This window comes from Novosphingobium chloroacetimidivorans (assembly GCF_014204535.1).
GTDB lineage: Bacteria > Pseudomonadota > Alphaproteobacteria > Sphingomonadales > Sphingomonadaceae > Novosphingobium > Novosphingobium chloroacetimidivorans.
The window spans coordinates 1-112,224 of the sequence record NZ_JACHLR010000012.1 but is presented as its reverse complement, the minus strand read 5'-3'; the positions used below and the strand labels follow the sequence as shown (position 1 = coordinate 112,224).

110 protein-coding genes (1 of these 110 only partly in view) are annotated in these 112,224 nt (G+C 67.5%); 73 read left to right on the top strand and 37 right to left on the bottom strand.

Annotated elements, in window-relative coordinates; translation table 11 throughout:
* Positions 1-142 carry the start of a DUF4272 domain-containing protein gene (locus tag HNO88_RS14280; RefSeq protein ID WP_184246721.1) on the bottom strand. The gene continues 419 nt to the left of window position 1, outside the view, so the window shows 142 of its 561 coding nt (coding positions 1-142); it begins with the start codon at positions 140-142; the stop codon falls past the left edge of the window.
* Positions 143-301: 159 nt separating this feature from the next.
* Here HNO88_RS14280 and HNO88_RS14275 point away from each other — a divergent pair, with 159 nt between their 5' ends.
* Positions 302-760, top strand: a complete 459-nt coding sequence (locus HNO88_RS14275; RefSeq protein ID WP_184246718.1) for a hypothetical protein — start codon at positions 302-304, stop codon at positions 758-760.
* Positions 761-959: 199 nt separating this feature from the next.
* Here the strand turns inward: HNO88_RS14275 and gmk are convergent, their stop codons facing one another.
* The 3 genes from gmk to HNO88_RS14260 all read right to left on the bottom strand — a co-directional run bounded on the left by gmk (position 960) and on the right by HNO88_RS14260 (position 2,699).
* A complete protein-coding gene (gmk, locus tag HNO88_RS14270; RefSeq protein WP_246381787.1) occupies positions 960-1,634 on the bottom strand; it encodes a guanylate kinase in 675 nt (224 codons plus the stop codon).
* 84 nt (positions 1,635-1,718) lie between these two features.
* On the bottom strand, positions 1,719-2,171 hold the full coding sequence (locus HNO88_RS14265; protein WP_184246716.1) for a hypothetical protein: 453 nt from the start codon (positions 2,169-2,171) through the stop codon (positions 1,719-1,721).
* A gap of 27 nt (positions 2,172-2,198) precedes the next feature.
* Positions 2,199-2,699 carry an SspB family protein gene (locus HNO88_RS14260; protein ID WP_184246713.1) on the bottom strand — a complete coding sequence of 167 codons (501 nt, stop codon included), beginning with the start codon at positions 2,697-2,699 and terminating at the stop codon, positions 2,199-2,201.
* A gap of 161 nt (positions 2,700-2,860) precedes the next feature.
* Between HNO88_RS14260 and hisB the strand changes: the two genes are divergently transcribed.
* The 14 genes from hisB (at position 2,861) to HNO88_RS14190 (ending at position 12,598) form a co-directional block, all read left to right on the top strand.
* Positions 2,861-3,454 (top strand): imidazoleglycerol-phosphate dehydratase HisB, encoded by a 594-nt coding sequence (hisB, locus tag HNO88_RS14255; RefSeq protein ID WP_184246710.1) that lies wholly within the window; start codon positions 2,861-2,863, stop codon positions 3,452-3,454.
* A complete protein-coding gene (hisH, locus tag HNO88_RS14250) occupies positions 3,447-4,076 on the top strand; it encodes an imidazole glycerol phosphate synthase subunit HisH (RefSeq protein WP_312857081.1) in 630 nt (209 codons plus the stop codon). The genes hisB and hisH overlap by 8 nt, the downstream gene beginning before the upstream one ends.
* Before the next feature lie 148 nt (positions 4,077-4,224).
* A complete protein-coding gene (hisA, locus tag HNO88_RS14245; RefSeq protein WP_184246704.1) occupies positions 4,225-4,953 on the top strand; it encodes a 1-(5-phosphoribosyl)-5-[(5-phosphoribosylamino)methylideneamino]imidazole-4-carboxamide isomerase in 729 nt (242 codons plus the stop codon).
* Between the two features lie 142 nt (positions 4,954-5,095).
* The gene (hisF, locus tag HNO88_RS14240; protein WP_184246701.1) at positions 5,096-5,857 is read left to right on the top strand and encodes an imidazole glycerol phosphate synthase subunit HisF; all 762 of its coding nucleotides are present in this window, start codon (positions 5,096-5,098) and stop codon (positions 5,855-5,857) included.
* Between the two features lie 134 nt (positions 5,858-5,991).
* On the top strand, positions 5,992-6,180 hold the full coding sequence (locus HNO88_RS14235) for a PEP-CTERM sorting domain-containing protein (RefSeq protein ID WP_184246697.1): 189 nt from the start codon (positions 5,992-5,994) through the stop codon (positions 6,178-6,180).
* A 52-nt stretch (positions 6,181-6,232) separates the two neighbouring features.
* Positions 6,233-6,556: a phosphoribosyl-ATP diphosphatase gene (locus HNO88_RS14230; protein ID WP_184246695.1), complete on the top strand. Its 324-nt coding sequence runs from the start codon at positions 6,233-6,235 to the stop codon at positions 6,554-6,556.
* Between the two features lie 27 nt (positions 6,557-6,583).
* The gene (locus tag HNO88_RS14225) at positions 6,584-6,961 is read left to right on the top strand and encodes a histidine triad nucleotide-binding protein (protein ID WP_184246692.1); all 378 of its coding nucleotides are present in this window, start codon (positions 6,584-6,586) and stop codon (positions 6,959-6,961) included.
* A 228-nt stretch (positions 6,962-7,189) separates the two neighbouring features.
* On the top strand, positions 7,190-7,651 hold the full coding sequence (locus tag HNO88_RS14220; protein WP_184246689.1) for a YbgC/FadM family acyl-CoA thioesterase: 462 nt from the start codon (positions 7,190-7,192) through the stop codon (positions 7,649-7,651).
* Entirely contained in the window at positions 7,648-8,358 is a 711-nt protein-coding gene (gene tolQ / locus HNO88_RS14215) for a protein TolQ (protein WP_184246687.1), read from the top strand. The genes HNO88_RS14220 and tolQ overlap by 4 nt, the downstream gene beginning before the upstream one ends.
* 1 nt (position 8,359) lies before the next feature.
* Positions 8,360-8,815 carry an ExbD/TolR family protein gene (locus HNO88_RS14210; protein WP_184246684.1) on the top strand — a complete coding sequence of 152 codons (456 nt, stop codon included), beginning with the start codon at positions 8,360-8,362 and terminating at the stop codon, positions 8,813-8,815.
* Positions 8,816-8,832: 17 nt separating this feature from the next.
* The gene (gene tolA / locus HNO88_RS14205) at positions 8,833-9,933 is read left to right on the top strand and encodes a cell envelope integrity protein TolA (RefSeq protein WP_184246682.1); all 1,101 of its coding nucleotides are present in this window, start codon (positions 8,833-8,835) and stop codon (positions 9,931-9,933) included.
* Positions 9,930-11,345: a Tol-Pal system beta propeller repeat protein TolB gene (gene tolB, locus HNO88_RS14200; protein WP_184246679.1), complete on the top strand. Its 1,416-nt coding sequence runs from the start codon at positions 9,930-9,932 to the stop codon at positions 11,343-11,345. Before tolA ends, tolB begins: the two co-directional genes overlap by 4 nt.
* Positions 11,346-11,446: 101 nt before the next feature.
* A complete protein-coding gene (gene pal, locus HNO88_RS14195; protein ID WP_184246676.1) occupies positions 11,447-11,962 on the top strand; it encodes a peptidoglycan-associated lipoprotein Pal in 516 nt (171 codons plus the stop codon).
* Between the two features lie 102 nt (positions 11,963-12,064).
* Positions 12,065-12,598, top strand: a complete 534-nt coding sequence (locus HNO88_RS14190; protein WP_184246673.1) for a J domain-containing protein — start codon at positions 12,065-12,067, stop codon at positions 12,596-12,598.
* Positions 12,599-12,880: 282 nt separating this feature from the next.
* On the opposite strand, the gene metC is transcribed toward HNO88_RS14190, so the two are convergent.
* Together metC and HNO88_RS14180 are read right to left on the bottom strand one after the other, a co-directional pair.
* Positions 12,881-14,116 (bottom strand): cystathionine beta-lyase, encoded by a 1,236-nt coding sequence (gene metC, locus HNO88_RS14185; RefSeq protein WP_312857080.1) that lies wholly within the window; start codon positions 14,114-14,116, stop codon positions 12,881-12,883.
* 31 nt (positions 14,117-14,147) lie between these two features.
* A complete protein-coding gene (locus HNO88_RS14180) occupies positions 14,148-15,383 on the bottom strand; it encodes a hypothetical protein (protein ID WP_184246667.1) in 1,236 nt (411 codons plus the stop codon).
* A 139-nt stretch (positions 15,384-15,522) separates the two neighbouring features.
* Between HNO88_RS14180 and queF the strand changes: the two genes are divergently transcribed.
* Positions 15,523-15,984, top strand: coding sequence for a preQ(1) synthase (queF, locus tag HNO88_RS14175; RefSeq protein ID WP_184246664.1), 462 nt, complete (start codon positions 15,523-15,525; stop codon positions 15,982-15,984).
* Between the two features lie 4 nt (positions 15,985-15,988).
* On the opposite strand, the gene HNO88_RS14170 is transcribed toward queF, so the two are convergent.
* From HNO88_RS14170 to HNO88_RS14145, 6 genes are all read right to left on the bottom strand, one after another.
* On the bottom strand, positions 15,989-16,258 hold the full coding sequence (locus HNO88_RS14170) for a hypothetical protein (RefSeq protein WP_184246661.1): 270 nt from the start codon (positions 16,256-16,258) through the stop codon (positions 15,989-15,991).
* A gap of 121 nt (positions 16,259-16,379) precedes the next feature.
* Positions 16,380-17,633, bottom strand: coding sequence for an N-succinylarginine dihydrolase (locus HNO88_RS14165; protein ID WP_184246658.1), 1,254 nt, complete (start codon positions 17,631-17,633; stop codon positions 16,380-16,382).
* Between the two features lie 7 nt (positions 17,634-17,640).
* Positions 17,641-18,657 (bottom strand): arginine N-succinyltransferase, encoded by a 1,017-nt coding sequence (gene astA, locus HNO88_RS14160; RefSeq protein WP_184246656.1) that lies wholly within the window; start codon positions 18,655-18,657, stop codon positions 17,641-17,643.
* A 199-nt stretch (positions 18,658-18,856) separates the two neighbouring features.
* The gene (locus tag HNO88_RS14155) at positions 18,857-20,056 is read right to left on the bottom strand and encodes a hydrolase (protein WP_184246653.1); all 1,200 of its coding nucleotides are present in this window, start codon (positions 20,054-20,056) and stop codon (positions 18,857-18,859) included.
* Positions 20,053-21,471, bottom strand: a complete 1,419-nt coding sequence (astD, locus tag HNO88_RS14150; RefSeq protein WP_184246650.1) for a succinylglutamate-semialdehyde dehydrogenase — start codon at positions 21,469-21,471, stop codon at positions 20,053-20,055. The genes HNO88_RS14155 and astD overlap by 4 nt, the downstream gene beginning before the upstream one ends.
* Positions 21,468-22,493, bottom strand: a complete 1,026-nt coding sequence (locus HNO88_RS14145) for a 2-oxoadipate dioxygenase/decarboxylase family protein (RefSeq protein ID WP_184246647.1) — start codon at positions 22,491-22,493, stop codon at positions 21,468-21,470. Before HNO88_RS14145 ends, astD begins: the two co-directional genes overlap by 4 nt.
* 294 nt (positions 22,494-22,787) lie before the next feature.
* Between HNO88_RS14145 and HNO88_RS14140 the strand changes: the two genes are divergently transcribed.
* From HNO88_RS14140 to HNO88_RS14125, 4 genes are all read left to right on the top strand, one after another.
* A complete protein-coding gene (locus HNO88_RS14140) occupies positions 22,788-25,133 on the top strand; it encodes a glycosyltransferase family 4 protein (protein WP_184246644.1) in 2,346 nt (781 codons plus the stop codon).
* Positions 25,105-26,415: a glycoside hydrolase family 130 protein gene (locus HNO88_RS14135; protein WP_246381784.1), complete on the top strand. Its 1,311-nt coding sequence runs from the start codon at positions 25,105-25,107 to the stop codon at positions 26,413-26,415. Before HNO88_RS14140 ends, HNO88_RS14135 begins: the two co-directional genes overlap by 29 nt.
* Before the next feature lie 388 nt (positions 26,416-26,803).
* Complete coding sequence (locus HNO88_RS14130) at positions 26,804-27,433, top strand: molybdenum ABC transporter ATP-binding protein (RefSeq protein WP_184246641.1); 630 nt, start codon at positions 26,804-26,806, stop codon at positions 27,431-27,433.
* 79 nt (positions 27,434-27,512) lie between these two features.
* A complete protein-coding gene (locus HNO88_RS14125) occupies positions 27,513-29,033 on the top strand; it encodes a phospholipase D-like domain-containing protein (protein WP_184246638.1) in 1,521 nt (506 codons plus the stop codon).
* A gap of 4 nt (positions 29,034-29,037) precedes the next feature.
* Here HNO88_RS14125 and HNO88_RS14120 read toward each other — a convergent pair whose 3' ends face one another.
* A complete protein-coding gene (locus tag HNO88_RS14120) occupies positions 29,038-30,297 on the bottom strand; it encodes an MFS transporter (protein WP_184246636.1) in 1,260 nt (419 codons plus the stop codon).
* 147 nt (positions 30,298-30,444) lie between these two features.
* On the opposite strand from HNO88_RS14120, the gene HNO88_RS14115 reads away from it, so the two are divergent.
* The 12 genes from HNO88_RS14115 (at position 30,445) to nadA (ending at position 41,726) form a co-directional block, all read left to right on the top strand.
* Positions 30,445-31,512: a YeiH family protein gene (locus tag HNO88_RS14115; RefSeq protein ID WP_184246633.1), complete on the top strand. Its 1,068-nt coding sequence runs from the start codon at positions 30,445-30,447 to the stop codon at positions 31,510-31,512.
* Between the two features lie 23 nt (positions 31,513-31,535).
* Positions 31,536-33,014 (top strand): glycerol-3-phosphate dehydrogenase, encoded by a 1,479-nt coding sequence (locus HNO88_RS14110; RefSeq protein WP_184246630.1) that lies wholly within the window; start codon positions 31,536-31,538, stop codon positions 33,012-33,014.
* A gap of 1 nt (position 33,015) precedes the next feature.
* Positions 33,016-34,482, top strand: coding sequence for a glycerol kinase GlpK (glpK, locus tag HNO88_RS14105; protein WP_184246627.1), 1,467 nt, complete (start codon positions 33,016-33,018; stop codon positions 34,480-34,482).
* 236 nt (positions 34,483-34,718) lie between these two features.
* On the top strand, positions 34,719-34,868 hold the full coding sequence (locus tag HNO88_RS14100) for a hypothetical protein (RefSeq protein WP_184246624.1): 150 nt from the start codon (positions 34,719-34,721) through the stop codon (positions 34,866-34,868).
* A 137-nt stretch (positions 34,869-35,005) separates the two neighbouring features.
* Positions 35,006-35,815 carry an undecaprenyl-diphosphate phosphatase gene (locus HNO88_RS14095; RefSeq protein WP_184246621.1) on the top strand — a complete coding sequence of 270 codons (810 nt, stop codon included), beginning with the start codon at positions 35,006-35,008 and terminating at the stop codon, positions 35,813-35,815.
* Positions 35,815-36,594 (top strand): polyphosphate kinase 2, encoded by a 780-nt coding sequence (ppk2, locus tag HNO88_RS14090; protein ID WP_184246618.1) that lies wholly within the window; start codon positions 35,815-35,817, stop codon positions 36,592-36,594. The genes HNO88_RS14095 and ppk2 overlap by 1 nt, the downstream gene beginning before the upstream one ends.
* Positions 36,595-36,750: 156 nt before the next feature.
* Positions 36,751-36,918 carry a 50S ribosomal protein L33 gene (rpmG, locus tag HNO88_RS14085; protein ID WP_058736926.1) on the top strand — a complete coding sequence of 56 codons (168 nt, stop codon included), beginning with the start codon at positions 36,751-36,753 and terminating at the stop codon, positions 36,916-36,918.
* Positions 36,919-36,990: 72 nt separating this feature from the next.
* Positions 36,991-37,638 carry a LolA family protein gene (locus HNO88_RS14080; RefSeq protein WP_184246615.1) on the top strand — a complete coding sequence of 216 codons (648 nt, stop codon included), beginning with the start codon at positions 36,991-36,993 and terminating at the stop codon, positions 37,636-37,638.
* A 340-nt stretch (positions 37,639-37,978) separates the two neighbouring features.
* Entirely contained in the window at positions 37,979-38,770 is a 792-nt protein-coding gene (locus tag HNO88_RS14075; RefSeq protein WP_184246613.1) for an exodeoxyribonuclease III, read from the top strand.
* A gap of 23 nt (positions 38,771-38,793) precedes the next feature.
* Positions 38,794-39,843: a GTP cyclohydrolase II gene (gene ribA, locus HNO88_RS14070; RefSeq protein ID WP_312857079.1), complete on the top strand. Its 1,050-nt coding sequence runs from the start codon at positions 38,794-38,796 to the stop codon at positions 39,841-39,843.
* A 153-nt stretch (positions 39,844-39,996) separates the two neighbouring features.
* Positions 39,997-40,662: a DUF4230 domain-containing protein gene (locus HNO88_RS14065; protein WP_184246610.1), complete on the top strand. Its 666-nt coding sequence runs from the start codon at positions 39,997-39,999 to the stop codon at positions 40,660-40,662.
* A 77-nt stretch (positions 40,663-40,739) separates the two neighbouring features.
* Positions 40,740-41,726: a quinolinate synthase NadA gene (nadA, locus tag HNO88_RS14060; protein ID WP_184246607.1), complete on the top strand. Its 987-nt coding sequence runs from the start codon at positions 40,740-40,742 to the stop codon at positions 41,724-41,726.
* Positions 41,727-41,879: 153 nt separating this feature from the next.
* Here the strand turns inward: nadA and HNO88_RS14055 are convergent, their stop codons facing one another.
* From HNO88_RS14055 to HNO88_RS14045, 3 genes are all read right to left on the bottom strand, one after another.
* Entirely contained in the window at positions 41,880-42,770 is an 891-nt protein-coding gene (locus tag HNO88_RS14055) for a DMT family transporter (RefSeq protein WP_184246604.1), read from the bottom strand.
* A gap of 124 nt (positions 42,771-42,894) precedes the next feature.
* Entirely contained in the window at positions 42,895-43,881 is a 987-nt protein-coding gene (locus HNO88_RS14050; protein ID WP_184246601.1) for a TerC family protein, read from the bottom strand.
* A gap of 7 nt (positions 43,882-43,888) precedes the next feature.
* Positions 43,889-44,053, bottom strand: coding sequence for a DUF465 domain-containing protein (locus tag HNO88_RS14045; protein WP_184246598.1), 165 nt, complete (start codon positions 44,051-44,053; stop codon positions 43,889-43,891).
* A 432-nt stretch (positions 44,054-44,485) separates the two neighbouring features.
* On the opposite strand from HNO88_RS14045, the gene HNO88_RS14040 reads away from it, so the two are divergent.
* Positions 44,486-45,430, top strand: a complete 945-nt coding sequence (locus HNO88_RS14040) for a right-handed parallel beta-helix repeat-containing protein (protein WP_184246595.1) — start codon at positions 44,486-44,488, stop codon at positions 45,428-45,430.
* On the opposite strand, the gene HNO88_RS14035 is transcribed toward HNO88_RS14040, so the two are convergent.
* Both HNO88_RS14035 and HNO88_RS14030 read right to left on the bottom strand, forming a co-directional pair.
* On the bottom strand, positions 45,427-46,314 hold the full coding sequence (locus tag HNO88_RS14035; protein WP_184246590.1) for a DMT family transporter: 888 nt from the start codon (positions 46,312-46,314) through the stop codon (positions 45,427-45,429). The genes HNO88_RS14040 and HNO88_RS14035 overlap by 4 nt on opposite strands.
* Positions 46,315-46,428: 114 nt before the next feature.
* Entirely contained in the window at positions 46,429-47,271 is an 843-nt protein-coding gene (locus HNO88_RS14030; RefSeq protein ID WP_184246587.1) for an oxygenase MpaB family protein, read from the bottom strand.
* Positions 47,272-47,366: 95 nt separating this feature from the next.
* On the opposite strand from HNO88_RS14030, the gene HNO88_RS14025 reads away from it, so the two are divergent.
* Both HNO88_RS14025 and HNO88_RS14020 read left to right on the top strand, forming a co-directional pair.
* Positions 47,367-47,747 (top strand): hypothetical protein, encoded by a 381-nt coding sequence (locus HNO88_RS14025; protein WP_246381779.1) that lies wholly within the window; start codon positions 47,367-47,369, stop codon positions 47,745-47,747.
* A gap of 58 nt (positions 47,748-47,805) precedes the next feature.
* Positions 47,806-48,105, top strand: coding sequence for a hypothetical protein (locus tag HNO88_RS14020; protein ID WP_184246584.1), 300 nt, complete (start codon positions 47,806-47,808; stop codon positions 48,103-48,105).
* A gap of 2 nt (positions 48,106-48,107) precedes the next feature.
* Here the strand turns inward: HNO88_RS14020 and HNO88_RS14015 are convergent, their stop codons facing one another.
* The 3 genes from HNO88_RS14015 to HNO88_RS14005 form a co-directional block, all read right to left on the bottom strand.
* Positions 48,108-48,989 carry an MBL fold metallo-hydrolase gene (locus HNO88_RS14015; RefSeq protein WP_184246581.1) on the bottom strand — a complete coding sequence of 294 codons (882 nt, stop codon included), beginning with the start codon at positions 48,987-48,989 and terminating at the stop codon, positions 48,108-48,110.
* Between the two features lie 73 nt (positions 48,990-49,062).
* Positions 49,063-49,530 (bottom strand): DUF1465 family protein, encoded by a 468-nt coding sequence (locus HNO88_RS14010; RefSeq protein ID WP_184246578.1) that lies wholly within the window; start codon positions 49,528-49,530, stop codon positions 49,063-49,065.
* Between the two features lie 176 nt (positions 49,531-49,706).
* On the bottom strand, positions 49,707-49,904 hold the full coding sequence (locus HNO88_RS14005; protein ID WP_184246793.1) for a YdcH family protein: 198 nt from the start codon (positions 49,902-49,904) through the stop codon (positions 49,707-49,709).
* Positions 49,905-50,101: 197 nt separating this feature from the next.
* Between HNO88_RS14005 and HNO88_RS14000 the strand changes: the two genes are divergently transcribed.
* Both HNO88_RS14000 and ptsP read left to right on the top strand, forming a co-directional pair.
* Entirely contained in the window at positions 50,102-50,257 is a 156-nt protein-coding gene (locus HNO88_RS14000) for a YdcH family protein (RefSeq protein WP_184246575.1), read from the top strand.
* A gap of 273 nt (positions 50,258-50,530) precedes the next feature.
* Complete coding sequence (ptsP, locus tag HNO88_RS13995; RefSeq protein ID WP_184246572.1) at positions 50,531-52,807, top strand: phosphoenolpyruvate--protein phosphotransferase; 2,277 nt, start codon at positions 50,531-50,533, stop codon at positions 52,805-52,807.
* Between the two features lie 12 nt (positions 52,808-52,819).
* Here the strand turns inward: ptsP and HNO88_RS13990 are convergent, their stop codons facing one another.
* Together HNO88_RS13990 and HNO88_RS13985 are read right to left on the bottom strand one after the other, a co-directional pair.
* Entirely contained in the window at positions 52,820-53,431 is a 612-nt protein-coding gene (locus HNO88_RS13990) for an ATPase (protein WP_184246569.1), read from the bottom strand.
* The gene (locus HNO88_RS13985) at positions 53,412-53,651 is read right to left on the bottom strand and encodes a hypothetical protein (RefSeq protein WP_184246566.1); all 240 of its coding nucleotides are present in this window, start codon (positions 53,649-53,651) and stop codon (positions 53,412-53,414) included. Before HNO88_RS13985 ends, HNO88_RS13990 begins: the two co-directional genes overlap by 20 nt.
* Positions 53,652-53,867: 216 nt before the next feature.
* On the opposite strand from HNO88_RS13985, the gene HNO88_RS13980 reads away from it, so the two are divergent.
* From HNO88_RS13980 to HNO88_RS22690, 6 genes are all read left to right on the top strand, one after another.
* Positions 53,868-54,830 (top strand): helix-turn-helix domain-containing protein, encoded by a 963-nt coding sequence (locus tag HNO88_RS13980; protein ID WP_184246562.1) that lies wholly within the window; start codon positions 53,868-53,870, stop codon positions 54,828-54,830.
* Positions 54,831-54,971: 141 nt separating this feature from the next.
* The gene (locus tag HNO88_RS13975; protein WP_184246559.1) at positions 54,972-55,952 is read left to right on the top strand and encodes a tol-pal system YbgF family protein; all 981 of its coding nucleotides are present in this window, start codon (positions 54,972-54,974) and stop codon (positions 55,950-55,952) included.
* Complete coding sequence (gene tilS, locus HNO88_RS13970) at positions 55,933-56,934, top strand: tRNA lysidine(34) synthetase TilS (protein ID WP_184246556.1); 1,002 nt, start codon at positions 55,933-55,935, stop codon at positions 56,932-56,934. Before HNO88_RS13975 ends, tilS begins: the two co-directional genes overlap by 20 nt.
* A 255-nt stretch (positions 56,935-57,189) precedes the next feature.
* Positions 57,190-57,438, top strand: a complete 249-nt coding sequence (locus HNO88_RS13965; RefSeq protein ID WP_221420022.1) for an antitoxin Xre/MbcA/ParS toxin-binding domain-containing protein — start codon at positions 57,190-57,192, stop codon at positions 57,436-57,438.
* Positions 57,435-57,659 (top strand): hypothetical protein, encoded by a 225-nt coding sequence (locus HNO88_RS13960; protein WP_184246549.1) that lies wholly within the window; start codon positions 57,435-57,437, stop codon positions 57,657-57,659. The genes HNO88_RS13965 and HNO88_RS13960 overlap by 4 nt, the downstream gene beginning before the upstream one ends.
* A gap of 93 nt (positions 57,660-57,752) precedes the next feature.
* Positions 57,753-57,875, top strand: coding sequence for a hypothetical protein (locus HNO88_RS22690; RefSeq protein ID WP_281384026.1), 123 nt, complete (start codon positions 57,753-57,755; stop codon positions 57,873-57,875).
* 68 nt (positions 57,876-57,943) lie between these two features.
* Here the strand turns inward: HNO88_RS22690 and HNO88_RS13955 are convergent, their stop codons facing one another.
* The 7 genes from HNO88_RS13955 to zwf all read right to left on the bottom strand — a co-directional run bounded on the left by HNO88_RS13955 (position 57,944) and on the right by zwf (position 67,696).
* On the bottom strand, positions 57,944-58,600 hold the full coding sequence (locus HNO88_RS13955; RefSeq protein WP_312857078.1) for a L,D-transpeptidase family protein: 657 nt from the start codon (positions 58,598-58,600) through the stop codon (positions 57,944-57,946).
* Positions 58,601-59,076: 476 nt separating this feature from the next.
* A complete protein-coding gene (locus HNO88_RS13950; protein ID WP_184246546.1) occupies positions 59,077-59,709 on the bottom strand; it encodes a glutathione S-transferase family protein in 633 nt (210 codons plus the stop codon).
* Between the two features lie 10 nt (positions 59,710-59,719).
* Entirely contained in the window at positions 59,720-62,509 is a 2,790-nt protein-coding gene (locus HNO88_RS13945) for a phosphoenolpyruvate carboxylase (RefSeq protein WP_184246543.1), read from the bottom strand.
* Positions 62,509-63,156, bottom strand: coding sequence for a bifunctional 4-hydroxy-2-oxoglutarate aldolase/2-dehydro-3-deoxy-phosphogluconate aldolase (gene eda / locus HNO88_RS13940; protein ID WP_281384025.1), 648 nt, complete (start codon positions 63,154-63,156; stop codon positions 62,509-62,511). Before eda ends, HNO88_RS13945 begins: the two co-directional genes overlap by 1 nt.
* Entirely contained in the window at positions 63,153-64,124 is a 972-nt protein-coding gene (glk, locus tag HNO88_RS13935) for a glucokinase (protein ID WP_184246540.1), read from the bottom strand. The genes eda and glk overlap by 4 nt, the downstream gene beginning before the upstream one ends.
* Before the next feature lie 190 nt (positions 64,125-64,314).
* Positions 64,315-66,141 carry a phosphogluconate dehydratase gene (edd, locus tag HNO88_RS13930; RefSeq protein ID WP_184246538.1) on the bottom strand — a complete coding sequence of 609 codons (1,827 nt, stop codon included), beginning with the start codon at positions 66,139-66,141 and terminating at the stop codon, positions 64,315-64,317.
* A gap of 112 nt (positions 66,142-66,253) precedes the next feature.
* Positions 66,254-67,696, bottom strand: a complete 1,443-nt coding sequence (zwf, locus tag HNO88_RS13925) for a glucose-6-phosphate dehydrogenase (protein WP_184246536.1) — start codon at positions 67,694-67,696, stop codon at positions 66,254-66,256.
* Between the two features lie 235 nt (positions 67,697-67,931).
* Between zwf and HNO88_RS13920 the strand changes: the two genes are divergently transcribed.
* The 8 genes from HNO88_RS13920 (at position 67,932) to HNO88_RS13885 (ending at position 76,067) form a co-directional block, all read left to right on the top strand.
* On the top strand, positions 67,932-68,918 hold the full coding sequence (locus HNO88_RS13920) for a sensor histidine kinase (RefSeq protein ID WP_184246534.1): 987 nt from the start codon (positions 67,932-67,934) through the stop codon (positions 68,916-68,918).
* Positions 68,919-69,433: 515 nt separating this feature from the next.
* Positions 69,434-70,471 (top strand): substrate-binding domain-containing protein, encoded by a 1,038-nt coding sequence (locus tag HNO88_RS13915; RefSeq protein ID WP_184246532.1) that lies wholly within the window; start codon positions 69,434-69,436, stop codon positions 70,469-70,471.
* Positions 70,468-71,838 (top strand): phosphate ABC transporter permease subunit PstC, encoded by a 1,371-nt coding sequence (gene pstC / locus HNO88_RS13910; protein WP_184246530.1) that lies wholly within the window; start codon positions 70,468-70,470, stop codon positions 71,836-71,838. The genes HNO88_RS13915 and pstC overlap by 4 nt, the downstream gene beginning before the upstream one ends.
* Positions 71,831-72,715, top strand: coding sequence for a phosphate ABC transporter permease PstA (gene pstA / locus HNO88_RS13905; RefSeq protein ID WP_184246528.1), 885 nt, complete (start codon positions 71,831-71,833; stop codon positions 72,713-72,715). Before pstC ends, pstA begins: the two co-directional genes overlap by 8 nt.
* 2 nt (positions 72,716-72,717) lie before the next feature.
* Positions 72,718-73,494: a phosphate ABC transporter ATP-binding protein PstB gene (gene pstB, locus HNO88_RS13900; protein ID WP_184246526.1), complete on the top strand. Its 777-nt coding sequence runs from the start codon at positions 72,718-72,720 to the stop codon at positions 73,492-73,494.
* Between the two features lie 11 nt (positions 73,495-73,505).
* The gene (gene phoU, locus HNO88_RS13895) at positions 73,506-74,189 is read left to right on the top strand and encodes a phosphate signaling complex protein PhoU (RefSeq protein WP_184246524.1); all 684 of its coding nucleotides are present in this window, start codon (positions 73,506-73,508) and stop codon (positions 74,187-74,189) included.
* On the top strand, positions 74,186-74,872 hold the full coding sequence (gene phoB / locus HNO88_RS13890; RefSeq protein ID WP_184246522.1) for a phosphate regulon transcriptional regulator PhoB: 687 nt from the start codon (positions 74,186-74,188) through the stop codon (positions 74,870-74,872). The genes phoU and phoB overlap by 4 nt, the downstream gene beginning before the upstream one ends.
* Positions 74,873-75,266: 394 nt before the next feature.
* The gene (locus tag HNO88_RS13885; protein ID WP_312857077.1) at positions 75,267-76,067 is read left to right on the top strand and encodes an IclR family transcriptional regulator; all 801 of its coding nucleotides are present in this window, start codon (positions 75,267-75,269) and stop codon (positions 76,065-76,067) included.
* Positions 76,068-76,140: 73 nt separating this feature from the next.
* On the opposite strand, the gene HNO88_RS13880 is transcribed toward HNO88_RS13885, so the two are convergent.
* A complete protein-coding gene (locus HNO88_RS13880; protein ID WP_184246520.1) occupies positions 76,141-77,205 on the bottom strand; it encodes a glycosyltransferase family 4 protein in 1,065 nt (354 codons plus the stop codon).
* A complete protein-coding gene (locus HNO88_RS13875; RefSeq protein WP_376768776.1) occupies positions 77,202-78,158 on the bottom strand; it encodes a UDP-2,3-diacylglucosamine diphosphatase in 957 nt (318 codons plus the stop codon). Before HNO88_RS13875 ends, HNO88_RS13880 begins: the two co-directional genes overlap by 4 nt.
* A gap of 261 nt (positions 78,159-78,419) precedes the next feature.
* On the opposite strand from HNO88_RS13875, the gene HNO88_RS13870 reads away from it, so the two are divergent.
* The 9 genes from HNO88_RS13870 (at position 78,420) to HNO88_RS13830 (ending at position 88,782) form a co-directional block, all read left to right on the top strand.
* Positions 78,420-79,094 carry a response regulator transcription factor gene (locus tag HNO88_RS13870; RefSeq protein ID WP_184246518.1) on the top strand — a complete coding sequence of 225 codons (675 nt, stop codon included), beginning with the start codon at positions 78,420-78,422 and terminating at the stop codon, positions 79,092-79,094.
* Between the two features lie 601 nt (positions 79,095-79,695).
* Entirely contained in the window at positions 79,696-80,022 is a 327-nt protein-coding gene (locus tag HNO88_RS13865; protein ID WP_184246516.1) for a TrbC/VirB2 family protein, read from the top strand.
* Positions 80,022-80,303 (top strand): VirB3 family type IV secretion system protein, encoded by a 282-nt coding sequence (locus HNO88_RS13860; RefSeq protein ID WP_159870257.1) that lies wholly within the window; start codon positions 80,022-80,024, stop codon positions 80,301-80,303. The genes HNO88_RS13865 and HNO88_RS13860 overlap by 1 nt, the downstream gene beginning before the upstream one ends.
* A gap of 17 nt (positions 80,304-80,320) precedes the next feature.
* The gene (locus HNO88_RS13855) at positions 80,321-82,738 is read left to right on the top strand and encodes a VirB4 family type IV secretion/conjugal transfer ATPase (protein WP_184246514.1); all 2,418 of its coding nucleotides are present in this window, start codon (positions 80,321-80,323) and stop codon (positions 82,736-82,738) included.
* The gene (locus tag HNO88_RS13850) at positions 82,738-83,982 is read left to right on the top strand and encodes a TrbL/VirB6 family protein (protein ID WP_184246512.1); all 1,245 of its coding nucleotides are present in this window, start codon (positions 82,738-82,740) and stop codon (positions 83,980-83,982) included. Before HNO88_RS13855 ends, HNO88_RS13850 begins: the two co-directional genes overlap by 1 nt.
* On the top strand, positions 83,979-84,833 hold the full coding sequence (locus HNO88_RS13845; protein WP_184246510.1) for a TrbG/VirB9 family P-type conjugative transfer protein: 855 nt from the start codon (positions 83,979-83,981) through the stop codon (positions 84,831-84,833). The genes HNO88_RS13850 and HNO88_RS13845 overlap by 4 nt, the downstream gene beginning before the upstream one ends.
* Before the next feature lie 2 nt (positions 84,834-84,835).
* A complete protein-coding gene (locus HNO88_RS13840; RefSeq protein ID WP_184246508.1) occupies positions 84,836-85,930 on the top strand; it encodes a TrbI/VirB10 family protein in 1,095 nt (364 codons plus the stop codon).
* Positions 85,931-85,934: 4 nt separating this feature from the next.
* Positions 85,935-86,981, top strand: coding sequence for an ATPase, T2SS/T4P/T4SS family (locus HNO88_RS13835; RefSeq protein ID WP_184246506.1), 1,047 nt, complete (start codon positions 85,935-85,937; stop codon positions 86,979-86,981).
* Between the two features lie 70 nt (positions 86,982-87,051).
* Complete coding sequence (locus HNO88_RS13830; protein ID WP_184246503.1) at positions 87,052-88,782, top strand: right-handed parallel beta-helix repeat-containing protein; 1,731 nt, start codon at positions 87,052-87,054, stop codon at positions 88,780-88,782.
* A 4-nt stretch (positions 88,783-88,786) separates the two neighbouring features.
* Here HNO88_RS13830 and HNO88_RS13825 read toward each other — a convergent pair whose 3' ends face one another.
* Together HNO88_RS13825 and HNO88_RS13820 are read right to left on the bottom strand one after the other, a co-directional pair.
* Positions 88,787-90,292 carry a Ppx/GppA phosphatase family protein gene (locus tag HNO88_RS13825; RefSeq protein ID WP_184246500.1) on the bottom strand — a complete coding sequence of 502 codons (1,506 nt, stop codon included), beginning with the start codon at positions 90,290-90,292 and terminating at the stop codon, positions 88,787-88,789.
* Positions 90,293-90,355: 63 nt separating this feature from the next.
* Complete coding sequence (locus HNO88_RS13820; protein WP_184246498.1) at positions 90,356-92,536, bottom strand: RNA degradosome polyphosphate kinase; 2,181 nt, start codon at positions 92,534-92,536, stop codon at positions 90,356-90,358.
* Between the two features lie 227 nt (positions 92,537-92,763).
* Between HNO88_RS13820 and HNO88_RS13815 the strand changes: the two genes are divergently transcribed.
* The 3 genes from HNO88_RS13815 (at position 92,764) to HNO88_RS13805 (ending at position 99,676) form a co-directional block, all read left to right on the top strand.
* Entirely contained in the window at positions 92,764-96,135 is a 3,372-nt protein-coding gene (locus tag HNO88_RS13815; protein WP_184246495.1) for a transglutaminase family protein, read from the top strand.
* A gap of 176 nt (positions 96,136-96,311) precedes the next feature.
* Positions 96,312-98,795, top strand: a complete 2,484-nt coding sequence (locus tag HNO88_RS13810) for a circularly permuted type 2 ATP-grasp protein (protein ID WP_184246492.1) — start codon at positions 96,312-96,314, stop codon at positions 98,793-98,795.
* Complete coding sequence (locus tag HNO88_RS13805) at positions 98,792-99,676, top strand: transglutaminase family protein (protein ID WP_246381776.1); 885 nt, start codon at positions 98,792-98,794, stop codon at positions 99,674-99,676. The genes HNO88_RS13810 and HNO88_RS13805 overlap by 4 nt, the downstream gene beginning before the upstream one ends.
* 49 nt (positions 99,677-99,725) lie before the next feature.
* On the opposite strand, the gene HNO88_RS13800 is transcribed toward HNO88_RS13805, so the two are convergent.
* Both HNO88_RS13800 and HNO88_RS13795 read right to left on the bottom strand, forming a co-directional pair.
* Positions 99,726-100,829: a branched-chain amino acid aminotransferase gene (locus HNO88_RS13800; protein WP_184246489.1), complete on the bottom strand. Its 1,104-nt coding sequence runs from the start codon at positions 100,827-100,829 to the stop codon at positions 99,726-99,728.
* A gap of 704 nt (positions 100,830-101,533) precedes the next feature.
* The gene (locus tag HNO88_RS13795) at positions 101,534-102,109 is read right to left on the bottom strand and encodes a hypothetical protein (RefSeq protein ID WP_312857076.1); all 576 of its coding nucleotides are present in this window, start codon (positions 102,107-102,109) and stop codon (positions 101,534-101,536) included.
* 14 nt (positions 102,110-102,123) lie between these two features.
* Here HNO88_RS13795 and HNO88_RS13790 point away from each other — a divergent pair, with 14 nt between their 5' ends.
* The 8 genes from HNO88_RS13790 to HNO88_RS13755 all read left to right on the top strand — a co-directional run bounded on the left by HNO88_RS13790 (position 102,124) and on the right by HNO88_RS13755 (position 108,226).
* Positions 102,124-102,915 carry a TlyA family RNA methyltransferase gene (locus HNO88_RS13790; protein WP_184246486.1) on the top strand — a complete coding sequence of 264 codons (792 nt, stop codon included), beginning with the start codon at positions 102,124-102,126 and terminating at the stop codon, positions 102,913-102,915.
* Between the two features lie 82 nt (positions 102,916-102,997).
* Positions 102,998-103,552, top strand: coding sequence for a TspO/MBR family protein (locus HNO88_RS13785; RefSeq protein ID WP_184246484.1), 555 nt, complete (start codon positions 102,998-103,000; stop codon positions 103,550-103,552).
* 39 nt (positions 103,553-103,591) lie between these two features.
* Positions 103,592-103,846 carry an accessory factor UbiK family protein gene (locus HNO88_RS13780; protein ID WP_184246481.1) on the top strand — a complete coding sequence of 85 codons (255 nt, stop codon included), beginning with the start codon at positions 103,592-103,594 and terminating at the stop codon, positions 103,844-103,846.
* An 86-nt stretch (positions 103,847-103,932) separates the two neighbouring features.
* Entirely contained in the window at positions 103,933-104,202 is a 270-nt protein-coding gene (locus HNO88_RS13775) for a hypothetical protein (RefSeq protein ID WP_184246478.1), read from the top strand.
* Positions 104,203-104,350: 148 nt separating this feature from the next.
* On the top strand, positions 104,351-104,962 hold the full coding sequence (gene recO / locus HNO88_RS13770) for a DNA repair protein RecO (protein ID WP_184246475.1): 612 nt from the start codon (positions 104,351-104,353) through the stop codon (positions 104,960-104,962).
* A gap of 30 nt (positions 104,963-104,992) precedes the next feature.
* Entirely contained in the window at positions 104,993-106,036 is a 1,044-nt protein-coding gene (leuB, locus tag HNO88_RS13765) for a 3-isopropylmalate dehydrogenase (protein ID WP_184246770.1), read from the top strand.
* An 83-nt stretch (positions 106,037-106,119) separates the two neighbouring features.
* On the top strand, positions 106,120-107,295 hold the full coding sequence (locus HNO88_RS13760) for a glycosyltransferase family 2 protein (protein WP_184246472.1): 1,176 nt from the start codon (positions 106,120-106,122) through the stop codon (positions 107,293-107,295).
* A gap of 442 nt (positions 107,296-107,737) precedes the next feature.
* Positions 107,738-108,226, top strand: coding sequence for a hypothetical protein (locus HNO88_RS13755; protein ID WP_184246469.1), 489 nt, complete (start codon positions 107,738-107,740; stop codon positions 108,224-108,226).
* A 91-nt stretch (positions 108,227-108,317) separates the two neighbouring features.
* On the opposite strand, the gene HNO88_RS13750 is transcribed toward HNO88_RS13755, so the two are convergent.
* The gene (locus HNO88_RS13750; RefSeq protein WP_184246465.1) at positions 108,318-109,595 is read right to left on the bottom strand and encodes a phospholipid carrier-dependent glycosyltransferase; all 1,278 of its coding nucleotides are present in this window, start codon (positions 109,593-109,595) and stop codon (positions 108,318-108,320) included.
* A 237-nt stretch (positions 109,596-109,832) separates the two neighbouring features.
* On the opposite strand from HNO88_RS13750, the gene HNO88_RS13745 reads away from it, so the two are divergent.
* Both HNO88_RS13745 and apaG read left to right on the top strand, forming a co-directional pair.
* Positions 109,833-111,041, top strand: coding sequence for a trans-sulfuration enzyme family protein (locus HNO88_RS13745; protein WP_184246462.1), 1,209 nt, complete (start codon positions 109,833-109,835; stop codon positions 111,039-111,041).
* Positions 111,042-111,140: 99 nt separating this feature from the next.
* On the top strand, positions 111,141-111,539 hold the full coding sequence (gene apaG, locus HNO88_RS13740; RefSeq protein ID WP_184246459.1) for a Co2+/Mg2+ efflux facilitator ApaG/CorD: 399 nt from the start codon (positions 111,141-111,143) through the stop codon (positions 111,537-111,539).
* The last annotated feature ends 685 nt before the right edge of the window (positions 111,540-112,224 follow it).

Sequence of the window (112,224 nt, the reverse complement as noted above, 5' to 3'; positions counted from 1 at the left end):
CAAACAGGTCGTTTTCACGCAGCCATGGGATGATTTCTTCTCGGTCCGCTCCCAATCCCACCGCAACTACAGCAAAGAGAGTAAGCGCACGAGGCGCGACCTCAACCGGTGAACGTATTTGATCGGGCGTAGCAATTTCCATGGCTGCTTCTTACGATGCAATCGACCCGACGCAATGTCCGCTTCCCACCACTTTCCGTCGAAAGCCGTTCGGCAGCACGCGCCCACTAGCGGTCACTGCACGAATTTGCTCACGACGCCTTGGCGGCGCTGATTAGATATCGGTAGGACGAGTGCATCGATGATCATGCGACGACAAGGTAACGCCAGTTCATGGCTCCGATGGCTGGCGTTAGGAACGGCACTGGGCGTGCTGTCTTGGCTGGTGCCTAAATTTATCCTCAAGGCTGAAGATCCAGAAGTATTCTACGTATTGGTCCATAGCAGTGGTACAGGGTCAAGTTCGTCCCTCGATCACGGCGTCAAAGACCCCGATCCTCATTCAAGAAGCCTTTCGGATTACCCCGTACAGGTCGCCGTCCGTTGCAAAATCAAGAAATGGACCATCAGCACGAACGAGGTCGCAGTTATGGATGCGGACTCTTCTGCTTGGCTTCGGATGGGCGAAGATCAGGTTGATGACCGAGCTTTCAACTGCCTCGCAGAGAAGGTCGTGCCACCTTATGTCCGCCTGCTACGCGGTTCCGAAGCGGCACTCCGAGCGCAGAAGAATTTCGGAGACTGGCAAAACGATCGCTAAGTCATGACCGCTTCCCACCAGTATCAGTCGTCGCCCCGGACTTGATCCGGGGCCCCGCTGCCTTTGCGGCGTGGAAGAGAGAAGCGGGATCCCGGGTCAAGCCCGGGATGACGAGGGCAGGTGGGGTGGGGCAGAGCCTGAAGGTGCCACGCCGAGACGCGCGCAGTCGGGCAGATCTGCAAACGTGTACCTGCCAGCCCTAGCTATCCGGCGCGGTCAGTTCCCGCACGAACGGGATCAGCCCCGTCTGCCGCATGCGGCGCATCCGTTCGGACGCCAGGATCTGCGACACCTTGGCGAAGCAGATGTCGATATCATCGTTGACGATCACGTAGTCGTAGCCGTCCCAATGGCTGATCTCGGCCTTGGCGCGCTCCATGCGTGAGGCGATGACTTCGGCGCTGTCGGTGCCGCGCGCGTTCAGGCGGCGGCGCAATTCGTCGATGCTGGGCGGCAGCAGGAACACCCGCACGACATCGCTCTGCATCTTCTGGTAGAGCTGCTGGGTGCCCTGCCAGTCGATGTCGAACAGGTAGTCGTTGCCCTCGCGCAGGCCTGCCTTCACCTCGGCCTTGGGCGTGCCGTAGCTGTGACCGAAGACGTGCGCCCACTCCAGGAACTCGCCGTCTTCCACCATGCGCTCGAACCCGGCGTGGTCGGTAAAGTGGTAGTCGCGCCCGTCCACTTCGCCCGGCCGCGGCGAACGGGTGGTGACCGAGACCGACATGCGCAACCGCTCGTCGCGCTGCAGCAGCATGCGCGAGACGGTGGTCTTGCCCGCACCAGAGGGCGAGGACAGGATGAACATCAGCCCGCGGCGGTGCAGCGCGTCGGAATCGGGTATGGTCGGAGCGACGACTTCGGGATTGGTCATGCCCGCTGATGGCGGCGAGCGCGCGTCAAATCAAGATGGGGTCCGACCGCAAGTGGACGATCCGGGCCTGTCGGCCGCGGCACGTCAGGCCTTGTCGGAGCCGTCCTTGGCCATCTCGTGCAGCTTGGCCTCGCCATCGCCAAGCGACTGCCGGCCCTTGGCGCGATCGTAGAGTGTCTTGGCCACTAGCCCTCCACCCACCAGGATAGCCCCGGGCACCGACCGGACCGCCATGCGAGCCAGCACCGAGTGCAGCGCCGATTCGGTCAGCGAGCGGCCACGCAGGATCGCGGCGGCCTTGCGGGTGGGGTACTTGGCTCCGAGCAGCTGGCGCTCGACGGCGCGGCGCGCGATCATTGTGCCCGTGCGCAGCGCGACGTCGGCCAGCAGCAGGTTGGTCGCCGGGTTCGGGCTGGGGCCGTGGAGCTCTTCGGGATTGCCGGGCAGAGCCTGCTTGACCGCATCCTTGGTCGAGCCGCTGCCGCGACCGCTGGAGGTCAGGCGCGCCAGCCGCTTGCCCAGTGTGCTCTTCGCCATGGTTTCCCGATCCCGGGCCGCGCCCGCCTACTTCTTCTTGCCGAAGTCGACCGAAACCACGTTCGAGCCGTCCTCGCTCGGAGTAATGCGCGGGGCCCCATCGCGTTCCGCGCCGTCGTTGTCGGGGTCGTGCTCCTCCTCGTCCTCGGGCGCGACCATGGCCTGGAACTGGAGGCCGAAGTCGACGGCCGGGTCGACGAAGGCGGTGATGGCGGAGAAGGGAATGTGCAGCTTGGCCGGGATCTGGTTAAAGCTGAGGCCGACGCCGAAGTAGTCCTCACCGACGACCAGGTCCCAGAACTTGTTCTGCAGGACGATCGTCATCTCGTCGGGGAAGCGCGCCTTCAACTCAGGGGGCACCGAGACGCCGGGCGCCGCAGTCTTGAAGGTGATGTAGAAGTGGTGGTTGCCCGGCAGCGTGCCGCCCCCGGCCACCACTTGGCCGAGCACGCGGCCGACGACGGCGCGCAGCGCCTCCTGCACGATCTCGTCGTAGGGAATGAGGCTGTCCGGCGGCGTGTCTGTCATGCGGCCTAACTGCGCATCGAGTCGGGGCCGGTCAACCCGCCATGATCGCCATTTTCATCGCCGACACACGATTTGGCCGTTCTGTGCGCAACTTCGCCACAGATGCGGGCTGTCGCATGCCGAACGATTGATTCTGCGCGGGGGCCGCCTATAGGCCGCGCATGCGCACCGCCCGGATCGCCCGCAAGACGCACGAAACCGACATTGCCGTCGAGGTGAACCTCGATGGCACCGGCGCCTATGAGGTGTCGACCGGGATCGGCTTCCTCGACCACATGATCGAGCAGTTCTCCCGCCATTCGCTGATCGACATCCGGTGCCGCGTCGTCGGCGACCTGCACGTCGACCAGCACCACACGTGCGAGGACAGCGCCATCGCCATCGGCCAGGCGATTGCCGAGGCGCTGGGCGACAAGCGCGGGATCGGCCGCTACGGCTCCGCCTACTCGCCGATGGACGAGACGTTGGCGCGCGTGGCGCTCGACATCTCGGGCCGTCCCTACTTCGTGTGGAAGGCGGGGTTCACGCAGGAGAAGCTGGGCGAGCTCGACACCGAGCTGGTCGAGCACTGGTTCCACTCGATCGGCCAGGCAGTGGGCATCACCCTGCACATCGAGCTGCTCTACGGCACCAACAACCACCACATCTGCGAGGCGATCTTCAAGGGGTTCGCCCGGGCGATGCGCGCCGCGGTCGAGCTGGATGCGCGCAAGGGCGATGCGGTGCCCTCCACCAAGGGCCAGCTGGGTGGCTGAAGTCCTGGCTCTGATCGACTACGGAGCCGGCAACCTCCACTCGGTCGCCAATGCGCTGAAGGCGGCGGGCGCGGACGGCGTGCACATCACCGCCAACGCCGACGTGGTGCGCGCGGCGGACCGGATCGTGCTGCCGGGCGTCGGCTCGTTCAAGGCCTGCGCCGAGGGCCTGCACGCGATCCCGCACCTGGTCGAGGCGATGACCGAGCGGGTTCACGTTGGCGGCGCCCCGTTCCTGGGCATCTGCGTGGGCATGCAACTGCTGGCGACGCGCGGGCTGGAGCATGGCGTGACGCCGGGGCTCGACTGGATCGCGGGTGAAGTGCGGCTGATCGAGCGGACCGACCCTGCCATCAAGGTGCCGCACATGGGCTGGAACGACGTCTCGCTCGGCCGCCACGATCGCAGTAGTGGGCTGATCGAGGCGGGCGAGGCGTATTTCCTGCACTCCTATCACTTCGCGCCGGAGGACGGCGCGACAGTCGCGGCGATGACCGATCACGGCGGCGGCCTCGTGGCTGCCGTCGCGCGGGACAACGTCGTGGGCGTGCAGTTCCATCCGGAGAAGAGCCAGGCTTACGGCCTCGCGCTGCTGGAGCGGTTTCTGGAGTGGAAGCCGTGACGGCACAGGTTGCGAACAAACACCCCGTCGCCCCCGCGCAGGCGGGGACCCCGCTTGTTGTCTCAACGCTCGTCGCCAGGCGCAAGGAAGCGGGGCCCCCGCCTTCGCGGGGGCGACGAGTTAGTGATTGTACCGGAAGGTTTGTGGCATGATCGTCTTTCCCGCCATCGACCTCAAGCAGGGCCAGGTCGTCCGCCTGGCCGAAGGCGACATGGCGCGCGCGACCGTCTATGGTGACGATCCCGCGGCGCAGGCCACGCTCTTTGCGCAGGCCGGCTCGCAGTTCCTGCACGTGGTCGACCTCGACGGTTCGTTCGCCGGCTCGGCGCAGAACCGCGAGGCTGTCGAAGGCATCCTCAGGGCGTTCCCCGGCCATGTGCAACTGGGCGGCGGTATCCGCACGCCCGATGCGGTCGCCGGCTGGTTCGACCTGGGCGTCAGCCGCGTGGTCATGGGCACCGCCGCGCTCAAGGATCCGCAGTTCGTCAAGGACATGGCGCGCGAGTACCCCGGCGGCATCGTCGTCGCGGTGGACGCGCGCGACGGCATGGTCGCGACCGAGGGCTGGGCGGAAGTGTCCGACGTGTCGATCGTCGACATGGCGCGCCGCTTCGAGGACGCCGGCGTCGCCAGCCTGCTGTTCACCGACATCGGCCGCGACGGCTTGCTCAAGGGCTGCAACATCGAGGCGACCGTCGACCTTGCGCGCCAGACCGATCTGCCGGTGATCGCCAGCGGCGGCGTGAAGGGCCTCGACGACATCCGCATGCTGGCGCTGCATGCGCGCGACGGCATCGAGGGTGTGATCACCGGGCGGGCGCTGTATGACGGTCGGCTGGACCTGGCCGCAGCGATTGCGATGGCGGAGGCGGCGTGATTTCCCCCTCCACCATCCGCTTCGCGGACGGTCCCCCTCCCCGAGCAAGCTCGGGGAGGACCTTAGATCGCCTTCAGATCCTCCCCGAGCTTGTCTCGGGGAGGGGCACCGCTCGCGTAGCGAGTGGTGGAGGGGACGACGCATGACCGTGCGCATCCGCGTCATTCCCTGCCTCGACGTCGCCGATGGCCGCGTGGTCAAGGGCGTGAACTTCGTCGAACTGCGCGATGCCGGCGATCCGGTCGAGCAGGCGCGGGCCTATGACGCAGCGGGCGCGGACGAACTGTGTTTTCTCGACATCTCGGCCAGCCACGAAGGTCGCGGCACGTTGCTCGACATCGTTCGGCGCACGGCGGAAGTGTGCTTCATGCCGCTGACCGTGGGCGGCGGGGTGCGCACGGCAGAGGATGCGCGCGCGCTGCTGCTGGCCGGCGCCGACAAGGTCGCGGTCAACTCCGCCGCGGTGGCGCGCCCGGAGGTGGTGTCCGACATCGCCGCGCGCTTCGGCAGCCAGTGCATCGTCGCCTCGGTAGACGCCCGCAAGGTTGGGGAAGGCCGCTGGGAGATCTTCACCCACGGCGGCCGCCGCGCGACCGGCATCGATGCGCTGGAGCATGCGGCCCGGCTCGCGAGCCTGGGCGCCGGTGAACTGCTGGTGACCTCGATGGATGGCGACGGCACGCAGGCTGGTTACGATCTGGCACTCACCCGCGCGATCGCCGATGCCGTGGGCGTGCCGGTCATCGCCAGCGGCGGCGTGGGCAATCTCGACCACCTTGTCGAGGGCGTCACCAAGGGCCATGCGAGCGCCGTCCTCGCCGCATCGATCTTCCACTTCGGCAAGCACTCGATCGCTGAGGCGCATGGCGCCCTGCGCGCGGCGGGGCTGCCTGCCCGCGGCTGAGAGTCGGCAGGCTTTACAATCCCGAGTTTGCCGCGTCTCGTATTAACCACTAAGGACCTTGCTCTTAGGCGTGTTTGCGTAGGTGGCACAGGAGTTGCGTTTACGACGGCACGAAGCATGTAAAAGGTCCTGTCGTGCCGCGAACCCGCAATCTGCCGACGATCCTCACCGCCGTGGTCCTTGCCGTCGCGTGCGCCATGCCCGCGCTCGCCGCATCGGGCAGTGTCGCCTTGCCTGAGCCCAGTGCACTGCTCCTGCTCGGCCTTGGCGTCGCGGGCGTCGCCATCGGGCGTCGCTTCTCGACCAAGCGCCCGCGCGACTGATCGGCAGACCCCCGCTTGACCCATTGGGCCGCGCGCCGCATGAGGCGCGGCGATGGCCCAGACCGATACTCTCGCCCGCCTCGAAGCGACCGTGCTGTCGCGCCGCGATGCCGATCCCGCCAGCAGCTATGTCGCCAAGTTGAACGCCCGCGGCCTCAACAAGATCGCGCAGAAGCTGGGCGAGGAGGCGACCGAGACGGTCATCGCCGCACTGGCGGAGGATCGCTCGGCTCTGGTGGGCGAAGCGGCGGACCTGCTGTTCCACCTCGTCATCCTGCTATCCGCGCGCGATGTGCCGCTCGCCGAGGTCCTGGCCGAACTCGACCGCCGCGAAGGCATGTCCGGGATCGCCGAGAAAGCCTCGCGCCCGTCCTGACCTTGGCGTCCTGAAGGAGCTTGCCCCATGCCGATCGACCCCAAGCTGCCCTACGACGAGCAGAACATCTTCGCGAAGATCCTGCGCGGCGAGCTGCCGTGCAACAAGGTCTACGAGGACGAGCATGCCCTGGCGTTTCACGACATCCGCCCGCAGGCGCCGGTCCACGTGCTGGTGATCCCCAAGGCGGCGTATGTCTCGTGGGACGACTTCACCGCCAGGGCCAGCGACGGCGAGATCGCCGGATTCATGCGCGCGGTCGGCGCGGTGACGCGGCAACTGGAGCTGGACACGCCCGGCTATCGCCTGATGGTCAACATGGGCGGGCATGGGCACCAGGAAGTGCCGCACCTGCACGTGCACATCTTCGGTGGGCGGCAGTTCTTCCACATGATCTGCGATTGAAGGCAGTGTCGTCCCGGGCTCGACCCGGGACCGCCTCTGCCAGTGACGAACTGCGCTGCACATCCCCGCAAGCTCGCGACATGCCGAAAACGGTCCCGGATCAAGTCCGGGACGACGCATTCCTCGCCGTTTAACCACCGTTCAGGAAGGGCTGACTAGCGCTTGTACGCCATGAAGTGCGCAGCGCGGCTTTGCACCGGCGCGGGGGATGGTTAAGGACTCGCGCGAATGACGGCCTTTCCCTCTCCTTATAGTGGCATGCTGGATGGCCCGGTCCATCGCTACGCCTTGCGCGTCTACTACGAGGATACCGACGCGGGCGGGGTGGTCTATCACGCCAACTATCTGCGCTGGTTCGAGCGGGCGCGCTCGGACCTGCTTGACCTGCTCGGCATCGACCAGGCCCAGGCGCTGGACGCGGGCGAGGGGCTCTATACCGTCGCCGAAGTCTCGCTTCGCTATCTGCTGCCCGCGCGGCTGGGCGATGCCATCCACATCGAAACCCGCGCCGATCAGGTCGGGCGTGCCAGTTGCACCTTGCGCCAGAGCGCCTGGCGAGGCGATACCAGGCTGACCGAGGCCACGGTGCGCGTCGGCTTCATCGGCCCTGACGGGCGCCCGCGGCGCCAACCGGAAGCATGGCAGCGTGCCTTCGCTTCGTTCGTTTCAATTCCGGAAGGACAAGAATGACGTTCGATCTGCTCATGGCCGCCGCCGAGGCCGCAGCCGGTGCGCCGACCCGGCTCAACCCCGTCAAGTTGTTCCTCGATGCCGACATCGTCGTGCAGGTCGTCATGGTCGGGCTGATCCTGGCGAGCGTGTGGACCTGGACGATCATCGTCTCGTTCCTGCTGCGCATGGGCCGGGTCAATCGCCAGTGCGACGGCTACGAGCGCGACTTCTGGGAAGCCGAGAACTTCGACGCGTTCCAGCGTGAGCGCCGCCGCGGCGAAGTGCCGATCGGCAAGGTCGCGGGTGCGGGTCTTGCCGAGTACAAGCGCAATGCCGCCGGGCACGTCGATCCCGAAGGCGCCCGCCAGCGCGTGGCGTTGGCGATGAACTCGTCCGTGGGCGAGGAATCGGACAAGCTGTCCAACCGGCTGAACTTCCTGGCCACTGTCGGCTCGGTCGCGCCGTTCGTCGGCCTGTTCGGGACGGTGTGGGGCATCATGAACAGCTTCTTCCAGATCGGCCAGCAGCAGAACTCTTCGCTGGCCGTCGTCGCCCCCGGCATCTCGGAGGCGCTGTTCGCCACTGCGATCGGCCTTTTCGCCGCGATCCCTGCGGTCATCGCCTACAACCGCTTCTCGCACCGCGTGAACGGGTTCGAGGCGCGGCTGCAGCGCTTCGCCGACAAGCTCCACGCCGCGCTGACGCTGCAGCTGGAGCAGCGCTGACATGGCGATGGGCTTATCCGGCGGAGGCGGCCGGCGTCGCGGGCGCGGGCGTGCCGGCGCACCGATGTCCGAGATCAACGTCACGCCGCTGGTCGACGTCATGCTGGTGCTGCTGATCATCTTCATGGTCACCGCGCCGCTGCTCAAGGCCGCCGTTCCGGTCGAACTCCCCGACAGCCGCGCCAAGGCGATGAGCGAGGAAGCCGAGCAAGTCACGATCACCATCCAGACCGATGGCACGGTCTTCCTGGAGAAGGATGCGCTGGCGCCGGGTGAACTGGCCGACCGCCTTTCCGGAATCCCCGACACGCCCGATGGCAAGAAGCCGCTGGTGACGCTGCGCGCCGACAAGGCGCTCGATTATGGCAAGGTCATGGAGGTCATGGGCGAGCTGAACCGCGCCGGCTTCAACTCGATCTCGCTGGTGACGGGTGTCAGCGGCGGTTCAGGGGCCTGAAGGTAGCCGGACGGACAATGGCTTTGGCATTGCGCAAGGAGGAAGGCCTCGGTCTCGGGATCGCGATCGCCGCGCATGCCGCGCTGGTCGCGATACTATTGCTGCGCCCGCACTCCGCGCCGGTGGTGAAGCCGCCCGAGCGCATCGAGGTGACGATCAGCGACGAGGTCGGCCTCTCCAGCACCTCGCCGCAGCCCAACAGCCAGGCCGCGCCGCCGATCGCACCGACACTGGGCGAGCCGCAGCCGCAGGAGCAAGCAGAGGCGGCCGAAAGCGAGCCTGAGGCAGAGTTGGCCCCGCCCGAGCCTGCGCCGCCTCCGCCCAAGCCGACACCGCCCAAACCGGTGGCGAAGCCCGATCCGGTACCGCCGCGTCCGCGCCCCACTCCGAAGGTAGAGCGGCCGGCGCCGCGCCCCGTGCCCAAGCCCACGCGTCCCGCGCCCGAGCGTCCGGCTCCCAAGCCGCGCGAGACGGCTCGACCCGCGCCCGCCAAGCCCGCACCAAAGGCACCTGCGGCCAAGCCAGCACCGAAGCCGCCGGCCAAGACGTCACCGGCCAAATCGTCACCGACCAAGTCTGCCCCGGCCAAGTCTCAACCTGCGAAGTCCGCGCCTGCGAAGTCCGCTCCCGCAAAAACCACCGGCAAGACCGGGACCGCCAAGGGACCGCCAGCCAAGACGCCCACCAAGACCAACGCGCCTGCGGGTGGCAGCCGCATCGGCTCGGACTTCCTGGCCGGCGTCAGCGGCGCCACCGCGAACAACCGCGCGAGCACGGCGGCGCCCGCCGCGGCGATCGGTCCAGCGGTGAAGTCGGCGCTCGCCAGCGCGATCTCGCGTCAGCTGAAGCCCAAGTGGTCGGCGCCGCAAGGTCTGGATGCCGAGGAACTGGTGACGATCCTGTCGTTCAATCTCAATCGCGATGGCACGCTGGCGGGAACGCCGACAGTGGTGCGCCAACAGGGCATCAACGCGAACAATCGCGCCCAGGCCGATCGCCATGCCGAGCAGGCGATACGCGCCGTCCGGCTGGCGGCGCCGTTCGATCTGCCCGAACAATACTACGACGCGTGGAAGCGCGTGTCGGCATTCCGTTTCGACAAGAGGCTCTCGCAATGACCAAGTGCTTTACGACGCCCCGATTCACCCTGGCGCTGATGCTCGCGCTCGCTGGAGCGCCGCTCGCCGCGCAGGATGCGCCGGTTACCGGCACCCCCGCTCCGCAGCCGACCGCGCAAGGTGCTGTAGAGGGCGATGACGGCGGCCTCACCGGCAGCGTCTCGGACGAGAACGAGTGGCAGGACCTTGGCATCGCCATCACCACCTTCGCCACCGATCGCGACGTGCCGACGCAGACCAATGCCGGCTCTACCGCGCAGCTGGGGCAGGCGATCAGCCAGGTCATCGCCTCCGACCTCAAGAACAACGGCCTGTTCAAGCCGACCGGTCCCGCCGGCCTGCCACAGCCGACGCTGCCGCAAGTGCAGATGCCCGACTATGCCAGCTGGTCCGGACGCGGTGCCGACATGCTGGTGCAGGGCTACGTCAAGGCGGGAGCCGATGGCCAGCTGACGGTCGGCTGCTACCTCTACGACATCAGCCTGACGCGCCAGCTGATCAAGGGCGGTTGGCAGTTCGCCGCCTCCGATTGGCGGCGCGCGGCGCACAAGTGCTCCGACCTAATCTATTCGCGCCTGTCGGGCGAGAGCCCGTTCTTCGATTCCAAGATCGCCTACATCGCCGAGACCGGACCAAAGGGCCGCCGCATGAAGCGGCTGGCGATCATGGATTCGGACGGCGCCAACCACCGCTATCTCACCAGCGGCCAGGCGATGGCGCTGACGCCGCGCTATTCGCCCGATTACTCCAAGATCCTCTACCTCTCGTACCTGAACGGCCAGCCGAGCATCTATTCGTACGACCTCGCGACCGATCGCCAGACCCTGATCGCGCGCACCGGCAACCCGACGCTGGCGCCGCGCTGGTCGCCCGACGGCAAGTGGGTGCTCTATTCGATGGCCCGGGGCGGCACGACCGACATCTACCGCATTTCCGCGGCGGGTGGCGGCACTCCGCAAAAGCTGACCAATGGCCCCGGCATCAACATCGGCGGCAGCTACTCGCCCGACGGCAGCAAGATCGTCTACGAGAGCGACCAGTCCGGCAGCCAGCAGGTCTACGTGATGAACGCGGACGGCACGGGCCAGCGGCGCATCAGCTTCTTCGGCGGTCGCGCGGCCACGCCCGAGTGGAGCCCGCGCGGCGACCAGATCGCCTTCACCCACATCGCCGGCGACTTGCGCGTCGCGGTGATGAACCCGAACGGCGGCGGCATGCGCCACCTGACCAATTCCTGGCAGGACGAGGCGCCGACCTGGTCGCCGAACGGGCGCATCATCCAGTTCTTCCGCACCGCCAAGGGCAGCGGCCAGGCTTCGATCTGGCAGGTCGACCTGACGGGCCGCAACGAGCGGCGCCTGCCCACACCGGTCGGCGCCTCGGACCCCGCCTGGGGCCCGATCCGACCGTAACCATCAACACGCGATACAGCGTGGTCCGGGCCTGATAGCATCGCGCCCGGAACAACCCCGCGCAATCCAGCCATTCCGATGGCTCCAGAGGAGACACGCTCATGCCTGCACCCGTAAAGCTCGGAACACTCCTGCTTCTGTCCGGCGCGCTCGCGATCTCGGCCTGCAAGACCAAGCCGCCCAAGGAACTGCCGCCCGAGCCCGGTGCGCCGACCAGTTCCACCGACACCGGCCAGCTTGGCGCGGCCGTGCCCGGCAGCCAGGCCGACTTCGTGCAGATCATGGCTGGCCAGGACACGATCTACTTCGATACCGACCGCTACGACATCGACTCAGGCGACCAGGCCGCGCTCGCCAAGCAGGCGCAGTGGCTGGCCCGCTACCCGGCGAAGCGCGCGACGGTGGAAGGCCATTCGGACGAGCGCGGCACCCGCGAATACAACATCGCGCTGGGCGAGCGTCGCGCCAACGCGGCCAAGAACTACCTCGTCAGCCTGGGCGTCGATCCCAGCCGCCTCTCGACCGTCAGTTACGGCAAGGAGCGCCCGGTCGCTCTCGGATCGGACCAGCAGGCGTGGGCGCAGAACCGCCGTGCGGTGACCGTCACCATCGACTGATGTCTGAAGGGGGAACGGGCGTTTCGGCGCCCGTCCCCATAGGGATCGTCGCGCTGACAACAAGTCTTGCGTCGTCGACGAGTCGCAGCTTATCGCGGGTCGATGAGCAAGGCGCGCCGATCCAACGACTGGGGTTTTCCGCGTTGGCGCGGCTATGAAGCGGGCCGCGAGGCCGCGCACATCCGCCTTTGCGACCGCCACGGCTGCACGGAAGCGGGCGACTGCCCGGCGCCCAAGTCGCCCAACAGCCCGGATCGCTGGTACTTCTGCCAAAAGCATGCGGCCGAGTACAACGCCGGCTGGGACTACTTCGCCGGCCTCGACAAGGAAGAGGCCGAGCAGCGCGAGAGCCAGGAGCGAGCCGAGAGCGGCGGCTACAAGGAAGCGGCGCATTATGGCTGGGCCGGTTCGGGCGACGGCACCCGCAGCCGCGACGAGATGCGGGCGCTCGAAGTCCTGGGGCTCGATCCGGATGCGGACTTCGATGCGGTGAAGAAGGCCTGGCGTGCGAAGGCCAAGGAAGTGCACCCGGACGTGCGCCCGGGCGATCCGGAGGCGGCCAAGGCGTTCCAGTCGTACCAGGTCGCCTACGAAGTCCTGCGGCAAGGCGAAGAACGGCGGGAGTGGCGGGGCTAGGTTGGCAGGCCGCCCTCGTCCCCTGACAGGGCTTCGGACGAGAGGGCACAGACCCCTCTCCAACTTCGGCTAGCAAGCAGGCTTGCAAGCCTTCGTATCCTCTCCCCGTCCGGGGAGAGGGGAACCGTGCCTCGCCCGGTCGCCCTGCACGCTCAGGCCTTCGTCATTGCGAGCGAAGCGAAGCAATCCAGAGCGACATAGCGCCGCCGTGGATTGCCGCGGACCTGCGGTCCTCGCAATGATGAGGGCGTTGATGCGGACGAGGGCGTCGACCCCCGCCCCTCAATCCCGATCCATCGCCGCGAAGGCTTGCGCCAGATCGGCAATCAGGTCCCCGCTGTCTTCCAACCCGATCGACAGCCGCACTCCGAAGCGATCTTCCGGCTCCCCGTCGCGCATGGGCCAGGCCATGACGCTGCGCAGTGGGGCCGGATCGAGCGGGACTGCCAGGCTCTCGAAGCCGCCCCACGAATAGCCGATGCCGAACAAGGCCAGCGCGTCGATCAGCCGATTGCGTCGCGCGGCATCGCCGCCGCGCAGCACGAAGCTGAACAGACCGCAGCCGCCGGTGAAATCGCGCTGCCAAAGCGCATGACCCGGCGAGCCCGGCAGCATCGGGCACAGGACCCGCGCGACTTGCGGCTGGTCGGCAAGCCACTGCGCGATCGTGAGCGCACTGCGCGTCTCCTGATCCAGGCGCAGCGAAAGCGTCCGCAGGCCGCGCAGTGCCAGCGCCGCATCGTCCGGCGAAACCACATGGCCCAGGTTCTGCGCGCGCAGGCGGAGGCGTTTGTAGAGTTCAGGGCCGGCGCTGGCGCTGCCCATCATCACGTCGGAGTGGCCGCCGACATGCTTGGTGAGCGCCATCACCGTCACGTCCACGCCATGCCCCAGCGCATCGAAGCCGGTCGGCCCGGCCCAGGTGTTGTCCAGCACCGACACAGCGCCATGTTCGCGCGCGATCCGGGCGAGGGCGGGAACGTCGCAGACCTCCATCGTCAGGCTTCCGGGCGCCTCCAGCATGACCGCGCGCGTCCGCTCGCAGAACGCGGCTTGGTAGGCGTCGAGATCCAGCGGGTCGAAGAAGCGGGTCTCGACGCCGAAGTCGGCCAGCAAGCCCCGGCCCATGGATCGGCTGGGATCGTAGGCGTTGTCGGTCATCAGCAGCACGTCGCCAGGCCGCAGCAGAGTGAGCAGGACGCCTGCGATCGCCGCGACGCCGGACGGGTAGAGCACCGTTCCGGCCGCACCGTTCTCCAGCGAGGTCAGGGCGTCGGCCAGCGCCCACTGCGTCGGCGCACCGCGGCGTCCGTAGAAGAACCGACCGTCGGCATTGCCGCGCACCCCTTCGGCCAGCGCGGCGGTGTTCGCGTACAAGTGGGTGCTGGCGCGCCAGACCGGAGGGTTGACCACGGCGCCGGTCCACTCGGCGCGGCGGCCTGCGTTCACCAGTCGGGTTGCGGGCCGGGTTGAGGGGCCGAGCGGTCGCTCAGGCGCATCGGCCTTGTCTTTCAACACGCAAACTCCTGAATGCTGGGCTCGCGCAAGCCTAGCCGTGGGCCGCCACCGGGTCGAGCACGAAGCCGCGCGCCGCCTCGATCTCGCGCGCGTCCAGCTCGCGCAAGTTGCGCGGACCGGCGTCGAGCCGCACGGAGGCGATGGCACCATTGCCTGCGTCGCGCGGCCCCACCGTGAACACCCGGCGCACGAAGGTGCGGTCAGGCGCCACCAGGCAGAAGCGGGCGAGCGGCACCAGGAAGCTGGCGCTTCCCTTCACCAGCGGCCGGATCTGCTGGATCGGCACGCGCACTTCGCCCTTCACGGTGGTGCTTTCGCCCGGAGCCAGCGCGGCAAGCTCGTGCTTGGCTTCCAGGGCTTCGGGCAAGGGTGCGAGCTGCTGCGCAGTCGGGATCGAGGCGTGTGCGGACATCAAGTCGCCCCGTACCACCAGCGACGGCAGCGGCGTCGCACCAGCGTTGGTGAGCTCGATCTCGTACTGCAATGTCGCGTAGACGAGCGAGAGGCGAATGGCTTGCGGCTTGAACGTGGCCGCGATCGCGAAAGGCTCGCTGACGGTCGGCTCGCTGCGTGGCGCAGCGGCAGGCGGCGTGGCGACGGGCGCCGGTGCAGGCCGCGGACGCAGGGGGACCGGCTCGGCGACCGGGGCGAGTGGCGGCGCTTCCTCCATGTCTTGCGTCGCGGCGCTTCGGCGGCGACGAAGCAGCAGGAACGCCCCGCCTGCAAGCACGACCGCTGCGGCGCCGCCGAGGATCCACCACGTGCGGTCCGATGCGCTTTCGACCGGGGCCGCAGGAAGGACCAGCGGTGCATCGTCCGTCGATGTCGCCGCAGGGGCCGGGCTGGAGGACGGCAGGGTGTCGACGACAGGGCGCGGCGCGGGTTCCGCCGAACTTGGCAACCGCGCCGGCGAGGGCGACTCATCGGGTGCCGGTGCGGCAGTCGTCGCGCGCGGTGTCGGCGTGGCACGTGACGTGGCCCGCACATCCTCGCGCGGGGGCGCCGGCAGGTTGATCCTCGGTGCCGGAGCAGGGGAGGGCGTCGGCGTCGCGCTACGCTCCGGCTGCGGCGTGCGTGTCGGCGAGGAGTATGGATTGTCGGGATCGACCGGACCCTGCACTCGCGGCGCCTGGGTCTGGTTGGGGTCGGGAAGGCGGTAGGTCTCGACCGAGCCGGCATCCTGTGCCGCGGCCGGATGCGCAAGCAGCAGCGCGCCGGCCCATGCAGCCGACGAATTGAGCGTGATCCTGCCGAAAGCGGCCCTCATCAAACGTCCCCTGGCAACGTCCCCTGCCGCGTTCCCCACCATCCCGGGCGGCTGCCCGGACGCGACTGAACAACGACTTAACCCGGCTATGTCGCGCGGCAGGTTGCCTCACGGCCGGGTTGGCGGCATTGGCACATGCATGAGTGAACCGCCAGCCTCTCCGCTACATCTGGGCCAGGTCAGCGTCCTGCCGTCATCGCCCGAAGAGGCGCAACTCGACTACGTGCCCAATCCGCGCCGAAATTCGCTGTACCTGGCGCGCTTCGCGGCGCCGGAGTTCACCTCGCTGTGCCCGGTCACGGGCCAGCCCGACTTCGCGCACCTGGTGATCGATTACGCACCGGGCGAAACCATCGTCGAATCGAAGAGCCTCAAGCTGTTCCTCGGCTCGTTCCGCAACCACAGCGGCTTCCACGAGGACGTGACCGTCGGTATCGGACAGCGCCTGTTCGACGAGATGCGCCCCCGCTGGCTGCGCATCGGCGGCTATTGGTATCCGCGAGGGGGCATACCGATCGACGTGTTCTGGCAATCCGATGCACCCCCTGCCGGACTTTGGGTGCCCGACCAGGGCGTGGCGTCCTACCGCGGGCGCGGCTGAGCGATCAATCCGCGGCGTCGGCGAAGGAGATACCGGCCTTGCGGATGTCCACCGTCCCGTGGCCGAGCCGCGCCAGCTGCGTGTTGGTCATGCACTGCGCGTAGACGCTGGGGAAGTCCGCGGCCATCGCGCTGTCGCTGTCGAGCGCGGCGCCTTGTGCGGCCAGGCACTCGATCCGACTCTCGTACGTCTGCTCGGGGCCGGCCAGGCGCTGACAGGCCGAACCATCGTCCGTGCACCCAAATAGTGCGAGGGCAAAGATCATTCCGCTCATCCGCTGTCCCCTTTCTCATAGGGTCAACGCACGCGGCGGCAGAGGTATCCCGTTTTCGGTGCCAAATTCGCGACCGCCTGCAGAAAATCTCGTGTTTTTACTTGCGCTTTCGAGAATATGGTTAACCCGCAAGCTCGTCGAGGTCCAAAGCGTCCAGCAGGGTGCTTCGTGCAACGCGGACGGTTTGCCAGAGCGACGGGCGCGCCAGATCGTCCGGTGCGATCTCCTCGGGCCAGTGCTGCGTAACGATGCGCTCCGCCACCGCGATCCGCTCGGACGAAACCAGGAAGCGCGGATCGATGGTGACGGGATCCGCGACGACGCGTAGCCGCAGGCACGCGGGCCCGCCGCCATTGGCCATCGATTCGCGCAAGTCGGCGATGTGCAGCTCGCGGATAGGGCCGTTGCCGGCGATCATCTGCTCCAGCCAGCTCCACACGGCCGGAGTAGCGCGCGCCTCACCGGGCAGGATGAGCGCCATGCCGCCGCCCGGCAGGGTGACCAGCTGCGCATTGAACAAGTATGAGGCGATCGCGTCGGCGAGGCTGACGCTGTCGGCGGGCACTTCGATGACCACCAGCTCGGGCAGCTGGCGGCGCAAGGCGGCATAGAGCACCTCACGATCGGCAAAGGCCTGCTCATGGGCGAAGAGCACGGCCTCGTTCGCGACGGCGACGACATCGTTGTGGAACGCGCCAGCCGCGATCGCCTCGTCGGATTGGCGCGCCAGGATCGTGCGCTCGGGATCGAGCCCGTGCAGGCGCGCGACCGCCGCGCTGGCCTCGCGATGCTGGCGAGCGGGGAAGGGCGTCGCACCCACGCCGTAGACGAATACCTCCACGCCCGGCCTGTCGTGCGATGCGCACAGCCGCATGTGATTGGCGGCGCCCTCGTCGCCAAAAGGAGGCGGCACGGGTTCGTGGATGGCGAAATGATCCTTGGCCGCAAAGGCGAGCTGCAGCTGCGCCAGCGTGCCGGGCCATTCATGGCTGCGGTGCGCCATGGTCACCAGATTGGCCGGAGTGAGATGGCAGCGGCCATCCGCAGTGTCGGGCGCCGGACTGACGGTTGCGGCATTGGCGGCCCACATCGAGGAAGCCGACATCGCCGCATAGCGCAGCTCGGGCGTCGCCTGCGCCATGTCAGTGCCGAGGCGCGCCAGCCAGGCCTCGTCGGGCCGGTCCTGCGGCATGAACCAGCCTTGCGTCAGGCCAAGCTCCAGGTTGAGGCGCATCTTGGCCAGGCCCTGCAACGCCGCATCGCGCGGGCGCGAGACACGGCCGAAGTTCTTCGTGCTCGCCAGGTTGCCATGGCTGAGGCCGGCATAGTTGTGGCTGGGGCCGACGATTCCATCGAAGTTGATCTCGGTCAGCATCGATCCCTCATGCAGGTGCATAGCTGATGGTGTCGCCCACCGACACCTCGAGCAAGTCCGCCGCTTCTCCATCGATCATCACGCCGCCGTCCGCGGGCGAGATGTGGGCAAGGCACGCACGAAAGCGTCCGAGCCGTCCGCAGGCGACCAGGTGCTCCGCCCCGGCCGCGCCTTCACCGATTTCGACGATCGCGGCGTCGCGCGCGTCCACGATGGTGCGGATACGATCGGTCTGCGCGATCATGGAGGGGCCACCGTCGAAGATGTCGATGTAGTTTTGGAACGCAAAGCCCTCGTTCTCCAGCATGCGCATCGCCGGGCGGCCCGAGTAGTGCGGCTGGCCCATGACGTGCCGGGCGCTTTCGGGGAGCAGCGCGGTGTAGATGGGGTGCTTGGGCATCAGGTCGGCGATGAACTGGTTGCCCATGCGCGCGTTGAACTCGTCCGCGTCCCTGAAGGTCATGTCGAAGAAGCGCCCCGCCAGTCCGTCCCAGAACGGCGAGTTGCCGGCATCGTCGATCGCGCCGCGCAGCTCTGCCAGCGTCCGGTCGGCGAAGCGCGCGCGGTGGCTGCGGATGAACAGGTAGCGGCTGCGCGCCAGCAGCTTGCCGACACCGGACGAGCGCTCGGTCGGGTCGAGGTAGAGGCCGCCCACTTCGCTCGATCCGTCGAGATCGGTGCTGAGCGTCAGCATCTCGGCCCGGAAGGTGCGGTCGAGCTCCTTGGAGTGCTGGGTGATGCGGCCGATCCGATAGGAGTAGAACGGCAGCTGGGTGCCGACCTGCGACATGATCTGGCACGTGCCGCGCGTGCGCTGGCTGGCGGTGTCTTCCAGGATGAACACGAACAGGTCGTCGCCGAGCGTTTGGCGATCGTGGCCGAAGCTGGCGGCGGCGCGGTGCAGCTTGGCTTCGAGCGTCGGCTTGTCGGGCGGCAGGTTGGTGAAGCCGCCGCCGGTGCCCTTCGCCATGCGGTAGAGCGCGGCGAGATCGTCCTCGCGGGCGGTGCGCACGAGGAAGGTCATGCCGGATCTCCGCGCCTGCAACGGTTGCCGCCAACATCCTCGTCACCCTGAACTTGTTTCAGGGTCCATTTCGCGTCCAAGCCCGATTCTTCGACGCGGCAAACCGCGCGTCCGGACAGCCATTCCCGCCTCCGGGCCAGACGGCAGGATGGACCCTGAAACGAGTTCAGGGTGACGGGGGAGGATGGGCTGGTAGCGATCATACAGCCACACCATGACGATCAAGCCGATGCAGCACCAGCGCGGTGAGCCTGGCACGCGCATCGAGCGAGCTGGCGAGGAGGAACTCTTCGGGCGAGTGGATCGCGCCACCGCACGCGCCCATGGTGTCGATCACCGGTACGCCGCACGCCGCGATGTTGTTGCCGTCGCAAACGCCGCCGGTGTCCTTCCAGGCCATCGGCTCGCCCAGGTCGGCGGCCGCCCGCGAGACGAGGGCGAAGAGGCTTTCGGTGGCCGGGCTCACTGGCTTGGGCGGGCGCGCGAAGCCCCCGTGAAGGTGGATGGCGACCTCGTGCTCGGCCGCGACCGCATCGATGGCGGCGGCGATCAGCGCTTGCGCCTCGGCCAGGTCCTCGGGGCCGCGCGGGCGGATGTTGAAGTGCAGCACGGCCAGATCGGGCACGCTGTTGTTCGGCGCGCCGCCTTCGATCCGCGCCGGGTTCACGCTCAACCCATCGCGGCGGGCACGATGGAGGCGCTGCGCCAGATCGGCTGCCGCCACGAGGGCGTTGCGCCCATCCTGGGGATTGCGGCCGGCGTGCGCGGAGCGTCCCGTCACCGCCGCCGCGAAGTTGCCCGAGCCCGGTCGTGCCCGCGCCATCATGCCGCCGGGCAGCGCGGGCTCGTAGGTCAGTGCCGCCAGCTTCCCTTGCGCAAGCCCGGCGATCAGCGCGGAGGAGGACAGCGAGCCGGTCTCCTCGTCCGAGTTGATCATCACGTCGTAGCCGAGCGTGGGCGCGCCGCGCTCGTACGCCAGCAGGCCCTCCAGCATGAGCGAGAGGCCGCCTTTCATGTCGGCCGTGCCGGGACCGTGCAGGGTGTCCGCATCGAGCCAGTCGGTGGTCTGGAAAGGGTGGTCGGCCGGATAGACGGTGTCCATGTGCCCGGTCAGCAGCACCCGCCGCTCGGCGTCGGGGCGAACGCGCAGGACCAGGTGGCGGCCGGTCTCGACGGCCCGCACCCTGCCGTCCGCGCCGACTTTCTCGACCGGCGCCGGATCGACCAGCGACACCTCGCCCAGCAGTGCGGCGAACGCCTCGGCCAGTCGCCCGGCCATCGCCGCGACACCCGGAAGGTTGGCGGTGCCGCTGTTGATGGCGGCCCAATCCAGCGTACGCGCCAGGATCGGGGTGCGCTCGATCGGTTCGATCAGCGCTGCCTCGTCACGCGCGATCATGGCGTTAGCATTCCGGCAAGCGCCGCGGCGTTCCCGTCCGCATGCGCCGCCTCGAAGCTTGCCATCGGATAGGCGCAGTAATCCGCCGCGTAGTAGGCGCTCGGCCGATGGTTGCCGCTCTCGCCCAGGCCGCCGAACGGCATCGATCCGGCGGCTCCGGTGGTCGGGCGGTTGCGGTTGACCACGCCTGCGCGGCTTTCGAGGACGAAGCGCTGCCACAAGGCATCGTCGCCGCTGACGAGGCCGGCCGACAACCCGAAGCGGGTGGCGTTCGCGGCAGCCAGGGCAGCGTCGAAATCAGGCACGCGGGTGACTTGCACGATCGGCGCGAAGATTTCGTCATCGGGCACGTCCACGCCGGTCACATCCAGGATCGCGGGGCGAACGAAGGCCGGGCCCATGCAGTCCAGCACCTTGAAGCTGCGCAGTTCCCTCGCTCCACGCGCGACAAGTTCGTCCGCGCGCACCTTGGCGGCGGCGGCAGCGGCGGGCGAGATGAGGGGGCCGATGTAGGGCTGCGGCTCGTCGTTCCAGCGGCCGATGATCACGCGGCGGGCGAGGGAGTCGACGGCCTCAACCAGGTCGCGTCCGAAGGCGTCGTCGGGCACGATCAGCCGGCGCGCGCAGGAGCATCGCTGGCCGGTGGTGACGAAGCTCGATTGCACCACGATCGAGGCGGTCTCCTCGACATCGCCGTCCCACGCGACCAGCGGGTTGTTGCCTCCGAGTTCGAGCGCAAGGATCACGTGCGGCCGATCGGCGAAGAGGCGGCGAAAATGCGCGCCCGCGCCTGCGGAGCCGGTGAACAGCAGCCCGTCGATCTCGCCCGCGACCAGCGCCTCGCCCGTGCTCCGGCCGCCTTGGACGACCTGGAACACACCGTCCGGCAGTCCTGCCTCCGCCCAGCACTCGGCCATCGCGGCGCCCGTCGCCGGGGTCAGTTCCGAGGGCTTGAAGACGATCGTGTTGCCTGCCAGCAAGGCAGGCACGTTGTGGCCGTTGGGCAAATGGCCCGGGAAGTTGAATGGCCCCAGCACCGCCATGACCCCGTGGGGTCGATGCCGCAGCACCGCCTCGCCGAACGGCATGGCATTGCGGCGCTCACCTGCACGCTCGGCCTGCGCGGCGATCGAGATGGCGACTTTGCCGATCATCGAGGCGACCTCGCCGCGAGTCTCCCACAAGGGCTTGCCGGTTTCGCGCGAGATCACCGTGGCCAGGCCTTCGCGTCGCTCCTCGAGCGCTGCCTTGAAGGCCTGCACATGAGCGACGCGGCGATCGTTCGGCAGCGCGGCCCAGCCTGGGAAGGCCCGACGCGCCCTTGCAAGCGCGCTGTGCACCACGCCCGCGTCTGCCTCCTCGCCTTCCCAGACGACCTCGCCGGTGGCCGGATCGAGCGATTGCAGCATGGTCATGCGCTCCTCGTCACGGCGAAGATGCCGGTGGCGTTGCCGCTGTCGAACGTCAGGTCCAGCGTGCCCGTCTCCGGGTCGACATGGCGGCTGATGAACTCGTAGAAGGAACCGGGCACCTCGCGCTGCACCCGCCTGCCGTCCGCACCGCGAAACCCTCGCGCGACTTTGTCGGCAAGGATCGCGGTCTGCCGGACGCGACCATTGGCCGAGACCTCCACCGCATCCTTCATCGGATAGTTTTGCGCCTTCAGCCGCTCGGCAAGCGCCTCCACATCGGGCACGCGCGTGGTCGCATGATTGAAGGCGTGGCCTTCGGTCGCGATCCAGGCCGCTTCCTTGGAGTGGAGCAGCAGTGTCTCGTAATCGGCTAGAGCGGGTTCCGGATGGTGCCGCCCGAACGCGGCGACCAGAACCGCCAGCAGTGCACCGGCCCGCGCGAAAGGCAGGCTTCCGTCTTCGTCCAGCTGCGCAAGCGACTGCGCCGCCTGTGCATCGAGGACATCCATCGTGTCGTCGAAGACGCGCAAGGCTGCGTTCTGCGCGTCGGGATGCAAGCGCTCGACATGCAGTTCGCTGACGAAGAACTGCGGTATCGCCTCGGGCAAGTCGCGATGCACATAGGCGCGCCCGGTCATGTTCAGCTTGGGCAAGGGGTAGAGCGCGTCGACCCGGTAGCCGAGAGGCTCCAGCAGACGCGCGAACGCGACGTGGCCGCTCGGGAATGCTCCAAGCGGCGCATCGACCGTGCGCAGCGCGCCGTGATCGAACAGGATCTTGCGCCCGGCCGCGTGATCATCCGCGACGATCCGCGCGGCGGTGGGCACGCGCTCCAGCAAGTCACCGAAGAGCAGCATGTTCAGCGCCATCGCCAGCTGGGCGCGGCTTACCGATGCCGTCTCGGTGAGCAGTCGCGGATCGATCGCGAGGGTATGCAGCAGCGCCTTCGCTCTGTCCGCCTCCACCTGTCCTTCCAGCAGGCGCAGGATCGTGGAATGCAGCGTGGCGTCGTCTCCCAAAACCATGGCGACCTCTTGTTCGTTTATTGCTCTTGCAAGCAACTTAGCGACGCATGTAGCCTAAGTTAAGTGCCGGTGGATTGTCCACGTGCTTCGCCGGTCGGCCTCCTGCCATCCGATGCGCCAGCTCGTGTGTTTCTGTCGTGGTGCACCGCAATGTCCCTTAGTCCCGCACCAAACGTCTGCGACGGTACGTCGCGAAGCAACTTCGTTCTGTCATTATTTTGCAGTGCAGCAAGGAACCGAAAGCCTCCGAATGGCATTTCGTAAACGATCACCGCTTTTCTGAACGGATGCTGCATGAACCATGCTCCTCGAGACCTGCTCGCTTCCCGTCCGGCCAAGTCGGCGGAAATCCTGGCGATTTTCGAGGGTGCCAATGCACCTGCAACTGCTCCTGCCGCCAAGCCGATCCGCGTCGCCCTGATCGGCACCTACACCCCGCGCAAGTGCGGCATCGCCACCTTCACCGCTGACATCGCCGAGAAGCTGCGCGAATTTCACGCCGAGGTCGGCGTAGAGGTCTACGCGCTCGATGATCCCGCGGCGCCTCTGGCCTATGATGCGGGTACCCAGGTGATTGCCGGCAACGATGCCGAGACGTTCGCGCAAACCGCGCGCACAATCAACGAATCCGGCGTTGACGCGGTCTGGCTGCAGCACGAATACGGAATCTTCGGTGGGGACGACGGGCAGGCGGTCTGCGACTTCGTGGACCGGCTCGCCGCGCCGCTCATTCTCACCTGCCATACCGTCCTCGCCGAGCCCTCGGAGCGGCAGCGCGCGATCCTGTGCCACCTGATCACGCGCGCGTCGCGGATCATGGTGATGTCGCGCCATTCGCGCGAGCTTCTGGTGCGCGAGTATGGCGCCAATCCCGAGACGCTGGAAGTGATCGAGCACGGCGCTCCCGACCGTCCGTTCGGACGCCAGGCAGAGTTCAAGGCGCGCTTCGGCTTGACTGGCCGCAAGGTGCTGATGACCTTCGGCCTGCTCGGTCCCGGCAAGGGCCTCGAACGCGCGATCGAGGCGCTGCCCGCCGTGGTCGAGCATCATCCCGAAGCGATCTACCGCATTGTCGGCGCCACCCACCCGAACCTCGTCGCCAGCGAAGGCGAGAGCTATCGCGAGGGGCTGATGGCCCTGGCCGAGCGCCTTGACGTCGCCGATCATATCGAGTGGGACAACCGCTTCCTCGACAACGAGGAACTGCTCGACCAGCTCGAAGCCTGTGACATCTACATCACGCCGTACCCGAACCTGCAGCAATCGACCTCGGGTACGCTCAGCTATGCCGTCGCGCTCGGTAAGGCCGTGATCTCCACCCGCTATCTTCACGCATGCGAGCTGTTGGGCGATGGTATGGGCGTGCTGATCGAGCCCGGCTCCCACGAGGAGATCGCCCGCGCGGTCAACACCCTGCTCGACAACCCGGCCGAGCTCGCATGCGTGCAGCGCCGCGCCTACAACCGTGGACGTGAAACGATCTGGCCGCGGTTCGCGGATGCCACCGCGCGTCTGGCGGCCGGTGCCGTCGCACCCGCACCGCGCCGTGCGCCGTTGACCGCGACTCCGGGCCTTTCGGGCGTCATCGCCATGAGCGATGCCACCGGGATGCTGCAGCACTCGGTCGGCATCGTGCCCAACCGCCAGCACGGCTATTGCCTTGACGACAACGTCCGCGCGCTGATGCTGATGAACTTGGCGGAAGGGTTGCACCCAACCGAACGCATGCGCTGGAGCATGGTCTACGCATCCTTCATCCAGGATGCCTGGAACCCGGACGCGAAGCGGTTCCGCAATTTCATGCGCTTCGATCGCACCTGGTGCGAGGACATCGGCTCCGACGATTCCAACGGTCGTGCGATCTGGGCGCTGGGACACACCGCGCACTGCGCGCCCGATCCCGACATTCGCGAATGGGCTCGCAACCTCTACGAGTGCACCTTGCCACAGCTCGGCGACATCGGCTCGCCGCGTGCCATCGCCTTCCAGGTCCTGGGCGCTGCGGCCATGCTGCGCGTTGCGCCCGGTCACGAGGCTTCGATAGCGACGCTGGAGCACGGCGGGCACGTTCTGGAAAAGCTGCTCGGCGGCGAACGGCGTCCGGATTGGGCGTGGTTCGAAGCCGTGCTGGGCTATGACAATCCCCGCTTGTCGCAGGCGATGATCGAGGCCGGCGTGGCGCTGGGCCGCGAGGATTGGGTGCGCTCGGGCCTGGATACGCTGGAGTGGATCTGCCGCCGGCAGGTTTCCTCCTCAGGCCTCTTCCGCCCGATCGGCTCGGAGAGCTTCGGCAAGCCGCATACCTACCTGCCGTTCGACCAGCAGCCCCTTGAAGCGCAAGCCGCGATCGAAGCGGCACTTTCCGCCCATCGGGCGGGCGGCGATGCCTATTGGTACGAACACGCTACGGCCGCCTGGTCGTGGTTCTTCGGCGGCAACGATCGCGGCGTGCAGCTGGCCGACATGACGACCGGACGCTGTCGCGACGGGGTGACACCTCGGGGCGTAAACCGCAATTGCGGCGCGGAGAGTATTCTCGCCTTCCAACTTTCGCACTATGCCATGCTCGCTCTCTACCGGATGCAGACCGAATCCCCCGAAGGAAGCTTGCTTGAACCTGCTCGAGAAACCGCGCGCTGAAGCCTTGCACATCTTCGATACCCGGCTGCATGCCGACCCGGCGCGGGTGGTGCTGCGTCCTTTCCACCTGGGCTGGCAGGGCAAGAACGATCCGGACGGGCGCGCACAGCGCCTCGTCCGTGACGTCGCGAGCCTGACCGAGGAGCGCGCAGCGCAGGAGTACGCGCGCGTGTTGCGCGACTTCGAGGAGCGGCACTGGCAGACCGAGCGCATCTTCGCCTCGCGCTTCGACGAAGTGGCGGCGAACCTGCAGCTGGAGCCATCCGACTTCTCCGAAACGAAGCAGCGCCTGATCGGCAGCTATTTCTGCCACGAGTACACCTTTGCCGCCGCGGCGCTGATGAACCCCTCCATCGTGCCTCATCCCGACCAGTCGGGCATGCAGGACGGCGCGGTGCGCTTCGTCATGTCGCTGCGCGCGGTGGGCGAGGGGCACATCAGCTCGGTCGCCTTCCGCGAGGGCATCGCCGAGGCGGATGGCAACTTTGAGCTGTGGCACCAGGCCAGCTTCGGCACATCGGTGGAACTCGATGACGAGGGGCTCGCCTGCGCGGACTGCCCGGTCACGGTCAGCCGCAACCCGGATTCGAGCCTGTCGAACACCGTCATCTTCCCGATCACCGAGCAGCAGCGCGGCGGCCTGGAAGATCTGCGCCTCGTGCGCTTCGACCATGGCGGCGACGATTTCGAGTGGATCGGGACCTATACCGCCTACTCGGGCAGCTCGATCCGTTCCGAGCTGCTGCGCACTCGCGACTTCCGCAGTTTCAAACTCGAACCGATCCGCGGCAAGGCCGGCCGGAACAAGGGCATGGCGCTATTCCCCGAGAAGATCGGCGGCAAGTTCATGATGGTCGGGCGGCAGGACGGCAAGAACCTGTTCCTGCTATCCTCCGACAAAGTCGATGAGTGGGACGACGAAGGCGTCCTGCTTATGGAGCCTGCCTTCCCCTGGGAGTTCATCCAGATCGGCAATTGCGGCAGTCCGATCCTGACCGACGAGGGCTGGCTGCTGCTGACCCATGGCGTGGGCGCGATGCGCAAGTATGCGCTTGGCGCCGCGCTGCTGGACCGCGACGATCCGTCCAAGGTCATCGCCCGCTCGCGCGAACCGGTGCTGACGGCCGAGAATGCCGATCGTTCGGGTTACGTGCCCAACGTCGTCTACACCTGCGGCGCGCTGCGCGTGGGTGAGCGCCTGCTGCTGCCTTACGGCATCTCCGACAGCGCGGTCGGCTTCGCGACCACCACGATCGACAACATGCTGGCGCTGCTCGACTGATCGGCGGCGCGGGTGGCTGGATGTGGTCAGAGCAACCCTTGCGGCATTGCCAGCCATCCTGGAACTGAACGCGGCGCTTAGAGCTACAACCGTCGCCCCCGCGCAGGCGGTGGCCCCGCTTGTTCTTCGACGCTCGGTATGACCCAAGAAAGCGGGGCCCCCGCCTGCGCGGGGGCGACGGGGTCGGACAGGCCGGGCTTCGCTGCGCGCTTGAAACGGATAGGCCGATCCGCCGCAGTCGGTCCTTCACCTGGCTTCGTCATCTCTCCCGAAGACGGCCCCACTTCATGCCTCGCCGCACCTCACGACATCCCCGCATCCGGATATGGCGAGCGCAATCAAGGCGCTTAGCGCTTGGCCGCCACGACGCCGCTGGTATGGCCACGCCATGAGCATCGAACTCGACATCGTGATCGTGCGTGGAGAGCGGCGGGTGTCCGCCGCGGTGCGAGCGGGTGCGGGCCTCACCGCACTATTCGGCCCGTCGGGCGCCGGAAAGACCAGCGTGCTCGATGCCGTGGCCGGGCTCGTCACGCCGCAAAGCGGGCGGATCGCGATGTCGGACCAGCTGCTGTTCGACAGCGCGACGGGCGTGAACCTTGCTCCCGAGCAGCGCGCCTGCGGTTACGTGTTCCAGGACAATCGCTTGTTCCCGCACCGAACGGTCCGCCAGAACCTGCTGTTCGGGTGGGAGCTCGCGCCACCCGAAAGGCGCTGGATGGAGCCGGCCGAAGCCGTGGAGTTCCTGGGCATCGAACATCTGCTGGGCCGCATGCCGCGGCACTTGTCTGGCGGCGAGGCGCAGCGTGTCGCCATCGGTCGCGCGCTCCTCTCCGCCCCGCGACTGCTGCTGATGGACGAGCCGCTCGCCTCGCTCGATGCCGCGCGGCGCGAGGAGATCATGCGCGTGATCGAGCGCCTGCGCGACGAGCTGCGCCTGCCGATCCTCTACGTCAGCCACGACCGCAGCGAAGTGGAGCGCCTGGCCGATCGGGTGGTCACGCTGCCGGGCTGGTGACCGCACGGCGACTGCAAGGCGCGGGGCTTGCAACAACGGCTTTCGGTCCGCATTGCACCAGGGTAAGGAGCGAACGTCCGTGAAACGCCTGAAGGCCTTCAAGCTGCCGCCGCACCGTGCGGAGCCGCCGAGCCATGCGGATCTCGACACGGCGCTCACCAAATTGGGCCGCGAGGTGGAGAGCCTCGGGCCCGACGACGCGGAGTTGACGGGCTTGAAGCTGCTGCGTGACGGCAAGGACGCCTTTGCCGCGCGCGTGCTGCTCGCGCGATCGGCGGAGCGCACGCTCGATGTGCAGTATTACATCTGGCACGATGACCTGTCGGGCTCGCTGCTGCTTGACGAGCTGGAGGCGGCCGCGCGGCGCGGGGTTCGGGTGCGCCTGATCGTCGACGACATCGGCACCGCGCGGCTCGACGCGAGGCTGGCCTGCCTGGATGCGCAACCCAACTTCGAGATCCGCCTCTACAATCCTTGCGCGGTGCGCTGGCCCAAGCCGATCAACTACCTGTTCGACTTTCGCCGCCTGAACCGCCGCATGCATGCCAAGAGCTTCACCGTGGACAGCCAGGCGACGATCCTGGGCGGCCGCAACATCGGCGACGAGTACTTTGCCGCGCGCAAGGAAGGGCAATTCGCCGATCTCGACGTGCTGGCCGTCGGCGCCGTGGTGCCCGATGTCTCGCGCGCATTCGACGCTTACTGGAACGGCGCGCAGGTGCGACCCGTCGCCAGTCTCGTCGGTCGGGTATCTGCCGGCAGACGCCGCAAGGTCGAGCGCGCACGGGAGAGCATGGCGACCAGCGAGCGGGCCGAGCGCTATCGAGAGGCGGTGCGCTCGCGCAAGCTGTTCGGCGAGATGACCGACGGCACCGTGTCCATGATCTGGGCGCGGGCGGAGCTCGTCAACCATGACTATCAGGAGAGTGGCGCGCGCGATGGGCCGACCGATCTTCGCGCGCTGATGCCGGCGGGTTTGGGCATGCCGGAAAGTCAGATCGACATCATCTCCGGCTACTTCGTGCCGACGGCGCGGGGCACGGCGGAACTTGGCGATCTTGCGCGGCGCGGTGTCCGGGTGAGGGTGCTGACCAACTCCTTTGCCGCCACCGACGTCGGCTTCGTCCACACCGGCTATGCGCCGCTTCGCTTGCCGCTGCTGCAGGCGGGCGTCCGCTTGTTCGAGATGCCCGCGCCCGACGACAAGCCCAAGACCGCGCGCAAGTTCGTCCGCACGCGCTCGGCCAGCGCCCGGGCCTTGCGCGACGAGGGCCGCAGCCTCCATGCCAAGACGATCGGGGTAGACGGCCGGCAAGTCTACATCGGCTCGGCCAACTTCGATCCGCGCTCTGCGCATCTTAACACCGAGATGGGCTTGCTGATCGATTCGCCCGAGCTTGCGGCCAATCTCGCCAGGTCGTTCGAGCGCGACATCGCCGAGAACGTCTACTGCCTCGGTATCGGGCCGGATGGCAACATCTGCTGGACCGACGCCCGCGACGACGATCCCGAGCCGGAGAGCACCGAGCCGGGCACCAACCCGTTCAGCCGTGCGCTGGTGCGGGCGCTCTCCAGGCTGCCGATCGAGCCCTACCTCTAGACGATCAGTCCTCGGCCACCGCAAGCTTGGGCTGCATGAGGTGGATGAACGCCAACGCCGCCAGGTAGGCCCCGCCGCAGATCACGAAGAGCGGGGCGTAGCCAAGGCCGCTGTCGAGCGACCAGCCGGCGAACTCGATAATCCCGGTGCCGGTCAGGTTCCCGCCGATCGCCCCCAGCGCGATGACGGTGGCGATGCGGCGTGTGGGGATGATCTCTGTCGCCATGCCGAAGATATTGGTCGAGAAACCCTGGTGCGCGAAGAGGCCGAGCCCGATGCACAGCGCCGCGATCCAGGGGTTCGGGGCGATCAGCGCCAGCGGCATGACCAGCACGACGAGCCCGAAGAACAGCATCGCGCTCTTGCGGGCGGCGTTCAGCGACAAGCCGCGATGCAGCAGCACCGGGTAGAGCGCACCGCTGCTCACCGCTCCCAAAGCCGCGAGGATGAAGACCACGGCGATCGGGCCGCCAAGCTCGCCCTGGCCGAGGCCGAAGTGGCGCGAGAAGAAGTCGGGCGCCCAGAACAGCACGAACCACCAGACCAGGTCGGTGATCGCCTTGGCGCCGATGATGGTCCAGCTGCGGCGGTCGGACAGGACCTCGCCCCACGCGACCTTGCCCGCACTGGCCGTGGCGGGGTTGCCGATCGGTTGCAGCTTGCCGGTGTTCAGCTGCCACAGCACGAGCCACACGAGACCGAGCGCGCCGGTGACGAGGAACGCCGCCTTCCACCCGAAGGCGATCGCGAAGGGCGGGATCAGCAGCGGGGTGAGGATCGCGCCAACGTTCGGCGCGGTGTTGATGATGCCGATGCCGATGGAGCGCCGCTCGATGGGCAGGTAGGTCGCGGCGGTCTTCATCGCCGCAGGCGTGTTGACCGACTCCGCCGTGGCCAGCACCGCGCGTGCGATCACGAACTGCTGCACGCTGGCGGCCAGGGCATGGGCCATCCCGGCGAGGCTCCATACCGCCACGGCAGCGCCATAGGCAAAGCGCACGCCGAAGCGGTCGACGAACCAGCCGACGCCGAGCAGGGAGACGGCCGCGGAGAGCTGGAAGATCGAGCCCAGGTGGGCGAACTGCTGGTCGTTCCACTGGAACTCCGCCTCCAGCATCGGCTTGAGCAGCGCGAGCACCTGTCGGTCGACGTAGTTCAAGGCGGTGGCGAAGAAAATCAGGCCGATCAGCAGATTCTGGCTGCGCACGGCGCCCGGCTCGGATCGGGCATGGCTTGGTGTGGCAGGTGGCTGGTGGATGGTCATCGCTCTCTCCCGTCCTGCCGCTCTTGGGCGACCTTAGCGGCTTCAGGAGCAAAGCACTTGCTCCGGCCAACGCCTCGCCATAAAGCGTATGACAACGTAGGACATACAGCAAGCGTCTTTGTCTGGGAGAGGCGCGGGAGAGAGCACTTGGCTCCAGATCATGCCGGCGACCTCTATGGCGAGCTGTTCCTCGTGCAGAGCGACACGCCCGCGCCCAAGCGCTCGCGGCTGGACGAGTGGAAGCTGCTGTGGCCCGGCTTCGCAGTCTGCGCGATCGCCAGCATCGCCGCGGCCTGGCTGTCCGAGCACTATGGCGCGCCGATCATCCTGATGGGCCTGCTGATCGGCCTGGCGCTCAACTTCGTCACCAGCGAGCCGCGGGTCCATCCCGGCCTCGACTTCGTATCCAAGGGCTGCCTGCGCTGGGGCATCGTGGTGCTGGGCACGCAAGTGACGATCGCCCAGATCGGCGCCTTGGGTCCGGTGCCGTTCCTCGCCTTGTTGGTGGTGATGGCCGCCGCGATGGGCACGGCGCTGATCGTCGCGCGGGTGACCGGAGCTTCGGCCGCGATCGGCATCCTTGCGGGCGGCGCGACTGCGATCTGCGGCGCCTCGGCCGCGCTGGCGCTGTTCGGGGTGCTTGGTCCCAAGCGGGTGAGCCAGGCGCAGTTCGCGCTGACTCTTGTGGTGGTCAGCCTGGCGAGCGCGTTGGCGATGTCGTTCTATCCCCCGCTCGCCGGTGCGCTGTATCTCGACGACCGCCAGGCCGGGTTCCTGATCGGCGCATCGATCCACGACGTGGCGCAGGCGATCGGCGGTGGCTATGCCTATTCCGACACGGCGGGCAGCTACGCCACCATCGTCAAGCTCAGCCGGGTGGCGCTGCTGGCCCCGATCGTGACCGTGGTGTCGCTCTGGGCCAAGGACGACGATGTGCCGAACCGCCACTGGATCCGCAAGCTGGCGCTGCCCTGGTTCATCACGCTGTTCCTGGCGACGGTGGTGGTGAACTCCATCGTCACGGTGCCCGCGCAAGTCGCGCAACTGTGCCTGACGCTCTCGAAGACGCTGCTGCTGCTGGCGGTCACGGCGACGGCGATGCGATCGCGCCTCGATCTCATCATGCAGATGGGCTGGCGTCCGGCGATGCCGGTGGTGGCCGCGACGCTGGCCTCGCTCGCAGTCGCCACCGCGTTCAGCATGATCATCCTGTGAGGCCCAAGATGCCCGACCCTGCCATGACAGACACTCTCTACGACATCGCCGTGATCGGCGGAGGCGTGAATGGCGCCGGCATCGCCCGCGACGCGGCAGGTCGCGGCGCCAAGGTGCTGCTGCTGGAGCAGGGCGACCTGGCCAGCGGCACTTCGTCCGCCTCGACCAAGCTGATCCACGGCGGCCTGCGCTACCTGGAGCATTACGAGTTCGGGCTGGTGCGCGAGGCGCTCGGCGAGCGCGAGCGGTTGTGGCAGATCGCCCCGCACATCATATGGCCGATGCGGTTCGTATTGCCGCACGTGCAGGGCCTGCGCCCGCGCTGGCTGCTGCGGCTCGGGCTGTTCCTCTACGACCACATCGGCGGCCGGCGCGCACTGCCCGCGACCCAGAGCATCGATCTACGCAAGCACCCCGCCGGCAAGCCGCTCAAGCCCGGCTATGGTCCGGCGTTCGTCTACTCCGATGGCTGGGTGGACGATGCGCGGCTGGTTATCCTCAACGCGCGAGACGCGGCGGACCGGGGGGCGACGATCCTGACGCGCACGCCGGTCGAGGCGATCGAGCGCTCCGCCGAAGGATGGCTGATCCGCAGCGGCACGCAAGAGTTCCGCGCCAGGGCGATCGTCAACGCCGGCGGCCCCGCGGTGCTCGACCTGCTCAAGCTCAGCGGCGAGAAGACGGCCAAGAAGATGCGTCTGGTGCGCGGATCGCACATCGTCGTGCCGCGCATGTTCGATCACCCTTACGCCTACTTCTTCCAGATCCCGGACGGGCGCATCTTCTTCGCGATCCCCTACCAGCAGGATTTCACCCTGATCGGCACCACCGACCGCGACCATCACGGCCCCTTGCGCGACGTAAAGGCGAGCGACGAGGAGATCGCTTACTTGTGCGAGGCGGCGAACGCCTATTTCGCCAGATCGATATCGCCTGCGGACGTGGTGTGGACCTACTCGGGCGTGCGGCCGCTGGTGGACGAAGGCACAGGCAAGCCCGAGGCGGCGACACGCGGCTACAGCTTCGACCTCGACCTCGACGATGCCGGCGGCGCACCGCTGCTGTCGGTGTTCGGCGGCAAGATCACGACCTATCGCCACCTCTCCAAGGATGCGGTCGAGAAGCTGCAGCCGCACCTGCCTGCGCTCGCCGGCAAGGACTGGACTGCCGCCGCGCCACTGCCCGGCGGTGACTTCCCGATGCAGGGGATCGAGGACTTGAAGGCCGATCTCGCCCGCACTTACCCGTTCCTCGATGGGCGGACGGTAGACCGGATCGCCCGGGCCTATGGTACGCGCGCCAGGGCCTGGCTCAAGGATGCGCCCGACATGGCGGCCTTGGGCGAGACGTTCGGCCATGGCCTTACGAGCGCGGAGGTCGATTATCTTGTCGCTCAGGAGTGGGCCGAAACGGCGGAAGACGTGCTGTGGCGCCGCACCAAGCTGGGGCTGCGGCTCGATGCGGCGCAAGTGGACAAGCTGAAAACATACATGGGAGCGTGAGGTGACGGACGGCTGCATCCTGGTCCTGGACGAAGGGACCACATCGACCCGCGCCATCGTCTATGCCGCAGACGGCACGGCGCTGCACGTCTGCCAGCGCGAGCTCACCCAGCACTATCCGCAACCCGGCTGGGTCGAGCACGACGCGAACGAGATCTGGGAGCGCACGCTGGCCTGCGCTCGACAGGTCGTCGAGCAAGTCGGTGGGCCGGCACGAATCGCGGCGCTCGGCATCACCAACCAGCGCGAGACGGTGGTCGCCTGGGACCGCCAGACCGGCGAGCCCGTGACGCGCGCGATCGTCTGGCAGGACCGTCGCACCGCGCCGTTCTGCGCGCAGCTGCGTGAAAACGGGCATGAGGATGCGGTGCAGGCGCTCACCGGCTTGGTCATCGACCCGTACTTCTCGGGCACCAAGATGCGCTGGGTGCTCGACAATGTCCCGGCGGCGCGGGAGCTGGGCGATCGGCTGGCGTTCGGCACGGTCGAGAGCTGGCTGGTGTGGAAGCTGACGGGTGGCCTGCACGTCTCCGATGCCAGCAACGCCAGCCGCACGCAGCTGCTGGCGCTCGATGGTGCGAGCTGGGACGAAGGCCTGCTCGACCTGTTCGGCGTGTCACGCGCCGCTCTGCCCGAGGTGGTCGATACCCACGGCCTCATCGGCCACTGCGATCCCGCCTTGCTCGGCGCGGCGATCCCGATCAGCGGACTTGCGGGAGACCAGCAGGCGGCAACGATCGGGCAGCACTGCCTCTCGCCCGGCGAGACCAAGGCGACGTTCGGGACGGGCGCATTCGTGCTGACCAACATGGGCGACCAGCTGCCGCGTTCGACGCACAGGTTGCTCGGCACCGTGCTGTGCCAGGAGGGCGGGCGGCGGACTTACGCGCTGGAGGGCTCGATCTTCGTCGCGGGCAGCCTGATCAAGTGGCTGCGCGACGAGCTCGGCGTGATCCGCACCGCGTCGGAAAGCGAGGAACTGGCGCGTGCCGTGCCCGACAACGGCGGCGTGCTGTTCGTGCCGGCGCTCGCGGGGCTGGGCGCTCCGCACTGGAAGCCGGATGCGACCGGGGTCGTCGCGGGTCTGACGCAGGGCACCAGCCGCGCCCATATCGTGCGCGCGGCGATGGAGTCGCTGGCGCATCAGTGCCACGACTTGCAGGAAGCTTTCGCGGCCGATGGCGCTGCGTGGAAGACGCTGCGAATCGACGGCGGGATGAGCGCCAACGACTGGATCGCGCAGGACCTTGCCGACATCCTTGCGTTGCCGGTCGAACGACCCGCCGACATCGAGACCACGGCGCTCGGCGCGGCGATGCTGGCCGGGGTTGGAGTGGGCATCCATCGCTCGCTCGAGGACGCGATGTGCATGGGCAGCGCGCGCCGGACCTTCGTCTGCGGCATGGCCGACGCGGCTCGGGAGTCCCGTGTTGCCTTGTGGCGAGAGGGTCTGCGGCGACACGTCTAGCGCAGCGTCATCGCTCGCACCTGCTGAGGTGGAAACACGAAGGGTATGTTTTCAAGAGCTTGCGGAACCGGGAACGCAGCCGCACCGTGGCTCGTTCAGCTCAGCGCAAGCATTCTGCAACTGGCCTCATCGGCATTTGCATGCGCTTGCGATCGATGGCACAAACTCTACTGTTAGAGTTGAACATGCCATGACGGGAGACGAAGATGCGGATGCAGATGACTCGTGAGTTTCTCTTGAGGCGTATCGACCGCTGCTACCTCGTTGCTGCCGGTGCCCGCCGGCCGGAGAAGCGCACGCTGCACCTGGAGCTGGCGCGATACTACCGCAAGATCCTGAATGCAGTGGTCGATTATCCTGCCGCCGCGATGGCGCGCCCGGCTTGATGCTGATGACAGGGTAGGCGGCGGCCTGCCCTGTCCCACACTTTGCCCGGCTCGCGCCCAGCTTTCGCCAGCTTTATTGTGCGCCGCCGCATGAGTGCAATTGACATGTCTTGGCTCGGCGTCATGTCTCTGCGGCGATGACACTGACGCTCACCGCCATCCTCCTCGGCATTGTCGAGGGCCTCACCGAGTTCCTGCCCGTCTCCTCGACCGGGCACCTGATCCTGGCCTCCGCGCTGTTCGGGTACGATGCAGACACCTGGAAGGTGTTCAACATCGTCATCCAGCTAGGTGCCATCCTGGCCGTGGTGGTGCAGTTCTGGAGGACCTTCTGGGCAGTCGGCTCCGGTCTGCTGGTGCTCAACCCGACGAGCATCCGGTTCGTGCGCAACGTGCTGCTGGCGTTCCTGCCCTCGGCGGTGCTGGGCGTGCTGCTCAAGGACTATATCGACGCGATGCTGGAAGCGCCGATCATCGTTGGTTACGCGCTGATCGTGGGCGGTATCGCAATCCTCGCGGTCGAGAAGATCGCCAAGCCCGGGCCGCTGACCGGCGTCGCGGAACTGCCCATGTCCCAATGCCTGGGAGTGGGCATCGCGCAGTGCCTGGCGATGGTGCCCGGCGTCAGTCGCTCCGGCGCGACGATCATGGGGGCGCTGGCCATGGGGATCGAGCGCCGCACGGCTGCCGAATTCAGCTTCTTTCTGGCGGTGCCGACAATGGTGGGCGCGACGACGCTGGAGCTGCTGGACAACCGCCAGGCTCTTGCCGCCGGAACTGGGCCCGTCGGATGGTGGGAGATCGGCGTCGGCTTCGTCGTCTCGTTCGTGGTCGCGCTGGTGGTGATCAAGGCGTTCATGGCCTTCGTCAGCCGGTCGGGCTTCGGGCCCTTCGCCTGGTACCGCATCGTCGCCGGCGCGCTGGCCGTGTTCCTGCTGTCGCGCTGATGGGCGGGCTGAAGCGCAAGGCCTACGAAGCCGCGCTCGAACCGCTGGAGCTCGAACTCGTCGGCATGGCCCGCTGGGCTGCCGCCACGGGCGCCCGCATCGTCGTGCTGTTCGAAGGGCGCGACACGGCAGGCAAGGGCGGCGCCATCGACGCTATCAGCCATGTCCTCAATCCGCGCCAATGCCGTGTCGTCGCGCTCTCCGCGCCGAGCGAGCGCGAGCAGGGGCAATGGTACTTCCAGCGGTACGTGCCGCATCTGCCCACGCGCGGCGAGATCGTGCTGTTCGACCGCAGCTGGTACAACCGCGCGGGCGTGGAGCGCGTGATGGGCTATGCGACGCCCGAGCAGGTTGGCGCGTTCCTGGAGCATGCGCCGGCATTCGAGAAGGCGTTGGTCGACGACGGCATCCTGCTGTTCAAGTATTGGCTCACCTGCGACCAGGAGGAGCAGGAGAAGCGACTGGCCGAGCGCCTTGAAGATCCCCTCAAGCGCTGGAAGCTCTCTCCGATCGACCTCGCGGCACGGGACAAGTACGTCGCCTACACCCAGGCGCGCGAGGCGATGCTGGCGGCCACGCATACGCCCCATGCCCCCTGGACGCTGGTGGACTTCAACGACCAGCGGCGCGGCCGCTTGACGCTGATCCGCAACTTGCTCGATCGCTTGCCCGACACGCATTGCGAAGCGTCCGAGCTGGATTTCAAGCCGCTCGACCATGAACCGGCGCGCGAGGAGTTCGGGATTCTCGAGCCGATTGCCTCTTTCGACGAGGGTTAAAGCGGGCGCGCGCCGCAAGCTGCGGCTTGACTCACCCGCGCTCATCCGTCATGGGCCGCAGCCTTGCGGGGCGGTGCGTTGTTGCCGCCCTCATTCGTTTTGAAACAGCGTACAGCGGCCGCCACGGCGCGGCTCTAAAGGAACAGGACAAGCGCCATGGCGAAGCCCGCAACCGTCAAGATCCGGCTGGTCTCGACCGCCGACACCGGCTTCTTCTACGTGACGAAGAAGAATCCCCGGAACACGACCGAGAAAATGAGCTTCAAGAAGTACGATCCCGTCGTGCGCAAGCATGTCGAGTTCAAGGAAGCCAAGATCAAGTAAGGGGCCAGCCCCCGGAACTTGCGCCCGAACGATTCAGGGCCGGTTCAAGGCTGGGACCCGCATAGGGAGCCTATGAACCACACTCTGAAGACCTTCCGCAAGTATGCGAGCGCGGCCGCTTTGGCCGCGCTTTGCGTTCCCGCCTTCACCGTCTCCGCGCCTGCCGCTGCCCAGTCGGGCAGCCAGCTTGGCGAAGTGGTGGAGGCGCTGCGCGGCATTTCCACGCTGCGCGCGAATTTCACCCAAACCGACCGATCGGGCCAGACCGTCAGCGGCGTGCTGACGCTCAAGCGTCCGGGGCGGATCCGCTTCCAGTACCAGCAGGGCGTACCCCTGCTGATCGTCGGCGACGGCAAGGCGCTGACGCTGGTCGACTACGAAGTGAAGCAGGTGCAGCGCTGGCCCATCGGCAACAGCCCCTTGGGAGCGATCCTCGACCCACGCCGGGACGTGTCCAAGTTCGGCACGCTCAAGCCGACCGGCAATCCGAACGTGGTCAGCGTCGAGGTCCGGGATCGCAAGCATCCCGAGTACGGGATCATCACCCTGATCTTCACGCGCAAGGCGTCCGCGCCGGGCGGGCTGGAACTGACCTACTGGGTCGCGCTCGATTCGCAGAACAAGCGCACCACCGTCCGCCTCAGCAATCAGCAGTATGGGGTTGCCGTTCCGGACTCCACGTTCAGGTGGAAGGACCCGCGTCCCAACACTCGTCGTTGACCAGGAACGCCTCGTCGGCATCGGACCACTCAATGCGACAAATGGCGACAAAAGGGGCCGTTCCGTTCACTTGGCAGCAAGGCAAAAGCTCCTAGATAAGGGTGGTCAGCAAGGCTTGAGGCGGGTTTCCCCCCTGTTGCCCGGCCTCCACATCAGCTGGCTGACAAGCGTGACGAACGCTCAATGGAACCCTCGAGCCTCTGCCCCCGGCTCGAGGGTTTTCATTTGTCTGCAGCACCCATCAGATGGTCTGTCGCGAGGGGCGGCGGGTAGATCGTGCCATGCCGATGGCGGACACCGCCCTCTGGCATTTGCGCCCTTGCATCCCTAAAGCGCCGGCATGGTCAGTATCGCCACCTGGAACATCAACTCGGTCCGCCTGCGCATCGATCAGGTCGAGCGCTTCCTCACCGAACAGGCCCCCGACGTGCTCTGCCTTCAGGAGATCAAGGTCGCCGAGCACCTGTTCCCGCACGAGATGTTCGAGCGGCTCGGCTACGTGCACCGCGCCGTCCACGGCCAGAAGGGCTACCACGGCGTCGCGACCGTCAGCCGCCTGCCGTTCCGCGACTTCTCGAAGCATGACTGGCAGGACAACGGCGAAGCCCGTCACATCGGCATCGAGCTGCTCGGCGCCGGGCAGGGCCTGATCGTCGAGAACGTCTACATTCCCGCAGGCGGCGACGTGCCCGACCGCGCGGTCAACGCCAAGTTCGGCCAGAAGCTCGACTTCCTGGGACGGATGACGCGATGGGCGGACGCCATCGACCGGCCGACGCTGATCGTCGGGGACTTCAACGTCGCGCCGCTCGATTGCGACGTCTACGATCACAAGGCGCTGCTCAAGGTGGTCAGCCACACGCCCATCGAAGTGGAGACGCTTGGCACATTCCGCGATGCGCACGGCTGGGTCGACCTGGGCCGTCGGTTCATCCCGGCGCCCGAGCGCAACTATTCCTGGTGGTCCTATCGCAGCTACTGGCGCGAGAAGGACCAGGGTCGCCGGCTCGACCACATGTGGGCCAGTCCCGAACTCGCGCCGCAAGCCCGCGCGCACCGCTTCGTCGAGGAGACGCGGCGCTGGGAGCAGCCGAGCGATCACGTGCCGCTGATCACCGAGTTCGATCTCTGAGCGAGGCCTCGCCGTCCCGCCGGGTGGCGCTGTCGATCGACGCGCTGCGCCATGGCTGGCCGATCCAGGTCGCTTCCGCTTCAGGAGCCGCGGCGTTCACGTTGCTGCCTGCCGAAACCGGCTTTGCGCCTGGCGCGCAAGGGTCGCGCATGCTGATCTCCGCTGCCCGGGCAGTGACCTTGAAGCTCGCCAACCAGCGCGAGGCCGCGGTGCCCGAAGCACCGGTGCTGATCCGCGGCGCCGAACCCTTTGACCTGTCCGCGGCGCGCGCCATCGCCGATCCGGCGCTGGACCTGGTATACCCGATGAAGGGGCCGTTCGCCGCGGATCCCATCGCCGATCTCGATGCCGCGAAGACTGCGATGGAGCTGGCGCGATTGGCGGGCATCCTGCCGGCCTTTCTCGTCGATCCAGTCGCGGCAGAGGAGCCGCAGGTCGTCGTCGCCACCGACCTGACCGCATGGAAGGACACGGGACGGCTCGCAATCGCGTCGCGCGCGCACTTGCCGGTCGCGGCGACCGACGAGGCCGAGATCGTTGCCTTCCGCTCGCGCGACGACATGCGCGAGCACGTGGCGCTGGTGATCGGCACGCAGGATGGCGATCGCCCCCCGCTGGTAAGGCTTCATTCCGAGTGCCTGACCGGCGACATCCTCGGTTCGCTCAAGTGCGATTGCGGTCCGCAGCTCGACGCCGCGCTGCGGGCGATGGCGGCAGAGGCCGCGCAAGGGGGCTGGGGCGTGCTGCTCTACTTGCGGCAGGAGGGGCGAGGGATAGGCCTCGTCAACAAGCTGCGGGCCTATCGATTGCAGGACCAGGGGTTCGATACGGTGGACGCCAACAACCGGCTCGGATTGCCGACCGAGGCGCGCGACTTTCCGGTCGCCGCGCGCATGCTGGACTTGCTGGGGGTCCATGCCATCCGCTTGATGACCAACAATCCGGCCAAGGTCGCTGCGCTCGAAGAGGTGGGCGTGACGGTGATGGAGCGCGTGCCGCACCAGCTGCCGCCCAATCCGCACAACGCCCGGTATCTGGATACCAAGCGCGATCGGACGGGGCATTTGCTCTGACTGGCGACGAGCGGGCGTGATGGCGCGTCCACCATCGCCCGGTTGCCCTTTGTCGGCGGCGCGTCGATTGCAGAAAGAAGGCTCGCTGACCAACGGTGAAAGGCGCGCTCGCAAGCGGCGGAACACCCCTCCACCTTGCCGCGTTCCTGTCGCATGATCACCACTCCCGATGCCCCGCCGGCCGAACGCCGGAGAGCCCTCGCTCGAACCCAGGCGCTGCCTTGGCTGCTGTTCATCGTCATGCTCGCGCTCGCCGCATGGCTTGGATATCGCGCGTTCTGGCCGCGAGGCGGCGGCGATCCGATCGGCACGACCATCGTCGCGTTCGAAAAGCAGAACCGGCTGACCGTGTTCAGCGCCCAACTGGCGCCCGTGGTCGCCGCCGAGGACAGCCGGCTGCTAGGCTTTGTCAAGTCGCGGCAAGTCGCGGTGATCCCGGCACGGGTCGACTATTCGCTCGACCTGTCGAAGATGGATCGCAACCGCCTCGCCTGGAACACGGCCACGCATACGCTCGATGTGCTGCTGCCACCTCTCAGCGTCGGTACGCCCAACCTCGACGAGGGCAGGGCGCAATACTTGCGCGAAGGCGTGTGGATCAGCCGCGAGGCGCAGGACTCGCTCAGCCGCACCAACACCCGGTTGGCGGAGCAGCAGGCGAGGCAGCAGGCCAGCAATCCGGTGCTGATGACCCTGGCGCGATCGGCCGCCAAGGAGGCGTTACGCCAGAACCTTGCCATCCCGCTGCAAGTCGCCGGCTTCGGAGATGTGACGGTGAACGCGCGCTTCGAAGTCGAGCCCGCGCCGACCGCCCGATAGCGCCAAGTCTCTCGCGAAAGTCCTTGGGCTGGCGAGGCGCACTCACTACATGGGCGATCAAAGACCCAGGGGATACCATGACCGCACAGACCCTCAACCTGACCGGAGTAGACTTGCGCGCCGAGATCGATCGGCTGCGCAAGGAGCGCAACGCGGTTATCCTCGCGCACTATTACCAGAAGCCCGAACTGCAGGACATCGCGGACTTCGTGGGGGACTCGCTGGAGCTCAGCCGCAAGGCGGCCGACACCGATGCCGAGGTGATCGCGTTCTGCGGGGTCAAGTTCATGGCCGACACCGCCAAGATCCTCAGCCCCGAGAAGATCGTGGTGCTGCCCGACATGGACGCGGGCTGCAGCCTCGAGGATTCGTGCCCGCCGGAAAAGTTCAAGGCTTTCCGTGAGGCGCATCCCGATCACATCGCGCTGACCTACATCAACTGCTCGACCGAGGTGAAGGCACTATCGGACGTGATCGTCACCAGCTCGAGCGCGGAGACGATCCTGGCGCAGATCCCGAAGGACCAGAAGATCATCTTCGGGCCCGACCGGCACCTGGGCGGCTATCTCAACCGCAAGTTCGGCCGCGACATGCTGCTGTGGCCGGGCGTGTGCATCGTCCACGAGGCCTTCAGCGAGACCGAGCTGCTGAAGCTCAAGGCGCAGAACCCCGGTGCGCCGATCGCCGCGCATCCCGAATGCCCGCCGACGATCGTCGACCATGCGGACTATGTCGGATCGACCAGCGGCATCCTGCAGTTTGCCAAGACGATGCCGGGCGACACGCTGATCGTCGCCACCGAACCGCACATCATCCACCAGATGCAGCTTGCCCTGCCGGACAAGACCTTCATCGGCGCGCCCGGTGCGGACGGCAACTGCAACTGCAACATCTGCCCCTACATGGCGCTCAACACCATGGAGAAGCTCTACCTCGCGCTTCGCGACCTGGAGCCGCGGATCGAGATCGAGGAGCCTTTGCGCCTCGCCGCCAAGAAGAGCCTGGACCGCATGCTGGAGCTGGCCAGCGGCACCATCGGCCAGGGAGATCTGGGCGCGCGTTAAGTTCGCTCGCGTCGCCCGCAAAGAAGACCTTCGTCATTCCCGCGCATGCGGGGATCTATTTCCAGCCAGTGCCTTTTACATGAGGTCAGGAGATGTATCCCTGTCTTCGCGGGGATGACGAGCATCGGGTGCAAAGGCCGTTAAAAATGTGGCTCAGGATGGCTTGTCACCCGCTTTCGCCATCGCCAGCGCACCCGCCAGAAGCACCATGCCGGCAACATCGCCGAGGCTCAGCACTTCTCCGAAGGCCAGCCAGCCCGCAAGTGCGGACACCGCCGGCTGCGTCAGCAGCGCCAGGCCGATCACCAGCGGCGTGAAGTTCTTCAGCGAGTAGATCAGCAGGCCCTGTCCGATCACCTGGCTGCTCATCGCCAGCACCAGCAGCGGCGTCCAGTCGTGCGGCACGATCGCCTCGCCCATGAGCGCCGCTACGCCCAGCAGGATCGGCGCGCCGGTCAGGGTCGACCAGAACAGGACCGAGAACTGGCCGAGCCGTGCGCGGGCGGGGGCGAGCATCAGGATGTAGAAGGCGTAGAAGAAGCCGGCCAGCAGGCAGAACAGATCGCCCACGAAGCTGGCATGGCTCACTTCCAAAGAGCTGCCCATCAGCAGCGCCGCACCTGCCAGCGCCGAGAGGATGGCGGCGACCTCAAGCCCGCGCGGCGCGCGGCGTGCGGCGACCAGGCCCCAGGCCATGAGGATAAGGCTGCCGGAGTTGCCGAACAGCGACGCGTTGGCGAGCTTGGTGGTAGCGATGCCGACGTGCCAGCTTGCCAGGTCCAGCGCGAAGAACGCGCCCGCGCCGGCCACCAGAACCAATGTTCCGCCGGCAACGCGGCGGCGCTCGGCGGGCTCGCGCAAGGAGAGTGCGAAGATCACGGGCACCGCGAGCGTCAGCCGCCAGAAGCCGGCGGCGACCGGCCCGGTGTCCGCCAGGCGCACGAACCAGGGGCCCAACGCGAGCGCGACGTTGGCGGCGATCAGGGCGGCGAGGTGGGCGGGGCTCCAGCTGCGCGGCTTCGGCTGAGCGGAAACGGCTTTCATCGCCGCGCCTTAGCGGCGTGTCCCCGGCCATGCACGGCGAAAGCTTACCCCATCTCGCGCCAACCAAACCTCTTCATTCCAGCGAAGGCGTCGCCCCGGCCTTGGCAGGGGCGACGCCGAGCGATCAGGCAGCTGGCAGAACCTTCTCCTCCCCACGCGTTTTCCACAAGGACCAGACGACACCACCCGCGATCAAGGCAAGCGTCACCCCGAGGCTCAGCAGCGGCGGGAACTTGGCGCCGCCCAGCACGAAGTCGGCCACCAGGATCTTCGCGCCGATAAACACCAGCACCAGAGCCAGCGCGTACTTGAGGTAGTGGAAGCGGTGCACCATTGCGGCCAGCGCGAAGTACAGCGCGCGCAAGCCCAGGATCGCCATGATGTTCGACGTGTAGACCACGAAGGTATCGGTCGTGATCGAGAAGATCGCCGGCACCGAATCGACGGCGAACACCAGGTCCGCGAGGTTGATCACGACCAGCGCCAGGAACAGCGGTGTCGCCGCCCAGGCGAGCTTGCCGGTCTTGTCGGGCACCTTGACGAAGAAGTGGTGACCGTGGTGCTCCTTGGTCACGTTCATGTGGCGGGAGATCCAGCGCACCGCCACGTTGTTGCCGATGTCTGGATCGTGATCCTTGGCGAGCAGCATCTTCACGCCGGTGAAGACCAGGAACGCGGCGAAGATCCACATCACCCAGTGCGCGCTTGCCACCAGAGCCGCACCGCCCGCGATCATCAGGCCGCGCAGCACGATGACGGCGAGAATGCCCCAGAGCAGCGCGCGGTACTGGTACTTGGGCGCGATCGCGAAGAAGCCGAAGATCATCGAGATGACGAAGACGTTGTCGATCGAGAGCGCCTTCTCGATGAAGTAGCCGGTGTAGTACTCCACGCCGGAGGTCGCGCCTTTCGCGAACCACACCCAGCCGCCGAACGCCATGGCGATGGCGATGTAGAACACCGACAGCTTCAGCGACTCACCGATGCCCATCTCGCGGTCGTCCTTGTGCAGGAAGCCGAGGTCGAAGGCGGTGAGGATGAGGACGATGGCCGCGAAGGCCAGCCAGAACCAGGCCGGAGTTCCCAGCCAGTCGGCGGTCAGCAGTTCCATGCGCGCCTCACGCCATCTGCAGCGCGGATGCGGTCATGGCGCGCGCCAGCCGCTCGCGCAGGTTGCGCTTGCGGACGCGCAGGCGTGCCGCCTCCACCGGCGTACGCGCGACGCGCAAACGCGCATCGAGCCTCTGCAACAGCTCTAGCATCAGGAAGGAGCGGGTGTTCATATCTGGGATCCCTATCGAACGTGAAAGTTGGTTCGATCGGATGAGCCGATGCTCGATCCCGCAGCCTAGGGAGTTTGGGGGAAGGTGCCCCGGGTCCCAGCATCGGTCTCATCCGATGCGGTCCGACATCACGTGACGCTCCAAGGGAGCGCCGCGCCAGAGGGGCCCGGCCCGCACGGTCAAGTTAGGCAGAGTGGATGAGGCTGCAAGTCCTGCGCGCAGTGGGACACGATATGTAATATGCGTGTCCTCCCCGGCACGGGGAGGGGGACCACCCGAAGGGTGGTGGTGGGGACTATGGCCTCGAAGCGACCTGACCGGCAAACTTGTGCTCGGTTGTGAGTCCCCTCCACCACCAGCTGCGCTGGCGGTCCCCCTCCCCGTGTCGGGGAGGACAAGATCTTTAACCCTCGGTCCTTATACCCAGGCGTCATGAAGACGATCCTCCTTGCCGCCGGCACGGCCGCGCTTGCGCTCGCCGCTGCTCCGACCCTCGCACGCGATGACGCAGCGGCGCCCTACACGGTGGTCGAAAGCGGTCGCGGCTATACGCGCCTCCAGGACGCGATCGACGCCATCGGCGATGCGCGCGGTACGGTTCGCCTTGCGCCTGCGCGTTATGCCGACTGCGGAGTGCAGACGCAGGGCGACGTGACTTATGTGGCCGCGACGCCCGGCCAGGCGGTGTTCGACGGTGTGACCTGCGAGGGCAAGGCCGCGCTGGTGCTCCGCGGACGCGCCTCCCGCGTCGAGGGCCTGGTCTTCGCCAACATGCGCGTCAGCGACAAGAACGGCGCTGGGATCCGGCTGGAACACGGCAGCCTTTCGGTCTCGCAATCGTGGTTCCGCGATAGCGAGCAGGGCATCCTCACCGGCGATGATCCGCAAGGCGTGGTCCAGATCGACAAGTCTACCTTCACCCGCCTGGGCACGTGCGAGGGCTCAGGCTGCGCGCACTCGATCTATATCGGCAACTACGGCGCGCTGACCGTCACCCGCAGCCGCTTCGAGCAGGGCACTGGCGGCCACTACGCCAAGACCCGCGCCGCCAAGGTGGCGATCCTCAACTCCAGCTTCGACGATTCGCACGGCCGCCAGAGCAACTACATGATCGACCTCAGCGACGGTGCCACCGGCAAGATCGCCGGCAACTGGTTCGTGCAGGGACGCGACAAGGAGAACTACTCCGCGTTTATCGCCGTCGCCGCCGAGCACCAGAACCACACCTCCGGTGGCTTGCTGATCGACGGCAACGACGCCCGCTTCGCGCCCGGAGTCGAGCGCCGCAGTGCGTTCGTGGCGGACTGGTCGGGCGATGCGGTGAAGCTGGGCCAGAACGCCATCGGCCCGGGCCTCACCCGCTACGAGAAGCGCTAGGCCGGTTCCGGCGGCAGCGCGTTCTTGCCCGAACGCGCGAGCAGCACGCCACCGAGCGCCAGGGCAAAGCCGAGCAGCTGGATCGTGATCAGGTGCTCGCCGAACAGCAGTCGCGACTCGATCGCGGTGAGCGGCGGAACCAGCAGCAGCAGCACGCTGACGCGCGTGGCGCCCTGGCGGCGGGTCATCCAGACCAGCAGCGACAGCGCGGCGGCGGACAGCATCAGCACCGACCAGGCCAGGCCCAGCCACAAGCTCAGCGAGTTGTCCCAGCGGTAATCACCCAGCGCCATTGTCGCGCCCAGCGCGATCGCGGCGCCACCGGCGTTCTGCACCGAGCTCGACACCCGGATACCGTCCTGTGCCAGCGAGCCCGACTGGATCATCGTTCCGACCGCCATGGCCAGGATCGATGTGACCGCGCCTGCCACCACATACCACGGTACGCTGATCGCCAGACCGCTCTCCAGCAGTGGCTCCAGCACCATGACCACGCCGATGAGGGCAATGCCGAGTCCCGCCCAGCCACGCGCCGGCAACCGCTCGCCCAGGAAGAGGAAGGCGCCGACTGCCACCACCAGCGGCTGCAACGCGCCCAGCAACGCCATGACTCCGGCTGGCATGCCCTGCGACACCGCCCACCAGCTGGTGCACAAGTACACGCCGTTCAGCATGGCACCGGCCAAGACATGCAGGCCCAGGCGTCGCCCGGTGGGCCAGCGTTCGCCCGCCACCAGCGCTGCTGCGCCCATCATCAGGGACGTGAGCACCATGCGGGCGAGCAGGATCAACTCGGGTGCACCATGCGGCACTGCCCAGCGCGCGACGATGAAGCCGCTCGACCAGATGAGCACGAACAGAGCGGGAGCGAGACGCGCGAACATGACGGCGCATGTGGGCGCATGCGGGCAGGGTGTCGACCCTGCTCCGAGCGCCATTGCGCTTGATATTGCAGACCTGCGAGTTGTGCCGGGTGGGACCGTGTCGCCCCACCGCCTTCAGCGAAAAGCCCAGCGCAGGGTCTGTGCGACGCCGAAGGTGCCTGCCCGCACCAGCGGTCTCTCGAGCGGCGAGATCGCGAAACCGTGCATGCGCCGTGCCCAGTCGGGCAGCAGGTCGATCGCCGCCTGCATCGCCAGCTTGCGCGGCACATCTCCCATCGCCGGGGCACCTCGCCCGGCAAGGATAAGGCCGGCCACTTCCTTCGTGCGCCCATCGACCTTGAGCTGGCTGCGCATCGCGGCGATCAACTGGCGTGCCTGGGCGCGGGAGTGCGGCAGGGGGGCGGCGCCCAGCGCCTCGCCCACTTGCGCCATCTGCGCGAAGTAGCGGTCCTGATCCGCGAGCGACATCAAGGGCTCGGAGTATCGGATCCACGCGTCCAGGAAGCTGCTGGTCTCGGTCACGTGCACCCAGGCGAGCAGTTCCGCGTCGTTGGCGCGATAGGGCGTGCCATCGGGCAGGGTGCCGCTGACACGGTCATGCACGCGCCTTACCGTGGTGATCGCCGCCTCCGCCGCAGACCGCTCGCCATAGGTGGTCATGGCGATAAACCGGGCCGTGCGGCGCAGGCGGCCGTGCATGTCCTGGCGAAAGTTCGAGTGATCCCACACGCCCGCCAGCACGGCCGGGTGCAGCATCTGCAGCAGCAGGCTGGCCACGCCGCCGACCATCATCGAGCCGACATCGCCATGCACCCGCCACACCACCGAATTCGGGACGAAGAGCGCGTCGGCACTGCGGACGACGGGCGTCTGGCCGCGCTCGACATCGTTGAACAGGCCGACGACGCGCCGCCGGATGGAGGATTTCACGATGTTCGGAAGGGTGGAGGGCGTCATGTCGAGACAACGATCGCATCGCGCGAACGGTGCCGCAAGACATGCATGCCCTGTGGGGAGGGCGCACGGGGAGGGCGCACGGGGAGGGTTCAAAGATGCGCTCCAAACCACTAGATCCGCCGGTGATGACGCCCAGCCGCGCCCTTGTCCTGTTCCGCTTGTGGGCGGCGCTGCTGCTTGCCACCATCGGCTTGCAGGCACTGGAGCCGGTCGTCACGCCCTTGCAGCGAGCACCAGGCTCCGCCTTCAGTGCGGCGACGGCCGATGTGGCGCTCGCATCCAGCCGCCGGGCCGAGATCGCCCAGCCTCAGGCGCTGCCCACACCCGCCCTGCCGCGCTTTCCCGCGCCAGTGTCGCATGCGTCCGTGCCGACGATGCTGCCGCGCGCCAAGCATCTGCTTCCCCTTGCACGCGGCCCCCCGCCTCGCGAGCGTTCCGAACGCGTACCTGATCCGCGCGGTCCTCCGCCCGCCTGACCTTGCCCTTCGCCGGCGCCAGCGCGTCGTTTGCAGCCAAGTTCAGGACTCAAGAACCATGTCATCCATCGAAGCCGGCGCCGATCGCGCCGAAGAGCGCGCGCGTGTCGCCGCGCTGCTGTCCCGCTATCCCGAAATGCCCGCCAGCGATCTCGACGAGGTCCACGCCTGGTTCCGCCATGGCGCCAGTGCCCTCGATCTCGGCCTCTTGGCCAGCGACCCCGCCGTCGCGCCGCAATATCGGGCCTATCGCGCCGATCACTACGACCGCATCACCACCGGCGACTATGCCCGGGCGGCGATCTTCATCGGGATGGCTGTCGGCGCACTGATCCTGATCGCCATGCTGATGCCCTGAGATCAGTCCCTCGCGGCGACGAGCGCCCATTCCTCGCCCGCCTCGGTCACCAGGCCGCGGCGGGCGAGGTCGATCAGATGCGCGTGGACCGAGCGGCCGGCGGCAGGCCAGAGCCGCTCGTCCACGCCCTTGTACATCATCGGCACCATCGCGCCGATGCGGGTGCGCCCTTCGCCGATCTGCTTGAGGATCTGCTTCTCGCGGCTGCGGCGATGGCCGATCATGCCGCGCACCAGCTGGCGCGGCTTGTCCACCGCGGGGCCATGTGCGGGAAAGTAGATCCGGTCCTCGCGCTCGTGCAGCTTGGCGAGGCTCGCCATGTAGGCGGTCATGTCGCCGTCCGGGGGCGAGACGACGCTGGTCGACCAGCCCATCACGTGATCGCCGGTGAACAGCACACCGCTCTCCGGCAGTGCGAAGCAGACGTGGTTGGAGGTGTGCCCCGGCGTCTCTACCGCGACGAGAGTCCAGCCATCGCCGCGAACGCTCTCGCCATCGGCCAGCACTCGATCGGGACGGTAATCGGCATCGAACGCGGCATCCGAACGAGGCCCGTCGTCGTCGAGCGTCAAGGGCGCGCAGCCGATCACCGGGGCCCCCGTCAGCGCGGCGAGGGGCGCCGCCGCAGGCGAGTGATCGCGATGCGTGTGGGTGCAGCAGATCGCCACCAGCTTGGCCCCGCCGATCGCGGCGACGAGCGCCTCGATGTGCTCGGCCTCGTTGGGACCGGGATCGATCACGGCCACCTGGTCACCCGCGCCGACGATGTAGCTTTGTGTGCCGGTATAGGTGAACGGCGAGGGGTTACGAGCGAGCACGCGCCGGACGAGCGGGTCGACCTGCTCGGCATGAGTGTAAGGGCGAAGGTCGGTGGCGGCGTCCATGCCGCGGATATGGGCCTTGCAGACGAGACTGTCGAGCCGGCCAACCCCTAGCCGCCCGAGGCTGGCTCGCGGCTCAGCCCGCCAGCCGACCCTCCAGCCGCTCGCGCAAGCGAAGGATCGCGCCGGGAGGGGGCTCGTCCGTCTGCCGCCAGACACGATCGAGACGCAGCAGCCGATCGTAGAAGCGCAGCGTGGCGCTCACGAGGTCCTGCACTGCTGGCGGGAGCAGGGCGAACTGCTCGGGTTCGACCTTGCGCATGTCGGGCGACAGCCGCCCGTGGCGACGCAGCTGGAACTCGGACAGCTCGCCCAGGAAGTACGCCCGGTGGTTGAGCAGCCAGGCCACCGCGTGCATCATCCGGGTCGTCGTGCGCAGGCCCTCGCTCGACATGGCGATGCGCGCGCGATCTTGCGCGTCGGCTTGTGGATCGTCGTTCAGGCTGCTCAGCGCGAAGGCGTGGCGCACCTCGTCGGAGAGCACCAGCGCCTCGCAATACAAGCCTTCGACGATCCTTGGATTTATCGTGACTGGTTGCCCCATGTCCCGCTGGTATGAACGAACCACGGCATGCCGCAACTGGCTGCGGACGATTTTCCGCCGTTGTTTGTGCGCTGTCCGAAAAGGGCACGAACCCGCAAAATACGGCGAGTCGCATCCGGTCTGCTCAAGAACCCCAATTGACGAAGCTGACCCGCGTCTCGCCCCGCCCGGCAATCTCAGGCGATGATGTCGGGGATCAGGTAGTCCTCGATCAGAGCGATCTGGTCCTTCAGCCGCAGCTTGCGCTTTTTCAGCCGGGCGATCTGCAGCTGATCGTTCGAGCCGGCAGCACCGAGCGCGTCGATCGCGGCATCGAGGTCGCGGTGTTCGATCCTCAGGATTTCCAGACGCTTGCGCATCTCCTCTTCGGTCACGCGGGCTTTTCCCCAAGGTCGAGACAACCAAAAAGGCCGGTTCCGGCTCGACGCATCCGGATGGCGGCTCACCGATATGGGCCATCAACGGCCTTCGCAAGCCCGCCCTATTATGGTTCCATGACAATTGTGCCGCATCTGCATGATGCCGAGTCGGCAGACACGGATCCGGTACACCTTGTAAAGGAGGATCATCCATGGAGACTTCGCACGTTAGCGCCCTGCAGACCAAGCACGCTGGGATCGAACGTCAGATCCAGCAGGAAATGAGCCGCCCGATGCCCGATGCCGTGGCGATCCAGGCTCTCAAGAAGCGCAAGCTGCGCCTCAAGGAAGAGATCGCGCGACACTGATCGCGGCTCTTTCGCTTCCCATTCATGAACATTGCCGGCCGGTTCGCGCGCGGGATCCCGGGATCCGTGATCGAATAGATGCGTGCGTCCGGCCTTGAGGTGGCCTGCCAGAGCGGACCAGCCGCGCGGCGGCCTCTCGACTTCGCGCGGCTCCCGCGTCCGGACCTGAGCGCGCCGAAAGGCCCTGGTGCCGACACGCGCAGCAAGCTTTACTCCCCGCATCGCGGCACGGCTGCGTTCCCAAACCGCCAGCTTTACGGTACGCGATGAATCATGAGCATCGGAGCCGTCGAAGCCGCCCGGAACATCCTGACGCGTCTGCATGAGGTCATGGCCTCGCGCAGCAATGCGCAAGCCAAGCTGAACACCGTCGTTGAGGTGATCGGCGAGTGTCTGCATAGCGAGGTGTGCTCGATCTACCTCCTGCGCGAGGGCATGCTCGAGCTGTTCGCCACGCGCGGTCTGGCGCAGGAAGCCGTGCACGTCACCCGAATGGCCGTGGGCGAGGGGCTGGTCGGCACGATTGCCGAGGATATCGAGGCGCTCAACCTCGCCGAAGCGACTGCGCACCCGGACTTCATGTACCGGCCCGAAACCGGCGAGGACAAGTTCCACTCCTTCGCCGGCGTGCCCATCGTGCGGCGGGAGAGGGCGGTGGGCGTGCTCTCCGTCCAGCATGTCGAGCCGCGCCGGTACGAGGACATCGAGGTGGAGGCGCTGCAGACGGTCGCCATGGTGCTCGCCGAGCTCATCACCAATGCCGACCTGATCGACGAGGTGGATTATTCCGGCGTGGGCAGCGGCCAGACCGGTCCCGAGACGCTGCGCGGACTGACGCTGGTGAAGGGGCTCGCCAGCGGGGTCGCCGTCTACCACCAGCCGCGCATCACGATCGAGCATGTCGTCGCCGAGGATACCGAGGCCGAGCGCCAGCGCGTGATCCTGGCCTTCGACAAGATGCGCGAACAGGTCGAGCGCATGGCCAGCCAGGCCGAATTCGGCGTCGGCGGCGAGCACGAGGAGGTCCTGGCGACCTACAAGATGTTCGCCTACGACGAAGGCTGGACCCGCCGCATCAACGAGGCGATCGATTCCGGCCTGACTGCCGAGGCGGCGATTGAGCGCGTGCAGCAGCGCACCCGCATGCGCATGCGCCAGATCGACGACCCGCTCTTGGCCGATCGCATGCACGACCTGGAGGACTTGTCGAACCGTCTCCTGCGCATCGTCTCCGGACAGCTCGGCACCGCCGCGACGATGGGCCTGCGCAGCGATGCCATCCTGATCGCGCGCAATCTGGGTCCGGCCGAACTGCTGGAGTACGACCGCCGCCGCCTCAAGGGCGTGATCCTGGAAGAGGGATCGCTCACCAGCCATGTCGTGATCGTCGCGCGCGCGATGGGCGTGCCGGTGCTGGGCCGCGTGCGGGGCCTGCGGGGCAAAGTGCGCGAAGGCGATCAGCTGCTGCTCGATGCCGATCAGGCAACGGTCACCGTGCGTGCCTCGACCGGTATGATCGACGCGTTCGATACTCGCCTTGGCCGCAGCCGCGAGCGCCAGGCCGCCTATGCCGCGCTGCGCGACGTGGTGCCGGTCAGTGCCGACGGCAAGCGCATCACCGTGATGATCAACGCCGGCCTGCGCGACGACGTGGCGAACCTGGGCCTTACCGGCGCCGACGGCATCGGCCTGTTCCGCACCGAATTCCAGTTCCTCGTCTCGGCGACATTGCCCGCGCGCGAGCGGCAGACGCGGCTCTATCGCGAAGTCATGGAGCAGGCGGGCAACAAGCCGGTCATGTTCCGCACCGTCGACATCGGCGGCGACAAGACGCTGCCCTACTTGCGGCACAACGATGGCGACGATGAGGAGAACCCGGCGATGGGCTGGCGGGCCCTTCGCGTCGCGTTGGAACGCGACGGGCTGCTCAAGGTCCAGGCGCGCGCGCTCCTGGAGGCCGCGGCCGGGCGCACGCTCAACGTCATGTTCCCGATGGTCAGCGAGCCGTGGGAGTTCGACGCCGCCCGCGCCGTATTCGACAGCCAGCTGGAATTTTTGCGCAGCCGCCGCAAGCGCGTGCCCGAAGCGATCCGCTACGGCGTGATGCTCGAAGTGCCCGCGCTGGCCGAGCAGCTCGACGTGCTGGCGCCCAAGATCCAGTTCCTCTCGATCGGCACCAACGACCTCACCCAGTTCCTCTTCGCCGCCGACCGCGCCAACCCCAAGCTGGCGGAGCGCTACGACTGGCTGAGCCCGGCCATCCTGCGCTTCATCCGCCGCATCGTGCGTAACCTTGAGGGGCAGGCGGTGGACGTGACCGTCTGCGGCGAGATGGGCGGCCGCCAACTGGAGGCGCTGGCGCTGATCGGCCTGGGGATAGAGCGCCTGTCGATCACCCCGGCCTCGGTGGGACCCTTGAAGGCGATGATCGGCAAGTGCGACGTCTCCGCCATCCGCGAAGCCATGGAAGGCTGGCTCGCCGCGCCGCCGGAGAACCTGCGGCAGGTGCTGACGAGTTGGGCTACAGAGCGGGGGATCGTGCTCGATTAGGCGCTGCGCCGCTCAATCAGCGGCGATGGAGCGCACGGCCGACGCGACCGCTGCGAGGGCATGCTCATCGAGCGCGATGACCCCGTCCTGCTTCTCGCCGATCTGCCGTGGTTTGGCTCCGCTGTTGTCCCATATCCACGCCTGATCTGCGCGGTCCAAGAACCAGGGCAGTTGATCGAGGGACGACATGTACCGCTTGCGGACCTTGTCGTCGGGAACGTGATGTCCGCCCTTGGCGACACGCAGCTTGATGCGTTCGATCGATCGCTCGGGGCTATCCAGGACTACGTAGATGAGCCAGATGGCGAACCCAAGTTCCTTGGCCTTGTCCACGAGCCGCCGATACTTGCCGGTCGATAGCACTGTTTCGACGCCGATCGTCTTGTGCACGACGATCGACGCTTCAATCCAAGCTTCGATACGCTGGACCGCGGCCAGATTAGCATCGATCAGCGGCATCTGCTCGACCTCGCTGATCCGCGCAGCCAGCAGGTCGGGATTGACGATCCAGACCGATCTTCCACTCCACTCGAGATCGGCATTGGCGTAGACACTGCTTTTCCCGGAACCGTTCGGTCCGGCAACAACCAGCAGGATCGGCTGATCAGGGCTTTGTCGGGGCACGATCCAGAACGCCCGCGACAGCCTTGTTTTCCCGGCGCGCCTTGGCGACGTTCTTGCTGAATACGTAGTTCAAGTCTTCGCTCAGCGTTTTGCTTTGTGCATCGATCGTGCGCACGGTGGTAAACTGGCCGCTACCGGCATCCCACACGCGCTTCTGCGTAACGGTGCCGCTTTGGCCGGTGTTGAGACGACCGAACTTCCTGACAACGACTTTGGTCATGTTCGCTCCATGCTGTTACCCCATATAGCCACTGACATCGAGCATGGAAGAGCCATCGGCGATCATGGGCCCTCACTCCCCCTCGGATCATCCCCCATTCAACTTCATCGACCGAAAAGCGCGCGCCTAGGCGCGAGACCCGGTTGACTTCGCCGTCCGGACCGCGTTGTTTCGGCAGGGAGCGCCCGATCAACCCACTTCCCCTTTGGGAGCGGAATGGAAGACCACATCAATACGCCGAGCACCCCGCCGCCGCCTGCCAGCGTCGGCGACCAATTGCGTGCCGCCCGAGAGGCGCAGGGGCTCAGCCTCGGCGACATCGCGGCGCAGACGCGCGTGGCCGAACGCCATCTGATCTCGATCGAGGAGAACCGCTTCACCGAGCTTGCGGCGCCGACCTATGCGGTCGGCTTCTCGCGATCCTATGCCAGGGCAGTCGGTCTCGACGAGAGCGAGATCGCGGCGCGGGTGCGGCGGCAGATCGACGCACAGCCCGTCACGCGCGGACCGACGCTGCCCAGCTTCGAGCCGGGCGATCCCGCGCGCGTGCCGCCTTCCCGCATCGCCTGGTTGGCGGGGCTGCTGGCGGTCGTCGTGGTGGGCGTGCTGCTGGTCTTCTGGAACGACTTCCTTTCGCCCGAGGGCGAGCTGCCGGACCTTGCGCCCGGTGCCACGCAAGGTGGCGTCGCCTCGGTGGCACCGCGTCCGGCCGCGCCAGCGCCGCAGGCTTCCCCCGGCGGACCGGTGGTGCTGACCGCCACCGCACCGCGCGTCTGGGTCAAGGTGACGGACACCGCGGGCAACCAGCTGTTCCAGAAGGAAATGGCGCAGGGTGAGAGCTACACGGTGCCGGCCGAGGCACAGGCTCCGCAGTTGCGCACGGCGCGACCGGACCAGCTGCAGATCACCGTCGGCGGGCGCGCTCTGGCCCGCCTGGGCGACAAGCCCGAGGTGATCAGCGGCGTCGTCCTGACGCCGGCGGCGCTGCTCCAGCGCGCCGGCCCGGCCGCGAGCACGGCTGCACCTGCCGCGAACACGGCGCCGGCTCCCGCCATCGGCCCGGCGCGCGCGCGCCGCAGCGACGTGCCGCCGGCCCCCAAGATGGACGACCTGCTGAACGGCATCGAGGGGCCGGCCAATCGGGCTCAGGACAATCCGGTATCCACCACGCAGCTTTGACGCCCGCTCGACAGGCGCAACGGCTTGAGGCAAGTCCGGAGATGGGGGCGGCGCGGTGCGACACCGTTGCTGCCGAGTGCCGTCTTCGCGGGCGGGTTGTGCGATCGTTCGGGGCGATCGGGTAAGGGAGATATTCTGGTCATGGTACCTTCGCCTTTGCGGTCCATCCGCTTGCATCGCGCCACGGGAGCCGCGCTCGCGCTGGTCATGGCTGGCGCGGCGGTGCCGGCGCTGGCTCAAAGCAACAACACCGAGCTGCGCCTGAACAAGGTCGAGAGCGAAGTGCGGGCGCTCCAGCGCAAGGTGTTCCCCGGCAGCGGCGACAAGTATTTCACGCCCGAGATCTCCGCGCCGAACCCCACGCCCAGTGCGACGCCGCTGCCGTCGTCGAGCGCGCTGTCCGACGTGCTGACGCGCATGGACTCGCTCGAGGCCCAGGTTGCGAGGCTGACCGGGCAGGTCGAGCAGAACAGCAACCGCATCACCCAGCTGGAAGCCCGCATGGCGTCGATGCCGGCCGGTGCGCAGCCGCTTGCGACCAACGACGCCGGCGTGCCGGTGCCCGCCGCGCAGGCGAACCTGGGTGCGACGACGGGCGCTTCGGCACCCCGCCCGACATCGTCGCCTTCACCGACGCCTGCGCCTTCGCAGCTTGCCGCGGCCAAGCCGGCAACGCCGCCCAGCTCCGCCCGGGTCCAGGCCGTCGGCGCGATCGCCAAGCCTAGCACCGGCGACGCCGCCGAGGACGAGTACAGCTATGGCTATCGCCTGTGGGAGGCCAAGTTCTACCCGGAAGCGCAACAGCAGCTGAAGCTCTACCTGGAAAAGTACCCCAGGAGCCCACGCGCCAGCTGGGGTCGCAACCTGCTGGGCCGCGCCTTCCTGGACGACGGCAACCCGCTCGAAGCCGCGAAGTGGTTCGTCCAGAACTATCAGGCCGACAAGCGCGGCGAGCGGGCGCCGGACAGCCTGCTTTATCTCGCGGTCTCGATGAAGCAGCTGCAGGACACGAAGCGCGCCTGCATCGCGCTGTCGGAGTTCGGCACGACGTATGCCGCCGAAGCGGCCGGGCGGCTGAAGAGCGTCTACGATTCCACGCGCAATGGCCTCAAGTGCAGTTGATCGCCTGAGCGTGCCGGCGGAGCTGTCGGCGCGCTTCGGCGAGGCCTTGCGGGCGGTTTGGCCCGAGTGCGATGCCGAACTAGCCCCGATGCTCGGCATCGCCGTATCGGGTGGGCCCGATAGCACGGCGTTGCTCCTGCTGGCGGCATCGACGCTTCCGGGGCGGATCGCGGCGGCCACCGTCGACCATGGCCTGCGGCCCGAGAACGCGCAGGAGGCGGCCGACATGGCAGCGCTTTGCGCGGTGCTGGGCGTAGCGCATGCCACTCTGCCGGTGACGCTGGAGCCGGGCAACGTGCAGGGTGCGGCGCGTCAGGCGCGCTATGCGGCGCTCGGCGCCTGGGCGCAGGCCGAGGGCCTGGCCGCCGTCGCCACCGCGCATCACGCGGACGATCAGGCCGAGACCCTGATCATGCGTCTCAATCGGGCGAGCGGTGTCGCAGGCCTTGCCGGGGTCAGAGCGCGCGGGCGGCTGCTGGACACGCCCATCGGGCTGGTTCGCCCGCTGCTCGGCTGGCGGCGCGCCGAGCTGACCGCGATCGTGGCGAAGGCGGGTGTCAGCGCCGCAGACGATCCCAGCAACGCCGACGATCGTTTCGACCGCGCGCGGCTGCGCAAGGTGCTGGCAGGCGCCGATTGGCTCGACATGGCCGCAATCGCGCAGAGCGCCGCGCATATTGCGGATGCCGACGCTGCGCTGAACTGGTCGGCCGACATGGAATACAACGCGCGGGTCAAGCGCGATCCGTTCGGCATGACCTATCGACCGATGGCACCCAAGGCCATCGCATTGCGCGTGATTGCCCGCATCGTGGCCGAGCTCGATGCGCCCGCCAGGGGCAGCGCCATCGCGCGGCTCTTCGACGCGCTGGTGGCGGGCGAGCCTGCCTCGATCGGCAATCTGGTGGTACGACCCAACGCAGGCGGTTGGAGCTTCGCCAAGGCGCCGGTGCGCAAGGCAATGCGGGGCAAGTCTCGCTAGCGATCCCAGGTCATACATACTTCTTGCAGGTAATGGTCAGCACAGGGCTGCGGCATTGAAATAACGCTGCGAGAACCTACATAGAAGTATCGAGGATAGATTGATCGTAGGCATCCTCGGCTGAGAGTACACCATGCTCCCGCTTACGCGCTGGAGTTATGCCTTGATCATCAACCTTTATTTTCCGAACACGTCCCTCGTCGGCGTCCCGTCATGAGCGATGGCGCAGACACCGGCGCCGCTCCGCCGAGACGGATGACGTTCAGGCGCAAGGCGCGCGATCCGCAACTTTCCGACGAGCACATCAGACGCCAGTCTTCGATCACGCATCTGGCTTTCGTGCAGTTCGGAACCCGCGATGACGCGGTGTCGTTTCTGAACACGCATAACGAGCGGCTCGGCGGACGGCCTCTTGATCGCGCCATGTCGGGCCCCGAGGGGTATGCCGAGGTCGAGGAGGCACTGAATTCCGTCGTTCGTTCCAATTCGGGGACAGCGGAATGAGCCGCGCGATCAACCTGCGGCTCGCCGAAGGCCACGTCCGGTCCGAGTGCGAGCGCCTCGGCATCGCCATCAGTGCCTTGGAACCTCTGCCTTCGGGAGGAACGCACCTCGTGTGCGTGACCGGCGCCGGCGCGGAGGAATTCCGGCTGCACTACGCTGCCGATGTCGTCAAAGGCACGGTGAAGCGGTTCCCGTTCTACCGATCGCCCGGACCTTGGTAGGGCGCCGCGAGCAGTCCGGGTGCCGTAGCAGACCGGGCTCATAGGCCTTTCGACACGTCGAGAACCACCGAAGCACAGATCGGACAGCATGCCATGGCCAAGAGCCAACAGAAGTCGAACAAGGAAACGCGCAAGCCCAAGAAGGCTGCGCCGCCAAAGCCGAACGCGTCCAAGCCTTCGATCAAGGGTACGCCAGTGCCACAGGGCAAGGCGTGATCGCCAGGTAAGCCGCGCCCAGCCTCTTTGCCGCAGGGTATGCGCGGGAGAGGAAGGCAGCACCGCGCTCAGGACGAGACGAGCGAGTCTCCCATGCCGACCGTCTTGCCGCGCGTGATGAAGACCCGGTCGCCGATCTTGGAGGCCGCGAAGACCTTGGCGGCGAAGGGTTCGGGCATGCCGACGCAGCCGTGGCTGGCGTAACCCCATTCGACCTTCGAGCCGTGCAAGGTGATGCCGTCGTTGGTCAGCCGCATCATGTAGGGCATCGGCGCGTCGTAGAGGTTGGACACATGGCTGCGGTCCTTCTCGGTGATCGGGAACACGCCCAGCGGGGTGGGCTTGTCCTCGGTGCCGAGCAGCACCGCCGCGGCGCCGATCTCGTAGCCGCCTCGGAAGATCGACAGCACGCGCGCGTCGAGGTCGACGGTCATGACGATGGGGCCCGCGGGCACACCCGCTTCGTCCCAATGCCATTCGCCATACTTGATCGCGCCTTTGATCGGCAGGATACGCTTGATCACGAAGGCCTGGTCGACGGGCGGCTTCGCGGGCGCAGGCACGGCTCTTGGTGCGGCGGCTTGGGCCTTGGGCGTGGGTGTCGTCAGTTTAGCCGAAGCCTCGACCGCTTCGGAACCGCGCAGCCCGCTGGTCGCAAGCCAGAGCACGGCGGCAATGCCGATCAGCCCTGCCAAGGCGAAACCGAAGAGGATACGTCCGTTCACGATGCTTCCATGGCCCCGAATCGATGAAGAAGTGCTGAAGTTGTAGCACGTCGAAGTTCGGGTTGAGAGCGAACCGATGATGCTCGTGGGGCGATCGTGCATGCCGCTCGCGTGACCCGAATGTTGCAACCGCTACCCCCCAGCCATAACACGCAAACAGAAGCCGCGACTTGCACCCAGCGATCCGCAACCCATCACCCGTCGCCCCCGCGAAGGCGGGGGCCCCGCTTGTTCTTCCCTGCACGGCGCTTCATCCAAAAAGCGGGGCCCCCGCCTTCGCGGGGGCGACGGGGTTGTGGGGAGCGCGGCGCTCGATTCACGAAGCGGGGCCCACGCCTTCGCGGGGGCGACGGGTCGTAGAAGCGCTTCGTTGAGCTGCTCGGCCAGCGAGGGCACTCTGCTGGACGGTCCGTATTGGCCGTGGATCGAAGTACCCCTGAGCGCAATGACCCGCACTCAATCCATATGCACGACAATCAGCTCAGGTTCGGTGTCACCCCGGGCTCCGCCTTGGCCATGGCGCGCCGATAGGCGGGGCGTTCGCCGATGCGTTGCAGGTAGGCCTTCAGGTTCGGCAGCCCATCGATCGACTGCTGCCGCATCGCTCGCCCGGTCGTCAGCGCATAGCCCATCATGATGTCAGCCGTCGTCAGCTCGGAGCCGCCGAAGAACGGCGCTGCACCCAGGCGCGCTTCGACCATCTCCCAGCCGCGACGATTGCGGTCGTCCGCGAAGGGCACCTTGCCGGCCGCGCCGGTGATGGCGAGCACCAGCTGCATCATGCCCGTCGCCATGAAGGTGCCGTTGGCCCAGTGGAACCAGAACAAGTGCTCGGCGAAATCGGGATGATCGGGCGCGGGCGCCAGCCGACCGCCGCCGTACCGCGCGACCACGTAGTCGCAGATCGCGCCGCTTTCGCCCAGAACAAGGTCGCCGTCGGTGATCACCGGCGCGATGCCCATCGGGTGGAGGGCCTTGTACTCGTCGGGCGCGAGGCGATTGTCGGCGCGGCGCTGGTAAAGCTTCAACTCGTAGTCGAGCTCCAGTTCCTCGCAGAGCCAGACGATCCGCTCGGACTGCGATTGACCCAGGTGATGAACGGTCAGCATGTGTCTCTCCTCAGCCGTGGGCGCCGAATTCGTTGGCGATGGCAGTGCCGATCCTCAGCGACAATGCGTAGGAGCGGGCAATCGGCTCGATGAACTCGCGGTGGATCTGGCCGTAGCCTGTCGCGCTCTCGTCCGGGTAGTCGCTGGGTGCGTCGACCTGGAAGTTCTCGATCGAGGCAAGTCGCACCGGAAAGGCGCGGCGCAGTTGCGCCAGGCCGTCCTCGACCCGCAGCGTGAAGAACATCTCCAGCACGTCCTCGTGGCTGATGTCGTTCGCGCGGCTGAACTGCGGGACCATCACGGTGCGCAGGAACATGTGCTGGAACAGCGCCAGCCGCAGTGCCTGCAGCGCGCCGATGTTGCGCCGGGTGGTCTCGCGTTCCGGGCCCAAGGAATCCTTGCGTGCCTCGTCCGGGATCATCGTCAGCAGCCGGTAGAGCTTCACTGCATCGACGCGGAGGCGCGAGACGAGGCGGCGGTAGACGCCGGCGCGATCGTCCTTGGTCAGGTACTCGGCGATGCGCAGGCAGCCATCCGCGATATGCTGCTCGTCGCCCCGATAGGGCCGGGTCGACCAGTAGGCGGAGTTGAACAGCTCCCCGAAGGCGCCGACGGTCTTGATGGAGGCCAGCGCGTTTGCGGCGCGCACCAGCCGGATCAGCGCCCGCCCGCGCTCGCTGTCGCGCAGCAGGCCTGCGATCTCCTCCTGGTTGCCCTCGGCCGCGCTGCCGACCCCGGCGATGACGTTCACCGGGTAGCCGAGCTGCTGGAGAATCGCGTTGTGCGGGATCGCGCGGATCTGGCGCAAGCTCATGGTGCGATCGGCGGCGAGGTCGGACTGGCGGCGCGCCTTGCGGCTGCCGGTGTCGTTCAGCAAGCCGAGCCCGAAGGCGGTGATCGCGCGGCTGTAGGTGCGGCTCTCCAGGTGCGCGTGCTGGGTGTCGCGGATGGCGCGGTAGAAATCGAGGCTGAGGTCGGTGCGGCGATAGAACGGGTCCGCCGGCTGGGTGGTGTCGGCCTGCCACAGCGGCCGCTCGGTAAGGCGGGTGAGGGTGGCGAAGGCCAGTTCCTCCGAACCGAACCAGAGATAGCCGTCGCCGCCCTGGAAGCTGACTTCAGGCTCCAGCCGGATGTTGGCGCGCAGGAAGCGGCGGCGCGCCCAGGGGGACATCTGCCAGTGCAGGCGGTCCTCCATGCTGCTGGGATGACAGCCGCGACCCATCGATTCGCCGCCGGTGTTGAACACCAGCGCCGACACGTCAGTGAGCCCGTTGGCGACCATCGCTTCGGCAAGGCGGCCCTGCAGACGCTCGATGGCCAATGCCGCGGGAATCTGGCCGACGAAGCGGCCCGCGTCGGAAAAGCCGGTCTGCACCGCCACCCGGCCGCGCTTGCGCACGTAGGCGCGGTAGGCCGGTTCGGCGAGCACCGCGTCGAGGAAGCGGCCGCCGTGCTCCAGCGCGGTCTCGGTTTCGAACAGGGGCGAGACATCGACCTTGTCGGCGACGCCGAACATCTCGGCATAGTAGAGTGCGGCGAGCACGGTCGTCGGCTGCTCGCATTCGGCGACGAGCATGCGGATCGGCGCGTCGGCGTCGATGTGTCCCAGGATCTGCGCCATGGCCAGGAACTGGCGCACAGCGGTCGAGTTCTCGATCGCCAGCGCGGCGAAGTTGGACCGGAGCGGCTTCACTTCGGCCAGCAGCTCGCGCATCCGCACCAGCGCGGCCTGACTGGCGAGGTTGAGCGTGCCTTCGGGATCGATGCGCTGGCGGATGGCGTTCTGCAGTTGCGAGCTGTTCACGCGGAAGTGGATCCAGCCCATGCCGAGGCCGTCGGCGCGCATCGCCGCGGCCACGACCAACAGGTCGCGCGCGACATCCGTTTCGGCGTGGCGCGCCTCTTCCTCGATCTCGGCGATGATTGGCGCCAGGCTCACGATCTTGTCGGCATGCTCGGCGGTAAGCGCGTTGGCCGTCTGCGACAGCGCCTCCGGCTCGGACAAGTCGGCGGCGAAGCGCTCCGCCATCGCCTCTGTGTGGGCCCGCGCGCGTTCGAGCCGATCGGCCAGCGACGGCAGCGCTGCCTGCAACGAGGCCGCATAGCCGGCAAGGCGCAGGGCCTTTTCCTGCAGGCGATAGCGGATCGAGGTCGACCACGAGATGTCGGTACGCCCGTCCATGTCGTAGCCGACCCAGGTGGCGAAGCGGAACGGCAGCGGCTGCAGGCTGCGCCACTTCTTGGGCCAGCGCTGCGCGGCGATGGCGAACAGGCGGGCGTTGATCCGATCGCGCGCCGCCTGGCCTCGGGTGAGCGCAGCCATCGCCTCATCGTGCTCGTAGTCGAGGGTGATGGTGTCCCGGTCGGCCGGCGCGACGCAGACGCTGGCCTCGCTGAAATCGCCGTTCGAGGCCGAGCTGCGCACGGCCTCCGATTGCGCGCGGCTGAGCAGGAAAGTCGGATGCGCGGTGAACACGACGTGCGCGGCGGGGCGCGACCAATGGGCGGCGAAGGCGGTGAAGTCGTCCTCACCGGCAAGGCCGTCGATCGCCGCGTCGTTGGCCGCGAGCGCGATCGGCCCGGCGATGCGGTCGAGCCGCGAAGCGCGCACGCGCAGGCCCTCGCACTCCAGTTCGGAAACGAGGCTGTCGACTTGGTCGAGGCTCAACGTCCCGCCTTCCAGCTGGCGCGAAAGTTCGAGCGAGAGTTGGAAGACCGGGTTGAACTGCGGATTCTCCGCAGTCTGCCTGTGCAGCTCGGCAAGCCGCGCGTCGAGGTCGGCGACCGTGGGCGAGGCCATCAGCGCGCAAGCCCTGCGGCGGCGCGCGCGCGCGCCTCGATCTCGGCCGGGTCGGGAACGCCCTTGGGCACCATCCAGCTGCCGCCGACGCACAGCACGCTGGGCAGGGCGAGCCACTCGGGCGCGGATTCCTGCGTGATCCCGCCGGTCGGGCAGAAGCGGACTTGGCCGAATGGGCCGGCGATGGCCTTCAGCGCCGCGGTGCCGCCGGACGCCACGGCAGGGAAGAACTTGAGGCGCGTAAAGCCGAACTCCAGCGCCAGCATGATGTCGGCCGCGTTGGCAGTGCCCGGCAGGAACGGCACGCCGCTTCGTGCAGCCGCTTCGCCCAGCGTGGGTGTCAGGCCGGGCGAGACGATGAACTCCGCGCCGGCATCGAGCGACCGTTGCAGGTCGTCGGGGCTGAGCACGGTCCCGGCGCCGACCACTGCCCCGGGCACTTGCTTCATCGCCTTGATCGCGTCGATCGCGCAAGGCGTGCGCAGCGTCACCTCCAGAGCCGGCAGCCCACCGGCGACGAGCGCCTCGGCGATGGGCAGGGCGTGGTCGATGTCGTCGATCACCAGCACCGGGATCACCGGGGCGAGGGTCATCACGCGCTCCACGGCAGAGGTGAGGGGGCCGTTGATGGTGGTGGTCTCGGTCAAGACAAGTGCTCCCTGGCAAAGGCGGCCGCAGCGCCGAACAAGCCGGGCTGCGCATGGGTGATGAGTTTGACGGGCAAGTTCGCCATCATGCCGGCGAACCGGCCCTTGGCGGTGAAGCGCTCGGCGAAGGCGGACGCCATGATGGTTTCGCGGATGCGGTAACCCAGGCCTCCGGCGACGACGACGCCGCTGGCGCCATGGGCCAGCGCCAGGTCGCCGGCAGCGGAGCCCAGCGCCATGCAGAAGCGATCGACCGCGGCGGCGGCAAGGCTGTCCGAGCCGTCGGTGCCCGCGGTCCACAGCTCGACATCGCCGCGCTCGGCGACGGCGCGGCCTTCCAGCGCGGCGAGGGCACGGTAGATGTCGACGATGGCCGGGCCGGAGACGACGCGCTCCACCGAGACGCGCGTGTGGCGCTGGCGCAAGGTCGCCAGGATCGCGTCCTCGATCGTGTCGCGCGGCGCGAAGTCGATGTGCCCGCCTTCGGTGGCCTGGACATGGTAGCGCCCGCCTTCGCGCAGCAGGATCGCAACGCCCAAACCGGTGCCCGGGCCGATGACGGTGATCGCGCCGCTTGCCGGCAGCGGCACGTCGGGACCGGCGAGGTGGAGCAGGTGGCTCTCGTCCGCGCGGGCGACGGCATGGGCGACGGCGCCGAAGTCGTTGACGATGGTGTACCTGTCGACGCCCAGCTTCTCGCGGATCAGGGCCGGGCGGATGATCCAAGGGTTGTTGGTGAAGCGGATCACCTCGCCGCCGACCGGACCCGCGATGGCGATGGCCACGGCGCCGGGCAGGGTGCCGCCGCTGCGACGGCGAAAGTCCTCCCACGCGGTCTGGAAGCTGGCATGGTCCTTGGTGTGGAGGGTCTGGGGCTCACCCAACGCGATCGCGCCGTCGGCGCCGACCGAGGCGAGCGCGAACCGGGCGTGGGTTCCGCCGATGTCGACGGCGACGAGGTCGGTCATGGTCTTGCCCCCCTCTCCCCGGACGGGGAGAGGATACGAAGGCTTGGCAGCTTGCTGCCTAGGCGGAGTTGGAGAGGGGTTTGTGCCCTCTGCGCGTCGGAAACCCCTCTCCAAGCTGCGCTAGCCGCTGGCGCGGCAAGCTTTGCTATCCTCTCCCCCGCGGGGGAGAGGATGAGAATGCGCGTCGTCCTCACAGCCCCGCCATCTCCAGCATCGCCGATGCGCCTTGCTCGGCGCCGCTCGCGCCGGCGCGGAACATCGCGAAGAGCTCGCGGCCCATGCCGATCTCCGCGGGCGGCGGCGGCGCCGGCTCTCGGGTCGAGAGATCCGCGGTGGTGGAAAGCGTGCCGTCGTCGGCCGAAAGGCGCACCAGATCGCCGTCGCGCAAGTAGGCCAGCGGGCCCCATGCGCCGTTCTTGGCCAGCGCTTCGGGTGTCACGTGGATGGCGGCGGGCACTTTGCCGCTCGCGCCCGACATGCGGCCGTCGGTGACCAGGGCGACCTTGTGCCCGCGATCCTGCAGCACGCCGAGTGGCGGCGTCAGCTTGTGCAATTCGGGCATGCCGTTGGCGCGCGGGCCCTGGAAGCGGACCACCACGACGACGTCGCGGTCGAGCTCACCGGCGGCGAAGGCCTTGGCGACAGCTTCCTGAGTGTCGAACACCCGGCACGGTGCTTCGATCGTCCAGCGCTGCGCATCCACCGCGCTGGTCTTGAAGGTCGCGCGGCCCAAGTTGCCCTGGACCAGCCGCATGCCGCCATCGGGCAGGAACGGCGTCGCCACCGGGCGCAGCATGGCGTCGTCCAGGCTTTGCGCCGGGGCATCGCGCCAGGCCAGCGTCTCGCCTTCGAGGTGAGGCTCGCGCGCGTAATCGGCCATCCCGCCCTCGGCGATGGTCAGGATGTCGGCATGCGCCAGCCCCGCGCCGAGCAGCTCGCGGATGACGTAGCCCATGCCACCGGCAGCGTGGAAGTGGTTCACATCGCCCGCGCCGTTGGGATAGACGCGCGCGATCAGGGGAACCGCGGCGGAAAGTTCGTCCAGATCCTCCCAGTCGATCAGCACGCCCGCCGCGCGCGCCATCGCCGGCAGGTGGATCGCATGGTTGGTCGAGCCGCCGGTCGCCAGCAGGCCGACACAGGCGTTCACGATCGCCTTTTCGTCCACGACGTGCGCCATCGGCCGGAAGTCGGCGCCCTTGCGACCGATCTGCGCGACGCGATGGACGGCGGCCCGGGTCAGCGCCTGGCGCAGCGGCGTGCCCGGATTGACGAAGGCGGCGCCCGGCACGTGCAGGCCCATCATCTCCATCATCATCTGGTTGGAGTTGGCCGTGCCGTAGAACGTGCAAGTGCCCGGCGAGTGATAGCTTTTGCTCTCGCTTTCCAGCAGCGCGTCGCGGCCGACCTTGCCCTCGGCATAGAGCTGGCGGGTCTTCTGCTTTTCCTTGTTGCTGATCCCGCTCGGCATCGGTCCCGCCGGCACGAACACCGCGGGCAAGTGGCCGAAGCGCAGCGCACCGATGACCAGGCCCGGCACGATCTTGTCGCAGATGCCGAGCAGGGCCATGCCGTCGAACATCGCATGGCACAGCGCGACCGAGGTGGACAGGGCGATGGCGTCGCGGCTGAACAGGGACAGTTCCATGCCGGCGAACCCTTGCGTCACGCCGTCGCACATCGCCGCGACGCCGCCGGCGACCTGGGCGGTTGCGCCAACCTCGCGAGCGAACAGCTTCATCTGCTCGGGGTAACGGCCGTAGGGCTGATGCGCCGAGAGCATGTCGTTGTAGGCGGTGACGATGCCGATATTCGGCCCGCGCTGCGTGGCGATGCTGGCCTTGTCCTCGCCCGCCGCGGCGAAGCCGTGCGCCAGGTTTGAGCAGGAGAGAAACCCGCGATCGGCGAAGGCGTCGCTCTCACGCGCGATCAGGTCGAGATAGCGGGCGCGGCTGTCGCGCGAGCGGGCGACGATGCGCTCGGTCACGCGGGCGACGACGGAGTGTAGTTCGGTCATGGTTCCTGCTCGCGATCCGAGTTTCTGCAATTCTGTGCTCGGCCCAGCGACATCCTCAAACCCCGTGCCTCGTAATGGGCTTATGGGTGCCCGTTCTTACTCGTGCCCGCCTTTACTCGTGCCACGTGACGCCATTGCGTTCGGCAAGCGCGATGGCGGCCGAGGGACCCCAGCTGCCAGCGGTATAAGTCCTGGGCTCCTGCCCCTGTTCCCCCCACAGCCCACGGATCTTGTCCACCCAGTCCCACTGCGCTTCCACTTCGTCGCGCCGAACGAATAGGGTCTGGTCGCCTTCGATGAGGTCGAGCAGCAGCCGCTCGTAGGCGATGCGCCGCTGCGGGCCGGAGAAGGCGCCGGCCATGGCGATGTCGAGCGGCACGGGGCGCAGCCGCAGGCCGTCACGGTCGAGGCCCGGCACCTTGGCCATCAGCGTCAGCTGGATGTCCTCGCTGGGCTGGATGCCGATCACCAGGCGATTGGGCACGGTGCGCGCGCCCCTGCCAGAGAAGATCGAGTGCGGGATCGGCTTAAACTGGATGATGATCTCGGTCGTGCGGCGGGGCAGGCGCTTGCCGGTGCGCAGATAGAAGGGCACGCCCTTCCAGCGCCAGCAATCGAGGTGCGCCTTGATCGCGACGAACGTCTCCGTGTCGGAGTTCTTGCCCAGTTCGTCGTCGTAGCCGGGCACGGCCTTGCCGGCGATCGCGCCCGAACGGTACTGGCCGGTGACCACTTCCTCCGGGCCGACCGGGCGCAGCGAGCGCAGGACCTTGACCTTCTCGTCCCGCACTTCGGTGGCTTCGTAGCGGACCGGCGGCTCCATCGCGACCAGCGCAAGCAACTGCAGCATGTGGTTCTGCACCATGTCGCGCAGTGCGCCGCTGTCGTCGTAATAGGCGACGCGCGATTCCAGGCCGACGGTTTCGGCGACAGTGATTTGCACGTGGTCGATGTGCGCGGCGTTCCACAAGGGCTCGAACAGCGCATTCGCGAACCGCAGCGCGAGCAGGTTCTGCACCGTCTCTTTGCCGAGGTAGTGGTCGATCCGGAAAATCCGCTCCTCCGGAAAGGCGCTCGCGACCGCGTCGTTGATCGTGCGGCTGGAGGCAAGGTCGGTGCCCAGCGGCTTCTCCAGCCCGATGCGGACCTTCTCGCCGGCCAGGCCGCTGGCCTTGAGGCCGCGGATGGTCGGCTCGAACAGGCTCGGCGCCGTGGAGAGGAATATCGCCAATCCTTCGGAGGGCTCTCCCACCTTGGCGGCGAGATCGTCGAAACCCTCGGTCTGCGATGCGTCGAGCGGCTGGTAGCTCAGACGGTTGAGGAAGGTTGCCATGCCGCCACGGCGGTCCGCGGGCAGGAATTGCTCCAGCGCCTCGCGCGCGAAATTGCGGAAGGCGGCATCGTCAAGGTCGGACCGGGCGGTCCCGACGATGCGAATGCGCGGGTCTAGCAACCCTTCCGCATCCAGTGCGCAGAGAGAGGGGAGCAGCATCCGCTTCGACAAGTCGCCGGTGGCGCCGAACAGCAGGAGACGGTCGGCGGTGAAACCGGTCATGCGGGATCGATGCTCCTTGGTTGCCGTCGGTAGATAGGCGCTTGGCTGCATTCGCCTAGTGCGTGCCGGGTTATAGGTCTGTGATAGCGTGAGACAAGCCCGTCCCATTCCGATTGCGTGCGGTTCGACACCGGAGCCTGGCCGAAGCCTGGCGAGCGGATCGGCGCAGTTTCTTGCCCCGGCCAGTCATTGCACTGTCTTGCACGCGTGCAACGCTGCGCTAATGGGTTCCCGCATGGCCGTCGATGGCGTTCACCTGCTCGAGCATATCCAGACCCCGGCGATCGTCGTTGCGCGGGGGCAGGTCTCGTTCGCCAATCCCGCGGCCAAGACCCTGCTGGGCTCCCACATCGTCAATCAGGACGTGCGCATTGCCATCCGCGATCCGCGCGCCGTCTCGGTAATCCTGGGCGAGGGTGGCGGCAACGCCAAGATCGGCGGACTCTCGGTCGGCGGCAGCGTGTGGGAGATCGATTGCAAGGTGCTTGGCCCGGCCGAGCGGCTGGTCACGCTGTACGACTTGTCGGTCCAGGTCAGCACCGCGCGTGCGCATGCCGACTTCGTCGCCAATGCCAGCCATGAGCTGCGCACGCCGCTGGCCACGGTGCTGGGCTATGTCGAGACGCTGATGAACCCCAAGGCGGGCGGAGACGAAGTCACGCGCGAGCGGTTCCTCAACACCATCCGCCACGAGGCGCTGCGCATGCAGGCGCTGGTGTCGGACCTCATGTCGCTGTCGCGGATCGAGGCGGTGAAGCATGAGGTCCCGGGCGAGCGGATCGACATGGTGGCGCTGGCGCGCGAGACGGCGGGCGAGTTTCGCGCGGGCGGCAGCGTGGCGGTGAGCGCGAATTGCGAGACTGCGTTCGTCTCGGGCGATCGCGGCCAACTGGCGCAAGTGGTGCGCAACCTGATCGACAATGCACTGAAGTACGGGCGCAAGGACGGGCCGGTGCAGGTCGCCCTGGAAGCGACGCCGACCGACTGGCTGCTCGTCGCGGTGCACGACGATGGCGACGGCATCTCGCCCGAACACCTGCCGCGCCTGACCGAGCGCTTCTACCGCGCCGACACCAGCCGCAGCCGCGCCGCGGGTGGCACGGGGCTGGGGCTCTCGATCGTCAAGCACATCGTCGAGCGCCACCGCGGCCGCTTCGACATCGCCAGTCGACCGGGCAAGGGCACGACGGCGTCGATGATGCTGCCGATGCGGCAGGATTGACCCGCCCTGACCCTTATCGCGCTGCGATCGTCCGGCACGCACACACACACGCATGCACATACATGATAGTCGCCCCCGCGCAGGCGGGGGCCCCGCTTGTTTTTCAAGCTCGTCTGGAATCCAAGAAGCGGGGCCCCCGCCTGCGCGGGGGCGACGGATTGCTGCTGTTTGTTGAACTTGAGATCCTTGTCTGGGTTTTCCGCGCGGCGAACATGGCCATTCTTGCGGCCGCTCCGTCACCCTGAACTTGTTTCAGGGTCCATCGTGCCGATTGCCCATCGCTTCGTCTCGGACGCACAAAGTGCGGCATGCTGGCTGAACGGCAAGGCAGGGGCGCCAGTCGCGCGCCGCACACAGTCGCGAAATGGATGCTGAAACACGTTTAGCATGACCGTCGTGGCTGGTGAGCAGCCCGCACCTCGATCCTCGCACAATCCCCTGGTCACATGATCGTCACTAAAGTGTAATGCACAACGCATAGGAGCACGCCAGAGCGGTCGCTCAAGGGGTCAACCATGTTTCGCACGCTCTCAGTCGCCGCCGTCACCGCGGGCGCGCTTGCCCTTGGGGCCTGCGGCTCTGGCGGTGCTGCGGGCTCGCGCGACTACATCCGCGCGGTCGGCTCCTCGACCGTGTACCCCTTCGGCACCGCCGTGGCCGAGCAGTTCGCCAGGACCGGCTTCAAGTCGCCGGTGATCGAATCGACCGGCACGGGCGCGGGCATGAAGCTGTTCTGCGCCGGGCTTGGCTACGCGCACCCCGACATCGAGAACGCCTCGCGCCGGATCAAGAAGTCCGAGTACGAGACTTGCGCCAAGAACGGCGTGAAGGACATCATCGAGGTGCAAGTCGGCATCGACGGCATCGCCTTTGGCGAGTCCATCCGCGGTCCCGGCATGAAGCTGACACCGCTCGACGTCTACAAGGCCATCGCCGCCAAGCCGTTCGGCAAGCCCAACGCCTATAGCTCATGGCGACAGGTCAACCCGGCGCTGCCCGACATGCCGATCCTGGTCTATGGCCCGCCGTCGACCTCCGGCACCCGCGATGCGCTGGCCGAGCTGATCATGGAGGCCGGTTGCAAGACCGATCCGGTCATGAAGGCGCTCAAGGACAGCGACGAGAAGAAGTACAAGGCCGTCTGCACCCAGGTGCGCGAGGATGGCGGCTATGTGGACGCAGGCGAGAACGACAACCTGATCGTCCAGAAGATCAGCCAGAACCCGCGCGCGATCGGCGTTTTCGGTTACTCCTTCATCGAGGAGAACCCCGAGAGCCTGAAGGGCATCCCGATGTCCGGCGTCACCCCGACGTACGAGACGATCTCGGACTTCTCCTATCCCGGTGCCCGGCCGCTCTACATCTACGCCAAGAAGGCGCACCTGCGGCCGATCAAGGGCTTGCCTGCCTATATCGCAGAGTGGCCCAAGCACTGGGGGCCGGACGGTATTCTCAAGAAGAAGGGCATGGTGATCGCTCCCGAAGACGTGCGCCGCAAGAATGCCGAGATCGTCGCGAACATGACCTTGCTGAACCCGGCGGACCTCAAGTGACGGCGGCCGTTCTCCTCGCCGCCTTCGCGCTCGGAGCGATCGGCTGGTTCGTCGCGCGGGCGCGGGCGCGGCTGCTCTATGCGGGCCGCGAGTCCATGCACTCGATGCCGGTCTACCACGCCTGGCACTTGGCGCTGTGGGTCGTGCTGCCGGCGTTGGTGGTCTGGGGGCTGTGGTCGGTGATCGCACCGCCGATCGTCGATGGCGTGGTGCTTGCCTCGCCTGCCGGCACGCAGATCCCGACCGACCCGGTGCAGCGAGCCGCGATCCTGTCCGAAGCGCGCGGCATCGCCGCCGACCCCTCATTCATCGGCTTCTACGACCAGTCATCCACGATCGCGGCGCCGATGCGCGCGGCGCAGGCCCGCTTCGGGCTGATCGGCACGGTGCTGATGGCGCTCGCGGCACTGGCGGGCGGCGGCTACGCCTGGACCCGCGTGACCGGCCGCTTCCCGGCGCGCACCCGGGTAGAGCGCGCCGTCATGCTGACGCTGCTCGCCGCCTCGCTGCTGGCGATTCTGACGACGCTGGGCATCATCGGCTCGCTGGTGTTCGAGGCGGGGCTGTTCTTCCGCGATGTCTCGCCCATCGCCTTCCTCACCGGGTTGCACTGGGCTCCGGCCAATGCGGTGGGCGACGATCTCAACGCCAACTTCGGCGCTGTGCCGCTGTTCTGGGGCACGATCTTCATCGGCGCGATCATCGCCATGATCGTCGCCATCCCGCTGGGACTGATGAGCGCGGTCTACCTGACGCAGTACGCCGACCGGCGCGCCCGCAAGGTGCTCAAACCCGTGCTGGAGATCCTCGCCGGCATCCCGACCGTGGTCTACGGTTACTTCGCGGCGCTGACCGTCGCGCCCTTCATCCGCGACCTCGCCGCATCGCTCGGCGCGCAGAACCCCTCGACCGAGAGCGCGCTCGCCGCCGGCCTCGTCATGGGCGTGATGATCATCCCGTTCGTCTCCTCCATGGCCGACGACGCCATCGCCGCCGTCCCGCGCGCCATGGCCGACGGCTCGCTGGCGATGGGCGCGACCAAGTCCGAGACGATCAAGAAAGTCCTGCTTCCCGCCGCCTTGCCCGGCATCGTCGCGGGTGTGATGCTGGCGGTCAGCCGCGCCATCGGCGAGACCATGATCGTCGTGATGGCGGCGGGCGCGGCGGCGCGGCTCTCGCTGAACCCGCTCGAATCGATGACGACGGTGACCTACCAGATCGTGCAGCTCCTCACCGGCGACCAGGAGTTCAACAGCCCCAAGACGCTCTCCGCCTTCGCGCTGGGCCTGGTGCTGTTCGTCGTCACGCTGATCCTCAACATCATCGCCCTGCGCGTGGTGAAGCGCTTCCGGGAGGCTTATGAGTAACACCTGGAAGAACCCCGACATGGCGCGGCGCATCGCGCGCCGCAACGCCGCCGAGCGCCGGTTCAAGGCGCTGGGCCTGGGCGCCATCGTCCTCTCGCTGCTGTTCCTGGCGGTGCTGCTGTTCATCATGCTCAAGAACGGGCTGGGCGGGCTCGACTGGGCCTTCCTGTCCGGCTCCGACGCGACGGATGCCAGTGCCGCGGGCGTCTGGGGCGCGGCCAAGGGCTCGTTCCTGACGATGGTGGTGACGCTCGTCCTGTCGTTCCCGATGGGCGTGCTCGCGGCGATCTACCTGGAGGAGTTCGCGCCGCGCAATCGTTGGGTCGACTGGGTAGAGGTCTCGATCAACAACCTGGCGGCAGTGCCCTCGATCATCTTCGGCCTGCTCGGCCTCGCGGTGTTCATCAACACGCTGGGCATGGCGCGGTCCTCGCCGCTGGTCGGCGGCCTGACGCTGGCGCTGATGACGATGCCGGTCATCGTCATCTCGGGCCGCAACGCGATCAAGGCGGTGCCGCCCTCGATCCGCACGGCGGCGCTGGGCGTCGGCGCCTCTCCGGTGCAGGTGGTGTTCCACCATGTCCTGCCGCTCGCGCTGCCGGGCATCCTCACCGGCACCATCATCGGCATGGCGCGCGCCCTGGGCGAGACGGCGCCGCTGCTGATGATCGGCATGCGCGCCTTCGTCGCCACGCCCGCCAGCGGGATCAACGATCCATCGAGCGTGCTGCCGATGCAGATATTCCTGTGGTCGGACGAGATCGACCGCGGCTTCGTCCAGAACACCAGCGCGGCAATCATCGTGCTGCTGGTGTTCCTCCTCGCCATGAATGGCCTGGCCATTTACCTCCGCAACAAGTTCGAGACCCGCTGGTAGATATGCCCGAAGCCAAACTCCCGGATTCCAAGCTGACCGCGCGCAACGTCGACGTCTTCTACGGCGACAAGAAGGCGATCGACGACGTCTCGATCGACATCGGCAACGGCGTCGTCACCGCCTTCATCGGCCCCTCGGGCTGCGGCAAGTCGACCTTCCTGCGCACGCTCAACCGCATGAACGATACGATCGCCGGCGCGCGCGTGACCGGGCAGATCCTGCTCGACGGCGAGGACATCTACGATCGCGACATGGACCCTGTCGCCCTGCGCGCGCGGGTCGGCATGGTGTTCCAGAAGCCCAACCCGTTCCCCAAGTCGATCTACGAGAACGTCGCCTACGGGCCGCGCATCCACGGCCTCGCGCAGGCCAAGCCGGAGATGGATGCGATCGTCGAAAAGGCGCTTACCCGCGCCGGCCTGTGGAACGAGGTCAAGGACCGGCTGACCGACGCCGGCACCGCGCTTTCGGGCGGCCAGCAGCAGCGCCTGTGCATCGCCCGCGCCGTCGCCGTCAGCCCCGAAGTGATCCTGATGGACGAGCCGTGCTCCGCGCTCGACCCGATCGCCACCGCGCGGATCGAGGAACTGATCGAGGACCTGAAGGACCGCTACGCCATCGTCATCGTCACCCACTCGATGCAGCAGGCTGCGCGCGTTTCGCAGCGCACGGCCTTCTTCCACCTAGGCAAGATGGTCGAATACGGGGACACGGACCAGATCTTCACCAATCCGCGCGAGGAGCGGACGAAGGACTACATCACCGGCCGGTACGGCTGAGGGGAACTGCCATGGTCGACCATACCGTCAAGAGCTTCGACAGCGAGATCAGCCAGCTGCGCGGCCTTATCGCCGAAATGGGCGGGCTCGCCGAAGTTGCGATCCGCGACTCCATCGATGCGCTCGTCCGTCATGACGAGGATCTCGCCCGCCAGGTCGTCGCCGCCGACGCGCGCCTGGATGCGCTGGAAGCCGAGGTCGATCGCCTCGCCGTGCGCACCATCGCCTTGCGCGCGCCCATGGCCGACGACTTGCGCGATGTCATAGCCGCGCTGAAGATCTCCGGCGTGCTGGAACGCATCGGCGACTATGCCAAGAACATCGCCAAGCGCATCGACGACATGGAGGGCCGCAGCAAGGTCGAGCCGCTGACTCTGGTGCCGGCGATGGCCGACATCGCGCAAGGCATGGTGCGCGACGTGCTCAATGCCTACGGCTCACGCGACGCGATGCTGGCGGTCGAGGTGATCCGCCGCGACGAGAAGCTGGACCAGTTCTACAACACGCTGTTCCGCTCGCTGCTGACCCACATGATGGAAAATCCGGCGACGATCACCAGCGCCGCGCAGCTGCTGTTCGTGGCGCGCAACCTGGAACGCATCGGCGACCACGCGACCAACGTGGCCGAAATGGTCTACTACGCGGCGACGGGCGAGTACTGCTCCGAGCGCGATACCAAGGGCGAAAACGTATGAACCCCTCCGTCCTCGTCGTCGAAGACGACCGCGCGCTGTGCGACCTGCTCGCCTGGAACCTCTCGGCCGAGGGGTACGACGTGCGCTCGACCGGTGATGGCGAAGAGGCTCTGGTCATGGTGCGCGAACAGATGCCCGACGCCATCATTCTGGACTGGATGATCGAGCAGGTCCCCGGCATCGAGGTCTGCCGCCAACTGCGCAAGGACCGCGAGACCTCGAAGATCCCCATCGTCATGCTCACTGCCCGCGGCGAGGAGGAGGATCGCATCCGCGGCCTCAAGACCGGTGCGGACGACTACGTCACCAAGCCGTTCTCCCCGCGTGAGCTGATGGCCCGCGTCGAGGCGCTGCTGCGCCGCGCACGGCCTTCGCTGGCGGGCGACAGCCTGGTGTTCGGCGATATCGAGCTCGACCCGACGTCGCACCGCGTGCGGCGTGACGGCGAGGCGCTGCATCTTGGCCCCACCGAGTTCAAGATGCTGCGTTACTTCATGGAGCGGCCCAACCGCGTCCTTTCGCGCCAGCAGATCCTCGACGGCGTCTGGGGCATGGACTCCGACATCGACGAGCGCACGGTCGACGTTCACATCCGGCGCTTGAGGAAGGCGATCAACCGGGCGCAAGATGTCGACCCGATCCGCACCGTGCGCGCGGCAGGCTATGCGATGGACATGAGCTGAGGCGTACAGGCGGCTTGCGGACGACGCCGCCCTCCCAACCCTGATCCGTTATGGCTCGTACTTAAAACACCATCGTCGCCCCCGCGCAGGCGGGGGCCCCGCTTCTTGCGAGAGAGCACCATCCAGAAAGGAACAAGCGGGGCCCCCGCCTGCGCGGGGGCGACGGGTAGGTGGATTGCGCGAGTTAGGTGTATCGCGACGGCTCGGTATATCGGCCTTGGGCGTCATCATACCGTCCCCATGAGCTGGGCTCAGCGTTCTTTCATTCGTTGCGTAAGACGAACTCGCCGCCTAGCCTATTCGCACTGCTCCGCTCTAACCGCACGCCAAGGTCGCACCGCGCGCCAACCCACAAAGCCTTCCGGCGCGCGTCATCCTCGCCTATGCGCAGAGCGTGCCCCAAGACCTAGCCCTGCCTCCCGAAGATCGCCGCGCCTCCTCGCCGCAGTCGGTGACGCGGGTGATCCGCCTGCTCGAAGCCTTGTGCGCCAGTCCCGAGCCGCTGTCGCTCGCCGATCTCAGCCGCCGGCTCGATACGCCCAAGAGCAGCCTCGCCGCGCTGCTGCGCGGGCTTGCCGAAGAGGACTTCGTGGTGCCGGCCGATGGCGCCTGGCGCCTGGGTTCGGGAGCGTTCGGGCTGGCGAGCGCGATCGGCGAGGCCCGGCGGCGGCTGCAATCGTCCGACCTCATTCGCGAGGGCATGCGGCGCCTGGCCGCGCGCGCCGCGGAAACGGTGCTGCTGGCAGTGGGCGATAGCGACGGCGACCAGCTGACCTACGTGGACCTCGTCGAGAGTCGGCATGCAGTGCGCTACTCCGTCGCGGCAGGCGATCGTCGCCCCCTGTACGCCACCGCCGGGGGCAGGGCGCTGCTGGCGACCTGCTCGGCCGAAGCGGTGGCCGACTACCTCAAGCGCGTGCGACCCGAGCGGCTGACCGCAACCACCTGCACCACGGTGCGCGACCTCACGGCGAAGATCGAGGCTGCCCGCCAGGCCGGCTACGCGCAGACGATCGACCAGGCCGCCGAGGGTGTCACCGGCACCGCGGCGGTCGTCCGCGATGCGGCCGGCGGAGTGGTCGGCGCGCTCGTCATCGCCGCGCCAAGCGCACGGGCACAGGGACGCCTGCCGGAATTGGCAAGGCTGGTGCAGGACGAGGCCGCGGCGATCTCGCGCAGCCTGGGCTTCCGCTGAGCCTCAGCCGACGAGCCCGGCGCCGGTCGGCCGGCGTGCCAGCAGATCGCGACCTTGGCGGAACCCGCAGCGGTCAGGCCGCGATGCGATCCGCCGGGCCGGCGAGGGCGACGGTTATCGCGTGCTCGAACTGGTCGGTCGCCCGTTCCCAGGAATAACGCATGCCCAGGCTCGCCGCAGCGCCGCGATCGAGCGAGAGCGCGCCATCGATGGCATAGGCCAAGCTCTCGTCGAGCACGCCCGCGGCTTGCGGCAGCGGCTCTTCGACGCCGCGTCCTTCGGCACCCAGGATGTCGATCGGTCCGGTCACTGGGTAGCCCGCGACCGGCACGCCGCACGCAAGCGCCTCGATCACCACCAGACCGAAGGTATCGGTCCGGCTCGGGAACACGAAACAGTCCGCCGCGCGGTAGGCGCTCGCCAGCGCTTCGCCGGAGAGCGGGCCGAGGAACAGCACGTGCGGATACTTGCGGCGGAGCGCGGCGAGGGCGGGGCCATCGCCCACCACGACCTTGCTGCCCGGCACGTCGAGGTCGAGGAAGGCCCCAAGGTTCTTCTCGGTGGCGACGCGCCCGACGTTGAGCAGCACCGGGCCGGGGAGGGCGGTCATCGCCGGATGGCGCGGGCCCTCAGGGCGGAACAGGCTGTCGTCGATCCCGCGGCTCCACGGCATCGTCGGTCCGATCCCGCGCGCGCCGAGTTCGTCGGCCAGACTGCGGGTGGAAACCAGCACTGCGCTGCTGGGAGCATGGAAGCGGCGCATGATCGGCCAGAACCGCTCGGCGCTGATGCCGGTGCGCACCGCCGCGTATTCCGGAAAGCGGGTGTGGAAGGCAGAGGTGAAGGGCACGCCGCGCGACAGGCACCAACCGCGCGCGGCCCAGCCGATCGGCCCTTCGGTGGCGATATGCACCAGCTCGGGCCGCAAGCTGTCGAGCATGCGACGAACGCCGAACCGCGGCGCCATCGCCAGCCGGATCGAGGCATAGCCGGGCATCGGCATGGTGAGGAACCGGTCGGGCGCGATTACCTCGACATAGTGGCCGCGCGCCCGCAGCAGGCCGAGCGTGGTCGAGAGCGAGCGGACGACGCCGTTGACTTGCGGAAACCACGCGTCGGTCGCGATGACGAGGTTCACGCCTCCCTCTCGAGAGCGGCGTCGGCCCCGTATCGGATCTCGGCCTCGGCTCCAGCCGCGTGCTCTGCTTCGAAACGGTTCGCCGCCTCGGCTGCCTTCTCGTGTGCCCAATCGACGATCGAGATGGCCCCGTGCGCATCCTCGACCAGCGCGGTGCAGCTCTCCACCCAGTCACCGTCGTTGTAGTAGGTGATGCCGCCGAACTGGCGGATCTCGGCGCAGTGGATGTGGCCGCAGACCACGCCATCCATCCCGCGCGCGATCGCCTCCTGCGCCACCGCTTCCTCGTAGCTGGAGACGAAGGCGACCGCGTTCTTCACCTTCTTCTTCATGTAGGCGGACAGCGACCAGTATGGCATCTTCAGCCGCCGACGCGCGGCGTTGAACACGATGTTGGCGCGCAGCAGCAGGCCGTATGCCTGGTCGCCCAGGAATGCGAGCCAGCGGGCATAGAGCACCACCCCGTCGAACGCATCGCCATGCGTCACCAGCAGCCGACGCCCATCGGCCGTCTCGTGAACCGCCTCCAGCGCCAGCTCCACACCGCCGAAGCTCATGCCGGCATAGTCGCGCAGCATCTCGTCGTGATTGCCGGCGATCAGCACCACGCGGGTGCCGCGGTGCGCCATCTTGAGCACGCGGCGGACCACTTCGTTGTGCGCGTCGGGCCAGTACCAGCCCTTGCGCAGCCGCCAGCCGTCGACGATGTCCCCCACGAGGTAGAGCGTCTGGCACTCGAACGAGCGCAGGAAGTCGACCAGCATCTCGGCGTTGCAGCCGCGCGTGCCCAGGTGCACGTCCGAGATCCAGACGGTGCGGTACTTGCGCTTGGGGCGGAAACCCTTCGGGTCCGGCAGGTCGAGCCAGTCCGGGATCTTGCCGCCGGTCGCTGTGGAGCCGACGGAGCTCACGGGCGCAAAGCGGGCGAGCAGGCTGTCTTGGCTGGTTTGCACGGTCGTGCTCTCCTCTTGCTGCTGCCTTGCGTCTTTATGCCAGGCGGGTGGCGGGCGCGTGACGCTTCACGGTCAGTTCGATGACACCCCGCTGAACCGCGAGCTTTCACCCAAGCGTCGCCGATATGTCACCCGTCCGTCACATTGGCGCGCCAGAAGCGACCCCGGCGGGCTGACACCATGGCGCAATCTTTTCGGGGCCGCCGACCTGCGGGGGCTCGCGGGAGAGTGCGCGGTTACACGCAGGAATACGAGGGGACCATGCAGCGCATCGACATCCTGTTGACCGGCGATCTCGTCGGCGGCTTCGCGCCGTTTCGCCATGCCGACCTCGAATTGGTGCTGCACCGCTGGTCCAACCCGGCGCAACTGCCGCTGATCGAAGGATCGCTGTGGGCCTTCGTCGACTGGGTGCTGCCCGACATGTCGGGGCTGGAGTTGTGCCGCCGCCTGCGCTGCGACCCGGTTACCACCACCGCGCACATCACCGTGGTGCTGGAGGAGGACGACCTCGATGATCGCAAGCGCGCGCTGCGCACCGGGGCGGACGACTACATCGTCGGCCCGCTGACCCGCACCGCGCTGCTCGACCGCGTGCTTTCCGGCCATGTCGTCGAGCATGGGGAGGCGAATGGGCGCAAGGTCTCGCTGGGTGACCTCACAATCGACATCCCCGCTTTCCAGGCCCGATGGCAGGGCAAGGCGATCGCTTTGATGCCCAACGAATTCCGCCTGCTGCGCTACTTCGTCGAGCATCCGGGCCGCGTCTTCACCCGTGTTCAGCTTATCAGTGCGCTGGGCAAGCAGGAGCCCGCGATCGACGAGCGCACCGTGGACGTGTGGATCGGCCGGCTGCGTCGGGCACTGAAGGCCGTAGGCGCCGGCAACCCTTTGCGCACCGTACGCTCGCTGGGCTATGTGTTCGACGATCAGTGAGGCGAGCATTGAGCCCTTTATGCCGAGCACTCCGCCGGCGGTGACACCCCTCCGTCACTCGGCTGACGCCGCGCGCCACTTGTCCTTGCAGGGGAGGATCTTCGAGCACCTGTCCTCCCCGGTCGGGGAGGGGGACCGCCAGCGTAGCTGGAGGTGGTGGGGACTCGCGTCCACCTGCAAGCGTTCAAGGAACCCGCCGGCAACCTTCCGCCAGGCCGAGACTCCCCTCCACCACGCTTCGCGCGGTCCCCCTCCCCGGCACGGGGAGGACAGATCCTCCCCTCTAAGGGGAGGTGGCAGTCCGCAGGACTGACGGAGGGGTGTATCCCTCTCCTCCAAACACTACGCTCGCGATGACACCGCCACCCCATCCTTGCAGGAGAGGATCTGCAACAGGCGCTGCGTGACATCGCTGAGGCCACCTTCTCGATGCCTTGCCCTGAGCAAACGCGGCCGAAACCGAGCTATCCCCGTCCGGATCGTCATATGTCTGACGCAAATCTGACCAATAAGCCGGGGCCGTCACCCCTAGGTATGAGGGTGACGCAAGTGACACCATGATTCGGCAGAATGGCTTTACCGCATGATTCGGATGGGAAAGATGCAGAGCTCCAGGTACCTCAAGGCCATCAGGCGCATCGCGCTCGCCATGGCGCTTTTCGCTCCGGCGGCAGCACAGGCGCAGGGCGTGACCGTGGCCGACCCGGCCGGCAGCGGCCCGATCGTTGCGGCATTGGGCTGGCTCCAGGGCACGCTTCTTGGTAATGTGGCGACGGCGGTGGCCGTGATGGCTGTCGCCGCGGTGGGCTTCATGATGCTGACGGGGCGGATGAACTGGCGTTTCGGGGCGACCGTGATCGTCGGCTGCTTCGTCCTGTTCGGTGCCGGCGCGATCGTCTCGGGCATCCAGAGCGCGGCGGTAGGCTGATGGCTCTCGCTCGCTACACCGTGCACCGTGCACTGACCCGGCCGCAGATGTTCGCGGGCGTGACCTACAGCTACTTCATCATCAACGCCGCGGTCACTACCGAAGTGTTCCTGATCACCAAGAGCTTCTGGGCGCTTCCCGCCGCGCTGGCGATGCACGGCGTGGGCTACATCGCCTGCCTGCGCGAGCCGCGGGTGTTCGATCTGTGGATCGCCAAAGTCAGCAAGTGCCCGCGCGTGCCGAACTGGTCGCGCTGGGGCTGCAACAGCTACGCGCCCTGAGCGGCGAGGGGATAGTCATGGCAAAGCCAAAACTTCCGCAGATCACCGGTTGGGGCAAGAAGGAGGCCATGGTCGGCGACCGGCTGCCGTACCTCTCGCTGGTGGACGAGAACGTCGTGCTGCTGCGCGATGGCTCGGTCATGCTCTCGCTGATGGTGCCCGGCTTCGCCTTCGAGACGGCCGACACCGACGAGCTGAACGCCCATGCCGCCACGCGCGAGGTGCTGCTGCGTAGCTCGCTCGACGCGCGGTTCGTGCTCTATCACCACGTCATCCGCCGCCGGGTCGAGATCGAGCTGGAAAGCCAGTTCTCCGATCCGCTCACCGCGCACATCGACGCCCGTTGGCGCCAGCGCACCAGTTCGGGCGCGCTGTTCGTCAACGACCAGTTCGTCACCCTGGTGCGCCGCCCCGCGCGCGGCAAGGCCGGCTGGGCCGACAAGCTCTCGCGCATGATGAAGCGCTCGGGCGCCGGCCCGGTGGAGGCCGACGTGGCCGACGTGCGTGCGCTGCGTGCCGCGGCCAGCGCCATGACCGCCTCGCTCGGCGCCTATGGCGCGCGCCTGCTGGGCGACTACGAGAGCAACGCGGGCCGCTGCTCGGAAGTGCTGGAACTGCTGAGCGCGCTTTACAACGGCGAGATGCGCCCCGTGCGCCGCCCCGCCGACGAGGCGGACGTGGGCCACATGCTGCCCTATCGCCGCATCAACTTCGGCATGGATGCGCTGGAACTGCGCGGCGCCAACGGCGTGACCTTCGGTTCGCTGGTCAGCCTGAAGGATTACCCGGACTCGACCGCGCCCGGCCTCACCGATCCGCTGCTGCGCCTGCCGTGCGAGCTGGTGCTGACGGAGACCTACGCGCCCTCCGACCGCCAGATCGCCCGCGAACGGATCGACCTTGCCATCCGCCGGCTCAAGTCGGCCGACGAGGAAGCGATGGCGGAACGCCGCGAGATGTCGAGCGCCCGCGACGCGCTGGGCACCGGCGCGGTCGGCTTCGGCGACCACCACCTTTCGGTGCTGGTGCGCGCGCCCGATCTCGACGTGCTCGACGAAGCCACCGCCCTGTGCGCCGCCGCGCTCGCCGATGCCGGCGCTGTCGCCGTGCGCGAGGACGTGAACTTGGAGCCCGCATTCTGGGGCCAGATGCCCGGCAACGAAGGCATGCTGGTGCGCCGCGCGCTGATCTCCAGCGCCAACATGGCGTGCTTCGGCAGCTTGCATGGTTTCGCCATGGGCCAGGCGAGCGGCAACCACTGGGGTGAGGCGGTGACCTTGCTCGCCACCACCAGCCAGACGCCGTTCTTCTTCAACTTTCACCAGGGTGACCTCGGCAACTTCACCGTGATCGGGCCCTCGGGCTCGGGCAAGACGGTGGTGATGAACTTCCTTGCCGCGCAGGCGCAGAAGTTCGATCCGCGCACGATCCTGTTCGACAAGGATCGCGGCGCCGAGGTCTTCATCCGCGGCATCGGCGGCAATTACAGCCGCATCGCCTCTGGCCACCCGACCGGCTTCAACCCGCTGTCGCTGCCCGACACCGCCACCAACCGCGCCTTCCTGCGCGACTGGCTGGGCGTGCTGCTCGAAGCGCGCGGCCCCGAGGAGCTGGCGACGATCGCCGGCGCGGTGGACGCGGCCTACCACAACGATCCCTCGCTGCGCCGCCTGTCGCACTTCCGCGAGCTGCTGGCGGGTTCGCGCCGTCCCGAGCCGGGCGATCTCGCCTCGCGTCTCGACGCCTGGCTGGTCGGCGGCGAGCATGGCTGGCTGTTCGACAACGCGGTCGACAAGCTCGACCTCTCGGCGCGTAAGCTCGGCTTCGATATGACGGCGCTGCTCGAAAGCCCGCGACTGCGCACGCCGACGATGATGTACCTGTTCCACCGTATCGAGGAGCGGCTCGACGGCGAACCGACGATGATCCTGATCGACGAGGGCTGGAAGGCGCTCGACGACGAGGTGTTCGCCGCGCGCATCCGCGATTGGTTGAAAACGCTGCGCAAGCGCAACGCGCTGGTCGGCTTCGCCACCCAGTCGGCGCGCGACGCGCTCGACAGCAAGATCGCCACCGCGCTCGTCGAGCAGACCGCGACCATGCTGTTCATGCCCAACGCCCGCGCCAGGGCCGAGGACTACTGCGAGGGCTTCGGCCTGTCCGAGCACGAGCTCGACGTCATCCGCACGCTGCCCGCGCACTCGCGCTGCTTCCTGATTCGCCAGTCGGACGCGTCGGTCGTGGTGCGGCTCGACCTTTCGGGCATGCCCGAGGTGCTGACTGTCCTCTCGGGCCGGGAAAGCACCGTGCGCAAGCTCGACAGCTTGCGTGAGCGCTATGGCGACGAGCCTTCGGCCTGGTTCCCCGTCCTCACCGGCATGGAATGGCCGGGCGATGCCGAAGAGCCTGGCCTGTGGACCGAGGCGGCGGAGTGATGGCCAGTGCATGTGACCAGCTGACCGAAGTCGCCTCGGCAGGCGTCGGCCCGGCGCTCCGCGCCGTCGACTGCATCGCCGGCGAGACCACCGCGATGGCGTTCGGCCGCCTGTTCGGCGCCGGCGGTGCGATGGGACCGGTGCTCACGATCCTGCTGACGCTCTACATCGCCTTCTTCGCGATCTCGCTGCTGACCGGCCGATCGACGCTGGGCGTGTCGGCGCTGACGCCGCGGATGCTGACGTTGGGCCTGGTGCTGACCTTCGCGACCAGCTGGATCGCCTACCAGGGCGTGATGTGGAACCTCGCGGTCGGCGGGCCCGACTGGATCGCTTCGGTGCTGACCGGCACGAGCGGCTCGGCGACACAGATCTTCGGCGACCGCATCGACCTCGTGTTCGGCGCCATTGCTGAGACGGCAGGCCACGGGCAGGGCGAGGCAGCGGCCGCTGGCGGACAAGCCGCCGCCGCGGCGTCGGCTTCGTCAGGCATGTTCACGCCCGAAAGCATCATGTGGATGGGCGGCATGCTCCTCCTGCTCGGCACCGTCGGCGTTCTGCTGACGGCGCGCATCGCGCTCGCGGTGCTGATGGCACTGGGGCCGATCTTCGTGGTCATGGCGCTGTTCAGCGGCACCAAGGGGCTGACGGCGGGCTGGATCCGCGGCGTGGCGCTGACCGCCATCACTCCGCTCTTCGTGGTCCTGGGGGGCAGCATCACGCTCGAGCTGCTGGTGCCGATCGTGCGTTCGCTCTCCAGCAACCTGGTCGACATCGACGGGCGCGCGGCCATGGCGTTGTTCCTCGTCGCCGCCGTGCACTGCGCGCTGATGGTCATGGTGTTCAAGGTGGCGGGCACGATGGTGTCCGGCTGGCAGGTCTTCGGCCTCGCCAAGAAGGATCGCACCGCGCAAGGCGGGAACAGTGCAGGGCAGGCTCCGGTGCTGGCGCCCGCCTTCATCCCGGCGGCTGCCGCTGCGGGCTCGACCGCGTCGTCGTCGCGCCGTACGGCTCTGGCGGCTGCGGCCGGAACCCCGGTCGAAGTCACCAACAACCAGGGCGAGGGCGGCCGCTCGGGCGAGCGCCGCGCGGTCGTCACCCAGATCAGCGGTGGCGGCATCGAGCCGATCGGCGGCGGCGGCGGCCAGTCGCGTGCCAAGGGGATCGGTAGCCGCTTCCGCGCTTCCAACGACACTGCCAAGTCCCACTCGGGCCGCACGACGGCCAAGGAGATGATACGATGATCCGCGGCCTGCTTCTTGCCGCTGCTGCCGTTGGCGCGCTGTCGCAGCCGGCCCTCGGCGCCGACGAGCGTCTGATCCAGCACATGTACGCCGAGAACGAAGTCGTGCGCATCGACGGCCGTCCGGGTGTCCAGGCGACGATCACCTTCGGCGAAGGCGAGGCGATCGAGAACGTCGCGGTGGGTGACTCCGCCGCCTGGCAGATCACGCCCAACAAGCGCGCCGATGTGCTCTTCGTGAAGCCGCTGGAAGGCGGCGCGCGCACTAACATGACCGTCGTCACCGATCGTCACACCTACTTCTTCGATCTGGTCGCCACGCCCAAGGCCAAGCCGGTCTACCTGCTGCGCTTCACCTACAAGGACGCGCCGAAGAAGGCTGCGCCCGCAGGTCCCGCGCTCGCTTCGCTGACCGCCGCCGAACAGGCCGTGCTCACCGGCGAGCCGGCCGAACCCGCGGTCGATCCCGCCGCATTGAACTTCGCATTCCGTACCAAGGGGGACGCGAAGATCCTGCCCGCGCGCATGTACGATGACGGCAATGCCACCTACCTGCTGTGGGGCGAGAAGAGCGAAGTGCCCGCCATCCTGGTTCAGAACGAGAAGGGCGAGGTCGGGCCGGTCAACTACTCGGTCCGCGGCCGTACGATCGTGGTCGACGACGTGCCGCGCACGATCCTGCTCCGCTCCGGCAAGGCGCAGGCGACCATCGAGAACCAGCGCCCGGCCAGCCAGGCGCCTGCCGTCCAGAACGCCGGCGCCGGCACGACCGCGCCGCCCGCACCCAAGATGGCGCCGGCTTCGGTCGTCGCGTCCGCTTCCACCACTGCTTCGCCTGTCCGGGATAACTGATCATGGCTCCCAACTCCGCCCTTCGTGAGCGCTTCACCGCCGACCAGTCCAGCGACCCGCGCGAGAGCGGCGGCGCGCAGATCATCGACCTTGCCACCCGCAACGTCCTGCCGTCCGTCACCCAGCGCAAGAAGGCGGACGGCCTCGGCCTTGCCGCCGGCGTCGCCATCGTGGCGCTGCTCGGCGGGCTGACGCTGTGGTCGATGGATGCGGCCCGCAATCCCGAGACAAAGCAGGTCGTCGAGCCGGTCGCGACCGCGCCGGTGGTTCCGGCTGCGGCGATCACGCCTGCGCCTGCCCCCACGATCGTCTCGCCCAACGCGCCTCCCGCGCCACTGCCCGCCCCTGCGCCGCAGGCGGTGCTCGCCGCGCAGCCCGGAACCATCCTGGCACCGCAAGCCAACACGGCCGCAAGCCCCACGGTGGTGTTCGACGCCGCAGGCGGTCCCGCGACGGCGGCCGACATTGCCGGCAAGAACGAGTTCAAGGGCGGCAACGCGAACGAGGACTTCGCCTCGCGGCTGGGCGGGCTTGGCGGCGGCAGCGCCTCGGCGAAGCGCAGCTTCGATCCGGCGACGACCGTCACCCAGGGCACCCTGATCCCGGCAGTGCTGGAAACCGCGATCGACACCGACGTGCCCGGCTTCGTGCGCGCGATCGTCAGCAGCGATGTCAAGAGCTTCGATGGCCGCACCGTCCTGGTCCCGCGCTCCTCGCGCCTGATCGGCCAGTACAAGAGCGGGCTCTCGGCCGGACAGAAGCGCGCCTACGTGATCTGGACGCGCCTGATCCGTCCGGACGGCGTTTCGGTCGATCTCGGCTCTCCCGCGATCGCCTTCGGTGGCGAGACGGGCCTTGCGGGCAAGGTCAACGGCCACTTCTTCGAGCGCTTCGGCTCGGCGATGCTGCTGTCGGTGCTGGGCGGGATACCCAACCTCATCGGCAACAACTCCGCGGTTGTGGTCGGCGGCGGCAGTTCGGCGGCTTCTGCGGCGGTGCAGCAGGGCGGTCAGGTCGGCCCGACGATCCGCGTGCGCCAGGGCGAGCCGATCCGGGTGTTCACCGCCAAGGACCTCGACTTCTCGAAGACGAAGTGATCCCATGGCTGCCGATGTCCATACCCTTCCTGGTCGCGCGAGCGCCCAGCCGGTGAGCGCGCCGACCCATACGCCGCCGGGTGCGCCGCGCAGCGTCTACCTCGACGCCTACCTTGCCCCGCTGCGCCCCTGGCTCGAGCGCGAGACGGTGACCGAGATTCTGGTCAACCGTCCCGGCGAGATCTGGGTCGAGGATGCCGACGCGGGCGGCATGGCGCGGGTCGAGCTGCCGGCGATGGACAACCAACTGCTCCAACGTCTGGCCGAGCAGGTCGCGCGGATCAGCCACCAGGGCATCAATCGCGAGCATCCGCTGCTATCGGCAACGCTCCCGGCGCTCGCGGGCCAGAGTGGCGCGCGCATCCAGCTCGTCGGTCCGCCGGCGACGCGGGCGAACTGGGCCATGGCGATCCGCCGCCATCGCTTGCTCGAACTGCCGCTCGATGCCTACGATCGCGGGCCGATCACCATCGCACCCGAAGCGCCGACGCCCGATCCGCTGGCCTCGCCGATCGCCTTCTTGCGCGACGCGATCCGGCGGCGGCGCACGATCCTGATCTCGGGCGGCACCTCGACGGGCAAGACGACCTTCCTCAACGCCATGCTGACCGAGATCCCGGAGCACGAGCGCGTGGTGCTGGTGGAGGATACCGCCGAGCTGCGTTTGCCGGGCGCCAACGGCGTCGGCCTGATCGCGGTGAAGGGCGAACTGGGCGAGGCCAAGGTCTCCGCCAATGACTTGCTTCAGGCCGCCCTGCGTCTTCGGCCGGACCGCATCGTGCTGGGCGAGCTGCGCGGCACCGAGACGGTCAGCTTCCTGCGCGCGATCAACACGGGCCATCCAGGCTCGTTCTCGACCGTCCACGCCAATAGCCCACGCGGTGCGCTGGAGCAGATCGCGCTGATGAGCATGCAGACGGGCATTGGCCTCACCCGTAGCGAGACGCTGGAATATGCCGCATCCGTGATCGACATCGTCGTCCAGCTCGACCGCCACGAGGGCAAGCGCGGCATCGCCACCATCGCGGAGAGCCGCGCCCTGGTGGGGTGAGGCCTTGAGGGGCGCAAGTTAAAGTAAGCCTCTGGCGGCACTGCCGTCCCCGTGGCAGGTTACTGCCGCGATGCAGACACCAGACGACAAGCGCCTGATCGGCCGCCGCCCTCTCCTTGGTGGCCTCGCCGCCGCCGCGGCGCTCGCGCCGACCGGCGCCCCAGCGGCGCCGATGACGCCCAGCCAGGAGCAGCTCGGATCCCTTCTCCAGGTTGCCACTCGCGCGCAACTTGCGGCGCTGGACGGCAGTCCGGGCCAGGCAGCGCTGCTGACCGAACCGGGTCGCCAGGGCTTCTTCGTCCTGCGCGAAGGTGCCGCGCCGGGGCAGGATCCGCTTCAGGGCCTGACCATCCCGAGCGAGCGCGGCAGCCGGCATTGGGCGCGCATGTGGGATGGGTCCCACGGCATGCCCGAGTGGTTCGGCGCGCGAGCCAACGATCGTTCCGCCGCTGCGACCAACCGAGCCGCGATCGAGGCGTGCATCGCCTTGTGCCCGATCACGCAGCTTGCCCAAGCGGAATACTTGATCGCCGACACGCTGCGGGTGTCGATCAGCAACCGCACCTTGCGTGGTACGAACTTTTCGGCCGAGCCTCCATACAATGGCGGCACCCGGGTCGTCTGCACCGACCCGCGGCGAGACGTGATCCGCGTCGGTGGAACGCCGAACGCCATTCCTTCGATCATCCACCTGGAGGCTCTGACGGCGTGCTGGTCCGTGGATCTGGTGCCCCCGCCGACGGGGCGCGAGGCGGAGGCGCCTGCAGCCTTTCGTGTAGAGCATGTGCTCACTTCCCGGCTGGAACGGTGCTTCGCGCTCGATCCGCTGATCGGTTTCTGGTTCAACGGTGCGATCAACACGCGCTGCATCGGCTATGGCGTCACCCGTTTCAAAGGATACCGCGGCGGTGGGCGTGACTTCGTTCGGGGCGTGTGGGTGCGCGGCAAGCCACGCCGCTTCGCAGGGGGCAATGCCTCGCTCTACCTGATGGACGGCAACGTCTCGACCAGCGAGGCCATGCGCGCGGCGTTCTACATGCCGATGGGCATCTACGCCGATGCGGACTTCGCCGATCTCTATATCCTGGGGCTTGAAACCTTCCAGATCGCCTTCCCGATCACGCTGGATGGCGCGGGCGGGGACTTTTCGGGCGGTCATGGCGACGTGCACATCCGCAGCCTGGTGATCGACCAGATCATCGGCGACGGCATCACCATCCGCAACACCAATCCGCTTGCCAAGATCCAGATCGACGGCGGCTACATCCAGATCGTCGACAGCCGGCAGGACAACAAGGGCCTCTGGCTGGAGAACGGAGGCGGCGCGATCACGGTGTCGAACCTGCAGATCACCGGCGAGGATTCGAGCTCAACCTCGATCGGCATCTACGCGAAAAACCGGGCGAACGTGGCGATCTCAGACAGCGTCATCGTCGAGAACATCGCCTTTCCCGTGCGGGTGGAGCGGGGCTGCGCACGGCTGTCGCTCGGTTGCACGGTGAACGGCGGCGTGATGCGATCGCGCGGCCACGCCGCGATCGCGGTGGACGGGGCGAGCCAATCGGTGCTGCGGCCCAAGCTGACCGGCAATCCGGGTGCCTTCACGGCTGGCGTAGAACTGCTCGGCTCCGTGCATGATCGGGTGAGCATCGATCCAACCATGGTCGACCCCATGACCGTACCGAGCGGGCGCAAGGTCGTGATCAACGGCAAGGCGGTGACGGCCAGCGGGCACTATTCGGGCAACGGCGATCGTGCGCCCGAGGGTGCTGGGGTCATGGTCAGCGGCGTCGTCGGTTAGCGCCTCAGGCGTCGGCGCCCGTTTTAACGCGGCCTTCCAGGCCAGTCCATTCCGCCAGGTGCTTGAGGTCCTTGGTGGTCGAGGTGGTGAGCAGCGCTTCGACCGGTTCCTGCAGCACCAGCACCAGCTCTTCTCCCTGACGGCGCAGCGCGGTGAGGGCGAGCGCCTTGTCGGCGCAGCCCGTCAGCCGTCGGCACAGGCGGATGGCGAGGCCCCAACCCACAGCCGCGCGCAGGTCTTCGGGCGGGGCGAGGCGGGCAAAAGTCGGGGGCACTTCGGTAAGGCCCGAATTGGCGAAGACGCACATCGCCATCATCGCGCGGCCACGGGCGTTTATGCCCACCCAGCGCTTGCGCAGCGCCCAGGACATCGCCTCCTGCGCGCGCAAGTTGGGCTCGGTGCGCATGGCGGCGAGGGCAAGCATCGTCGAGGCGAGGCGCAGGTTCGTATCCTGCGGGCTCTGCTCGCACACCGCTGCGGTCCATCGCGCCACCGCTGCCGCGTGCTGGGGATCTACCGAGGCCGATCGGGCAAAACCTTCGACTCCCGCCAGCATCGGGTCCTGCGCGCGGGTTGCGGCGTCGAGGCGGGCGAAGACCAGGCCTTCGCGCAGGCCCCAGGAGGAGAACACGATGCGAGAGGGCGACAGCCGCTCCACCAGCTGGCCGAGCAAGGCGGCGGCATCGGGCAGGCTGGCGAGGCGCGAGCTGGAAATGCGCGGGTCGGCCTTTTCCGGCTTGGCCTTCTCCAGCTGGCGGCACATCCGCAGCGCCACGTCAGGCGCGAGCTCGAAGTCATGGGGGTCATCCAGAGGCCAGTCGATGTCGTGCATCGCCTGCAGCGCAAGCGCCCGCCAGGAGCCGCCGACGATGTAGAGCGGCTGACCGGCGCCGGACGAGAAATCGGCACGCGCAAGGCCGTCACGCACCGCACTGGCGAACCGGACCGGGCCTCCGCTGCGCAAGTCCGGCAAGCGCAGGGTGCCGAAGGGCAGGGTGATCCCGCCACGGCAGACATCGCCATCGATCGCGACCAGTTCCAGGCTGCCACCGCCAAGATCGCCGACAATGCCGCGCGCCCCGGGGAAGGCAGCGATCACGCCATTGGCACTGGCGCGCGCTTCCTCCTCGCCGGTCAGCAGCCGAGGCGAAAGGCCGAGCCGGCGCACCGAGGCGAGGAACTCCGGCCCGTTCTGCGCATCGCGGCTGGCGGCGGTCGCAACGCAATCCACGTCATCGATGCCCAGCATGTCGAGCATGGCCGCGAACCGCGCCAGCGCTGCCAGGGCGGTCTGCATCGACTTGGCCGAGAGCAGGCCGTTCTTGTTCAGGTCCTTGCCGAGCTTGGCGCTGACCTTCTCGTTGAGGATGACGACGGGCGCACGCGGCGGCCCGTTGTAGACGACGAGCCGAACCGTGTTCGAGCCAATGTCGATGATGGCGCGCCGGCCACTGGAGTGCTCGCCCACGTTTACGCCCAATGAGCTGCCCTGCGGGCCATTACCGATCATGCTTGTCTAGCGCTTCCCGTCAGGTCCGGTTCCGCCGGACCGTTCTCGTATCGGCGCCCGCTATCATATGTTGCCGCGCCGGAGCGACAGCTTGGGCACCTTTCGTCCACTGGTGAGTGATGCGCCGCGTCCGGAAAGCGAGGGATTGGTCATGAAGTAGCGATGCAGGTTGAACGGCTTCTCGCTCTTGTCCTCCGAGGTTTCGACACGGTGGTAGCTGCCATCGCTCTCCAGCAGCCAGCTCTGCTCGGTGTCGAGAAGGTTCGCCAGCATGACCTGGCCCAGCACCTGGTCGTGCACCGTCTTGTTGCGGATCGGCAGCAGCAGCTCGACCCGGCGGTCGAGGTTGCGGCTCATGCCGTCGGCCGAGGTGATGAAGACCTTGGCCTTGCGGCTCGGCAGTTCGGCGCCGTTGCCGAACGCCCAGATGCGCGCATGCTCGAGGAAGCGGCCGATGATCGACTTGACGGTGATGTGCTCCGACAGACCCGGAATGCCGGGGCGCAGGCAGCAGATGCCGCGGATGACGAGGACGATCTCCACCCCGGCCTGGCTGGCGGCATAGAGCCGATCGATCACGCCGGGGTCGGTCAGCGAATTGAGCTTGGCCCAGATCGCCGCCGGACAGCCCTTCTGGGCATTGGCGATTTCCGCGTCGATGCACTCGTACAGCGTATTGCGCAGGCTGATCGGCGAGATCGAGAGCAGTTCGGTCTTCTTGGGCTCGATGTAGCCGGTGATGAAGTTGAACAGCTTGCCCACATCGCGCCCGGCGGCGGGTTGTGCCGTGAAGTACGACAGGTCGGTGTAGATGCGCGCGGTGATCGGGTGGTAGTTGCCGGTGCCGAAGTGGCAATAGGTGCGATAGGCCTCGCCCTCGCGGCGCACCACCATCGAGACCTTGGCGTGGGTCTTCCAGTCGACGAAGCCGTAGATCACCTGGACGCCGGCGCGCTCCAGCTGGCTGGCCCAGAGCAGGTTCTGCTCCTCGTCGAACCGGGCTTTCAGCTCGACCACGGCGGTGACGGACTTGCCCGCCTCCGCCGCCGCGATCAGCGCGTTGACGACGGCGGACTGCTTGCCGGCGCGGTAGAGCGTCTGCTTGATGGCGATGACGTCGGGATCGCGCGCCGCCTGTTTGAGGAAGTCGATCACCACCTCGAAGCTTTCATAGGGATGCTGGATGACGATGCCCTTCTCGCGGATGGCCGCGAAGCAATCGCCGTCGTGCTCCAGGATGCGCTCGGGATAGCGGGGCGAGTAGGGCTCGAACTTCAGCTCCGGGCGATCCTCGTCGACGATCGCGGCCAGGCCCGCCATGCCGATGATGCCGCCGGTCTTGATGATCAGCGCCTTGTCGAGCGCCAGCTGCGCGCGCAGCAGTTCTTCGGCCGCCGGATCGAACTTGCCCTGCAGCTGCAGCACGATGACCATGCCGCGGCGGCGGCGCTGGATCGCCGTGCGGTAGTAGCGCACCAGGTCCTCGGCATCCTCCTCGATCTCGATGTCCGAGTCGCGCAGGACGCGGAACACGCCGTGGCCGTTCAGCTTGAAGCCGGGAAAGATCTCGTCCGCGTGGCGGCAGATCAGGTCCTCTATCGACATGTAGATCGCCTCGGGCCCCGGCACCCGCACGAAGCGGGGCAGGGCCTGCGGGATCAGGATCATCTCCATGACCGGGGCGCTGTCGGCCACGCGGGTCAGCGAGAACAGGATGCCGATGCCGGTGCTGGCGACGAACGGGAAGGGGTGCGCCGGGTCGATCGCCTGGGGCGTGATCACCGGCATGATGTGTTCCAGGAAGTACTGCTTCAGCCAGCGATCGCTTTCGCTTCCGGCCTGCTGCTCGCCCACGACGCGGATGCCGTAGTCGGCCAGCTGGTCCTTGAGGTCGGCCCAGATGCGCTGCTGGCTGGCCTCGATCACCAGGATCTGCTCGTGCACGGCGGCGAGCTGCTGGCTGGGCGTCATGCCGTCTATCGAGATCTCGTCGATCGAGCGGCGGATCTGCCCGGCGATGCCGGCCACGCGCACGGTCATGAACTCGTCGAGGTTGCTGCCGGAGATCGACAGGAATCGCAGGCGCTCCAGCAACGGATAGTGCGGGTTCTCCGCCTCCGCCAGCACGCGCTCGTTGAACGCCAGCCAGCTCAGCTCCCGATTGAAGAAACGCGCCGGGGAGGTGGCAGCGGGGGTGTCTTCTACGACTGACACTTGCGTGGTCGTCTCGCGCGCTTCGAGCATGATTTCCCTTGTATCGCCCGCCTGGACAACGCGGGGGACGGCACGTTGCTCCAGCTGGGCCATGGCGTCAAAGCTTAGCGGGCATTGTCAAAAAGCAAAGGTGGCTGTCGCGTGGTTCCTCCCCGGTCCGGGGAGGACAAGGCACGCCTGATCCTCCCCCTGCAGTGATGGATCACAGGTGCATCAATCCGTTGCAGTGCAGCATCGAATGGCGCAAGCTGCCACCGATGATCAAGGCCGCCCTCCATCACCTGACCCGCTACAGCTATAGCAAGCGCGTTCGTCTCGGCCCCCAGGTGATCCGCTTGCGGCCCGCGCCGCACAGCCGCACCAACGTGCCGAACTATTCGCTGAAGATCAGCCCGCCCGAGCATTTCCTGAACTGGCAGCAGGACCCGCACGGTAACTGGCTGGCGCGCGTGGTCTTCCCCGAGCCGGTCGACCACTTCTCGGTCGAGGTCGATCTGCTGGCCGAGCTGGCGGTGATCAACCCGTTCGACTTCTTCGTCGAGCCCTACGCGCAGGAATACCCGTTCACCTACCCCGAGCCGCTCAAGACGGACTTGTCCGCCTATTTCGAGGTCGAGGACCAGGGCCCGCTGTTCGACGAGCTGGTCGCCAGCCACGCGTCGTACACCGGCGGCACCGTCGATTTCCTCGTCGAGATCAACCGCGCGCTGCAGAGCCGCGTGGGCTACGTGATCCGCATGGAAGCCGGCGTGATGACGGCCGAGCAGACCTTGATGGAGGGCACCGGTTCGTGCCGGGATTCCGGCTGGCTGCTGGTGCAGCTGCTGCGCCGGCTCGGCTTCGCCGCGCGGTTCGTCTCGGGCTACTCGATCCAGCTGGTCGCGGACGTGATCCCCAAGGTCGGTCCGCAAGGCGTGACCCAGGACGTCACCGACCTGCATGCCTGGGCCGAAGCCTACGTGCCCGGCGCCGGCTGGATCGCGCTCGACGCCACGTCCGGCATGTTCGCGGGCGAGGGGCACATCCCGCTCTGCGCCACCCCGCACTACCGCTCCGCAACCCCGATCGAGGGTCTGGCGGAACCCGCCGAGGTCGACTTCCACTTCGAAATGGACGTCAGCCGCATCGCCGAGGCGGTTCGGATCACCAAGCCGTTCACCGACGACCGCTGGTCCGCGCTGCTCGAGCTGGGCGACAAGGTCGATGCCGACTTGCAAGCGGGCGAGGTCAACCTGACGATGGGCGGCGAGCCGACCTTCATCGCCGCGTCCGATTTCGAAGCGCCCGAGTGGAACGGCGAGGCGGTCGGCCCGACCAAGGCGGCCTATGCCGACCAGCTGATCCGCTTGCTGCGAGACAAGTTCGCGCCGGGCTCGCTGCTGCACCACGGGCAGGGCAAGTGGTACCCGGGCGAGAGCCTGCCCCGCTGGGGTTACTCGATCTACTGGCGCAAGGATGGCGTGCCGATCTGGACCGACGCCACTCTGCTGGCCGGCGAAAAGCCGATGGCCAAGGGCGCGGAGGCCGAGCCGGTGCCGACGATCGACATCGAGGTGGCCGGCGACATCCTCAAGGCCGCCGCGCAGAACCTGGGGCTCGAGGCCGACTACGTGCAGCCGGTGTTCGAGGACCTCGAGGAATGGGCGGAGAAGGAGGAGGACCTCCCGGTCAACGTCACGCCGCTCGATCCCAAGATCGCCGACGAGGAACTGGCGCGCCGCTTCCGCCGCACCTACCGCCGCGGGCTCGACAAGCCGGTGGGCTTCGTCCTGCCGGTGCAGCGCTGGAATGCCGAAGTGCAACAGATCCCGCGCTGGAAGAGCGAGCAGTGGAAGGTGCGCAAGGGCACGCTGACGGCGGTGCCGGGCGACAGCGCCATCGGTTATCGTCTGCCGCTGGGCTCGCTGCCCTATGTGCCGCCGAGCGACTATCCCTATATCCACCCGCGCGACACCGCGCAGCCGCTGGAGCCTCTGGCCGACTTCCGCACCCAGGTGATCGAGCGCGGCAGCGAGGTCCGAGAAGCCGCAGTGCCCGAGCAGCGCTCTGAACGCGTCGCCGGCCCGGACGGCAACGCGCAGGAGATCGTCGAGCAGAAGCATATCGAAGGCGCGGTCCGCACTGCCGTGACGATCGAGCCGCGTGCTGACTTCCTGGCCGTGTTCATCCCACCCACCGAGGCGCTCGAAGACTACCTGGAACTGGTCGCCTCCATCGAGGTGGTCGCCAAGGAACGCGGCGTGCCGGTGCGGATCGAGGGTTACCCGCCGCCGCCCGACCCGCGCATCCAGGTGCTGAAGGTCACGCCCGATCCCGGTGTGATCGAGGTGAACATCCACCCGTCCGCCAGCTGGCGCGAAACCGTGGAGATCACCGAGACGCTCTACGATGGCGCGCGCGAGATTGGCCTGACCGCCGACAAGTTCATGGTCGATGGCCGCTCGATCGGTACCGGCGGCGGCAACCATATCGTGCTGGGCGGACCGAGCCTGCTCGAAAGCCCGTTCATCCGCCGTCCCGACCTGCTCAAGAGCTTCGTCACCTACTGGCAGCGCCACCCTTCGCTCAGCTACCTGTTCTCCGGCCTGTTCATCGGCCCGACCAGCCAGAGCCCGCGCATCGACGAGGCACGGCACGACAGCCTCTACGAGCTGGAGATCGCGCTGGCCCAAGTGCCTGGTCCCGAGCAGGAGCAGCCCGCGCCCTGGGTGGTCGACCGTCTGTTCCGCAACCTGCTGACCGACCTCACCGGCAACACCCATCGCACCGAGATCTGCATCGACAAGATGTTCTCGCCCGATGGCCCGACCGGACGGCTCGGCCTGGTCGAATTCCGCGCCTTCGAGATGCCGCCGGACGCCAGGATGTCGCTGGCGCAGCAACTCCTTCTGCGCGCGCTGACGGCGTGGTTCTGGAAGGAGCCGGTCGACGGTCCGCTGGTGCGCTGGGGCACGCAGCTGCATGACCGCTTCATGCTCGGCCATTTCGTGTGGGAGGACTTCCTGGACGTCCTCGCCGACCTGGATCGTGCGGGCTATCATTTCGACCCGGCGTGGTTCGAGGCGCAGCGCATGTTCCGCTTCCCGGTCCACGGCGAAGTCGTCGGCGGCGGCGTCATGCTGGAGATCAGCCACGCGCTCGAACCTTGGAACGTGCTGGGCGAGACCGGCGCGATCGGGGGAACCGTGCGCTATGTCGACAGTTCGACCGAGCGGCTGCAGGTCAAGGCGACCGGGCTGATCGAGGGACGCCACGTGATCACCTGCAACGGCCGCCGCGTGCCGCTGACCACCACCGGCAAAGCAGAAGGCGTCGCCGGCGTTCGCTACAAGGCCTGGGCTCCGGCCGAGTGCCTGCACCCGCTGATGCCCGCGCATGCACCGCTGACCTTCGACATCTTCGACACCTGGAACAGCCGCTCGCTGGGCGGCTGTGTCTACCACGTCGCGCATCCGGGTGGGCGCAACTACGACGACGTGCCGATCAACGGCTACGAGGCCGAGGCCCGGCGCAAGGCGCGTTTCCAGGAGCATGGCCATTCGCCGGGCAAGCTGGATACTCCGCCCGAGGAACTGACGGGCGAGTTCCCCTATACCCTGGACCTGCGCCGGCCGCCGCGTGGGCATTGAGCCCCTTGCCCTCTCCCCGGGCGGGGAGAGGATACGGAGGCTTGGCGGCTTGCCGCGTAGCCGAAGTTGGAGAGGGGTTTGTGCTCTCTCGAGCGTGGGAAACCCCTCTCCAAGCTGCGCTTGGCTCTGGCGAGCCAAGCTTCGCTATCCTTTCCCCCTAAGGGGAGAGGGCTGAGGTGGCTTCGACGACGCTCACACCCGCCAACTGGCTCGACACCTACCCCGTCGATGCGACGGCGCGCGACCTCTACTCGGGCGCCGCGCCCGATGTCGCCGCGAAGTGGCACGCCACGGTCGCGGGTCTCGCCGCCTCTGCGCAAGGCGACCCGGCCGCGCTCGCTGAAACCACCGCGCGCCATATCGACGACCTTGGCCTCACCTTCCGCATCGCCGGCGACGAGGATGAGCGCGCCTGGCCGGTGACACCGCTGCCGCTGATCATCGGCGCGGAGGAATGGGGCGAGGTCGAGCGCGGCCTGATCCAGCGCGCCACCCTGTTCGAGCGCCTGGCAGAGGACATCTACGGCCCCCAGACGCTGGTGGCGCAAGGCCATCTGCCCGCCGCGGTGATCGCCGGCAGTCCGTATTTCGCGCGCAAGATGCTGGGGCGAGGGCCGGGCAGCGGTCACTTCATCCACGTCTACGCCGCCGATCTCGCGCGCGGACCGAAGGGCCAGTGGCGCGTGCTCAACGATCGGGTGAGGCTGGCGACCGGGATCGGCTATGCGCTCGAGAACCGCCTGGCGATGACGCGCACCACCGATGCGCTGCTCGCCGACAACCACGTGCGCCGCCTGGCCGATTTCTTCGCGCGCCTTCGCGAAGGCATCGCCGCCGACTGCCGCCGCGAACGTCCCCGCATCGCCTTGCTCACGCCGGGCCGCTTCAACCAGACTTATGCCGAGCAGGCGCACCTGGCCCGCTACCTCGGCCTGCCGCTGGTGGAGGGGCGCGACTTGTCGGTGCAGGATGACAAGCTGTTCGTCGGCACTATCGCGGGTCCCAAGCGGGTCGACGCGGTCTGGCGCTGGGTCAACACCAACGCGCTCGACCCGCTGACCTTCGATGCCAAATCGCAGATCGGCGTCGCCAACATGTTCGACGCTTGGGCTGCCGAGGGTCTGGAGATTGCCAACTGGCCGGGCGTAGAGGTGCTGGAATCGCCCGCGTTCAACGCCTTCATGCCGCGCCTGTGCCGGCTGCTGCTGGGTGAAGCGCCGATCCTCCCGACCGTCGCCACGTGGTGGTGCGGGCAGAAGCGCGAGGCCGCCATCGTCGAACGCCGCTTCGACGAACTCGCGCTGGTGCCGGCCTTCGGTCAACCGGTCGAGGGCCTGGACGACAACGGTCCGGTGCAAGGCGCCAGCCTCGATCCCGAACGCCGCAGCGCACTGATGGAGGCGCTGCGGCGCAGGCCGATGGACTATTGCGCGCAGGAGGTGGTGCAGCTCTCCACCACGCCGGCGGTGATCGACGGCGAAGTGGTCCCCCGGCCGTTCACCTTGCGCGCGTTCGTGGCCCGCACGGCCGACGGCGGATGGACGGTGATGCCCGGCGGCTTCGCGCGGATTGCCGAGCACGACGCGCGTCCCACCTCGCTGATCGGAAGCGGGGACTTGTCGGCCGACTGCTGGATCGTCGATGCCGCTCCCAGCGAGGCGCAGGCGCCCGGGGTGCTGGCGGCCGAGCCGCCGGTCTCGCGAGGCGGCGGCATCCTCGCCAGTCAGGCGGCGGACAACCTGTTCTGGTTCGGACGTTATAACGAGCGCGCCGAACTGACTGTGCGGATCGCGCGCGCGATCCTCAGCGGATCGATCGAGGCCGATGGCAGTCGCGGCGGAGAGGCGGTGCGGCGGACACTGGCCAACCTGCTGTTCAACTGGGCGGCGATCGATGGGCCCGTCGTCAGCCAGTCCTTCCCCGCGATCTGCGCCGCTGCGCTGTCCGAACGCCGTCTGGCGGGCGGCGTCGCGGCTCTCATCGCCCGCCGCAACGAAGTGGGCGCCGGCCTGCGCGAGCGGTTCGCGCGCGACTTGTGGCGGATCGTCAGCCAGCCCCTGCCATTGGTCGACGCGCAGCGCCCGCAGACGATGCTCACCACCGCGAACGGCCTGATAGAGCGGTTCAGCGCGCTCGCCGGCCTGGCTTCGGAGAACATGATCCAGGGTCATGCCTGGCGCTTCCTGGAACTCGGCAAGCGGATCGAACGGGCGCTGGGCATCTGCCGGATCGCCCGGCACTTCATCTACAACGGCGGCGGGGCGTGGAACGCGGACGAACTGGGGACGCTGCTCGACTTGTGCGACAGCCAGATCGTCTACCGCTCGCGCTATCTGACCGGAGCGATGCGCAATCCGGTCTTCGACCTGGTGCTGCTCGATCCCGAGAACCCGCGCTCGCTGATGTTCCAAGTTGCCGAGATCGTCGAGCACTTGCGCCAGCTGCCGACCATGCGCACCGACAATCTGCCCGAGCAACCCTTGCGCGAGGGGCGGGCGCTGCTGGGAACGCTGTCGGCGGCGACGGCGCCGGAGATGGAAGGCGTGAAGCTGGGCGACGTGGAAAGCCGCCTGCTCGCGCTGTCGGACGCGATCTCGGTGCGCTACTTCCTGCAGTTCGAGCGTACCGACGATGGCAGCAGTGCGAGCCTGCTCGAATGATGCGTTACGCCATCACCCACAACACGACGCTGCAATATGCCGCGCCGGTGCGCCTCGCCAGCTTCAACGTCCGGTTGCGGCCGGCGGAGTGGCCTGGGCAGACGGTATCCGACTACGCCTTGAGCGTCGATCCCTGGCCCGGCACCCTGGTCGAGGGAGAGGGCGCCTATCACGTGAACGAGAGCAAGTTCACGCTGAACGATCCGATCACCCGGCTTCAGGTGAACAGCCGCTTCACCGTGACCCGAGAGCCGCTGGCGCCGGCGATCCTGCAAGCCAGCGGGCCCGATCTGGCCAGCTTGCGCGAGCGGGCGATGACGCGGCCCGATCTCTCGGCACTGGGGCCCGCGTCCTACATCTTTGCCTCGCCGATCGCGCAGCCAGAGCGTGACATCGCGCTGTGGGCCAGTGGCTTCCTGCATGAAGGCATGCCGGTGATGGACGCCGGGCGCGCGCTGATGCGCGCCATCAACGGCCAGTTCGCGTTCGATCCGCGCTCGACGTATCCGGACACGCCGCCGATCCAGGCGTTCAACCAGCGGCGCGGCGTATGCCAGGACTTCACCCACGTCATGATCATCGCCGCGCGGGCGCATGGCATTCCGGCCGCTTATGTCAGCGGCTACTTGCGCACGCTGCCGCCGCCCGGACAGCAGCGCCTGGTCGGCGCCGACGCCATGCACGCCTGGGTCAACTTGTGGTGCGGCGAGGAGCTGGGCTGGGTCGGCTTCGATCCCACCAACGACACGCTCGCCGACACCGATCACGTCTTCATCGGCATGGGGCGCGACTATTCTGACGTCTCTCCGCTTGGAGGGACGTTCCGCGGCGGATCGCAGCAGACGATGTTCTTCTCGGTGGATGTCGCGCCGCTGGGGTGAGTGCCGCCTGAGCGGATCCTCGCGATGAAGGACCCGCCGGCACGCCCGCTCAGCCCAGCTTGACGACCCAGCCGTGCGGATCGGGAGCTTCGCCGCGCTGGATGGCGACCAGCCGGCTCTTCAGCTTCTGCGTCAGCTGGCCGGGCCCGCCGCTGCCGATCGTGAACTCGCCGCTGCGTGACGCGACTTTGCCCACCGGCGTCACCACTGCCGCGGTGCCGCAGGCGAAGCATTCGACCAGGCGGCCCGACTGCGCGTCCTCGCGCCACTGGTCGATGCCGTAGCGGCCTTCCTGAACGGTCAGGCCCTCGTCCCGCGCGAGCGTCAGCAGGCTGTCGCGGGTGATGCCGGCCAGGATCGTGCCGGACAGGGCGGGCGTGAGCAGGGTGCCGTCATCGAACACGAAGTACAGGTTCATGCCGCCCAGCTCTTCGATCCACTTGTTCTCGACCGCGTCGAGGAACACCACCTGATCGTGCCCCTTGGCGATCGCTTCTGCCTGGGGCACGAGGCTGGCGGCGTAGTTGCCGCCGCACTTGGCCGCACCGGTACCGCCCGGCGCGGCGCGGGTGTAGTCCTCGCTCACCCAGATCGAAACCGCCGGCGCACCCGACTTGAAGTAGTTGCCCGCGGGGCTGGCGATCACGACGTACTTGTACTCCCTGGCCGGACGCACCCCCAGGAACACCTCGGACGCGAACATGAAGGGGCGCAGGTAGAGCGATCCTCCATCGACCGTCGGCAGCCACTGGCGATCCGCTTCGACCAGGCGGCGGACCGATTCGACAAAGACGTCTTCCGGTAAGGCGGGCATAGCGAGCCGCTCGGCCGAACGGTTGAAGCGCCGGGCATTCTCGTAAGGGCGGAACAGGGCGACGCTGCCGTCGGGATGGCGATAGGCCTTGAGCCCCTCGAAGATCTCCTGCGCATAGTGCAGAACCGCGGCGGCCGGGTCGAGCGCGATCGGCTGGCGAGGGCCGACGACCGCATCGTGCCACCCGCGCTTTTCCGACCACTCGATGGTCACCATGTGCTCGGAAAACTGCGTACCGAATCCCGGGTTCGCCAGTACCGCCGCACGGACCTGCGCGCTGATCGGCGCGTCGACGGGGCGGGTGGTGAATTGCAGTTCGGGTTCGGCGATGGTCGCCATTGCTCAAGTCCTTGCTCTGACAGTCCACCGCGCCCTGTACGAAAATTACAAGATTGGCAAGCTGAGGGAAACTTTGTTCGACCGCCCGGCAGTGATCCCGGAGTGCGCGGTTGGCGCTTATCGGACTGCGCAAATTAGAGGGCAAGTGGCTTGGTGGAGCCCGGGCGTGGATGTGACTGCTGCTTCCCCTGATGGCGCCAAGTCATGGGTGGAAGGCGAGGCGGTGCGGTCGCTCGCGCTGCGGTTTGCGACAGGGGCCGATTACGGCGGGTGCCACCCAAGCCGGGTTCACCGCCGGCATCATCACCCCGCTCGGGTCGTATGCCAGGTCTTACGAATGAGAAGGGCCGCACCGAAGCCTCGGTACGGCCCTTCACATGGTCAGCGGCCGGAAGTGCCGCCAGCGAAACCTCTATCGCTTACTGAATGAGCTTCAGCGATAATGCCTCGCGACGGAAAAAGCCGACCTCTCTGCTGAACCATGAGACATCGGATCACCTCCTTTCGCGCTGTTGAGCCAAGACGCCGCTGCTGAGCGGCTGGGGCCGAAAGGTACTGGGAAGTGACGCCCGAACCGTCCTGCCTTGTGCTATTTGTGGGTCATTCCGCAGCGCACAACAAGACTTGCAAAGATTTTTTTTGGCGCCAGAATCTGCCCTTTCCGAGTGTTTTCCCCAGGCTGTTCGGGCGTCCGCCACGCCTGCTTAGCGGCAGTCCTCGATCACCCTGCTCACCTCGATCCAGCTCGGCACGTAGAGCGTGGGAAGGCCGGCCGCCTCGATGGCGAAGCGACCCTTGCTGAAGGCCATGGCATCGAGCAGCGGATCGCGTGCCGGCAGCTCCACGGCGTAAGCTCCGGCCTGGGGCACGGCGTTGAAAAGCCGCGTCCGCGTCTGCGTCACGATGCGCAAGCTTGCGGCGCCGCCGCCCACCACGCCCGGCTCGGCGCGCTCGATCCGGACAGTGCGCTGCGCCGGGTTGCACCGCATGACCAGGCGGCCATTGGCGAAGCGCGCCGTCGATTGGCCGCCCTCGTTGCTCCAGCGCCAGTCTCCGGGCGTGGCGGGGAAGTCGGCCCAGCCCTTGGGCGCCGGCGCATTGCTGGTCGATTGCGGCCGAGAGGCCGGCTCCGGGGCGGGCCGCGTCGGTTGCTGCTGTGCGGCCGGGATCATGCGCTGGTCGGCACAAGCAGCCAGGGCCAGCGATGCGGTGAGGACGGTGAGGATGCCGCGCGGGTTTGCCTTCATGGCGCCGGTATGGAATGAGGCGGCGCCCGCCACAAGCCCACGAGCTCATGTCCGACCCGCTTCCGCCTCGCTCCGACGCCCTGCCGGCCCGGCCCAAGCCGAGCGCCAAACAGCGCGTCGACCAGTTGCTGGTCGAGCGCGGCCTGGCCGAGAGCCGCACGCGCGCGCAAGCGCTGGTGCTGGCGGGTCTGGTCTTTTCGGGCGAGAACAAGATCGCCAAGCCGGGGCAGCAGATCGCCGGTGACGCCGCGCTCGACGTACGCGGACGCGACCATCCCTGGGTCTCGCGCGGCGGCATCAAGCTGGCCCATGCGATTGCCCACTTCGGTCTCGATCCGGCGGGCGCGACCGCAATGGACATCGGCAGTTCGACCGGCGGCTTCACCGACGTCCTGCTGAGCCACGGCGCGGTGCGGGTATTCGCAGTCGATTCGGGCACCAACCAGCTGGCCTGGAAGCTGCGCCAGGACCCGCGCGTCACCGTGCTGGAACAGACCAGCGCCCGCGTGCTGACGCCCGAGCTGATCGATGCGCCATGCGACTGGGTGGTGTGCGACGCCAGCTTCATCGGCCTGGCCAAGGTTCTGGACGTGCCGCTGCGCCTGGCCGCTCCGCGCTGCACTCTGGTTGCGCTGATCAAGCCGCAGTTCGAAGTGGGCCGCGGCGAGGTGGGCAAGGGCGGGGTGGTGCGCGATCCGGCCCTGCATGCCCGCGTCTGCGACGAAGTTCGCGAGTGGCTGGAGACGACCGGCTGGACCGTCCACGGCATCATCGAAAGCCCGATCACCGGCCCTGAGGGCAATGTCGAGTTCCTGGTGTATTCATCCCGGGACACCTGACGATCCACCGTATTCTTGCGTCCAGGTCCTTGAACCGCAACAACAGCGCCGGAACGCGCGATTCGAGGGACGATCAGAACGGATGAACTTCCTGGCCTCCACATGGCAGTTGCGTGCCGGCGTGATCCGATGGGCGCTGGTCTGCGTGCCGGTGGTGCTGATGCTGGGCATCCTTTCGGGCGTCCTGTCGGGCAGCGGCGCGGACGAGGCGTGGTTCGCCGCCTTGCGCAAGCCGGTGGGCTATCCGCCACCCGCGACCTTCGGGCTGGTGTGGAGCGTGCTCTATATCCTCATGGGTCTGTCGCTCGCGATCGTCCTGTCCGCCGCCGGTGCGCGAGGGCGGGGCCTGGCCGCCGCGGTGTTCGCCTTGCAGCTGGCGATCAACCTGACATGGTCGCCGCTGTTCTTCGGCGCGCATCGTATCACCGGCGCGCTTGTCGATATCCTGCTGCTCGACGTGGCGGTGGTGGCGACGATCGTGCTGTTCGCGCGGATTCGTCCGAGTGCGGCCTGGTTGCTGGCGCCCTATCTCGCCTGGATCCTGTTCGCGACGTACCTCAACTTTGCCATCCTGCAGGACAATCGCGAATTCGACGGCGTGCACCCGTCCGGTGCTGTGGAACGTATCGAGTTCTGAGCTCTTGCGGCGGCCGGCCGATTTCCCCATCTAGGGTGCATGCAAAGCGAAAACCCATTCATCGCCGACTTCGTCAAACTGATGAACAGCGCCGCGGGCACTCTTGCAGGCGTCGGCCGCGAGGCTCGCGACTCCGCGCGTGAGCGCTTCAAGGAGCTGATGGGCGAGATGGACTTCGTCAGCCGTGAAGAATTCGACACCGTCAAGGACCTGGCCGCCAAGGCGCGCGAGGAAACCGAAGCGCTGAAGAAGCGGATTGACGAGCTCGAGATGAGGCTCATCGCCAAGAGCTGAAGCGCTACCGCGCGCCGCCTGCACCTGCGGGCGCGCAACCGGATGCCGCCGCCCGCAGTTATAAGCGGCGGAAGGCAGACAGTTTCATGTTTACACAATTGAACCCGACGATCCCGCTTCACGTGCTGGAGAAGGGCGACGGGTACGCCATCGGCATGATCGACTATGGCCAGGAGCATAACCTGATCTGGGTCACGGTCCTGAACGACAGCGGCGAGATCTGGTGCGCACCCAATCCCAGCGTCCGGCTCGGGCAAAACTGGACGATGGGTCGCAAGCAGAACGCGCTGATCGAGGCCGACCGTGTCGCCGCTGCGGAACCCTGCGACGACTCCAGCCAGGCGATAACGTCCTGACCTCGTCCCGGACTTGATCCGGGACCGGTTGCGACAATCACGAATCTGTCGCCGTAGCGGTGTCAGCTCGCGCGACAGCGAACCCGGCTCCAGATCAAGTCCGGGCCGACATGTTGCTTTGACCTTCGTTCGGTTCCAGACCCAACCCATGCATTTCCGCGGCCCCGCCATCGTCTGTGCTCACCGGCCGCATGCCGAAACCGCCGTCATCGCGCGGCTGCTTACCGCCGAGCAGGGTCTGATCGGCGCCTATGTCGCGGGTGGGCGAGGGCGACACTTGCGCCCCGTCCTGCTGCCCGGCAACCTGGTGGAGGCGGAGGTGCGTTCGCGTTCGGAAAGCCAGCTGCCGTTCGCCCGGGTGGAACTGCAGGAGAGCCGGGGACCGTGGCTGGGCGAGCCGCTGCCGGCGGCCGGGATCGCCTGGGTCACCGCGCTGACCGCCGCCAGCTTGCCCGAGCGTCAACCATTCCCCGCGCTGTTCGATGCCTTGGCCGGACTGCTGACCGCGATCACCGTGGCGCCCTCGGCGCGGGGCTGGGCGGTGCCGCTGCTGTCCTACGAAGTGCTGCTGCTGCGCGAGCTTGGCTATGGCGTGGCTGCGAAGCGGCCCGAGGAGGGGGACTGGCCCGCGATCTTCGACGCCTTCGATCGCATCGGCCGTGAACTGGCGCGCTACCCGCTTGCCGAACGGCGCGCAGACGTTATGGCGGCGCGCTCTATTGTGCGCGACCGCTGGTCGCGTCTGATTGGCGACGATTGAGGCCGGGGAGCGGGCATGGGCGCGAATGCGATGCGGGTGGCGGTGTTTGCCGGGGACGGGATCGGGCCAGAGGTCACGGCCGAGGCGGTGCGCGTGCTCCAGGCGCTCGATCTGCCCGGGCTGGACCTGATCGAGGGTGACGTCGGCGGGGCCGCCTATCGCAAGCACGGTCATCCGCTGCCGGCCGAGACGCTGGAAATCGCGCGGTCCTGCCAGGCGATCCTGTTCGGCGCCGTGGGCGACTTCTCGCTCGACCATCTGGAACGCGCGCTGCGGCCGGAGCAGGCCGTGCTCGGCCTCCGCAAGGAACTGGGCCTGTTCGCCAACCTGCGGCCGGCGACGGTGTTCAAGGGGCTGGAGGATCTCACGACCCTGCGGCCCGAAGTCGCAGCAGAGATCGATCTGCTGATCGTGCGCGAGCTGAACGGCGACGTCTACTTCGGCGAGAAGGGCACCCGCACGCTGGAAGATGGCCGCCGCCAGGGCTGGGACATGATGTCCTACGCCGAGGACGAGGTGCGCCGCATCGCTCACACCGGCTTCACCGCCGCCATGGGCCGGTCGCGGAAGCTGTGCTCGGTCGACAAGGCCAACGTGCTCGAGACCTCGCAGCTGTGGCGCGACGTCGTGATCGAGGTCGCGAAAGAGTACCCCGAGGTCGAACTGAGCCACATGTACGTCGACAACGCGGCGATGCAGCTGGTGAAGAACCCCGGACAGTTCGACGTGATCGTCACCGGCAATCTGTTCGGCGACATCCTCTCCGACCAGGCGAGCATGTGCGTGGGCTCGATCGGCCTGCTCGCTTCGGCCAGCCTGGCGGAGGGCACATACGGCCTCTACGAGCCGATCCACGGTTCCGCGCCCGACATCGCGGGCAAGGGCCTGGCCAATCCGATGGCGACGATCCTCTCGGCCGCGATGCTGCTGCGCCACAGCTTCGGTCTGGAAGAGCAGGCGGCGCGGATCGAGGCTGCGGTCAGCACGGCGCTTGCGCGGGGCGTGCGTGGTGGCGACCTGGGCGGTTCGGCAGGCACCCGCGAGATCGGCGACGCGGTCCTTGCCGCGCTGTGAGCGGCCGCTATGAGCACGGCGTGAGCTGCACACGCTGTTTGCGCTAAAGCTTCTTTCAGGTTTACCATATACAGCCGGTGCCCATGAACATGCCCCAATCCGACCTTGTCCAGGCCGTTGACGCTGTCGGCAAGCCGCTCGAACTCGCGATCGTCCTGCCGACGTTCAACGAGCGCAACAATCTCGAGACCCTGGTCGAGCGGCTCGATGCCGCGCTGCAAGGCATCGCCTGGGAGGCGATCGTCGTCGACGACAACAGCCCGGACGGAACCGCCGACATGGCGCGCCAGATCTCCTTGCGCGATCCGCGCCTGCGGGTCATCCAGCGCATCGGCCGGCGCGGGCTGTCGTCCGCCGCGATCGAGGGCATGTGCGCCACCGCCTCGCCGGTCGTCGCGGTGATGGACGCCGATCACCAGCACGATCCCAAGCTGCTGCCCGGCATGCTCCGGGCAATTCAATCGGGCGAGTACGATCTGTCCTATGCCTCGCGCTTCTGCGAAGGCGCCAGCACCGAGGCATGGAACCGGCCCGACCGGGTCAAGGCATCGGGCTTCGCCAACAACCTGGCGCGCAAGGTCACCGGCGTCCAGCTGACCGATCCGATGAGCGGGTTCTTCATGCTGCGCACCGAAACGCTGCGCGCCGACGCGCATCGCCTGTCCGGCGTGGGCTTCAAGATCCTGCTCGACATCCTCGCCACGGTGGAGACTCCGCTGCGGGTCAAGGAATTCCCGCTCGACTTCGCCGCGCGTGCCGAGGGCGAGAGCAAGCTCGATAGGACGGTCGTGTTCGAATTTCTCGTGGGCCTCTATGACAAGTGGCTGGGCCGCATCATTCCTACCCGCTTCGCGCTGTTCGGCACCATCGGTGCAGTCGGCGTCATCGTCCACATGGCGGTGCTCAGCGCGTTCCTGACCGCATTCGGCGGACCGGGCATGAAGGGGCAGCTGGTCGGCGCATTCGAGGTCGGCCAGACGATCGCCGCGGTCTGCGCGATGACGTTCAACTTCTTCCTCAACAACGCGCTGACCTATGCCGACAAGCGCCTGACCGGCTTCGTGCCGCTGATGCGCGGCTGGGCCAAGTTCGCGCTGACATGCTCGGTCGGGCTGACCGCCAACGTCGGCGTCTCGGCAATCCTGGTGCACTATGGCATCCACGAGTATCCGGCGGCGCTGGTCGGCGTGGTCATGGCCTCGGTATGGAATTTTGCGCTCTCCTCCAAGTTCGTCTGGGGCAAGTACGGCGCGAACTGAGCGTTGCCAGATCCTCCCCTGCAAGGGGAGGTGGTAGGCGCGTAGCGGCTGACGGAGGGGTGTCACCGCTAGAGTAGTGCTCGGACGAGAGGGTTACACCCTTCCGTCAGTCCTGCGGACTGCCACCTCCCCTTAGAGGAGAGGATCTGTCCTCCCCGGCACTTGGAGGGGGACCGCGCGAAGCGTGGTGGAGGGAAGTCTCGGCGTGGCGTGAGGCTGCCGGCGGGTTCATTCCGACATGGCTTGAGGACGCGAGTCCCCACCACCCCTCGCTGCGCGAGCGGTCCCCCTCCCCGCATCGGGGATGACAAGGTCTGCGGATTCTCCCCTTGCAGCGACCCTGACGTTCGTCGCGGACCGTCGGACTTTCGACGGACGTGCGTTGCCCCATGCTCCGGCGTCGTCTTCTCGACCCGCATCTAGCGAGATCGGGAGAAGACCCATGCTGTTCCATGTTTCCATCGACGCGCGCGACCCGCGCCGCGTCGCCACTGTCCTGGCCGAACTGTTCGGCGGCGAGGCCACGCCGTTTCCGCCAGTCGCCGAAGGCAGCTGGATCGCGCACGCCGGCGACGAGCGCAGCACCGCCATCGAAGTCTACCCGCGTGGTACCGAGCTGATGGAGATGCCGGGCGATGCCGACGCCATCGGCGTGCCGGGCGAGGGCGGCTTGTGCTCCACCCATTTCGCCATGGCCACGCGCCTGTCCCAGGACGAAGTCTTCGCCATCGCCCGCCGCGAGGACTGGCCGGCCAAGTACCGCAAGCGTGGCGGCGTGTTCGGCGTCGTCGAGCTGTGGGTTGAGGGCGACCGCATGGTCGAAGTGCTCACCGCCGAGATGCAGGCCGAGTATCTCGCCGCCTTCACGCTCGACAACTGGAAGCGGATGCTCGCCGGTGCGGGCGACGAAAGGCACCGGCTCGTGGCGTGATCCCGATCGCGATCCGGTGCGGCGCTGGCGGCTTCTCATGCCCCCTGGAGGCCGTCAGCGCCAACTTTTCAGCCACATCCCCCCGGCGCTATTAGCGCCAGCTCTTCAGCCACATCCATTGCGCGTAGCTCTGCTTGCCGTGGTGCAGCCGCGCCGCCGAGATGATCGGGTAGAAGTAGACGAACATGCCCAGCGCCACGGCCATCGCGGCAGGCGCGACCCAGCGCCAGCGGTCGGCCCGCGACCAGATCGCGTCCAGGGCGAGCGCCAGGCAGGCCATCAGGAAAGCGGCGGGCAGCAGGTAATGGTAGTAGAACTGGATCGGCTTGCCGTTCACCGCCCACAGCATCAGCGTCGCTGTGTAGAGCACGACGAACACCAGCGCGTCCCACCGGCGCCTGGCGATGCCGATCCACAGGCACCAGAGCAGCGCCGGCAGGCCGGCCAGCATGGTGAAGGGATTGCCGATCAGCAGGATGCCGCGCTGCGCCCCGTCGACGAACTCGTAGAGGTACCAGATCGCGCGCCAGTTGATCACCCACTGGTACCAGACGCTGCGATAGGGATGCAGCTTCTTCACGCTGTCCTGCAGCTTGAGCATGTACTGGTGGTGGTGCACGAAGCCGAGCGGATCGATCGGCCGGTTGGTCCAGAACATGCCCGGCAGATAGGTCAGCCAGTAGAGCGCCAGCGGCAGCAGGCCGAGCCAGAACGCGGCCTCTGCCAGCGAGATGCCAGGGACTGGCCCCGCACCCTTGCGTCCGACCACCCGCCAGCCGTTTGCGCGCAAGCGTAGGCCCAGGAACGTCAGCCCGGGCAATGCGAGGGCAGGGGCGATGCTCCACTTGGCGCCGAGCGACAGACCCATGGCGATGCCGCAGGCCGCCAGCCGCAGCCGGGGGTTCCTCCCAGGCTCGCGGATCAGCGCGGCGAACTGCCAGAGCGCCACCATGCCGAGGCCGGCCGACACCATGTCGAGCATGGCGATGCGGCTCTGCGCGAACCACAGGAAGTTGGTGGCGAGCAGGATCGCCGCCAGGATCGTCGCGCGCCGGCGCAGGGTGACGTACCAGACGAACCGGCCATAGGCGTGCAGGCCCAGCACTCCGAACAGCACCGAGGGAATGCGCCAGGCCCAGGGCCGGTCGCCCAGCAGCGCGATCGAGGCGGCGATCACCTCCTTGGCGAACATCGGGTGCTCGCGGTTGGCGGGCAGACCCTGCAGCAGCTTGCGTGCCGCTTTGACGTAGTGGACTTCGTCGAAGTAGATCTTGTCGGGCAGGCCGAGCCGGTGGAGGCACACCACCAGGAACGCGAAGCCGATCGCCAGGCACCAGGGCAGGGGATCGCGGTCGCGTGAGGCTTGCATCGGGGCGGCGGCATAAGGGTGGCGGGTGGCGCTCGCAAGGGTTTGTAGCGAGAGGGCGCTAGCCCTCCACCACTCGCTTCGCGAGCGGTCCCCCTCCCCGAGACAAGCTCGGGGAGGAATTCGAGAGCAACCTAAGGTCCTCTCCGAGCTTGTCTCGGGGAGGGGGACCGACGCCGTAGGCAGTGGTGGAGGGGCTTCCCCTTGTCTCCAGGCGGCCTCGCCCGTAAACGCGCGATCATGAAGCGCACAACCGGACAAGATCGCACCAAGACCTCGCAATGGCGGCCGGCCACCCGGGCTATCCGTGGTGGCACCTGGCGCTCGGAGATGGGCGAAACCAGCGAAGCGCTGTTCCTCACCTCGGGCTACACCTACGACGATGCCGCCACCGTCGCCGCGCGCTTTGCCGGCGAAGACTCGGGCATGACCTATTCGCGCCTGCAGAACCCGACGGTGCAGATGCTGGAAGAGCGCATCGCCCTGCTGGAAGGCGCGGAAGCGTGCCGCACCCAGGCCTCGGGCATGGCGGCGATGACGGCGGCGCTGCTGTGCCAGCTGTCCGCGGGCGATCACATGGTCACTGCCAGGGCCGCGTTCGGATCGTGCCGCTGGCTGGGCGACCACCTGCTGCCGCGCTTCGGCGTGGACGTCACCGTGGTCGACGCGCGCGACAATGCCGCGTGGGACGCCGCGATCCGGCCCAACACCAAGGTGTTCTTCTTCGAGACGCCGGCGAACCCTACCATGGATATCGCCGACCTGGAGTTCATCTGCGGCCTGGCGCGGGCGCATGGCATCACCTCGGTGGTCGACAACGCCTTCTGCAGCCCGGCGCTGCAGCGCCCGATGGAGTTCGGAGCGGACGTCGTCGCCTATTCCGCGACCAAGCTGATGGACGGGCAGGGCCGCGTGCTCGCGGGCGCGGTCTGCGGCTCGCACGAGTTCATCAACGACAAGCTGCTGCCGTTCCAGCGCAATACGGGTCCGAACCTCTCGCCGTTCAATGCGTGGGTGGTGCTCAAGGGGCTTGAGACGCTCGACTTGCGCGCCCGCCGCCAGAGCGAGAACGCGCTGAAGGTCGGCCGGTTCGTCGAGAGCCGCGTGCCGCGCATCCTCCATCCCTGGCTGGAGAGCCATCCGCAGCACGCGCTGGCAGTGAAGCAGATGGACGATTGCGGGCCGATCTTCAGCTTCGTGCTCGATGGCGGCCGCGTGCAGGCGCATGCCTTGCTCGATGCGCTGGAGCTGATCGACATCTCCAACAACATCGGCGATTCGCGCTCGCTGATGTGCCACCCGGCGTCGAGCACCCACCACAACATGGGGCCCGAGGCGCGGGAGGACATGGGCATCGGCGAAGGCATGCTGCGCCTGAACGTCGGCCTGGAAGATCCCGACGACCTGATCGAGGACCTGGACCGGGCCTTCGCACAGGCTGGTCTGTAAGGCGCTGGAGGTGCGTGGGAGCGTTCCCTCGCACTTGCAAAATTTTCCCGCGCCAACGGAGTTGACCGGGCGATCCGAACCGTTACCTTTCGTATCGAGATGAAGGAACTGTTCCAACACGCCGCCGTCACAGACGGGATCACCGTGCGGGTCGCGGTGAACTTCCTGCCCGAGCAATCGCGGGTGGAGGCCGGCAAGTGGTTCTGGGTCTACCACATTCGTATCGAGAACCACGGCACCCAGCCGGTCCGCCTGATGACTCGCCACTGGCGCATCACCGACGGGCATGGCGCGGTGAACCTCGTGGAGGGTGAGGGTGTCGTGGGTGAGCAACCGCTGCTCCAGCCCGGCCAGAGCCACGACTATGTCTCGGGCTGTCCGTTGGCGACGCCGCACGGCAGCATGGAAGGCCACTACACCTTCGAACGCGCCGACGGCTCGGATCTTCGCGCGGCGATCCCGTTCTTCCCGCTGGCGGCGCCTGCTACGGCGGGCTGAGCTTGCGGTGGTCCGCCCTGTCGTGGGGCGTGGCGCAGCGTGTTCTGAGGGTCGTGCGATTCGATTTCACCAAATCCAGATGGTGCGTGCCGCCATTTGTGGCTTGAAATCCTGCCTTAAGGGGGGCGGCAGCCGCGAGGCGGCTTCATAGCCGACGTAATTGCACAACCTCTGTCAGTCCTGCGGCCTGCCACCTCTCCTTAGAGGGAAGCATCTGTCCTCCCCGGCACGGGGAGGGGGACCGCGCGAAGCGTGGTGGAGGGGAGTCTCGGCACGGCGTGAGGCTGCAGGCGGGTTCCTCCAAGGTTTGCGTGAGGACGCGAGTCCCCACCACCACCAGCTACGCTGGCGGTCCCCCTCCCCGACGCGGGGGGGAGGACAGCCAGATACTCCCCTGCAATGGGAGGTGGCGCGCCTGAAAGGCGTGACGGAGGGGTGTCACCGCTGGCGGAGTGCTCGGACGAGAGGGTTACACCCCTCCACCACCTGCTACGCAGGCGGTCCCCGTCCCCTTGCAGGGGAGGATCTGGCTCCCCGTCCTCTGAGGAGGAGAGGGTGGGCACAACTCGACCTCCGCCGGCGAATGCGGAGCTAGAGCATTTTCGGTTTAGTCGAATGCATACCCGGAGTTCTGGAGATAGTTTAGGCACTCTTCTGGGCTGAAGGCATCGAGCGAGGTGCCGAT

Coding starts and splice junctions, on each gene's coding strand:
- HNO88_RS14275 (WP_184246718.1), top strand. CDS start 302: ATGATCATGCGACGACAAGGTAACGCCAGTTCATGGCTCCGATGGCTG.
- gmk (WP_246381787.1), bottom strand. CDS start 1,634: ATGACCAATCCCGAAGTCGTCGCTCCGACCATACCCGATTCCGACGCG.
- HNO88_RS14265 (WP_184246716.1), bottom strand. CDS start 2,171: ATGGCGAAGAGCACACTGGGCAAGCGGCTGGCGCGCCTGACCTCCAGC.
- HNO88_RS14260 (WP_184246713.1), bottom strand. CDS start 2,699: ATGACAGACACGCCGCCGGACAGCCTCATTCCCTACGACGAGATCGTG.
- hisB (WP_184246710.1), top strand. CDS start 2,861: ATGCGCACCGCCCGGATCGCCCGCAAGACGCACGAAACCGACATTGCC.
- hisA (WP_184246704.1), top strand. CDS start 4,225: ATGATCGTCTTTCCCGCCATCGACCTCAAGCAGGGCCAGGTCGTCCGC.
- hisF (WP_184246701.1), top strand. CDS start 5,096: ATGACCGTGCGCATCCGCGTCATTCCCTGCCTCGACGTCGCCGATGGC.
- HNO88_RS14230 (WP_184246695.1), top strand. CDS start 6,233: ATGGCCCAGACCGATACTCTCGCCCGCCTCGAAGCGACCGTGCTGTCG.
- HNO88_RS14225 (WP_184246692.1), top strand. CDS start 6,584: ATGCCGATCGACCCCAAGCTGCCCTACGACGAGCAGAACATCTTCGCG.
- HNO88_RS14220 (WP_184246689.1), top strand. CDS start 7,190: ATGACGGCCTTTCCCTCTCCTTATAGTGGCATGCTGGATGGCCCGGTC.
- tolQ (WP_184246687.1), top strand. CDS start 7,648: ATGACGTTCGATCTGCTCATGGCCGCCGCCGAGGCCGCAGCCGGTGCG.
- HNO88_RS14210 (WP_184246684.1), top strand. CDS start 8,360: ATGGCGATGGGCTTATCCGGCGGAGGCGGCCGGCGTCGCGGGCGCGGG.
- tolA (WP_184246682.1), top strand. CDS start 8,833: ATGGCTTTGGCATTGCGCAAGGAGGAAGGCCTCGGTCTCGGGATCGCG.
- tolB (WP_184246679.1), top strand. CDS start 9,930: ATGACCAAGTGCTTTACGACGCCCCGATTCACCCTGGCGCTGATGCTC.
- pal (WP_184246676.1), top strand. CDS start 11,447: ATGCCTGCACCCGTAAAGCTCGGAACACTCCTGCTTCTGTCCGGCGCG.
- HNO88_RS14190 (WP_184246673.1), top strand. CDS start 12,065: ATGAGCAAGGCGCGCCGATCCAACGACTGGGGTTTTCCGCGTTGGCGC.
- HNO88_RS14180 (WP_184246667.1), bottom strand. CDS start 15,383: ATGAGGGCCGCTTTCGGCAGGATCACGCTCAATTCGTCGGCTGCATGG.
- queF (WP_184246664.1), top strand. CDS start 15,523: ATGAGTGAACCGCCAGCCTCTCCGCTACATCTGGGCCAGGTCAGCGTC.
- HNO88_RS14170 (WP_184246661.1), bottom strand. CDS start 16,258: ATGAGCGGAATGATCTTTGCCCTCGCACTATTTGGGTGCACGGACGAT.
- HNO88_RS14165 (WP_184246658.1), bottom strand. CDS start 17,633: ATGCTGACCGAGATCAACTTCGATGGAATCGTCGGCCCCAGCCACAAC.
- astA (WP_184246656.1), bottom strand. CDS start 18,657: ATGACCTTCCTCGTGCGCACCGCCCGCGAGGACGATCTCGCCGCGCTC.
- HNO88_RS14155 (WP_184246653.1), bottom strand. CDS start 20,056: ATGATCGCGCGTGACGAGGCAGCGCTGATCGAACCGATCGAGCGCACC.
- astD (WP_184246650.1), bottom strand. CDS start 21,471: ATGACCATGCTGCAATCGCTCGATCCGGCCACCGGCGAGGTCGTCTGG.
- HNO88_RS14145 (WP_184246647.1), bottom strand. CDS start 22,493: ATGGTTTTGGGAGACGACGCCACGCTGCATTCCACGATCCTGCGCCTG.
- HNO88_RS14140 (WP_184246644.1), top strand. CDS start 22,788: ATGAACCATGCTCCTCGAGACCTGCTCGCTTCCCGTCCGGCCAAGTCG.
- HNO88_RS14130 (WP_184246641.1), top strand. CDS start 26,804: ATGAGCATCGAACTCGACATCGTGATCGTGCGTGGAGAGCGGCGGGTG.
- HNO88_RS14120 (WP_184246636.1), bottom strand. CDS start 30,297: ATGACCATCCACCAGCCACCTGCCACACCAAGCCATGCCCGATCCGAG.
- HNO88_RS14110 (WP_184246630.1), top strand. CDS start 31,536: ATGACAGACACTCTCTACGACATCGCCGTGATCGGCGGAGGCGTGAAT.
- HNO88_RS14095 (WP_184246621.1), top strand. CDS start 35,006: ATGACACTGACGCTCACCGCCATCCTCCTCGGCATTGTCGAGGGCCTC.
- ppk2 (WP_184246618.1), top strand. CDS start 35,815: ATGGGCGGGCTGAAGCGCAAGGCCTACGAAGCCGCGCTCGAACCGCTG.
- rpmG (WP_058736926.1), top strand. CDS start 36,751: ATGGCGAAGCCCGCAACCGTCAAGATCCGGCTGGTCTCGACCGCCGAC.
- HNO88_RS14080 (WP_184246615.1), top strand. CDS start 36,991: ATGAACCACACTCTGAAGACCTTCCGCAAGTATGCGAGCGCGGCCGCT.
- HNO88_RS14075 (WP_184246613.1), top strand. CDS start 37,979: ATGGTCAGTATCGCCACCTGGAACATCAACTCGGTCCGCCTGCGCATC.
- HNO88_RS14065 (WP_184246610.1), top strand. CDS start 39,997: ATGATCACCACTCCCGATGCCCCGCCGGCCGAACGCCGGAGAGCCCTC.
- nadA (WP_184246607.1), top strand. CDS start 40,740: ATGACCGCACAGACCCTCAACCTGACCGGAGTAGACTTGCGCGCCGAG.
- HNO88_RS14055 (WP_184246604.1), bottom strand. CDS start 42,770: ATGAAAGCCGTTTCCGCTCAGCCGAAGCCGCGCAGCTGGAGCCCCGCC.
- HNO88_RS14050 (WP_184246601.1), bottom strand. CDS start 43,881: ATGGAACTGCTGACCGCCGACTGGCTGGGAACTCCGGCCTGGTTCTGG.
- HNO88_RS14045 (WP_184246598.1), bottom strand. CDS start 44,053: ATGAACACCCGCTCCTTCCTGATGCTAGAGCTGTTGCAGAGGCTCGAT.
- HNO88_RS14040 (WP_184246595.1), top strand. CDS start 44,486: ATGAAGACGATCCTCCTTGCCGCCGGCACGGCCGCGCTTGCGCTCGCC.
- HNO88_RS14035 (WP_184246590.1), bottom strand. CDS start 46,314: ATGTTCGCGCGTCTCGCTCCCGCTCTGTTCGTGCTCATCTGGTCGAGC.
- HNO88_RS14030 (WP_184246587.1), bottom strand. CDS start 47,271: ATGACGCCCTCCACCCTTCCGAACATCGTGAAATCCTCCATCCGGCGG.
- HNO88_RS14025 (WP_246381779.1), top strand. CDS start 47,367: ATGCGCTCCAAACCACTAGATCCGCCGGTGATGACGCCCAGCCGCGCC.
- HNO88_RS14020 (WP_184246584.1), top strand. CDS start 47,806: ATGTCATCCATCGAAGCCGGCGCCGATCGCGCCGAAGAGCGCGCGCGT.
- HNO88_RS14015 (WP_184246581.1), bottom strand. CDS start 48,989: ATGGACGCCGCCACCGACCTTCGCCCTTACACTCATGCCGAGCAGGTC.
- HNO88_RS14010 (WP_184246578.1), bottom strand. CDS start 49,530: ATGGGGCAACCAGTCACGATAAATCCAAGGATCGTCGAAGGCTTGTAT.
- HNO88_RS14000 (WP_184246575.1), top strand. CDS start 50,102: ATGGAGACTTCGCACGTTAGCGCCCTGCAGACCAAGCACGCTGGGATC.
- ptsP (WP_184246572.1), top strand. CDS start 50,531: ATGAGCATCGGAGCCGTCGAAGCCGCCCGGAACATCCTGACGCGTCTG.
- HNO88_RS13985 (WP_184246566.1), bottom strand. CDS start 53,651: ATGACCAAAGTCGTTGTCAGGAAGTTCGGTCGTCTCAACACCGGCCAA.
- HNO88_RS13980 (WP_184246562.1), top strand. CDS start 53,868: ATGGAAGACCACATCAATACGCCGAGCACCCCGCCGCCGCCTGCCAGC.
- HNO88_RS13975 (WP_184246559.1), top strand. CDS start 54,972: ATGGTACCTTCGCCTTTGCGGTCCATCCGCTTGCATCGCGCCACGGGA.
- tilS (WP_184246556.1), top strand. CDS start 55,933: ATGGCCTCAAGTGCAGTTGATCGCCTGAGCGTGCCGGCGGAGCTGTCG.
- HNO88_RS13965 (WP_221420022.1), top strand. CDS start 57,190: ATGACGTTCAGGCGCAAGGCGCGCGATCCGCAACTTTCCGACGAGCAC.
- HNO88_RS13960 (WP_184246549.1), top strand. CDS start 57,435: ATGAGCCGCGCGATCAACCTGCGGCTCGCCGAAGGCCACGTCCGGTCC.
- HNO88_RS22690 (WP_281384026.1), top strand. CDS start 57,753: ATGGCCAAGAGCCAACAGAAGTCGAACAAGGAAACGCGCAAGCCCAAG.
- HNO88_RS13950 (WP_184246546.1), bottom strand. CDS start 59,709: ATGCTGACCGTTCATCACCTGGGTCAATCGCAGTCCGAGCGGATCGTC.
- HNO88_RS13945 (WP_184246543.1), bottom strand. CDS start 62,509: ATGGCCTCGCCCACGGTCGCCGACCTCGACGCGCGGCTTGCCGAGCTG.
- glk (WP_184246540.1), bottom strand. CDS start 64,124: ATGACCGACCTCGTCGCCGTCGACATCGGCGGAACCCACGCCCGGTTC.
- edd (WP_184246538.1), bottom strand. CDS start 66,141: ATGACCGAACTACACTCCGTCGTCGCCCGCGTGACCGAGCGCATCGTC.
- zwf (WP_184246536.1), bottom strand. CDS start 67,696: ATGACCGGTTTCACCGCCGACCGTCTCCTGCTGTTCGGCGCCACCGGC.
- HNO88_RS13920 (WP_184246534.1), top strand. CDS start 67,932: ATGGCCGTCGATGGCGTTCACCTGCTCGAGCATATCCAGACCCCGGCG.
- HNO88_RS13915 (WP_184246532.1), top strand. CDS start 69,434: ATGTTTCGCACGCTCTCAGTCGCCGCCGTCACCGCGGGCGCGCTTGCC.
- pstA (WP_184246528.1), top strand. CDS start 71,831: ATGAGTAACACCTGGAAGAACCCCGACATGGCGCGGCGCATCGCGCGC.
- pstB (WP_184246526.1), top strand. CDS start 72,718: ATGCCCGAAGCCAAACTCCCGGATTCCAAGCTGACCGCGCGCAACGTC.
- phoU (WP_184246524.1), top strand. CDS start 73,506: ATGGTCGACCATACCGTCAAGAGCTTCGACAGCGAGATCAGCCAGCTG.
- phoB (WP_184246522.1), top strand. CDS start 74,186: ATGAACCCCTCCGTCCTCGTCGTCGAAGACGACCGCGCGCTGTGCGAC.
- HNO88_RS13870 (WP_184246518.1), top strand. CDS start 78,420: ATGCAGCGCATCGACATCCTGTTGACCGGCGATCTCGTCGGCGGCTTC.
- HNO88_RS13865 (WP_184246516.1), top strand. CDS start 79,696: ATGCAGAGCTCCAGGTACCTCAAGGCCATCAGGCGCATCGCGCTCGCC.
- HNO88_RS13860 (WP_159870257.1), top strand. CDS start 80,022: ATGGCTCTCGCTCGCTACACCGTGCACCGTGCACTGACCCGGCCGCAG.
- HNO88_RS13855 (WP_184246514.1), top strand. CDS start 80,321: ATGGCAAAGCCAAAACTTCCGCAGATCACCGGTTGGGGCAAGAAGGAG.
- HNO88_RS13850 (WP_184246512.1), top strand. CDS start 82,738: ATGGCCAGTGCATGTGACCAGCTGACCGAAGTCGCCTCGGCAGGCGTC.
- HNO88_RS13845 (WP_184246510.1), top strand. CDS start 83,979: ATGATCCGCGGCCTGCTTCTTGCCGCTGCTGCCGTTGGCGCGCTGTCG.
- HNO88_RS13840 (WP_184246508.1), top strand. CDS start 84,836: ATGGCTCCCAACTCCGCCCTTCGTGAGCGCTTCACCGCCGACCAGTCC.
- HNO88_RS13835 (WP_184246506.1), top strand. CDS start 85,935: ATGGCTGCCGATGTCCATACCCTTCCTGGTCGCGCGAGCGCCCAGCCG.
- HNO88_RS13830 (WP_184246503.1), top strand. CDS start 87,052: ATGCAGACACCAGACGACAAGCGCCTGATCGGCCGCCGCCCTCTCCTT.
- HNO88_RS13825 (WP_184246500.1), bottom strand. CDS start 90,292: ATGATCGGTAATGGCCCGCAGGGCAGCTCATTGGGCGTAAACGTGGGC.
- HNO88_RS13820 (WP_184246498.1), bottom strand. CDS start 92,536: ATGCTCGAAGCGCGCGAGACGACCACGCAAGTGTCAGTCGTAGAAGAC.
- HNO88_RS13815 (WP_184246495.1), top strand. CDS start 92,764: ATGATCAAGGCCGCCCTCCATCACCTGACCCGCTACAGCTATAGCAAG.
- HNO88_RS13805 (WP_246381776.1), top strand. CDS start 98,792: ATGATGCGTTACGCCATCACCCACAACACGACGCTGCAATATGCCGCG.
- HNO88_RS13800 (WP_184246489.1), bottom strand. CDS start 100,829: ATGGCGACCATCGCCGAACCCGAACTGCAATTCACCACCCGCCCCGTC.
- HNO88_RS13790 (WP_184246486.1), top strand. CDS start 102,124: ATGTCCGACCCGCTTCCGCCTCGCTCCGACGCCCTGCCGGCCCGGCCC.
- HNO88_RS13785 (WP_184246484.1), top strand. CDS start 102,998: ATGAACTTCCTGGCCTCCACATGGCAGTTGCGTGCCGGCGTGATCCGA.
- HNO88_RS13780 (WP_184246481.1), top strand. CDS start 103,592: ATGCAAAGCGAAAACCCATTCATCGCCGACTTCGTCAAACTGATGAAC.
- HNO88_RS13775 (WP_184246478.1), top strand. CDS start 103,933: ATGTTTACACAATTGAACCCGACGATCCCGCTTCACGTGCTGGAGAAG.
- recO (WP_184246475.1), top strand. CDS start 104,351: ATGCATTTCCGCGGCCCCGCCATCGTCTGTGCTCACCGGCCGCATGCC.
- leuB (WP_184246770.1), top strand. CDS start 104,993: ATGCGGGTGGCGGTGTTTGCCGGGGACGGGATCGGGCCAGAGGTCACG.
- HNO88_RS13760 (WP_184246472.1), top strand. CDS start 106,120: ATGAACATGCCCCAATCCGACCTTGTCCAGGCCGTTGACGCTGTCGGC.
- HNO88_RS13755 (WP_184246469.1), top strand. CDS start 107,738: ATGCTGTTCCATGTTTCCATCGACGCGCGCGACCCGCGCCGCGTCGCC.
- HNO88_RS13750 (WP_184246465.1), bottom strand. CDS start 109,595: ATGCAAGCCTCACGCGACCGCGATCCCCTGCCCTGGTGCCTGGCGATC.
- HNO88_RS13745 (WP_184246462.1), top strand. CDS start 109,833: ATGAAGCGCACAACCGGACAAGATCGCACCAAGACCTCGCAATGGCGG.
- apaG (WP_184246459.1), top strand. CDS start 111,141: ATGAAGGAACTGTTCCAACACGCCGCCGTCACAGACGGGATCACCGTG.